Origin of the sequence: Thalassospira profundimaris (assembly GCF_003326675.1) — a bacterium.
GTDB classification, from domain to species: domain Bacteria; phylum Pseudomonadota; class Alphaproteobacteria; order Rhodospirillales; family Thalassospiraceae; genus Thalassospira; species Thalassospira aquimaris.
On sequence record NZ_JPWF01000003.1, the window covers coordinates 1 to 115,343 of the forward strand.

Sequence of the window (115,343 nt, forward strand, 5' to 3'; positions counted from 1 at the left end):
ATGAAAAAGACGGGGTTCGTCAGCAATCTGAAAGGCAGGGTGTTAACCCTGCCTTTGCTGTATCGGAACGAAGCGTGCAGATTACTCTGCTGCTTCTGGAACCGGCGGTGTGCCATGGGTATGGAAGGACGAAATGGTTTTCAGTCCCCATGCCTGGCCTTTCATGCGGTCAGTCTCGGTCCAGGTGACGGTTTCCCAGTCAGGTTGCAGGATCAGGCGGGCGCCGGCGTTGCAAACCTCGACCCGGTTGCCTGCCGGTTCATAGACATACAGGAAGAACGTGCCCTGAACGGCGTGCTTGTGCGGGCCGGTTTCGATGAACACATTGTTTTCAAGGAAGATATCAGCCGCACGCAGGACGTCTTCGCGTTGATCAAGCGCATAGGTCACGTGATGGAAACGGCCCGGCGTACCGGTCGCATCCTTGGTATAGGCAATGTCATAGGTCTTGTTGTTGACGGTGAACCAGCACCCGGCAAGCACACCGCTATCCAGCATGATCTGTTCGGTCACGCGTGATCCCAGTGCCTTTTGCATGAAGTCGCGAATGGCTTCGACATTGGTTGCCAAAAGGTTCAGATGATCAATGCGACGCACCGCGACACCACGGCCGTGATAACGCTGTGCAATGTTTTTCAGGGCCGGCTTTTCGGATTCCGGGGCCTGATATTTGACCGTGTCGTAATAAAGTTCGAATACATGTCCATCTGGATCGGTAAAGCGATAAGCCCGTCCATGTCCCATATCGCCATCAACCCAGCCAATGCCGCAGCCCATTTCCTCGATCACGTTGACGCGGCGCATCAGGGCGGCTTCGGAACTTGCGCGATAGCCGATATGACCAACGCCAGTGGTGTCGGATCGGGTCAGTTTCAGGCTGTGGAATTCGTAATCATCCCAAGCACGCAGATAGACGGAATTTTCGTCGCGGCCACTTTCAGTAAGGCCATACACGTTGATAAAGAAATCCAGGCTTTCTTCGAACTTGTTGGTAAACAACTCGACATGACCGAGATGGGCAACATCAAAACAGGGTTCAGACATGTCCGTTTCCTTTCATTATGGGGCGTTATCAGATCGCAGGGTTACAGCAGGACATATACCAGCGACGGGAAAGCAATCAGCACGGCAAGACGCACAATGTCGGAAATGACAAAGGGCATCACGCCACGGAAAATTTGACCAATCGGGATATCAGGCGCGACCGATTTGATGACAAAGGCATTCATGCCAACCGGCGGCGTAATCAGGCCAAGCTCGACCGTGATCACGGTCAGAATACCAAACCAGACCGGATCAAACCCGGCGGCAATGACAATCGGGTAAACCACCGGCACGGTCAAAAGCAGCATGGCGATACTGTCCATGACACAGCCCAGAACAATATAAAGGGCAAGGACACAGAACAGGACTGCATAAGGCGGCATATCAAGCTGCGCGACCAGTTCGACCAGCGAATGCGAAATCCGCGATACCGACAGGAAATAACCAAAGATTTCTGCGCCGACCAGCATGAAGAAAATCATGATCGAAAGGGTCAGGGTTTCGCCAATTGCCTCGATGAATTGGGTTCCGGTCATACCCCGGATAAAGGCAAGGATCATGGTAAAGAACGCGCCAACCGCGGCGGCCTCGGTCGGGGTAAAGAACCCGCCATAAATCCCGCCAATGATAAAGGCAAAGATAACCGCAAAGGGCAGAAGTCCCTTAAGCCCGATGATCTTTTCAACCAGTGTGGTCGGCTGACCGGGCCTGGCGACATCGGGTTTGAAAAACACGATGGCAGCAATGGTCGCACAATAAAGCACAAGGCCGAGAAGCCCGGGAATGATCCCGGCCATAAACATCTGACCAACCGAATGTTCGGTAATCAGCGCATATAGCAAAAGCGCAATCGACGGCGGGATCATGATGCCAAGCGTTCCGCCCGCGGCAAGTGTCCCGGCGGCAAAGGATGGCACATACCCGTTCTTTTTCATTTCTGGCAGGGCGACACGTGCCATGCTGGCCGCGGTCGCAAGAGATGATCCCGAAATGGCGGAAAACACGCCGCATGATGTGACAGCCGCCAAGCCCATACCACCACGCCAGCCACCAAAGAATGTTTTGGCGCCGTTAAACAGCTCGGCTGACATGCGTGCCTTTGAGGCAAAAACACCAAGCAGAATGAACATGGGAACCGGACTGAAGCCATAGGCCGTCAGGGTTTCAAACGGGCCCTTTTCAAGCAGGGCAAATGCCGGCTTGAAAGCGACAATCAAGCCAAAGCCGACAAAGCCGACCGCCGACATTGCCAGTGAAATCGGACAACGAAACGCAATCAGCAGCAGCATGACTGCAACGCAGACAAGGCCAATCAGGGGCGCGCTCATGGTCGTTTAGCTCCTGAAACAAGATAGTCAATCGCAAGCAGGGTGCAGCGCAGGGCAAGGAATGCCAGCGCGCAGGACGCAAAGCTGTAGACAATGTGAAGGGGTATCAGAAGATCCTGACTGGATTCACCGGATCGTTTCATGCGTCCGGCAACTTCGTAAAAACGGATGGTCATGCCTGATGCGAGGGCGGCAAAGCCCAGCATATAGATGCATTCAAGGAGCATCTTGGTCTGGCGGCGCAAATTGTCGGTAAACAGATCAACAATGACCTGCCCCTTGTCGACGCCATACGGGAAAGCAAGCAGAACCATCGCCATCATGCCATAGCTGACCAGTTCGACAGCCCCGGTAAAGGTCATATCTATGCCGCCATTCGTCGCGGCAAAGATTGTGCGGGCAATGACGTCAACAAGTGTCACTGTCATGATGAAGACCAGAAGAACCCCGCTGCCGATCCGCATCGCCTTGGCGATGCGGTCGGTAAGGTCAAGCAGAAAGAAAGCCTTGCGGGTAGGCTCTGTGGGCGAGCTTACTTGCATGTCGCGGCAAGTTCCTTGGCGCGGGCATAAACTTTGCGACCCGGAAGACCACGGCTTTCAAGATCGGCAAGATAGGTCTCGGTGGCCTGATCAAGAACCGGCTTCCATGCCGGGTTATCAACGCCGCCTTCAACTGTCAGGAAGGTATGTCCGGCATCCTGTGCCTGTTTCATGCCCTTGGCATCAAGTGCGTCAAACAGGTTCCCGGCCTTTTCCGACCAAGCCATTCCCGAGTTGTTCTTGACCACTTCCTGAAGGTCTTCGGGAAGGTTTTCAAAGCTGTCTTCGTTCATGGTGACAAGGAAGGACAGGGTATAAAGATCACCAACGCTGGTATGCGCCGTTGCAAGTTCATTCAGACGGAATGCCAATGCGCCTTCCCAGGGAAGTGCTACCCCGTCAATCACGTCAAGCTGCATGGCCTGATAGGATTCCGGTGCAGGCATGCCAAGCGGCTGTGCGCCGGCAGCTTCAAGAATATTGGCCACAACCGATGTCGGACGGCGGATACGAAGGCCCGCCAGATCAGCCGGGGTCGCAATCAGTTTGTCGCCGGTATGCAAAAGACCCTGACCATGGGTAAACAGGAACAGCGGGCGGGTGCCCTTATATTCGTCAGAAATCAGGCCTTCGTCATAAAGGCTCTGAATGATGCAAGAACCATGTGCTGCGTTTTTGATAAGTCCCGGAAGCTCGACAACCTGGGTCAACGGGAAGCGATTGGCGGTATAGCCCTGAATGGCGGCGGCAACATCGGCAATGCCATCCTCGACTGCTTCATATTGTGCGGGCGGTGCCGCAAGGGTCGCAGACGGATACATTTCAACTTCGATACGGCCATCGGACTCTTTGGCGATGGTATCAGCCCAGACTTGGAACAGTTCTTTTTGCATTCCGGCAACCGGCGGCCACTGGTGCGAAAAGCGCAACGTGTAATCAGCAGCCTGTGCCTGGCCGAACGAAACAGCCAGCACCGATGTCATTGCACCGGCAATCATTAGTTTGCGGAACATCATTTTCCTCCCGAGTGTTTCGCAACAGTTAAATGCTCCTTGGGCCGGCCAGATCAGGGCAACAGCATCAGAGCCAATTTGTTTTGTCTAATTGCGTTTGGCGATCTTTTGATCGTCACAGCTAACTCCGTAGCGTCTTGACCGACGGTAATCTGATCAAGAGTGCTATTTTGGTAGCATCGGGAAGATTTTGTGGGAAATTGAATGACTGGTATGTCTATTCAAAATTGTTAATTGAATTTGACTTTGCGTGGGTGGTGGAGCCTGTTTGCAAGTTCTGACGGATAAAGCTTCTGTTTTCAAATTGCTCTAATTCGGAAATTGTGAGCTTATCTGGCACGTAACAATTTTTTCCCGAGAAATTGATTCTGTCTTACCCCGACATGCATGCGCGTCTGCGCTGCTATTTGTTTGTCATAGTTCGGGGTTGTAGAAGCCTGACTTGTGGATTTATGCCAAAGCAATTTCAAATGATCTAGAAGCATGATCACGGCTTTAGAATTGACTCTGGGGAGTTGTATTCCTATTTAAGAACAAATAGTGAACATATGAGTTTAAAGTGTGATGCTGTCTGAAAGGCTCCATGATGCCCGTGTCGCTTTGGTACAGGCAGAGAAGCAGTGGAAAGCAAACATTGCCTGCTTGTCGATGGGTGCTGGCGACGTCATTTCGACCGCATTTGGCAATATGGAGCTGTCCGGGAATATCAGTCTCGGCGGGTTCAGTTCGATCGGCTTGCACGAAGTGATCTGTCTTCATGATGCAGGTGCCGCATCTATCTTGGTTTGGTATCTGGCACAGCTCGATACGGCTAAACCGGAAGCAAACCCGATGGGACGGTCTATCTTCTGGGTTCGGCAAAGACGGGCGATTGATCAGGGGGGCTTTTATCATCTGGCCTTGCCGATAGATCGCGAGACGGGCTCGCAATCCTTGATGATGGTGGTTGATCAGCAGGCCACAGCACTTTGGGCATGTGAAGAGGTTGCCAAATCCGGGCAGGTTGCCTCGGTCATATTGGAGACGACGGACTATGACCTGACCGCGGCGCGACGTCTGCAACTGGCCTGTGAAGCCGCCGGGACACGGATGATTGTCATGCGGCGCGCATCCCGAAACGGGCGTTTGATGCCATCAAGTGCACTGACCCGTTGGAAGATCGAGCCGGTATCATCTTCGCAGCAAAACATGACAGGGAATATTCATCAACTCAGCCTGATCGGGGGACGCGGGGTTCGACCGGGAAGCTGGAAAGTCAAAGCCGATGCAGCAACGTTTTCTTTATCTGTGGTTGACCCACTGGAAAACCGACTGCCATACCATCCGTCAGGCCCTGCATCAGAAGGTCGGCACGTCCAAGTCTGATCCTCGTGTCACGGATAAGGCAACTGCCGATAGCGCGCAGGTGATCACCCGTGTCGATCACAAGGGGGTATTTGTCTGCGGGCTTAATCATGCGGCCGAACAGGTCGGGCTGCATGGTGGCATGCGCCTGTCTGATGCGCGCAGCATCCTGCCGGACCTGATCGATACCCCCGAAGAGGGTGACCTTTATCAATCCCATCTGGCGCACCTGATCCGGGCGATGGACCGATACAGCCCGTGGGTGGCCCCGGACCGGGATTTGCATGATCACGGTCAAAAGGGGGATGGTGGATTGTGGCTTGAGATCACCGGCGGAAGCCATCTGTTTGGGGGCGAAGCTGCCATGATCTTGCAAATCCTGCGGGATGTAAAAGCCCGTGGCTATGACGCCAGAATTGCCATTGCCGATACCGCCGGTGCGGCATGGGCAACTGCGCGCTGCCACAAGGGCAAGCCATCCGACCGCATCTTGTCCCTGCCTGCCGATCATGGGGTGGCGGCATCCTTTCCTGTTTCCGGCTTGCGGCTGTCTGATGACATCATCGCACTACTATCGCGTTTGGGCCTGAAACAGCTTGGCGATATTACCCCCTTGCCACGCGCCAACATCACCACCCGCATGGGCCCGGATGTTTTATTGCGCCTTGATCAGTTTTATGGACGCCTGCCCGAACATCTTGATTTTGAGCTGCCCGATACCCCGTGGCTGATCAAACAAAACTTTGGCGAGCCGCTTGGCGATGCAGCCAATCTGGCCCTAGCGATCCAGACCATGACCGAACAACTTTGTGAAAAGCTTGGCGCGGACAATCTTGGTTTGCGGCGTCTGACCATTCGCACCATCCGGGTCGACGGGCATAGACACACCATAACCACGTCAACCGGCGCACCTTGTCAGTCCCCGGCGCATATCCTGCGTCTTCTTGCTGAAAAGATGCCCGGTGTGGATACCGGATTTGGCATCGAGCAGGTGATTGTCTATGCGCCCTGGGTCGAACATATCGCCTTTCGTCAGGTGCGTCTGGACCGCCAACAGGACGAAGCCGGTGATGCCATCGCCCTTGCCCAGTTAATTGATAGGATCAGCCATCATCTCGGGCCCAAGGATATTCTTTATCGCCCGGCCCATCATGCAAGTCACCTGCCCGAACGCGCGGCCATTCGCCAGGCCCCGGTCGGCGCGGCAAGGTCTGCGCACTTGCCCGGCGTTACCTTGCCCAAACGTCCGATCCGGTTGCTGGAGCCTCCCGAGCCGGTCGAGGTGATTGAACGCAACCATCGCGGTGCGCCAACCCGGCTGCGCTGGCGCAAGACGGTTTTGGGTATCGTTCGGGCCGATGGCCCTGAACGGGTGTGCCCGGAATGGTGGGAAAACCTTGATCAGGATAATTATGCCCTGTCGCGGATGACGCGTGATTATTTCCGTATTCTCGATGAAAGGGGGCGGATGTTGTGGCTGTTTCGGACCGGCCATGCCGGGCAGGATATCTGGTCGGTGCATGGGCTGTTTGCGGGATGATGTCATGACCCAACGGAAACCCGCATCAGCCACAAAATCCCCCGAACCGGCCTATGCCGAACTTCAGGTCAGCAGCAATTTTTCCTTTCTGCGCGGGGCATCCCATGCCGAAGAACTGGTTCTGACCGCCGCAACCAAGGGACTGCATGCCATTGCGATCACGGATCGCAATACGCTTGCCGGTGTTGTGCGCGGACATACGGCGCATGGTAATTATGCCGACCGGTTACATTACATTGTCGGCTGTCGTCTTGATCCGATGGATGGGGCATCGATGCTGTGTTACCCGACGGATCGGGCGGCTTATGCGCGGTTATGTCGGCTCCTGACCCTTGGCAAGCGCCGGGCGCCCAAGGGATCGTGCGAGATTTATGTCGCCGATATTATCGACCACAAGGAAGGCCTGTCATTTATTGTCATCCCGCCACAGGTGCCTGATGAGGCCTTTCGCAATAGCCTGCCGGATTTGAAACGCCATTTTGCCGATCAGCTTTGGCTTTCGGTCGGGCGGTTCATGGACGGGTTTGACAGCGAACGCCTTGCCTTCACCGAGGAGGTGGAGGCCAATCTTGGCATACCCGCCGTCGTCACCAATGACGTGCATATGCATCTGCGATCACGCAAACCGTTGCAGGATGTTCTGACCTGTATTCGTCATCATTGCCGGATCGAGGATGCCGGATACCGGCTGTTTCCCAATGGCGAACGCCATATCAAATCACCGGGGGAAATGGCCCGGCTGTTTCCCGATCATCCCCATTGGCTTGCCCGCACCATTGAAATTGCGGATCGCTGTACATTCAGCCTTGAAGAACTGCGCTATGAATATCCCGATGAAAATGACGGATCGGGCGAAGGCACACAGGAACGGTTAACCCGCCTGACCTGGGAAGGGGCGGCAAAACGCTACCCCGAAGGGGTGCCGGACAAGATCAAAAACCTGATCGAGACCGAGCTTAAACTGATCGACGAGCTGGATTATGCCCCCTATTTCCTGACCGTGCATGACATCGTGGCCTTTGCCCGGTCCAAGGGGATTTTGTGCCAGGGGCGCGGATCGGCGGCCAATTCATCGGTTTGCTTTTGCTTGCATGTCACCTCGGTTGATCCGAATGAAGTCGAATTGCTGTTTTCACGTTTTATCAGCAATGCGCGCAAGGAACCGCCCGATATCGATGTCGATTTCGAACATGAACGCCGCGAAGAAGTCATCCAGTTTATCTATGACCGCTATGGCCGTGAACGCGCCGGGTTGACGGCCACGGTGATTTCATACCGATCACGCAGTGCCATTCGTGATGTCGGCAAGGTGTTTGGCCTGTCTGAAGACACCATTGTCAAACTGACCAAAACCATTTGGGGATCAAGCAGCAAGGGTGCGCATGACACCATGATGCGCCAATCGGGCATCCATCCCGATGAACCCAGGCTTAAGGCTGTGCTTGATCTGGCTGGTGAATTGACCGGATTTCCCCGCCATTTGTCGCAACATGTCGGCGGTTTTGTCATTACGCGCGGGCCGCTTTGCGAACTTTCACCGATTGCCAATGCGGCAATGGCGGATCGCACGACGATTGAATGGGACAAGGACGATATTGATGCGCTCGGCATTCTTAAGGTCGATGTGCTTGCCCTCGGGATGCTGACCTGTATTCGCAAGGCCTTTGACGAATTGCGCAGGCACAAGAACATCCATCATGATCTTGCATCCCTGCCCAAGGAGGACAAGGCGACTTACAGGATGCTTGAAAAGGCCGACAGTATCGGCACGTTTCAGGTGGAATCACGCGCCCAAATGAGCATGCTGCCCCGCCTGAAACCCAAAAGCATCTACGACCTGACCATTCAGGTCGCCATCGTGCGTCCCGGTCCTATTCAGGGCGGCATGGTTCATCCGTTTTTGCAGCGGCGCATGGGACGTGAAAAGGTCGAATATCCATCCAGGGAACTTGAAGCCGTTTTGAAGCGGACCTGTGGCGTGCCGCTGTTTCAGGAACAGGCCATGCAGATTGCCATGGTCGCAGCCGGTTATTCCGGGGGCGAGGCCGATAATCTGCGGCGTGCCATGGCGACCTTTAAACGTACCGGCACCATTGGCGAACACCGCGACAAATTCATCAACGGGATGCTGAGAAACGGCTATGACATGGATTTTGCCGAACGTTGTTTCAAGCAGATCGAAGGCTTTGCCGATTACGGATTTCCCGAAAGCCATGCGGCAAGTTTTGCCATTCTGGCCTATGCGTCATCATGGCTGAAATGCCATCACCCGGATGTGTTTTTATGTGCGCTTTTAAACGCGCAACCGATGGGGTTTTATGCCCCGGCACAGCTTGTGGCGGATGCCAGAAGTCATGGTGTGCGGGTGCTGGAAGTCGATATCAATCACAGTTTTTGGGACAATCAGCTCGAACGCGAAATGGGCCGGTCGGCCGGGTATCACGCAGTCCGGCTGGGGTTCCGCCAGGTTAAGGGATTTGGCGAGTTTGATGCGCTTGCCCTGATTTCCAACCGTCCGACGGGCGGGTTTCAGGATATCTATCTGATGGCCCGTCAAACCGGGCTGTCGCCCGCCGCCCTTGAAAAACTGGCCGAAGCCGATGCTTTTCGATCCCTTGGTCTGTCACGGCGCGAAGCACTTTGGGCTGTGCGGCGTTTTGGCAAGGGGCGCAAGGCCCCGGCAAGCCTGCCCTTGTTCGAAGCCGCCCAGAACTTTAACCACAATATGGGCGTCTCGGCCGAATTCGGGCCCGAAGCCCCGGTTGATCTGCCGGTCATGGGCCCGGGCGAGGAAATTATCGAAGATTACGCCAGTCTGCGCCTGTCGCTTAAAGGCCATCCGATGAGCATGCTGCGCGATGCTTTGGGCGAAGCGGGTATCTGCAAGGCAAATGATCTGCCCGCGGTGCGCGATGGTGAACGGCTAAACCATGCCGGTCTTGCCATTGTCCGCCAAAGACCGGGAACCGCATCGGGGGTGGTCTTCATCACGCTTGAAGATGAAACCGGCATCACCAATCTGGTGGTCTGGAACAAGGTGATGGAAAAATACCGCCGCGAAATCATGACGGCAACCGTGCTGGGTGTAAGCGGCAAACTTCAGCGCGAAGATGGCATAACCCACATCATTGCCGACAAATTGTTTGATCTGACGGGAATGTTGCAAGGCCTGACAGACAACACCAAAATTGCCCGCAGCAACCACAACCACCCAAGGAATCTGCGCTGGGCAAGCGGGTTGGACAGTTTAAGCCAGTCACACGCATCCGAAACCCCAAAAGCCCCCAAACTGAAAATCGACAGTCACGATTTTCATTGAGGAAACAAGATGTGGCTGGTGGGTGGGGCATCATAGTGCGGGGTAGCGATCTGGAGCGACAAAAAAGGCAGCACCGGGAGACCCCATGCTGCCATCATTTTTGAGATCAAGATCGAAACCCGGACCGGCTAATCAATTCGGTTTCCATCCTTGGCAAAAGCATGGACTGCATTGGGTGAAGTCGTCAGTGAAATGCGATCAGCTGCGCGGACCTGCGTGCCAACCGGCTGTTCGATAATGATGGTGTCATGGCCTTTGATTTCTGCATGAACAAGGCATGCGTTGCCCAGATATTCGACCAGCCGGACAGTGGCAGAGAGAATACCGTCGCCGTCATTAACGATCTCGAAGCTGTCCGGGCGGATGCCGCAATAATGCGCGTCTGCCGGAAGGTTCAGGTGGTCGCGCAAGGATGAAAAATCTCCGTTCAGTTCGAAGATGTTCATCTTTGGCGTACCAATGAACTGAGCGGCAAAAAGGTTCTGGGGGCGTTCATAAAGGTCACGTGGGGACCCGATCTGTTCAATCTTGCCGCCTCGTAGCAGTACGATTTTATCGGCCAGTGTCATGGCTTCGACCTGATCATGGGTCACATAGATCATTGTGCGTTTGAGCCGACTGTGCAGGTCCGAAATCTGGGTGCGCATATGAACCCGAAGTTCGGCATCGAGGTTCGATAGAGGTTCATCAAAAAGGAATGTTTCAGGTTGGCCGACAATTGCGCGACCAATGGCCACGCGTTGGCGTTGACCGCCCGAAAGTTCACGGGGAAAGCGTTCCGTAAGTTTGTCGAGCTGAAGCATTGTGACAGCCTCGTTTACGAGGCTGTCAATTTCCGCCTTGGGCGTTTTGCGGACCTTAAGACCAAACGCAATGTTTTCGCGCACCGTCAGATGCGGATACAGCGCATAGGATTGAAACACCATCGCAATGCCGCGTTTGGCGGGTGCGATATCGTTCATCCGTTCGCCATCAATTGCAAACGTTCCGTCAGTAATGTCTTCAAGCCCGGCAATCATCCGAAGCAAGGTCGATTTGCCGCAACCCGACGGCCCGACAAAAACGCAGAACTCGCCATCTTCGATGGTAAGGTCAATGCCCTTGATGACCTCAACCGGGCCATAGGATTTCTTGACGTCCTTAAGTTCAAGTTTCGCCATGCTTTACTCCACCCGTCCAAACAGTTCGAGCCGTGGTGTTTCCAGAATATGCTTCGGCCAGGAAAGCGGGATGTCAAAGCGCGTGGTCAGAAGCTTCTGGAAGTCTTCAAGCTTGTCTGCGGTTTCGCGCACTGCACGCGGGCTTAGGTCATTATCAAGGCAATAGGCCGCAAGCGCCCCGACACTTTCACCGATATTCCATTCAACCGGATGCAGGCGATAACAGCCATTGGTGATATGGGTCGTGCCAATATTCTTGCAGGCCGGAAGCAGGTTTTTGACCCGTTGCGGGATCAGGCTTCCCAACGGGATCTGGAACGGCCAGTTCGCGATATCAACATAGTTACGCGGGGCGGTGGAGGGATGCAGATCAATGCGATAACTGCCAACGCCAACCGAATCATGGAATTGTTCGGCCCCGATCAGACCTTCGCGGGCGTCAATGCCGACATGGTTTTCCGTAACCGTGAACAGGGCCTTGATGCGGCGACTTTCGCGGATATAGGGCGCAATCGTCAAACCATCGAGGGTGCCCATTGCATTGCCCGCCGGTTTCAGGCCGCGATAGCCAACGCCACCATCATGGCGGGGGGCTTCGGTCTGCATCCAGTACAGCATCGACAAGGAAAGCTGACGCGCGCCTTCAAGATGCTTTTTTGCTTCTTCCGGCGAAACGCCAACAATCGGACCATCGCAATAGTCAATCTGCGGCCAGTTCACCAGGCAGATGTCGGAGTTATATTGATCGCCGGTATGGTTGCAGCGATAGAAAATCCGGCGATAGTGCCAGTTGTCCGGGGCAAACTCGGCATCGCTGTCACCGACAAACAGCGGACGGTTGTCAGGTTCCAGTGTCACCGGGTTCGGGCCAACGAATGAAAGTTGCAGATCAGGCCAGAAATCAAGCTTGTAGCTGCGCCAGTAATCATAGTCACGCGGACGTTCAATGGTGTGATCTTCGTCGGGGTGATAGCTCATTGCAAAGCACCAGCTGACCGCTTGCTGGTCATTCGGGTCCGCATCACCTTCCAGCGCGGATGGTTCACCGGTTTCGGCCCGGCTTTCGGCGCCGATGACATGTTCGACATTGCCGAGTTCAAGCAAGTCGCCCAATTCGGTGGCGTCGACAAAATAGTCACCGGTCAAAAGCATCTCGCCATATTCAGCCGACATGACCGTGACCGAGGTAAAACTGTCATTCTTGCTGTCGACCGCAATCGGTTTGGCATTCAGAAGGACGGTCAGCCGATCGGTTGCAAACCACGGGGCAAGCAGGGCATCAATGGCTGCGACACCGGCACGTGGTTCGGCGCAGATCGGCGAGACATTGCCACTTCCCGGATTAAGGTTTTCAGATGCGCGTGCCGCATCGGTCAACGGATAGTTCCGGCGATAATATTCGCGGATTTCCTGACGCAGTTGCTTGTAGCTTGCGGTCGAACCGTCGGTCTCGATCCAGGGGTTTTCATCTGGGGGGACGGCCTGCGTGGTCAATTGGCCACCAAGCCATTTGAATTCTTCGGTCAGGATGACGCTGCGACCCATTTTAAGCGCTGAAAGCGCTGCGGCAACACCACCAAGTCCGCCTCCGATGATAACGATATCAGAGTGAAGTTCTTTCATTTTTAACCTTTCACGCCAGACATGGCGAAGCTTTCGACGATTTGGCGCTGGGCCAGAACGTAGACAATGAGCATGGGAATAACGGCAAGCGCGGTCGCTGCGAGTTGCAGGTGCCAAAGCGGCAGGCCGTAAGTATCGGTAAAGTTTGCGAGTGCCAGGGGAAGGGTGAACAATTCAATGTCATTCACGAACACCAGCGGCTCGAGGAACAGGTTCCATGAAAACAGGAAGGTGATGATGCTAACCGCTGACAGGGCCGGTTTGGAAAGGGGCAGGGCAATCTTGAAGAAAACACCAAACCGCGTCAGTCCGTCCATGCGCCCGGCTTCTTCAAGCTCCTTGGGCAGGGCCAGAAAATACTGACGCATCAGGAAGGTCGCCATCACGCCCTGAGACCCGAAAAGCGGTAACAGGATCAAGGGCATATGGCTGTTCATCAGGCCCAGTTCCTTCATCAGGAAGAAGTTGGGAATGATGGTGACTTCTTCGGGCATCATCAAAGCCGATACCAGAACCAGCAAGATGAAGGCGCTGCCGCCAAAGCGCAGACGTGCCAGCGCATATCCCGCCATCGAGGAAATGAACAATGTCGAGACGGTGACAACAATCGCGATATAGAGCGAATTGAAATACTGTCTGGCAAAGGGTTGATAGGCGAAAACGTCTGAAAAGTTTGACCAGTGCACCTTTGCCGGGACAAGCGACGAGGATGCAAAGACATCCGCCTGTCCCTTAAGTGCGCCCGAAAGCATCCACAAGAAGGGAAAGACAAATGGAATGGCAAGCGCGCAAAGGCCAACAATCCAGCATATGCGTGTGATTTTCTGCTGTGTTCTGTAGTTCATTTGCGGGCGGCCTTCAGTAACATTTGCACAATCGTCAACAGCAGGATCAAGGCGAACAGAACAACGGCAAGTGCCGCGGCGTAGCCGGTATTGAAGAACTTGAAACCTTGTTCGTAGATGTAAAACGCCAGAACCATTGTGCCGTTCTGTGGTCCGCCACCGGTCATCAGGTAAATATGATCAAAAACCTTGAGCGACCCGACCACCGTGATCACCATGATCACAAGCGTGGTTGGGGCAAGAAGCGGCCAGGTGATGCGCCGGAAAATCTCCCAGTTGCTGGCACCTTCAATGCGTGCCGCTTCATCGTAATCGCGCGGAATGGATTGCAGGGCGGCGATATAAAGGATCATGTTCAGGCCCACGGTTTTAAGAACGCGGGTGAAGATGACAGATACCATTGCCCAATCAGGTTCATGCAGCCAGTTCGGGCCATCAATGCCAAAAATCGAAAGTCCCTGATTAACCGCACCGCTTTCATGTTGAAGCAAAAAGGTCCAGATAATCGCCCAGGCAACGGCGGAGGTAATGACCGGTGCAAAGAAAACAGTGCGAAAGAACACTGCACCCGGACGGGATTTTGACAGGGCAAGTGCCAGTCCAAGCGCCATTGCCATGTTGAGCGGAACCAGCCCGGCCGCAAAGACCAATGAATTGACCAGAACATCCCAGAAGGTTTCATTGCGGGTCAGTGCATCGACATAGTTTGCCATGCCGACAAAACGCGATTGCTGACTGAGCAGGTTCCATTCGGTGGTGCTGTAATAGAAAACGGCGATCAACGGGCCGACAAAAAAGATCAGAAATCCCGTCAGGATCGGACTTACGAAGAGCCATCCTGTTATGGCCTCTCTGGCCTTAAGCGATAGGGATGGCCCCTTGCGGACAGCGGACATGTTCGCTTCCTTCGAAGGGAAGGATGATTGCCTGCTATCGCTGTGTTGATCGGGCGATAGCAGGCGTAAGCAAGGATTGTACGATCAGAGAAGTGGCGAAATGCCACTGCAGAGCTTTTTCATCGTTGCCGCAACATCGGCGTTCTTGGACCAAAGCGCATCAAAGTTTGGACGTGCTTCTGCTTCGATCTGCGGGAAGCGCTGATGGCTTGGGAGAACCGAACCGCTTTCAATCCCCTCGGCGACGAAGGCCATTTTTTCCGGGGCAACCGCGGTATTGCTTGTCAGGAAGCCATCGCCGTTCAGCACCGATTTGCGGGCGGGAGGGAAAAAGGCCGCCATCTTGGCAACGTTTTCCTTGTTGGTCATATGGGCAAGGAATTCAGCCGCCAGTTCCTTGTGTTTGCCCTGTGCAAACGCAACTACAGCGGCCTGGCCAACGGTTGCTGCATCGCCAGCCGGACCGGATGGCAGTGGCGCAATGCCCCAGTCAAAGGTCGCATCGGCCAGTTTGGAAACACGTGAAATCTGGGTCACGGTCAAAGCAGCCTTGCCCGAGAAGAAGTCACCCTGTTCACCCGGTGGAACGGTGGAGCCATCTGCATAAACCATGTCATGGAACAGCTGAACGGCTTGGACAGAAAGCGGACTGTCGAGTTTGCAGCTATCGCCTTCCCAGGCGGAGCCGCCATAGGCCCGAATGATCGGGATAAGCGTGTGCCAGACGCGGCTTCCATATCCCTGGCCGTCAAAAGTTTCAAATCCCCAGACGCCTGATGATGCATCGCGCAGTGCCTTGGCATCGGACTTGAGTTGTTCCCAGGTCCAACTGCCGTCTTTTATGCGCTGATCCGGTGTTTCCAGCCCAGCGGCGTCATAAAGTGATTTGTTGTAGTAAACCAGAAACGGCGAAGTCGAGAACGGGATGCCATAGGTCGCATCGCTTGTTTCCCAAAGACCCATGGCGGGTTGGGAGAAATCGGCATAGTCATAACCATCTGCCGATTTAAGCGTGCCCGACACGTCGGCAAGTGCGCCCGCATCAACGAAGGCAGGGGCCGAGTTTTCAAGCAACCAGCCAAGATCAGGGGCGTTGCCGCCCGCCATTTGCAGGGTGATTTTCTGAACATAATCGCCAAACGGGATCGTGTCGAACCGAACAGTGACATCCGGGTGCGTAGCGGTAAAACTGTCGGCAATTTCACCAAGCATCTTGAGGTGGGCTTCGCTTCCGGTCCAAACCGTAAAGCGCAATTCTTCTGCACTGACGGTATTGGCCCCAAATCCCAGCGACGACGTGATCGCTGCGGAGTAAATTAAGCGCTTAATCATCAAGTCAGACATATCCTACTTCCTCCCGATTATCGTTGGATTAGATTTTTGTAAGCGTAGTGCCTGGGACGAAACCGCACGGAAGTGTGGCGGTGATGGCGGTGTGACCCGGCGTGCGAATCTGTGAAATCAGATTTCGAACTGCAAGTTCGCCCATCTCTTCGCGGGGGACTGAAATGCGTGTCCAGCGTTCAACGTCTTTGGATCTGTTGAGTGGTGCGGCAAGGGCGACAATGGAAATGGTTTCCGGAATGTTGCCATGTCGCGCCAAAACCTGTTGTTCCAGTGCAACGGCATGTTTGAATGTCTCGGTCAAAACAACGGTATTGCCGTCATCGAGGCATTTTTGTAGCCAGTTGGCATCAATATCGTCGGCGGCCAATCGTTCAACCGAAAGGGTTAAACCGTTGCCCTGTTTGTTTAGAAAACCCGCCTCGCGATCCATGTTCTGTTCGCGGACCTTGGTTGCGCCGACAAATTTAAGGGTTCTATGACCATTTGACGCACAACGGTCCACAACATCGGAAACGGCAGTGGTATAATCGGCGGCAACCCAGTTCAGGTCAGCGTCCTTGGTGTCGCGTCGTCCGATGGTGACGAACGGGAAGCCGGTATCATAAAGCTGCTTCAGTTCGCTTTTGTCAGGCTCTTCGCCCAAAAGGATTGCACCATCGGCAACACCCATACGGTTTGCCCCGTTTGGGAAAATGCTGCGCGGGCCCTGTTCAAATGACGAGGATGTAAACAGCAACAAATCCTGTCCGAGCTGCATCGCGCCACGTTCAATACCCAGAAGGAACGGGTAAAAGAAGTTCTCGCTATCGGACGGGAAAATCGCCTCATAGGTGAAGACGCCAATGATGTTGCGTTTTCCACCAGCAAGCGATTGGGCGACGACATTGGGTGCATATCCCAAGGTTTCCATCGCTTCGCGGACGCGCTTCTCGGCTTCTTTGCCAACCCGGATGGTTTTGCCCGGTTTGGATGAAATTACGGCCGAAACCACTGCGGTTGATACACCTGCCAAAGCGGCGACATCGCTTTGCGTTGCGCGTTTGGTGCGATTCTGGCCAGTGGTCACAGACATTCTCCGAAACAGATTTTAATTAAGCGCTTAATCAGATTGATTATGCGTATAATCATCTCGGGCGTGACTGTCAACGACAATGATCAACCTTTGCGTTGACGGTGGCTGAGCAGTGTTCAATCGAATTTGATTTTGGATGCTCTGCCAAGGTGGGGAGTTGCCAATCTTTAAGAGGACGACACTTCGTCGGTTGTTTGCGCCAATTGACGACAGGGTGTCTGTTGTTGCCGGACGGATGTGAGCGTCATTCTGCCCTTTTGCAATAAAGGGGAAGACACATGCGCGGTTCCGATATCCTTGCTGACATGTTGATCGCTTATGGCGTGGAGACCGTCTTTGGTGTTCCCGGTGATACAAACGTGCCGTTTTACGAAGCGCTTCAGGAGCGTGAAGGGAAAATTCGTCATGTGATGGCCCGGGATGAACGTTCTGCCGGTTTCATGGCCGATGCTTATGGGCGCTTTACGAACAAGCCCGGCGTTTTTGAATGTCCGTCCGGGGCGGGTGCAATGTATTCTTTGCCCCCGGTTGCAGAATCAAACGCATCCTCCGTTCCGGTGATCCTGTTGACCATCGACATCCCGCTTCCCGGTGAGGGCAAGGGGGTTCTGACCGAGCTTGATTGCGCCAAACTTTTCGAACCGGTCACCAAAATGTCGGTTCAGGTCAAATCCGTGGAAAAACTGCCGGAAATCATTCGGCGAGCTTTCCGGGTTGCGACGTCGGGCAAGCCCGGTGCTGTGCATCTTCAAATCCCGGAAGATATCCTGCAACACGAAGTCGATCCGGCGAAGGTGTCACTGCATGTCGAGGAAGAATGCAAAACCTTCCCGTCCTTTGCGACCTTGCCTGCACCGGGCAAGCTTGAAGAGTTGCTTGCCCTTTTGAAAAAGGCTGAAAAGCCGCTGATCGTTTCGGGTGGCGGGGTTAACCGGGCCTGTGCGGGGAATGCTGTTCTTGCGCTGGCCGAGAAGCTTAATATTCCGGTCTGCACGACCATGACAGGACAGGGCACGATCCCTGATGATCATGAACTTGCCGTCGGTGTGATCGGGGATAACGGCTATCACCCCCATGCAAACCGTGCCCTTGAGGAAGCTGATTTTGCCCTGTTCATCGGGTCACGTATCGGTTCGGTTGTGACCATCGGCTGGACCTTCCCGAAAGTGACGCTGAACAAACGTCTGGCCCAGATTGATATCAACCCGGAAATCATGGCCAACAACTATGAAAACGTGCTTTCGGTGATCGGGGATGCTCAGCTTGTTGTTGAACAACTGGTGGAAATGATCCCGGACGACATGGATAGCAACAACCACAAGTCATGGATTGATCACCTTAACGAATTGCGCCGTCAATTCTGGGAGGGTGCTGAACCTTATTTGAGTGCCGAAAACACACCTTTGCGTCCGGAACGGGTGGTCCGTGAATTCAACAAGGCACTGGAAAATTCCGGCGAGCCTGCCCTGATTTACTCGGATGCGGGAACACCGACGCCTTATATGACCCGTTTCCTTAAAATCAATGATCCACGCACCCGTTTTGCCATTCCGCGCGCCTTTGGCGGACTTGGTTCGGCATTGCCTGCGACCGTCGGCGCATGGTGTGCGGATAAGGAACGTCGTCCGATCGGCATGTTCGGGGATGGTTCATTTGGCATGACAGTGGGCGAGCTTGAAACCCTTGTCCGCTTGCAAGTGCCCGCCATCCTGTTGTTGTTCAATAACGGTATCTTTGGCTGGATCAAGGGCTTGCACCGCCTTAAGGGGCATAATCAGTGCTTTAGCGTTGATTTCCTGCCGCCTCGTGGGCAGGCGATTGCCGAGGCATTCGATATGACTGCTTGGACGGCGAAGACCCCGGCTGAACTTGAAGATGCGCTGGAAAAGGCCTTTGCCCACAAAAATGGGCCTTGTTTCATAGACATCCATGTTGAATCGCTCGCGGATCGTGTGCCGCCGGTTTACTCGTGGCTGACCAAAAAAGGCGAAGACCCACTCGAGCTGCAAACGAAGCGGGTTCCTTACCTGTAATCGTTTGTGCCACGGCGGATACCCCGGATGATCTTGCGGGTCAGGGGTATCCGCAAGCCCGTCATGGCCCGGTTCGGGTATGCGGGGCGTTCATTTCCGACGTTTCGTCGGAAATCGGGTCTGAAACCGGACAATGTGTCCCTTTGTTCTGACAGTCCGGTGATTGAGAATAAGCAAAAGTGGAGGGGCTAGATGGTGCGTCAGGTCGTTGTCCTGGGAGCAGGTATTGTCGGGGTTTCAGTTGCCTTGGAGCTTCTTGATCGGGGCTTTGAAGTCACGCTGATGGACCGCAAGTTTCCGGGCGAAGAAACGTCCTATGGTAATGCCGGGGTCTGGACCCGTTCGTCACTGGTACCGATCAATAACCCGACATTGTGGAAAAACCTGCCAAAGTTTGTCTCAAATCGGACGACAGCGTTGCGCTATTACCTGCCGTTCCTGATGCGTAATCTGAACTGGACTTTCCGGTTTCTGATGAATGCCCGGCATAGCAAGGTTCTTGAGACCGCTGCTGCCCTGGATCAGTTGATTTCACTTTCCATGCAGGAACACATGCGCCTTGTCGCCGCGGCAGGTGAAGAAAAACGACTGAGTGAAAAGGGCTGGATGTTCCTGTATCGGAACCCTGCCGGATTTGAAGCATCACAGTTGACCCGGGATATCTTTGATCGTTTCGACCTTGATACCGAAATTCTTGATGCCGATCAGATATCGGATCTGGAGCCGTCACTGAACCGTATCTTCAGCGCCGCGACCTGGATCAAGGATGCCAAAAGTATTGATAACCCCGGTGCACTGGTTGCTGCCTATGCAAAATTGTTTGTCGCCAAAGGCGGAAAGTTTGTTCAGAAAAGCGCGCAGTCGCTTTCGCAATCTGGCAGTGGCTGGAACGTCACGACCCAGGACGGCGACAATGTTGTCTGTGACGATTTGGTTGTGGCCCTTGGTCCATGGTCTCCTGGCCTGTTAAAAACGGTCTCGATCAATGTGCCAATGGGGTACGAGCGCGGTTATCACATGCATTTCAGATCTGCAACTGGCGGACATTTGAACCGGCCGATTTGTGATGCAAGTGGTGGATATGTTCTTGCCCCGATGGAGCAGGGCTATCGACTGACAACCGGTGTTGAGCTTGATGCCTGCGACGCCCCGGAAAAAATCAATCAATTCGAGCAAGCTGTTTCGTCTGCCAAAGAAGCCTTTCCACTGACCGGCCCGGTTGAAAACACCCCGTGGATGGGGCGTCGTCCGACGCTTCCTGACAGCAGGCCGATTATTGGCGCCGTGCCTAAAAGAAAAGGTCTTTGGCTTGCTTTTGGTCATCAGCATATCGGTTTCTGCACCGGTCCGGGGACGGCCCGTGTTCTTGCCGATCTGATGACCGGTCAATCACCGCCAATCGACGCAAAGCCCTTCTGTGCGGAGCGTTACCTCGCATAATAATAAACAAAATCCAACATCGATCATCGGAGGCTTTTATGAAGTTGAAAAATCTTGTTGTTGCCGGGGGCATGCTGTCTTTCCCCCTCGCAGTTTCCGGAGCCAATGCAGAAACGTGGGATATGGCGCTTGCCTATTCCTCGTCGAACTATCATTCGCAGATTGCTGCTGAGTTTGCCGCAGAAGTCAGTGCAGGTACCGATATTGAACTGGTGGCGCATCCGGGGGGCTCCCTGTTCCCGGGTGATCAGATTTATACGTCGGTTCGACGTGGTATCATTCCGATTGGCGAACGCCTTATTTCCGCGTTGGCGAACGAAGACCCGATTTATGGTGTTGATTCCGTTCCATTCCTGGCGACCGGTTTTGATGCATCCATGAAGCTTTATCAGGCATCAAAACCGGAACTTGAGAAAACCCTTGAAGGTGCCGGTCTGCACTTCCTGTATTCCTGCCCGTGGCCGCCCCAGGGTTTCTATTCCTCTGTCGAAGCCAAGACACCTGATGATATCAAGGGGCTTAAGTTCCGCGCCTATAATGCGACGACTTCTGCCTTTGCCGAGGAACTTGGCATGGTTCCGACCAAAATCGAAGCTGCTGAATTGCCGCAGGCCTTTGCCACCGGTGTTGCTGAATCGATGATTTCATCGGGTTCGACCGGCTATGACCAGAAGCTTTGGGAACATGTGAAATACTACTATGACGTCAAGGCTTGGCTGCCGCGAAACATGGTTGTTGTCAATGCCAAGGCTTGGGGCGGTCTGGATGACGCCACCAAGGCCGTTTTTGACAAGGCCGCTGCGACGGCTGAAGGCAAGTGCTGGGCAAAAGCCGAAGAGCTTGATGCGTGGTATATCGACGAGTTCAAAAAGAATGGTATGCAGGTTGCTGAAATGAGCCCTGAGCTGCGCGCTGCCTTTGAAAAGGTCGGGGCGAAGCTTCGTGCTGAGTGGCTGGAACGTGCAGGGGCGAAAGGACAGGCCGTTCTTGACGCCTACAGCGCACAATAAGCGCCAATAACGATCTGCCGTCCCTTGGCGGGGCGGCAGGCTTTCTCTTTGGAGATCGACATGTTTACCATGATTTCGCAGGCGCTTGATCGTGTCTACAAGGCGGGTGCTGTTGCTGCCGGTGCATTGTTGGTAGCGTTGTGCTGTCTGGTTCTTTACAGCACTTTTGCCCGATCCTTTGGTCTTTATGCCGGTGGGGCGACGGACATTGCCGGTTATGTAATGGCAACCGGAACATTCACAGCCCTTGCCTATACCCTGCGGGCCAAGCGCCATATCCGCATCTCGCTGATTGCCAACAAGCTGACAGGTGCCGGACGTCATGTGGTGGAAGTTCTGTGTTTGATCATTCTGGCTGTCATTACCTGCTTTGTTGCCTGGTACATGACGCAGATGACCTTGCTTAGTCACGAGTTTCAGGACCGTAGCCAAGGGGCAGATGGCATGTTGCTCTGGATTCCCCAGACTTTCGTCGCTGCCGGTTCGTGCCTGTTTGCACTGGCCGCTGTGCATAGCCTTTTTCAGTCCCTGATCGAAGGTCATACGCAGTCAGAGCTGTCGGAGACCTCATCTGACGAAAGCCCGCAAGAGATATGACTGAAACCATTGCAATAATTGTTTTTCTGGCATCCCTGTTCCTTATGCTGGGCATGGGGGTCTGGGTTGGTGCAGCCCTTCTCGGGACCGCTGTTATCGGCATGTCGATTTTCACATCGACCCCGGTTGGCGATTCGATGGCGATCAATATCTGGGCCGGGCAATCGTCCTGGACCCTGACGGCGCTTCCGCTTTTTGTCTGGATGGGAGAAATCCTGTTTCGCACGTCACTAAGCGAAACATTATTCAGAGGACTTGCACCATTTCTTGGTCGGCTCCCCGGCGGGTTGCTGCATGTCAATATCGGGGCGTCGGCGGTGTTTGCCGCGATTTCAGGATCGTCGGCCGCGACTGTGGCCACCGTTGGCAAGATGGCTGTTCCGGAACTGCGCAAACGCAAATATCCCGAAAAGATGATCATCGGAACCCTGTCAGGGGCCGGGACGCTTGGTCTGTTGATCCCGCCATCGATTTCGATGATCGTTTACGGTGTCACAGTAAATGAAAGCATTTCGCGTCTGTTTATGGCCGCGATGATACCGGGCATTTTGCTTGCGGCATGTTTCAGCCTTTATGTGATTGTGTGGTCAAAGCTCAATGCAAAAAGGGTCGCCTTGATCGAACATGAAAAGACCGAAGGCAATCTTTTCAAAAATCTGGCGGACCTTTTACCGGTTCTTTGCCTGATCGGTGGCGTGATCGGATCGATTTATTCGGGCTTTGCAACAGCAACCGAGGCCGCCGCACTTGGTGTTCTGGGATCGCTGATCTTGTCGTTTGTGCAGAAAAGTCTGACCTGGGAAAGCTTCTCTGAAAGCGTCATGCAGGCAGTTCAGACAAGCTGCATGATCATGTTGATCCTGATGGGAGCCGGTTTCCTGTCTCTGACCATGGGCTTTACCGGGATACCGGCTGCTTTGGCGCAGCATATTTCTGCCCTTGAGCTGTCACCCTTTACGCTGATCATTCTTTTGACAGTGTTTTACATCTTTCTTGGCTGTTTCCTGGATGGATTGTCGTCGATTGTCCTGACGATGGCCGTGATCGAGCCAATGGTTCGTGCCGCGGGCTTCGACATGTTGTGGTTTGGTGTCTATCTGATGATCGTTGTTGAAATGGCACAGATTACGCCGCCAATCGGCTTTAACCTGTTCATGCTACAAGCAATGACAGGCAAAGGGATCGGCTTTATTGCCCGGGCATCCGTGCCGTTATTCCTTGTGATGTGTGCCTTTGTGCTGGTGCTTGTGGCATTTCCGGAAATTGCGACCTGGCTTCCGGAAATTCTGCAGAATTGAGATCCGATAGCCCCCGGTATTTATCGGGGGCTATCGCAAATGTTTGGTCAATTGCAAAAGCCAGTCCCGAAACCGTTTGACGGCAATCGAATGGGCCTTGCGTTCAGGATATACGACAAAAAAATTCTCGCCCGACGGAACTGGTGCCCCAAAGGGCGTATGAAGCTTGCCTTCTGCAAGCTCGTCCTCGATCAGGCAAACCGGGATTGCCGCCAGTCCATATCCGGCAATTGCGGCATTGATAAGCATTCCGGTATTATCAAATCGTGGTCCCTGAAGCGTGCCACGATAATTGATGTCAGCCGCCCTTAACCATTTCAGCCACAAGCTTGACCTGCTGGCATTTTGCAGCAATCTGAAATTGGCAAAACCGGTTTTATCAAGCTTGGTGCCAGTCGGAATAAGATCGGGGGCTGCAACCACGACAATCTTTTCAGCAAAAAGCGGATAGGACTTGGCCGCGGGCCAACTGCCATCCCCGCGCAGGATGGCGATGTCCATGCTGGTGCTGTTGAAATCAACATCATTATAGGTGCGGGTAAATTCCAGATGCTCGTCGGGAAAATTACGGCTGAACGCATCAAGATACCGGGTCAACCAGCGTGATCCGAAAGTTGGCAAGGTTCCAATTTTAAGAGCTTCTTCCGCGCGCCGCCCGCGCACGATATCAATTGAGGCGATTTCAAGCTTGTCGATCGCGGCATGAATGGTTTCGGCATAGGCCTTGCCGGCATCTGTCAGGACAACGCGCGAACCATATCGTTCAAACAGCTGTATTCCCAAAAATTCTTCCAGGTTCTTGATCTGGCGGCTAATCGCACTTTGTGTGATGCCAAGATCCTCGGCTGCCTTGGTGAAACTAAGCTGTCTGGCTGCGGCTTCGAAGGCCTGAAGGGTCGATAAAGTCGGAAGAAATCTGCGCATGGGAACTCCGGCTTTGATACGGCATCATGACTTTTAGTCATGATGAAAGCATTTTTACACATTTTTCAGTCCGGACGCGATGTGCAAAGATTTCTCATAATTAAAAAAACAATCACACCAAACGCATGTGAGAGGCTGAGCTGAAAATGTACAGGTCTTTGGATAATGTTGATCGGCAACTGGTCGCACTTTTGGAAACGAATGCCCGGATGCCGGCAACCGAACTTGCGAAACGCGCCGGTCTTGCCCGTTCGACGATCCATGAACGGATTTCCCGTCTGGAGCGGAAAGGCATTATTCTTGGCTATTCGGCAATTGTGCGCAAAACCGATGACACGGAAAATACCCGTGCACTGATCTATTTGAATACAACACAGAAACGGTCGTCGCATCTGCTTGGTGTTCTGGAAAGCTTTCCAGAAATCCGCAGTTGCTTTTCGACAAGCGGAACCTGTGATCTTGTCTGTTGGGCGGAGTTCAGCCATTTGGAAGATCTGGACGCGCTGCTTGACGAAATTGCGCTTTTACCCACTGTGGAGCGGGTTGAATCCAGTGTGATGCTGGCCAGTAAATTTGAAAAGGACAGCATCGGTGCGACAGTACGGAATGCCAGTACGCTTGCGGTCGTTGGGGGACAGAATTGACTGACGGATATCTGACCAAAGGACGTGCCATCTATGGCGAAAGCATTGGTGTTCTGGTCCTTAATACGACATTTCCGCGCGTGCATGGTGACATCGCCAATGCAAGAACGTTTGATTTTCCGGTTCGCTATAAAATCGTGACCCAGGCAACCCAGGGCACCATTGTTACTGAGGCCGACAAGGCACGAGTACTGCTGCCCCATTTTGTCGAAGCCGCGCAGGAACTTGAACGTGAAGGTGTTTCTGCGATTACAACCAGTTGCGGTTTTCTTTCCGTGGTTCAGGAAGAATTGGCGGCGGCTGTCACAGTGCCGGTTGTGACATCAAGTCTGCTTTTATTGCCGATGATTTTAAACATGATCGGCAAGCGCAAGGTGGGTGTGGTAACTGCCAATGCCGGTGTTTTGTCTGAACAACATTTGATGCTTGCCCAAAGTGCGGAACGCAGCAGGGTCGAGTTATGCGGCCTTCAGGATTGCCCGACTTTTCGGGCCTCAATCCTTGGCATAGAGACAAAGGGCGTTGCAGGCTTTGATATTGACCTGATCGAACAGGAAGTTGTTGCGCAGTGCCAGAAACTAAGACAGGCCAACCCGGAAATAGGCGCAATCCTGTTTGAATGCACGAACCTGCAACCCTATGCCCGTGCTGTGCAAAAGGCGACCGGACTCCCGGTATTCGGAATTTTCCATCTTATCGAAATGCTCCATACAGCCGTTCGTGCTCCGTCCTTTGATGGTGAGTGCTGAGGCGGAATTCTTTAGTGATCAGAGACAGTGATTGCATTTCGCAATCGCTGTCTCTTGATGAAGTTCGTCGTCACGGTTTGTTATAAGTCCGAAAGTGAAACTCTCGTACCTGTCCGGGCCGATTGCGCGATGGCGTGGATGGTTTTTTCGAACTCGTAGGCGTCGTCAAAGTTCGGGCATGGCGCAGTGTTATCGCGAATGGCGCGCAGCAATGCGGTGGCTTCGATAATTTTAAGATCGTTAAAGCCAAGTTGATGCCCAGGTGCCGGGCAGAACTCGCCATATGGCGGATGGCCCGGGCCGGTCAGGATGGTGGTGAAACCTTGCTGGGCAGCGTTCCCGGTATTGCGATAAATCTGCAATTCGTTCATGCGTTCCTGATCAAAGCAGATCATGCCCTTGGTGCCGTGAACTTCCCACGCCAACCGGTTCTTGCGGCCCCAGGCGGATCGGGATGTCGACAGGCTGCCATGAACGCCATTTGCAAAGCGGACCAGTGCCGATGCCGTATCCTCGTTCTCGACTTTGGCGTGACCGCTGCCATCGGCAAGCGGGCGCGTGATGTGGACGGTTTGCATGTCGGCAATCAGGCTTTCGATGGGGCCGGCAATGCCATAGGCCATCGAAGCAAGGTGGCATCCCATATCGCCAAGCGCACCAAGCCCGGCATCAGACAGTTTTGCGCGCCATGTCCAGGCAAGTTCCGGGTCGGCCTGGTAATCTTCATCGACCCAGCCGCGGAAATGTACGATATCGCCAATTTCACCTGCCTGCACCAAGCGGCAGGCATGGGTGAAGGCGGGGTTTTTGATGTAGTTATAGCCGACCATGGTTTTGACACCGGCGGCACGTGCTGCATCGCGCATGTCGCGCGCCTGATCAAGGGTCAGGGCAAGAGGCTTTTCGCAGTAAACATGCTTGCCAGCATTGATTGCGGCAATCGCCATATCAAAATGCAGGATGTTCGGCGTGGTGATGGAGATGATATCAACATCGGGATCAGAGATCAGGGAATTCCAATCATCAGTCGCACGCGTAAAGCCAAACTGGTCGGCCATCTGTTTGGCCTTGTCGGCCGGCGTATCGCACAGAACTGCAAGATGCACCTCTGGAACATCGCCCATAACTGCCTTGGCTGCGCCAAACGCCAATGCGTGCGCTTTGCCCATAAAGCCTGTACCAATCAGGCCGATTCCCAGAGATTTCATTTGAAGGAACTCCTCACCTAGTCAAAATAGAATTTTTGTTCTATTTAATGGATGATCATGGAACGCACGTTGCGTCAAGCAGAATCAAAAACAGGAAAATAATCGCCATGAGTGATCAGAGCGCGCCCGTTTCACTAGAGGAATTCAATCACCGATTGGCCGAGATATCGGAAACCATGCCCAAACGGCTGCGCCAATGTGCGGAGTTCGTCGCCCAAAATACTGACCGGATTGCCGTATCGACGGTGGCCGAATTGTCGACCGGGGCCGGGGTGCAACCATCGGCCTTTATGCGTTTCTGTCAGTTGATGGGGTTTTCGGGGTTCTCGGACATGCAAAAGATGTTTCGGGAAACCTATGCACAGAAATGGCCCGATTATGCGACCCGGCTTGAGAACCTGCGTGCGACTGGCGATGACAGCCCAAGCGCCCTGTTGGCCGAGTTTGTCGAAGCCGGGCGTTTGTCGCTTGAAAATCTGGCGACAACCGTTGATCTGGAAACGCTTGAAACGGCGGTGAATGTTCTGGCCGCCGCCCCGATGATCCATGTCGTCGGGTTCCGGCGCGCTTTTCCGGTGGCAAGCTATCTTTCCTATGCGTTTGAGAAAATGGATATCGCCGCCGTTCTTCACGACGGGGTCGGCAACCTTAATCCGCGCCATGCGATCCGCAAGGACGATGTCGTCATCGCGATTACCTTTGCGCCATATTCGCAGGAGACGATTGATCTGGCGGCCTATGCCCACGCGCAGGGCAACAAGGTGGTTGCAATCAGTGACGCACCAAGCGGTCCGATGCGCAAGACCGATGCCTTGATGCTGTCAGTTTCCGAGGTCGATGTCGGGGCCTTCAGGGCGTTGTCGGCGACCATATCCCTGGCGATTGCGCTGGCGGTTTCGGTGGGCGCGAAACGCGACAAAATGGATAATGGAAAATAATTATTGAAAAATAACATTAATGGAATAAATATTCCATTCGTGCGGTCGGTTGATGGCACAGGTCACCACAAATGGATGCATAAGACATCCGCAGAATCAGTCCGAAATCACCAGAATATCAAATGGTTTGCCGGTATTTAGCTGGTTCGCAGGATGATGGTGCAGGGCGATTATCGCAAAGATGGCAGCAATGCCAAAGGGAAGGAAATTCGGAATGCTTAGAATTGGTCTGCTGGGTGCAGGGCGTATTGGCCAGGTCCATGCGGTAAACATTGTTGCCCACCCGCAAAGCGAGCTGGTGGCTGTATCGGACAAATTCCCGGAAGCCGCGCAAAAACTTGCCGATGCGCATGGTGCAAGCGCCCGCACAACCGAAGAAATTATTGCTGATCCCGCCATTGATGCGGTTTTGATCGCAACCTCGACCGATACGCATGCTGATCTGATGGAGGCGGCAACCGCCGCAGGCAAAGCGGTTTTGTGCGAAAAGCCGGTTGATCTTGACCTTAAGCGTGCGGTGGATTGCCTTGCCCGGTGTGAGCCCCACGGCAAGCCGGTGATGGTTGGTTTTAACCGCCGTTTTGATCCGAACTTCGCCAGCCTGAAGGCGGCCTTTGATCAGGGTGAAATCGGCAAGGGTGAATTGCTGTCGATCACGTCCTTTGACCCGGCCCCGCCGCCGGTCAGCTATGTCAAGGTTTCGGGCGGCATTTTCCGCGATATGGCAATCCATGATTTCGATATGGCGTGCTGGATGTATGGTGCTGTTCCCGAAAAGGTCACGGCAATCGGATCAAGCATCGTTGACCCCGCGATTGGTGAAGCCGGTGATTTTGATACGGCGATCACAACGCTTGAGTTTTCAGGTGGACGAATGGCCGTGATCAAGAACAGCCGTCGCGCGGCCTATGGGTATGATCAGCGGATTGAGTTCCTTGGTGCGGAAGGATTGCTTGTCGCCCATAACGTTTTGGAAAACACCGTCGAGAAGATCACAAATGCCGGTGCAACCAAGGCCAAGCCCGAGCATTTCTTCCTTGAACGTTATGCCAAGGCCTATCAGATCGAATGGAACAGCTTTGTTCAGAGTGTCCAGGGCACTGCAAAGCTTCCGGTGCCGCTGAAAGAGGGGATTGATGCCCTGGTGGTTGCCGAGGCGGCGGCCCTTTCCGCACGTGAAGGGCGCACCGTTGATGTGGCAAAGGAAATCCTGTCCTGATCGGATAGCGGTCCTTGTGTGATGAATTTGAACCGGCGCGGCCCACAGGCTGCGCCGGTTTTGTTTTGGAAGCTGGGGGCGGGGCTGACCGAGTCGTACACATAATTGATCAGACGGTTCTTTTTACAGCTTATGGTGATGTATCGTTCGGGGTGGCTGCGTTTATTCTTTGGGTTGTTTGGTGCTTGTTTCTGGGGGCTTCTGGCGGATGCAAGGCATTGAATGAGTGGCTATCTCGCAGTGCAATGGAAAAAAAATGTTGATTTTGTTATAAAATAGAACAAAAATTCTATTCAGAGATTTCAAGGAGGCGGGCTTTCCCGTGCCTCATCTTGCAAGAAGGCCGCATGAAGACGACCGATTGCCCGGAAATCACATAATTCGAATGGGACAACCCCAACATTATCAGCCGACTAGGGAGGCAACTGATGAAAAAGGCGCTTACTGCCATTGCGGCAGCAGCATTTGCATTGACCGGCATGACAGGTGTCGCATCTGCGGAAAATGAAAAATTCGTTCTGATCAGCCATGCACCGGATTCCGATAGCTGGTGGAACGTGATCAAGAATGCGATCAAGGTCGCAGGCAGCCAGATGGGTGCAGAAGTCGAATATCGTAACCCGCCGACCGGTGATCTGGCCGATATGGCCCGTATCGTTGAGCAGGCCGCTGCAACCAATCCGGATGGCATCATCGTTACCATCGCGGACTTTAACGTTCTTAAAGGTCCGATCACCGATGCTGTGGACAAAGGCATTCCGGTTATCACCATTAACTCTGGCACGCAGGAACAGTCCGAAGAACTCGGTGCGCTGATGCATGTCGGTCAGCCGGAATATGATGCCGGTTTCGGTGCCGGTAAACGCGCCGCCGCAGCGGGTGCAAAAAGCTTTGTCTGTGTGAACCACTACATCACCAACCCGGCATCGGTTGAACGTTGCCGTGGCTTTGCCGATGCTCTTGGTGTCGAACTTGGCAGCCAGATGATCGATAGCGGACAGGATCCGTCGGAAGTTAAAAACAAGGTCAGTGCGTATCTGAACGCCCACAAGGATGTTGATGCCGTCCTGACGCTTGGTCCGAACTCGGCCCATCCGACCCTTGCTGCCCTTCGTGATGCCGGTCTTGCCGGTGAAATCATGTTTGGCACGTTTGATCTGTCGTCGGAAATTGCCGAAGCCATCAAGGCGGGCGAAATCAACTTCGCCATTGATCAGCAGCCGTACCTGCAGGGTTATCTGCCGGTTGTCATCCTGACCAACTATGCCCGTTACAGCGTTCTGCCGTCCGGTCATATCAATTCCGGTCCTGGCTTTATCACCAAAGAAAATATCGCCCAGGTCGAAAAGTACGCTGGCGAATACCGTTAATCTTCCTCCCTGCCAAGGGCGCGCAATTTGCCGCCCTTGGCACCCCAAACTATCAGATAAAAGAGTGATGCCATGTCGGACGAGCGGCTTAAGCAAGTCTCAGCCATTCGCCGTGCCATGATCAGGCCCGAACTCGGTGCGATCTGCGGTACGATCCTGGTCTTTGTTTTCTTCTTTATGATTGCCGGCGACAGCGGCATGTTTTCCCCGGAAGGCGTTCAGAACTGGGGTGTTGTTTCCGCCCAGTTCGCGATCATTGCCGTGGGTGCCTGCCTGTTGATGATTGCGGGCGAGTTTGATCTTTCGGTCGGTTCCATGATCGGTTTTGCCGGAGTGGTCATTGCCATTCTGTCGGTGCACTGGGGCTTGCCGGTTTGGGTTTCGATTATCGCTGCCTTTGTGGTGTGTGTTGCCCTTGGCGCGTTGAACGGTTTCCTTGTGATCAAGACCGGCCTGCCAAGCTTTATCGTTACCCTTGCGTTCCTTTATATTCTGCGCGGCCTGACCATCTGGCTTTCCATTCTGACAACGCGCCAGACCATTATTGGTGGTGTGAAAGAAGCCGCGGAGGGTGATCCGCTGGCCTGGTTGTTTGGTGGCGTGATCCTGAAAGATCTGTTCCAGTGGTTTGGTGATATTGGCATCATTGATACTTTCACCCGTGGTTCGCGTATGGGGCAGCCGGTTGTCGAAGGCGTTCCGATGCTGGTTCTGTGGGCGATTGCGCTGATTATTTTCGGTCACTGGCTTTTGACCAAAACGCGGTTTGGAAACTGGATTTTTGCATCCGGTGGTGATGCGCAGGCCGCCCGTTATGTCGGTGTGCCGGTCAATCGCGTTAAAATTTTGATGTTCATGTTCACCGCGTTTTGCGCGACCGTCTTTGCCACCTGTCAGGTGATGGAGTTCGGATCAGCCGCAGCGGACCGTGGATTGCTTAAAGAATTCGAAGCCATCATTTGCGTGGTCATTGGTGGTGCACTTCTGACCGGTGGATATGGTTCTGTGATCGGGGCGGCCCTTGGGGCGCTGATCTTTGGCGTGGTTCAGCAAGGCCTGTTCTTTGCCGGTGCTGAAAGCTCGCTCTTCCGCGTGTTCCTTGGCGGCATTCTGATCTTTGCCGTCATCATGAACACTTATATTCGTCGCATGATCACGGGAGAACGATGATGAGTACGCCTTTGATTGAAATGGACAATATCGAAAAGCATTTCGGTCCAGTCATCGCGCTTGGCGGCGTTTCCTTCAATGTGATGGAAGGGGAATGCCACTGTCTTCTGGGGGATAATGGTGCGGGTAAATCGACCTTCATCAAAACCATGTCCGGCGTGCACAAGCCGACCAAGGGTGTGATGCGCGTAAGTGGCCAGGACGTTGTTTTTGACAGTCCGCGTGACGCGATGGAAGCCGGGATTGCAACGGTCTATCAGGACCTTGCGATGATCCCGCTGATGTCGGTTACCCGTAATTTCTGGATGGGACGTGAACCGCGCAAAAGTTTCGGTCCGTTCAAATGGATTGATTTCAAACACGCCAATCAGGTGACCATGGATGAAATGTCATCGATGGGGATTAACCTGCGCGAACCTGAACAGGCGGTGGGCACACTTTCGGGCGGTGAGCGTCAAACCGTGGCGATTGCCCGTGCCGTTTATTTCGGGGCCAAGGTCCTGATCCTTGATGAACCTACATCGGCCCTTGGTGTGCGCCAGACATCAAATGTTCTGGCGACCATTGACCGGGTTCGCAAGGCCGGAATTGGCGTCATCTTTATTACCCACAACGTGCGCCACGCGATGGCGGTGGGGGATCGGTTCACGGTTCTGAATCGCGGGCAGACCCATGGCACGGCAAAACGCGGTGAAATCAAACCGGAAGAACTGCAAGACCTTATGGCAGGCGGTCAGGAACTGGCCGAACTTGAAGGGTCTCTCGGAGGGACGATTTGATGAAGCGGCTTGATGTCATAACGATTGGACGGTCGTCGGTTGACCTCTATGGCGCGCAGATTGGCGGGCGCCTGGAAGACATGGCGTCGTTCAACAAATATATCGGCGGTTCGCCGACCAACATGGCCTGCGGGACAGCGCGACTGGGGCTTAAATCAGCCCTGATTACCCGGGTCGGGGACGAGCATATGGGGCGGTTCATCCGCGAAAAGCTTGTCGCCGAGGGGGTGGATGTTCAGGGCGTGGTCACCGATCCGGAACGTCTGACCGCACTTGTGTTGCTTGGTGTGCGTGATCAGGAACAGTTCCCGCTGATTTTCTATCGCGAGAATTGCGCGGATATGGCGCTGTGCGAGGAGGATATCGACCCTGATTTTATCGCAAGTACGCGCTGTGTCACGGTGACGGGAACGCATCTTTCGCATCCCAAAACCCGTGCAGCGGTTCTTAAGGCGGTGAAGCTTGCCCGTGATAGCGGCGCCAAAACAGCACTGGATATTGATTACCGTCCAAATCTTTGGGGGCTTTCGGGGCATGGGGATGGTGAAAACCGTTTCATTGCCTCGGACACCGTTACCAAGGAATTGCAGGGGACCTTGCATCTGTTTGATCTGATCGTCGGCACCGAGGAAGAATTCCATATTGCCGGGGGTACAACCAATACCCTTAAGGCATTGGAAAATGTCCGGGCGATTTCTGATGCAACACTTGTTTGCAAGCGTGGACCGATGGGGGCAGTTGCCTTCACCGATCGCATCGGTGCGAAACTTGATGATGGCATTTCCGGTCCGGGCTTTGCGGTTGATGTGTTTAACGTTCTTGGGGCCGGTGACGGCTTCATGTCCGGTCTTTTGAAAGGCTGGCTCAGTGACGAGGACTGGGAAACGTCACTTAAATATGCCAATGCCTGCGGTGCCTTTGCAGTGTCACGTCATGGCTGCACGCCGGCCTATCCGAGCTGGGAAGAACTGCAATTCTTCTTTGATCGCGGAATCAAAACGCCGGAACTGCGCAACGATGCCGAACTTGAACAAATTCACTGGTCGACCAACCGGACGGGTAACTGGCCGGAAATGCGGGTCTTTGCCTTTGATCACCGGATGCAGCTTGAAGACCTTGCCGACGAGCTTAATGTTTCGTGGGACCGCATTGGACCGTTCAAGGAACTGTGCCTGAATGCTGTGCGCGATGTGTCGGCTGGCAAGGAAGGATATGGCATTTTATGCGACCGCCGACTGGGGCGTGATGCGCTTTATGCGGCGGCAGGTACGGGGCTTTGGATCGGACGGCCGGTTGAACTTCCGGGATCACGTCCGCTTGAACTAGAAATCGGCCCCGATCTTGGTACGGCACTGGCTGAATGGCCGGTCGAACATGTGGTCAAGGTTCTGTGCTTCTATCATCCTGATGATGATGACGCGACCAAGTCCGATCAGGAAGCAACCATCAGCCGCCTTGCATCGGCAGCACGCGGGAACGGTTTGGAATTCCTGCTTGAAGTTATTCCGTCCAAAGTCCGCGATTGTGACGATGAAACAACGGCCAGAGTAATCAAGCGTTTCTATGAAATCGGTGTCTATCCCGACTGGTGGAAGCTTGAACCGATGAAAACTAACGCCGCATGGCGCAATGCCTGTGACGCGATAGCCAAAAACGATCCATATTGCCGGGGTATCGTGGTGCTGGGTCTTGAAGCACCCGAGGCGGAACTTGTCGAAAGTTTCGAAGTGGCGGCAAGTTTTAACATGGTCAAAGGCTTTGCTGTCGGGCGCACTATCTTTGTCGATGTTGCACGCGACTGGTTTAAAGGTACGATCAGCGATGATCAGGCCGTTGCATCAATGGCCCAAAAATATCGTGCCCTGTGTGATACCTGGGACGCGGCACGCAAAAAATCGGGAGGAGCGGCATGAAAACCGTTCGTTTAACCGCCGCCCAAGCCATGGTGCGGTATCTGAGCGTACAGCTTAATCATGACGGCGAAGGTTTTTTCGGCGGTTGCTGGGCGATTTTCGGTCATGGAAATGTTGCCGGAATTGGCGAGGCCCTGCATGGTGCGGGCGATGCTTTCCCGACATGGCGCGGGCATAATGAGCAGGGCATGGCCCATGCCGCGATTGCCTATGCCAAGGCGGCCAATCGCAAACGCGCGATGGCGGTTACGACATCAATCGGGCCGGGGGCAACCAATATGGTTACGGCTGCGGCCCTTGCCCATGTCAACCGGTTGCCAGTGCTTTTGATCCCGGGTGATGTCTTTGCCAATCGTGCACCGGACCCGGTTCTGCAACAGGTTGAGGATTTCGGGGACGGGACGATTTCGGCCAATGACTGCTTCAAGCCAGTCAGCCGGTATTTTGATCGCATCACCCGCCCGGAACAGCTTCTGACAGCATTGCCCCGCGCAATGGCGGTTCTGACTGATCCGGCGGAATGTGGCCCGGTGACGTTGGCTTTTTGTCAGGATGTGCAAGCCGAGGCCTATGACTGGCCCGAAAGTTTCTTTGCGCCGAAAACCTGGAAACAGTCACGCCCGCGCGCCGATCTCGATCAGATTAAAGATGCCATTGCGGCAATCAAATCGGCAAAAAATCCGCTGATCATTGCAGGTGGTGGCGTCCATTATGCAGATGCGTGCGGTGATCTGCGTGAATTTGCCCATCGTCATAATATTCCGGTAGCAGAAACCCAGGCCGGGAAATCAGCCCTGCCGTGGGATGATGACCTTAATTTGGGATCAATCGGTGTAACCGGGGCAAGCAGTGCCAATGCCATTGCCGAAAATGCCGATCTGATCATTGCGGTTGGCACACGTCTTCAGGACTTCACGACCGGAAGCTGGGCACTGTTCAAAGGCCCGAACCGTCGCATTCTTTCACTTAATGTCGCGGCCTATGACGCGCGCAAGCATGATGCGATTTCAGTGGTTGGCGATGCCAAGATCACTTTGGCGGAATTGACGGGTGCATTGGGGGACCATCGTGCAAATGCAATTGACCCGGCCCTTAAGCAGAGCTGGATCGATGCGGTTGACGATGTGACCGCCGCGCCAACCGGCAATGCATTGCCGACCGATGCACAGGTTATCGGTGCGGTTCAGCGCAGCACCGATGAAAACGCGATTGTTGTGTGTGCGGCCGGTGGTCTTCCCGGCGAGTTGCATAAACTTTGGAAAGCATCGCGGCCGAACGGCTATCACGTGGAATACGGCTTTTCCTGCATGGGCTATGAGATTGCCGGTGGCCTTGGTGTCAAGATGGCGTGCCCGGATCGTGATGTCGTCGTCATGGTCGGTGACGGGTCCTATATGATGATGAATTCCGAACTGGCGACCAGCGTGATGCTGGGCCACAAGATCATCACTGTGATCCTTGATAACCGCGGCTTTGGCTGTATCAACCGTTTGCAAATGGCAACCGGCGGCGAAAGCTTTAACAACCTGCTTGATACCGCACGACATGCTGTGCCGTCGGCGATTGATTTCACCGCGCATGCCGGGGCGATGGGGGCGATTGCCGAAAAAGTATCGTCAATTTCCGAACTTGAAGAAGCCATGGTGCGTGCGCGCAAGGCAGATCGTTCATACGCCATCGTGATCGATACCGATCCATTGCCAAGTACCGAGGCCGGTGGGCATTGGTGGGATGTTGCCGTGCCTGAAGTATCGGTTCGCCCGTCTGTGAATGAAGCCCGCAAAAATTACGAAGCCGCGCTGAAGAACCAGCGCCCCGGAGATTAAGAACATGATCCTATACGGTACCAATCCGATTGCCTGGTCCAATGATGATGACCAGACCCTTGGTGCAGAAATCAGCCTTGAAACCTGTCTGTCCGAAGCAGGCAAGATCGGTTTTGACGGCATCGAAAAAGGCCACAAGATGCCGACCGAGCCGGTGGCATTGAAAGCCGCCCTTGATCCGCATGGCCTTAAATTCGTTTCGGGTTGGCATTCGCTTAATCTTCTTGCCCATTCGGTCGAGGACGAGAAAAAAGCCATCCAGCCGCATCTTGATTTGCTTAAGGCCATGGGATGCAAGGTGTGTATTGTCTGCGAAACATCAAACGCCATTCACGGCAATGATGATGCGTCATTGAATGACAGCCCGGTTCTGGCCACTGACCAGTGGGCGAAATTTGGTGCCGATGTCGAAAAAATCGCGGCCTATTGTGCCGATCAGGGTGTTGATCTTGTTTATCACCATCACATGGGCACGATTGTCGAAACGGCGGATGAAATTCATGCCTTCATGGCCAATACCGGCCCGAAAACCAAGTTGTTGCTTGATACCGGTCATGCATGGTTTGGCGGGGCGAACCCGGAAGAACTGGCCGTGCGCTATATGGACCGTGTCGGGCATATCCACTGCAAAAACGTGCGCCCCGCGATCAGCAAACAGGTCCGTGAAGAAGGGCTAAGCTTCCTTGAAGGCGTGCGTCGTGGTGTCTTTACCGTTCCCGGTGATGTCGAGGGTGGTGTTGCGTTCGAGCCGGTTTTGAAAATTGCGGGCGAACACAATTATTCCGGTTGGCTGGTGATCGAAGCCGAACAGGACCCCAAGCTGCGCAACCCGTTTGAATATCAGTCGCTTGGGCTGAAATCACTTCGCGACATGGCACGCAAAACCGGACTGGATAAAGGAGACGCCTGATGGCTGATCTGCTCAGAAAACCGAACGGCACGAATGGAAAGGTCCATGATATCACGGCGGAAAGTGCCAATTGGCATTATGTCGGGTTTGGGCTTTATCACCTCAAAGCCGGGGAAGCCGCCGCCGAGATAACCGGTGACCGCGAAGTCATTCTGGTTCTGGTCGAAGGCAAGGCCCAGATTTCGGTCGATGATCAGGATTTCGGTGAACTTGGCAAACGGATGAGTGTGTTTGAACGCATACCGCCAGCCTGCGTTTACGCACCCAATGACAGTTCTTGGAAAGCCGTGGCGACAACGGATTGTACCATCGGGGTCTGCACGGCACCGGGCAAGGGCAATTACCCGGCGTGCGTGATCGAGAATATTGAACTTGTGGAACGTGGAAAGGGGTCGAATACCCGCTATATCCACCCGATTGCCATGGAAGAAAAAGACATCGCCGACAGTCTTCTGGTTACCGAGGTCTTTACCCCGCAAGGCAACTGGTCAAGCTATCCGCCGCACCGTCATGACGAGGATAACTATCCTGACATGACTTATCTTGAGGAAACCTATTACCATCGCCTGAACCCGAAACAGGGTTTTGGTTTCCAGCGGGTCTTTACCGAAGATGGCGAGCTTGATGAAACCATGGCGGTTTCGGATGGCGATGTTGTGCTTGTGCCCAAAGGCCATCATCCATGCGGCAGCCCGTATGGCTACGAGATGTATTATCTGAATGTCATGGCAGGCCCGATGCGCAAATGGCGCTTCCAGAACCACCCGGATCACGACTGGATCTTCCAGCGGGATAGTGGGTCGTAACATCTGGCCAAAGTATTCAAAAAGCGGTCTGCACAGTTGCGTGGCCGCTTTTTTTATTTGCGGAGCAGTGTTTGTTTTGCGCGTTTCCAAGGCCTGCTGCGAATAGATCGAAACTTGGCATAAGCTGTTCCAAGCCGGTTTTAAATCCGTGGCGTATGGGGTATCTTCGCGCTGGTTTTGCGGGCTTGGCCTTGTCGGGGTTTGGCGTGCATTTGTCGAATGATACTGCGGGAATTTTGACGGTTGCAGGAACCCCATTTTGATCTGAACTGGGATGATTTAAAGCATCTATTGGTATTGTCGCGTGAAGGCACCCTGTCGGCGGCAGCACGTGTACTTGATACGTCGCGTGTGACGGTGAAGGCCCGGATATCCAATCTTGAAAACAGCATGGGTGTTCGCCTGTTTTCCCAGGATAAAAGCGGCTATAAATTGACGCGCGACGGACGCGAACTTGCCAGTTATGCGCAGGAATGCGAACGCCAGTTGCGTCTTGCCTTTGCCAAGCAAAACAGTCCGGCTGCCCCGCGTCTGAAAATCCGGGTTGGTGTGGTTGAAGGGATCGGCAACGGATATCTCGCCGAAAAGCTGTCCTGGTGGCTGCGCGGGCAAAATATCGATTTCGAGCTGGTGTCGCTGCCCAAACAGGCCCGGATAACCAACCGTGAAGCCGATATCTGTGTGACGCTGGAAGAACCCGAAGGCGAAAACACCATCAAGAAAATCCTGACACCCTATACCTTGGGCATCTATGCCAGCGAAGGCTATATTGCCGAACATGGGCCGCTTAAGGGCGCGCAGGATGTGCTTGATCACATGTGGGTTGGTTATGTCCGGGATCACATTTTTTCCCAGACCCTGAATTACCACGAAGAACTGTCACCAAACCTGAAATATGCGTTTCGCGGTACCAGCATGGTGTCACAGCTTTTCGCGACGGCGGCCGGTTTGGGATTGGGGATTTTCCCGATTTATCTGGTTTCGGAATTCAATCTGGTCCGGGTCTGTCCCGAGATTGCGTTTGAACGCAAATATTGGCTTTCGTCATCAAGTGATCTGCACCGGTTTCCCGGTTTGATGTCAGCCTGGAAGTTCCTGCTTGAAACCTGTCAGAAAGACCGTCGTCTGTTCTTTGAAGGAAATTAGCGGGACCGGATTTCTCCGGCCCCGCCAACTGTTCAGATCGTTTTATCTTATTGCGCGTAGATCATATCGGGCAGCCACAAGGTGATCCATGGCACATAGGTGATCAGGATCAGGGCAACAATCATGATCGCGATAAACGGCAGACAGCCACGCAAGACATCGCGCAACGACATCTTTGAAACACCCATCGCAACAAACAGGTTCAAACCGACCGGCGGGGTCAGCATGCCCACCGAGAAGTTCACAACCGTGATCAGGCCGAAATGCACCGGATCAATACCGACCTGGGCAGCAATCGGCTGAAGCAGCGGGGCAAGAACGATGATGGCCGACGCACTATCAAGGAAGAAGCCGGTCACCAGCATGACAATGTTAAACAGTGCCGCGATGGTGAAAGGATCGCTTGTGCTGCTCAGAACCTGTGATGACAGATTGCCCGGTGCCCCGGTAATCGTCAGAAGCCATGAAAAGGCTGATGCACCCGCCGTAATCAGAAGAAGGGTGGCGGCGATTGCACCCGATGATTTCAGAATGCTTTTAAGTTCGGGAAGACCGATCTGTTTATAGATCACCGCACCGACAAACCAGCCATACATGCAGGCAACAGCCGCAGACTCAGTCGGGGTGAAAACGCCGGAATAAATGCCACCCAAAAGCAGGAAGGGCAAACCAAGACCCCATGACGAACGTTTGACAGCCAGAAGGAAGGCTGCGCGTGTCGGAAAGTCCTGACGCGGATAACCGCGGCGGATGGCAAAAATTACGCAAGCGGCAATCAGAAGTGCGCCGATCAAAAGTGCCGGGCCGACACCACCGGCAAACAGTTTGCCAACCGAGGCCCCGGTGACCGAACCATAAATGATCAAGCCGATGCTTGGTGGTACAATCGGGCCAAGGGTGCCAGCCACAGTGATCAGGCCGATGGCAAAGAAGCGGTCATAACCCGCCGCGACGAGCGCCGGGAACATGATGCTGCCAATGGCGATTACGGTTGCCGGGCTTGATCCTGAAATCGCCCCGAAAAACAGGCAGGAAAGAACCGTTGCCGCGGCAATACCACCCGGGATCCAGCCAACAAGGACGGTTGCAAGATCGACCAGACGCTGGGACAGGCCGCCGATACGCATCAGTTCGGATGCAAGAATGAAGAATGGAATGGCCATCAGCGAGAAATTGTTCATGCCTGCGAACATGCGCATCGGAACAATTACCGGATCAAACGGCCCCCAGAAGCCAACGGCGACAACAACGGCAAAGGCCAGTGCCGCAAAGATTGGCAGACCAAACAGAAGAAGGCCGCCAAATGAAAGCAAGAGTCCTGATAACATTATTCTTTTGCCCTGATAGAAACCGGAATTCAGCTGTTTATGGGCGCAACCTACATGGCGCGCAGGTTCTCTTCGGATGCCTCGATCTGTTTGCCTTGCAGCAACTGCGCAAGTGCAAGTCCATAACGAAACAGCGACAGGAAACCGGAAACCGGAATGATGGCGTAAACGGCTGAAACGGGGATGCGCAATGCGGGGGACAACTGACCGCGGTCAAGCGTGTTCAGGAAAAGTTTGCCGCCGAAATAAACCAGTGCGAGTGCAAACAAAATCCCCAAGGCAATGGCAATGATCCGAAGGACAGGGATATGTCGCGCCGGAACGAGGGCATCCAGAAGATCAACCGAGATATGGCTGCCAAGACGGATGCCGATGCTGATGCCGACAAAGCTCATTACGATGATCGAATAGAGCACGACTTCTTCGGCCCAGTAAAGTGGCGCGCTGAAGACATAGCGCATGACCACCTGAAGAAAAGTCAGGCAAATTGCGAGAGCCATCAGAAAGATCATTGATCCGTCTTCGAGGCGGGCAAGAGCCTTGTCAAATTTTTCGAACATGTTGCCGTCCCATTGTCAAAAACCGACTTGCAAGATTGCGGTCCTGCAAGTCGGTTCATCATTTCAAAATGTGCAGATTATTTGGGGCCTGCGCCGGTCACTGCATAAATGGAATTGATCAGTTCCGGTGTAACTACATCGGCAAAGGCCTGATGGACAGCGAAACTGCCCTTGATGAAGGCGTCTTTTTCAGCATCGGTCAGGCGGTGGACGGCGATGTCCGAGCTGATTTTCGACAGTTCTTCTGCCTCGTACGCATTGGTCAGTTCACGGGCAAGATCACGGGCATTGTCGAACGCGGTGACAACAACAGCGCGCAGATCATCCGGAAGCGAGTTCCATGCGCCTTCGCTCATGACTGCGGCATAGCCATGATACGCATGTGACGACAGGGTCATGTATTTCTGAACTTCATAGAACTTCATCGCAACGATGTTGGCGATCGGGTTTTCCTGGCCGTCAACAACACCTGCCTGAAGACCGCCGTAAACTTCGGCAAAGGCCATCGCAGTCGGGTTTGCACCCCATTCATTGTACTGGGTCAGGATGACCGGTGCCTGCATGGTGCGCATTTTGATGCCGGCAAGATCTTCGACCGAGGTGATTTCGCGAACATTGTTGGTGATGTTACGGAAACCAGCGCCCCAGAAGTTGACGCCATGCATGCCGTGCTGATCAAGGGTATCAAGGATCGAACGACCGACTTCGCCATCCAGAACCTTGACCATCATTTCTTCGCTCGGAAGGATGAAGGGAAGGTCAAGAACCTGAAGCTTCGGTTCGAAGTTGCCCAGGGTCGCGGTCGGTGGAATTGCGATCTGGACCAGATCGTTCTGCAACTGCTCGATAATGTCGACATCGCCACCGAGGCCACCAGCCGGGATCACATTGATCTCGATGCGGCCGTTGGATTTTTCTTCTACTTCCTTCTCGAATGCGCGTGCCGCCTTACCATTCGGGGTGTCTTCCATAAGAACATGGCCGAAGGTGAAGGTGAATTCCTGTGCCATCGCCTGGCTGCCAAAGCCGGCCATTGCGATTGCAGCAAATGCCGCAAATTTGAACTTGCTGTTCATTGATGCCTCCGTGCTGATAATTAGTTGGTTGGTACTGGTTGTTCGACCAGTTTGCGGCCCCGAAGGCGATCTGCCATCAGGGGGTAATTCGTGCGTGCTTCGATGAGATCGCTTTCAAGCAATTCAGCGCGAATGGTTTCGGCTGCGAACTGCCCGGCCTGTGCCAGAATGCCACTATTGGGGGAGACGATCTGGCTCAGGCCAAGGCGTTCCCAAGTCCCGACTTTTTTGCCGAGATCGAGGAAACCACAGGCATTGCATGAAACAACAAATGCCTGGTTTTGGATGGCGGTAACGGTCGGAACCGTTTCCCAGAATTTCTTTTTGGTGACCGGATCGCCGGCACCTCCCTTGATGCCGCCAGACCAGAACGACGAGGTGACTGCAAGAATTTCTACACCCTGTCGGAAATGTTCGAGTGCAATTTCCGGGAACAGGGTTTCATAGCAAATCACGATCCCGATTTTGCCCAGCGCACAGTCAAAGGTCGTGCGGTTGTAATCCGGGGTGTAATAAAGCTTTTCAATACCCGGGAAGAAGCATTTGCGGGTGACGCCAACGATGCCTTCCGGGCCGATCAGGGCCGAGCTGTTATAGATGGTACCAACCATCGAAGAGCGTTCGTTGAAACCAACCACAGTATAGATGCCCAGAGTCTTGGCAGCTTCGGCGATTGCTTTGAGTTCAGGTCCCTCAACCTCAACCGTACCCTCGTTCCAAAGCCGTTTCAGGCCGCCTTCTTCGTGTTTGAAAAAGCTGGTCAGGTTGGTTTCGGGAAAGACGACAAGATCGCTACCGTTTGATGCTTCGATCTGCATCTGATTAAGGATGAAAGCAAGATTCTCGTCTATGCCCCCCAACTCTACGGGTTGGTGCTGGACCGCGCTTGCTACGACCTTGCTTTGCATGGAGTTTAAACCCTTTGCCTGTCAAATTTTTATCCAAGGAGCATGGACTCCTGATTTGTTGACAGGAACATTATCGACGGGTTGATACCCCGAACAGGTGGGCATTGCTTGCGCTATGTGTAAGAAAACTTACAGGGTCGGGTTTTTGCCATTTAACTCAGTTGGGTAGTTGCCACAAAGCCTGCTTGTAACCGGTGAACATGCGGATCGCAGCAATCGGGTTTAAGATTTTCGATCTGCGGACAAATACGGAAGCACGATGAAAAAACATCGCAATGCGATTGTTTCGTGACTAGTATCGGGTCAACGCAACGGGGCAAGTGACCTTGGTTGCGAAAGAAAACAGAAAAACAAAACCAATTTCGGGAGGCGCGGACAACAGGCACAAAAGCCGTTGATCCGTGGAAAATAACGCAATGCGTTTGTGGCCAGCGATTTCGTTTCGCGCTGTGCTCCGACTGATTGCCGGTATTGCGATATTCGCGACATACGGCAAAGCGGGCGCGTGCGAACTGAGCATTCTGACGTCCTATCCGTCGTCATTCTACAAACCGTTTATCGACCTTTTTGTTCAGCAAACGGGTGCAGAAGACGTTTGTGTTCAGAATAAAAACACCATCGGCCTGATTTCCCATGTGCGTGAAAATCGTCGTCCGGTTCCTGATATCGTTTGGGCCAGTTCGCCGGTTGCGTTCGAACTTCTGGATCAACAAGATGCCTTGGCGAAGTTCCCGGACAAGGTATCAAAACCGATTGGCGATGGTGGTATTCAGCCAGATGCGCCTGACGGATCGCGATTTGGGTTTGCGTTGTCGACAATCGGCGTGATGTCCGGGGCTGATCAGCCATTTGGAAATGGGCCGATTGAAATCGCCGATCTTGCGTCGCCGGATTATTACGGCCTGCTGGGTATGAGTTCGCCATCACGCAGCGGCACCACCCATCTTTTTGTCGAAAGCCTGTTGCAACAATATGGCTGGCAAGATGGGTGGGCCTTGTTGTCGCAAATTGGCGGGAACCTTGCGACCGTCACTGCACGCAGTTTCGGTGTGCGCGACGGTGTTGCACGCAATCGGTTCCCATACGGGATCGGGATCGATTTTCTGGCCCAGTCTGAACCGCAAACCGGTGATGCCCTGTTGTTTCAATCTTTTTCACCCGGCTGGTATTTCCCGGCCAGTGTGGCTGTGACCGGATTGGGGGCGCAAAATGCGCGGTCTCTGGAGTTCGTTGATTTCCTGCGTGGCGATGCCGCCCAGCAGTTGCTGTTGCAACCGGAAATCCGGCGTATTCCGATTGATCCGAAATTGTGGCCGCAGGCGGGGTTCTTACCGTCTGCAAACAATCCGGCACAGGGGCTTGATCTGAAACTGGCAGCACGTCGGATGGCGGTGGTCAACGCGCTTTATGATGACATGATCACGCACCGGCTGCTTGAACTTCGAAAACTTTGGCAATCATTACGCCGGTTGGAAGCGACACCTGTGATTACCCAGTCCGACGCGACCAAGCCGCTGCTGAGTGCGGTACGTGATGCACTTGAATCCGTTCCGGTTGCTGCCTTTATGGCAAATGAACACAGCTTTGAACGGGTGTTTTCCGATGTTATACCGTCTGAAAACACGGTTGTTGGCAGACTACGGGTGCAAGACAGCTGGTCAAACGATTTCAGTCAGCGTTTCAAATCGGCCCGCGAGTTGATCGCGCGCATGGACTCGTTTCAAAGTCACCTTGATACGGGTGCCGTGAAATGAAGTGGCGCCCAAACAGCCTTAAATCCAAGCTGACCTTGTCGATTTTTGTCATCGCCAGTGTTTCCGTGATGGCAACGGTGATTTCAAACCTGACCCTTGGCGGGGTCAGTCAGACGGTTGCCGATCTGGCATCGGAAAACCTTTCTGTGACGGCGACAAGTGCGCGTTTTGCCGAAATCGGTCAGGAAATCAGGGTTGATACACCGCGCTTGGGAAGTGCAACGACCCAGTATGGCCGACAAGAAGCCCTGAACAGTCTGGAAGGCCATTTCAGGGATCTGAAACAGCTGAGTGACGAGCTTGCGATCTATGCGCCGGAACTTACTGAAAAGCTGACCGGTTTGCTTGATGCCTTGATGGGAAATGTCGAAAAGCTGGATGCCAATGTCGCGGGCAAGTTCACCATGCGCGATGATCTCGGCCGACAGGTAGCAAGGATCAATCGCCTGCATAGTGACTTTTTGCTCGAAGTGGATCCGTTGCTGATTGATGCCAATTTCAACGTGACATCGGCAATTGATCGAAGTTTCGCGACACCGGGACAGGAAATTCAGGCTGATCCCGTCATCAACGAAGTCCGGTTTACCGAGGCGCTGGGGCGTTTGCACGCGGCCTGTAACCTGATTGTGGGTTTAATGTTGCGTGCGGTTGGCGAAGATGATTTCGGGGCGATTGAACAACTTCGCCTGCGCCTGTTGGAAAGCATTTCGGAGGCCAATGAAAACCTGCCGGCGCTGCAGCAAAACAGCAGTTCCATCACCCTGCTTCAAATCTGGCGCGAAATTGCATCCTATGGCGATAGTCCGCGTGATTTGCTTGAACTGAAGCTGCGTGAAACGGCCCTTCGTCGCCAAAATGCCCAGCTTCAAAATGAAAGTGCCATCTTGCTTGAGGCATTGGGCGGGCTTGTTGCCGATACTGTGCGCGAAAGTGGTCAGCGCACCGAGGGTGTATCCCTTCAGATCAAACAGGAAGTGCAAAACGGGCAATTGTTCGGGGTGTTGGCCGGTCTTGCCACTGTGGTGTTGTTGGTCCTGTTTTCGGTGTTCTTCATTCGCGGACAGTTGTTGCAGCGATTGATGCGCGTTTTGTCTTCGATGCAGATTATCGCCGATGGCAACTTTGCACATCGGGTTCTGGTCGATGGGAGGGACGAGATCGGGCAGCTTGCCGATGCTGTGCGATTGTTCCGCCACAAGTCCCAGGAACTCGAAAGCCATGCCGAGGTTCTTCAGGAAACCAACAGCGAGTTGCGCCATGAGATTGCCCTGCGTCATCAGGCCGAACAGGATTTGCGTGAAACCCAGGCCGAACTTTTGCAGGCGGCCAAGCTTGCCGCATTGGGGCAGCTATCCGCAAGCATTGCCCACGAGTTTAACCAGCCATTGGCCGCACTTAGTTCCTATAACCACAATGCCGAACTGTATCTTGAGCGCGGTGAAATCGAGAAATGCCGCGAGAAACTTGAAGATATCGACAGGCTGGTGAAACGTCTTTCCAAGACATCGAACCATCTGAAAAGCTTTGCCCGTCGACCGCAAGAAGCTGTAACACGCCATAGCGCAACCGAGGTTCTGGAACACGCACTGTCGCTGTTCGAAGACCGCGTGATGCGGGGCAATGTCACGCTTGTTCGTGATTATCCCGAGGGTCCGGTTCATGTCCTGACCGACCCGGCCAAGCTTGAACAGGTTTTGGTCAATCTGATCAGTAATGCGATTGATGCGGTCGAACATCAGGATGACCCGACCTTGCATCTGGTGATTAGTGAAACCGACCGTCGGGCAATCATTTCAGTCGTTGATAATGGCACCGGATTTGCACCGGAAGTCAGCGATAAACTATTCGAACCCTTCTTTACAACCAAGCCGCCGGGCAAGGGACTGGGGCTTGGATTGTCGATTTCATTCAATATCATTCGTGACCTTGGCGGCCGTTTGCAGGTCTTGCCGGGCACCGGTGATCAGGGTGGAACGACCGCAACTGTGGAGCTGTTTAAAACGTGACCGATAACAGTGTAAAACCACCAGTCCTGTTGATTGATGATGAAGCCGAAATTCGTCGTGCCTGGGAAGAAACTCTGCATCTGAATGATTTCGAACCACACCCGTTCGAAGACGGGGCTGCGGCCGTTGCGACCCTTGATGCCACCTGGCCCGGCGTGGTTTTGACCGATTTGCGGATGCCGGGATTGGACGGGTTTGGTGTCCTTGACGCAGTCAAGCGCATTGATCCGAAAATCCCTGTCATTATCGTGACCGGACATGGTGATATTCCGATGGCAACCAAGGCAGTCAAAGCCGGGGCCTATGATTTCATCGAAAAACCTGCCGACCCGGACACATTACTTGCCGTGATGGTGCGCGCGGCTGAATTGCGTCGGCTGGTTTTGGAAAACCGGCGACTAAGCAATAGCAGTTCGGAAGGCTATAAAATCGAAAATCACATTATGGGTAACCATCCCAAAATCGAACGGTTACGGGCACAAATCGCCGTCGTTGCCGGGGCGGATGTCAATACGGTGATCTATGGTGAAACCGGGACGGGCAAGGAACTGGTTGCGCGTGCCTTGCATGAATTGGGACCGCGCAAGGACGGGCCGTTTATTGCCATCAACTGTGGTGCACTGAACGAAAACCTGATTGCCAGCGAACTGTTCGGTCATGAAACAGGGGCCTTTACCGGTGCGGATCGTCGCCGTATCGGCAAGCTTGAGCAGGCCAGTGGAGGGACGCTTTTCCTTGATGAAATCGAAAGCATGCCGCTTGGCCAGCAAACCCAGCTTTTGCGTGCCTTGCAGGGGCAGGTGATCGAACGGCTTGGCGGTAAATCCCAGATCAATATTGATGTGCGCGTGGTGGCGGCGGCCAAGGAAGATCTTGAACTTGCGTCCGAGGAAATGCGTTTCCGGGCCGATCTTTATTATCGGTTGGCGGTTGCGTCCCTGACCATTCCGTCCTTGCGTGAACGCGGGGAGGATATCGCGCTTCTTTTCGTGCATTACGTGACCAAGGCCTGTCGCAAGCATGGTTTGACCATCCCGGAAATCAGCGAAATTAATCTTGATGATCTGCGTGGAAAGTCATGGCCGGGCAATGTGCGTGAACTGGTTAATGCGGCTGAACGTTATGCGTTGCAGCTTGAAAATGCCGGGATGGCATCTGATCCGCGCGATACCGGAATTATGTCATTGCCTGATCAGATTGATGCCTTTGAGAAAAAGGTCATTGTATCTGCCCTGCGCCGCTGTGGCGGGCGCGTTCAGGAAACCGCCGATTATTTGTCGATCCCGCGCAAGAAACTTTATCTGCGGATGCAGCACCACAATATCGACAAACGTGCCTTTGCTGGCACTGAATAACGGGTCGTTAGTGACACGTGGTTTTTGATGGATGTGTCAATTTTGACCCAATTTGGGTTCGAGTAAGTCTGAGAAGGGATGAAATTATCTTTGTTTTACAACTGGTTGTGTTGAATTTAGCGGGATGAGTTTTCTGGCATAGCCGTTGCTCTTGTTTGGTTGCCGACAGTGTCGGTCAATGAACAACCAAATAGGGAGGAACCAGTGTCCAACATGGTTCACAAGACTCTTCGCCACCTGGGGACAGGTGTTGCGATTGCCGCAATGCTTGCGACTGCGACGGCCCATGCCGCCGATGACAAGCTTGTCATTGTAACGTCGTTTCCATCTGATCTGACCGACGTTTTCAAAAATGCCTTCATGAAGGAAAACCCGTCGATTTCCGTCGAGGTCGTCAATAAAAGCACCTCGTCTGGCGTGAAGTACCTGATTGAAACGGCACAGAACAACCAGTCCGACATCTTCTGGGCATCGGCACCCGATGCGTTTGAAGTGCTGAAAGAAAACAGCCTTCTTGCGAAATATGAATCCGCCGTCGGCGGTGTTGCCACTGAATTGAACGGTTATCCGATCAACGATCCGGATGGGTATTATTCCGGTTTTGCGCTGTCGGGTTATGGCTTCATGTGGAACGAACGTTACATGGATGCCTTCAAACTTCCCGAGCCGACCGAATGGGAAGATCTGACAAAGCCGGTCTATAATGGCCATGTCGGTATTTCTGCACCGTCGCGTTCCGGCACCACGCATCTGACCATTGAAACCATCCTTCAGGGTGAAGGCTGGGAAAAAGGTTGGCAGACCATCCGTGATATGTCGGGCAACGCCAAAACCATTACCGAGCGCAGCTTTGGTGTTCCGGACGGGGTCAACAGCGGTTCATTTGGTATCGGTATTGTTATCGACTTCTTCGGCTTCTCGTCGATGGCATCGGGCTTCCCGGTTGATTTCCGTTATCCGAGCGTCACCGCACTTGTTCCGGCCAATATCGGTGTGATCAACAATGCACCCAACAATGGACCGGCACAGAAATTCATCGACTTCCTGATGTCTGAAACCGGTCAGGGCCTGTTGTTCGATCCGAAAATCATGCGTCTTCCGGTCAATAAAAGCGTTTATGCAAATGCACCGAAGGGCCTGCCGAACCCGTTTGACGGTTCGATCAAATCCGAAGTCAACTTTGACACCGCGGTTTCCCAAGGTCGTTATAACGTTGTGAACTCGTTGTTCGATGTGATGATTACCTATCGTCTGGAAGATCTGCGTGCAGCAGTTGTTGCCATCCAGGAAGCCGAAGTCGCACTGGCTGAAAGCGGTGCCACCAATGCCGAAGCAACCAAGCTGATTGCGGATGCCAAGGCACTTCTTCACACCTTGCCGATTGACGAAGCAAAGGCAAACGATCCTGAATTTGCCGCGATCTTCAAATCCAAACGCAAAAAGCAGACCGACAAGGTAGAAGGCCGTCAGGCCGAGATCGAACAGGAATGGGATAACCAGATCGTTCAGAACTACCAGAAAGCAGCCGAGCTCGCGAATACGGCCCGCTTCATGTTCTAAGTCGTACTGACCTCCCTGGTATCATGTAGATCGACCACGCAGCCGCTGGGGGTATGCGCGGGGACTGCATGATGCTCACCCTCCCTGCCAGAGAATTTCATCACATTGACCTCTCTGGCAGGGGCCTAATTTCCCGACATTGGAGAATACTCATGTCCTCCGCCGCTATTGCGCGACCGGTGCGTTTTTCTTCGCTTGGTCCATACATGGTCGCTGGGATTGTGGTCCTGTTCCTTGGGGCATTCCTTCTGGTGCCGGTCCTGAAAGTTATTCAGGTGGCGTTCCAGGACCCGTCCAGTGGTTCGTTCACGATGGTGAACTTCCAGGACTTCTTTAACAGTTCGCTTTTCCGCCAGTCCTTCTTCAACTCGGTCTATGTGTCGGGCATGTCTGTCGTGTTTGCGTCGGCATTTGCGCTGCCACTGGCCTATTTCACGACCCGTTTTAACTTCTCGGGTTCGGTTATTATCCAAACGCTTGCCTTTGTGCCGCTGATCATGCCGCCCTTTATCGGTGCGGTGGCCATGCAGTTGCTGTTTGGATCGAATGGCAGCGTAAACCTTTTGATGCGCGACTGGTTCGGGTTCGACATTCCCTTCATGGAAGGTTTGAATGGCGTCATCTTCGTTCAGTCCATTCACTATTTCCCGTTCATCCTGATCAATCTCAGTGCCAGCCTTCAGAACATTGACCGTTCGATGGAAGAAGCAGGCCAGATGTTGGGTTCAAGCGGGTTCCGTCTGTTCCGCCGTATTGTCTTTCCGCTGGCCATGCCGGGCTATATCGCCGGTGCGTCGCTTGTTTTCGTCAAAGTCTTTGATGATCTTGGAACGCCGCTTTTGCTGAACGTCAACACCATGTTGGCCCCGCAGGCTTATCTGCGTATTTCGTCGATCGGTATTTCTGATCCGATGGGATATGTGATTTCCTGTATCCTGATTGTCTTCTCGGTCTTTGCGATGTGGGTGGCTTTCCTTGGGATGCGCGGCAAGGATTATTCGACGACGCAAAAGGGCGGCGGCGGCCTTTCGAAGCGCGATCTGCGTTCGCATGAAGCCATTCTTTGCTATGTCGTCATCTTCTCGATCCTGGGGATCGTTCTGGCGCCGCATTTGGGCTTGTTGTTGCTTTCCTTTGGGTCTGTCTGGTCCTTTAGTGTCCTGCCTGACAGCTTCACCACCAGCCATTATGGCACGGCATTTACGTCTGCCTGGACCTTTATCAAGAACACGCTGATCTATGCCGGTCTTGCCGGGGTTATTGATATCGTCCTTGGCACCGCCATCGCCTATGTGGTGATGCGTACCAATGTGATTGGCCGCAAGTGGCTTGATTACCTTGCCGTGTCGGCCCTTGCAGTTCCGGGCGTTGTGCTTGGTATCGGTTATCTGCGTGTGTTCTATGGTGTGAATATGCCCTTCACCGACCAGCCGATGGCAACCTGGTGGGGGATTATTGTGATCGCCCTTGCTGTGCGTCGTTTGCCCTATGCACTTCGTTCCTGCACGGCTGCCTTGCAGCAGGTTTCCCCGTCGCTTGAAGAAGCATCGGAAAACCTTGGTGCTTCGAAGTTCCGTACGGTTCGACGCATTGTTGTGCCGCTGATGGCAAGTGGCCTTGTGGCCGGCTTTGTTACCAGCTTCTCGACCGCCGCTGTCGAGTTGTCAGCAACCATCATGCTTGTTTCGACTGAAAATGACGCACCGCTTGCCTATGGACTTTACCTGTTCATGCAATCCGCGGCCGGACGTGGTCCGGGGGCGGCACTGGGTGTCATGGCTGTAATCATCGTTGGTCTGGCGACCTATCTGTCACACCGCATGGTTGACCGTGCGCGTCAGCAACGCAGCAGCATGGAACAAGCGACAGGGGACGTCGCATGACTGTAACAAGCAATCCTTCCAATAATCGTCGCGCGGAGGCCGACACCATGACCACGATGCAAACCTCACCGGTTCAGATCGACATCGAAAATCTTTCCCTGTCATTCGGCAATACCGAAGTTCTCAAAGGGGTCAATCTGGCCATTCGTCCGGGCGAATTCTTTGCCTTTCTTGGCCCGTCCGGTTCGGGTAAATCGACGCTTCTTCGTGCCATCGCCGGATTTGGTCCGACCCCGAAAGGTCAGATCAAGCTTGATGGACAGGACATTGTCGGGTCTGTGCCCTGGCAGCGTAATGTTGGCATGGTGTTCCAAAGCTATGCACTTTGGCCGCATATGACGGTTGCCAAAAACGTTGCCTTTGGCCTTGAAGAGCGCAAAGTTCCGGCATCCGAGATCGGGCCGAAAGTCCGTGCCGCACTGGAACTGGTTGGCATGGGGGACTATGCCGAACGTTTCCCGTCGCAGCTTTCAGGCGGACAGCAGCAACGTGTTGCACTTGCACGTACCATCGTTGTGGAGCCGCGTGTTCTTCTTCTTGATGAGCCGCTTTCAAACCTTGATGCCAATCTGCGTGTGCAGATGCGCCAGGATTTGCTCAAACTGCAACGTCGTCTTGGCATCACGACCATCTTCGTGACCCATGATCAGGAAGAGGCCAATACCATCTGTGACCGGATTGCGGTGATGGCAGACGGTGTGGTTCAGCAGATCGGTCGCCCGGATGAAGTATATGACAATCCGGCCAACAGCTTTGTCGCCAAGTTCCTTGGAACGGCCAACATCCTGCAGGGTGTTGTGGCGCAGGCTGATGGCGGGATGCATTTCGAATGCGGTGATAGTCTTCGTATTCCGGTTGCAGCCGACGAAAAGCCGGGCAAGGCACAGCTTGTTGTGCGCCCGGAAAGTATCGAACTGGAAGCTGCTGCGACGAGTGGCGGGCTTGCAGGTAAGGTTGATTCTGCGGAATTCCTTGGCGGTATGGTGCGCTATGCGGTGGATGTCAGTGGTCAGCAATTGCTGGTCGATGAACGTCATACCCGTGGCAAAAAGCGCATGGACAAGGGCGAGATCGTCTCGCTGAAACTTGATCCCGAACAGGCTGTCCTGATCCGCGATTAATCCATCTTGGTTGCACCGGGTGGCATTTGCTGTCCGGTGCAATTTCTTTTTCAAGATTAAAGGTCTGACCATGCCTGCCAACAGTTTGCCGACCATTTTGCTGATCCGTCATGCTGAAACCCAATGGAACATCGAAGGGCGCCTGCAAGGATGGCGCGATGCGCCCTTGACGCTGAACGGTTTCAGGCAGGCAATCGCGGTTGCCGAGAATGTTCGTAAAACCTGGGCCGGCTTGGCACTTGATGGTGGCGTTCAATATCATTGCAGCGATCTTGGTCGCGCGCGTCAGACATCTTCAATCCTTGCGGATTGCTGGGGGATTCGGTTCGGTCAATTCATGGCCGAAGAACAGATCAAGGAACGGAATTACGGTGCCTGGGAAGGCATGACCCTTGATGAAGTCGCTCAAAGCCGTCCGAACGAGTTTCAGGATCATCAGGCCGATCCGTGGGGGTATCAGGTGCCCGGTGGTGAAGCAAAGACCGCGCTTTTTGACCGTATCTCGGCTTGGCTTGACGAATTGCCGCGCAACCGCACCCATGTCGTAGTGACTCATAGCGGGTGTTTTCGGGCTATTCGCGGGGCTTATGTAAATTCAACGCGCGCGGAGATTGATGCATATCGCGAACCGCAAACGACGTCCTTCCTTCTGCGCGAAGGCATCGCACGTGAAATTGCGATGTCACCGGTTCTGGCCGAGCAGTTTCAGCTCAGTAAAAAGGCACTGACCGTCGCGATATGATCATCACGACGGTCTGATTGCGTTCATATTATCTAGATCGACCAGATGCGTTTTGCGTTTTCGTGGGCAAAGGCAGCCTGCTCGCTTTGGGATGCGCCGCTGATAAGTGCACGAGTAACCGCCATCCACTGATCCAGTGACGAATTCAGGGTGCAGACCGGGCTGTCCGATCCCCACACCACACGATCCCAGCCAAAACACTTTATAATATGTTCGACATAGGGGCGCAGGGTATCAAGCGTCCAGTCCGGCTTGGCATAGGCGGTGATGCCGGAAATCTTTGCATTCACATGCGGCCGTTCGGCAAGGGCGGCAATCGACTTTGCCCAGTCGGCAAAACCGTCACCGGCAATGTCTGGCACTCCGCAATGATCAAGAACAAACACAGTATCAGGGCAGGCATCAACAAGGTCCTGCGCGATGGGAATCTGGCGTTGCAAAACACAGATATCAAACGGCAGTCCCTTGTTGCCGATCCGGCGCACATTTTCGCGGAACAGATCACCTTGTGAAAGGTCGTCGGGCACGACATGCAAAACGCGCCGGATGCCCTTGACGATATCAAGGTCGAGGGTATCGAGAAACGCGGCACAGTCTTCGGACTCTGGCCGGGCCGATGAAATGGCCCCGCGCATCAGGCTTTGCGGTCTTGCCATCAGTTCACCGACAAAGACGTTTTCGGTGACGATATCTTCGGGGGCGCAATCGACTTCCATATGCAGCACGCCATCAATCCCGATCCGTTTGGCCGTTTGTTCGTAATCCTCGAACGTCCAGTCACGGTCAAGCACCGGCACGTCTTTAAGCCACGGATAAGAGATACGGTCACGGGCAACGAGGTGCAAATGGGTGTCGATGAACATAACGTTTCCTCTTTCTTTTTAGATTTCCCGGAAGTGTCACGGGGCAGCGTGCTAGCGTTTGGCGCGCCAATCTTATGTTTTTTCAGCTTTAAGGTGATTTCTTGTGGAGTTCAACTTGACTCACTGATCAAGTCAAGTTTAAATATAAAAGATGCTTCCGAATATGAAAGTCACAACAAGAATGACCTCGGAAGTGATATTCGGTCGGGAAAGACCGTTCCTTCAGGGAGGATAGAATGAAAACGTTATTGAGCGGTGCATCCCGTGCCGTGCTTGCGACTGCTTCTTTGACTGCTGCAATTTCTGCATTTGGCACCGCACAGGCGGGCGAGTTTGATGGTGTAACCATCGAGGCAAAACTTATCGGCGGTCAGCAATACGAAGCGCTTTATGCCCGCATCCCGGAATGGGAAGCCGCAACCGGCGCCAAAGTGGACATCATTTCGAAGAAGAACCACTTCGAACTGGACAAAGAATTCAAATCCGACATCGCAGCTGGTACGACCAGCTGGTGTGTGGGTTCAAACCATTCATCTTTCGCATCCCAGTATCCGACCCTTTATACCGACCTGACCGGTCTGGTTGCCAAGGACGTGGTTGCCGAGTTCGTGCAGGCCAATATCAAGGCCGCAACCTTTGACGGAAAACTCGTGATGCTGCCGCGTGCACAGTTCGATGTGTCGGCGCTGTATTACCAGAAAGATCTTTATAACGATGCTGACAAGGCCAAGGCATTCGAAGCCAAGTTCGGCTATTCGCTTGCTGTGCCGGAAACCTGGGCGCAGGTAAAAGATCAGGCAACCTTCTTTGCCGATCCGCCAAACTTCTATGGCACCCAGTATGCAGGCAAGGACGAGGCGATTGTAGGTCGTTACTATGAAATGGTTGTCGCCGAAGGTGGCAAACTGTTTAACGACGATTTCTCGCCGGCCTTCAATTCAGAAGAAGGCAAACGCGCTCTTCAGTGGTTTGTCGACCTTTACGAAGCCAAAGCCGTTCCGGCCGGTACCACCAACTATCTTTGGGATGACCTTGGCAACGGCTTTGCGTCGGGCACCATTGCGCTGAACCTGGATTGGCCGGGTTGGGCTGGTTTCTTTAACGATCCGTCTTCTTCGAAAGTTGCCGGTAATGTCGGTGTTGCACCGGCACCCAAAGGGTCTTCTGGTGCACGTACCGGTTGGTCCGGCTTCCACGGTTTCTCTGTGACCGAGGATTGCGCGAACAAGGAAGCGGCTGCGTCGCTGGTCGAATTCCTGACCAACGAAGACAGCCAGAAACTTGAAAGTGCTGCCGGTCCGCTTCCAAGCCGCACCGCGGTTTGGGAATATGTCTCCGAGCAGGCAAAAGACGATCCGTATCGCAGCGAAGTTCTGGCTGCGTTCAAGGAAACGGCTGCAACCGCTTTTGCTGTTCCGCCGACCCCGCTTTGGATCGAAGCAACCAACCTGATCTATCCTGAACTTCAGGCCGCCATTCTTGGTGACAAAACCGTCGATGAAGCCCTTGAGGATGCATCGGATGCGGTTGACAGCCTGATGCAGGAAGAAGGCGTCTACTAAGACAGATTTCGGGCGGCGCAGTTTGCACTTACGGGAATTGCGCCGCCTGACCATCCCCTGACCCAAATGCATGGGCAAAGACCCGTGCCGACTAATGGGACATCCCGATGAATCGCTTGAAGCTTCCCCCGTGGTTGGTTCTTTTGTTGCCAGCCATCATTATTCTATCGGCCGTCGTGCTGATTCCGCTCGTACTGTCATTATATTCGAGTTTCACCTCGTATCGGCTGACACGGCCTGACAGCATTTTTAACTGGGTGGGCTTTTTCAACTATGAAAAGGCACTGACGGATGTGAAGTTCTGGGCGGCTTTCGGGCGGACAGTTCTGTTGCTGACGGTGGCACTTAATCTTGAGATGCTGCTTGGTCTGGGGCTGGCCTTGATGGTGTCCAAGGTGACGCAGGGACAACGTCTTTTGCGCACCATGATGATGTTCCCGATGATGTTTTCGCCGATCCTTGTCGGCTTCCAGTTCAAATTCATCTTCAATGACAATGTCGGTCTGGTGAACAACGCGCTTCAGTCGCTTGGCTTGACAGATCGTGCGATCCCGTGGCTGGTGGACGGGCATCTTGCCATGTTCTCGATCATCTTTGCCGAGATTTGGACGGCAACCTCGGTCTTTGGAATCCTTATTCTTGCCGGTCTGTATGCGATACCGCGTGATCCGCTTGAAGCGGCAAAGGTGGATGGTTGCACCGCATGGCAGTCGTTCCGTTATGTAACCCTGCCGTTCCTGATGCCCTTTATTTATATCGCGATGGCCATCCGGTCCCTTGATGTCGCACGTGCCTATGACATCGTGCAGATCATGACCAATGGGGGCCCGGCGCGTCGTACCGAACTGCTTTGGACCCTGATCGGGCGAACCGGCTATGTCGATGCCCGCATGGGGTATGCCAATGCCATGGGCTATATCTCGATCTTCCTGGCGATTTTCTTCACCATCTATTTCTTCAAGAAACTGACGCAGTCGCGCAAAGAACTCGGGATGGGGGCGTAAATCATGGCGAGTAATCTTAATCATCGCGTCCGCCGCTATTCCCTTAAAGGACTGCATTTCTTTGGGCTGTTCACAGCCATGATGGTCCTGTGCGTGCCGGGCCTGTGGATTGTGCTGAACTCTTTCCGCCCGACGGTGGAAATCATGGCCAAACCGCCGGTCTGGATTCCCAACGAGCTTAACCTTGATCATTACCGCGCCATGTTCAGCGGTATCGGCGAGGGCGGGGTTCCGGTTCTGACCTATTTCGCCAATTCTCTGGTGATTTCGGTAACGTCGACGGTCATTGCGCTTCTGATCGGAATGGCGGGCGGCTATGCCTTTGCGCGCTATAAGTTCAACTTCAAGGGCGGCATGTTTGTCGGCTTGATGGTGACGCGTGCCGTGCCGGGCGTTGCCTTGTCTCTGCCGCTATTTATCCTGTTTGCGCGGGTCGGTATCATCGATACCCATTTCGGATTGATCCTGGCCTATGTCGCGCTGAATGTACCGTTCACGATCTGGTTGATTGACGGCTTCTTCCGCCAGGTGCCGCCGGAACTTGCCGAGGCCGCCGAGATTGATGGCTGCACCCGCTGGCAGGCATTCTGGCGTGTCGAATTCCCGGTCGCACGTGCCGGAATTGCGTCGGCTGGCATCTTTGCCTTCCTGACATCGTGGAACGAATATGCGCTGGCATCCCAGCTTACCCGTTCAACCACGTCAAAGACGATGCCGGTTGGTCTTCTCGATTTTACTTCCGAATTTACCCTGAACTGGGGCGGGATGTGTGCGCTTGCGGTGTTGATGATTATCCCCGCGCTGATCCTGACATTCCTCGTGCAGAAACATCTCATAGCCGGCCTTACCTTTGGCGGCGTGAAAGGATAATAAAATGGCTCAGGTCCACCTTCGCGATGTCGTCAAGAAATACGGCCCGCTTGAAGTTGTTCATTCCATCAATCTTGATATCGCAGACGGCGAGTTTGTCGTTCTCGTCGGTCCTTCGGGCTGTGGCAAATCGACCACGTTGCGTATGGTTGCCGGTCTTGAAGGTATTTCCGGCGGGGAAGTGCATATCGGTAATCGTGTCGTAAACGATCTGCCGCCGCGTGAACGAAACATCTCGATGGTGTTCCAGAACTATGCGCTTTATCCGCATATGACGGTGCGTGAAAACCTTGGTTTCTCGCTTAAAATCGCCAAACAATCGCAGGCCGATATCGACAAGGCGGTTGATGTAGCCGCCGAAATACTGTCACTGACGCCTTTGCTTGATCGGAAACCGGGCGCCTTGTCCGGTGGTCAGCGCCAGCGTGTTGCGATGGGGCGTGCGATTGTTCGTCACCCGGAAGTCTTCCTGTTCGATGAACCGCTTTCAAACCTTGATGCCAAGCTGCGTACGCAGATGCGCGTTGAAATCAAAAAGCTTCATCAGAAACTGAAATCAACCATCATCTATGTCACGCACGATCAGGTCGAAGCCATGACGCTTGCCGACCGGATTGTGATCATGCGCGATGGTCATATCGAACAGGTCGGCACGCCGCTTGATGTCTTTGAAAATCCGGTAAATACCTTTGTCGGGACTTTCATTGGCTCCCCGCCGATGAACCTTTTGGATGGTGTGGTGAAAGGCTTTGAACTCGAATTTGCCGGCGGCACCCGTCTGCCGGTTCCGCCGGGTTATGCAACACAGGACGGTCAGGCTGTGACCTTTGGCGTGCGTGCCGATAATATCATGCCGGTTGGTCATGCCCTGCCACGGGGCGAACATATGGCCGAAGTCGAAATGGCAGTTGATCTGACAGAGCCGCTTGGCACCGAAACCCTGTTGTTTGCAACGCTGGCCGGAACCGAAGTTCAGGCCAAGATGCTTAATCCGCGTCCGGTCCAAAGTGGCGAGCGCATGACGTTCCAGATCATGCTCGATAAATGTCATCTGTTTGATGCCGAAACCGGCGCAACCCTTCGTACGTGAGGTTGATCAATGGCGCGCATTACATCTGCAAATGCCTTTATGGTCGATCTTGAACCCAAGGTCGTGCGCACAGATGCGATTCAGTCGTTCAATTCACAGGAAACGATCTTTGTCGTTGTGCGTGATGCGGATGGCACCAAGGGCATGGGATACAGCTACACCATTGGTGATGGTGGACCTGCGATCCTGTCGCTTTTGAAAGAAACGCTTTTGCCGCGTCTGATGGGGCAGGATGCCGACCGGATCGAAGCCATCTGGCGCGATCTGTTGTTCTGTTCCCATGCCACGGCGGTCGGACCGATCATGTCGCTTGCACTTGCGGCGATTGACACCGCCCTTTGGGACATGCGCGGGCACAAGACCGGCTTGCCGCTTCATATTCTGGCGGGCGGGGCGAAATCATCGGTGCCGATGTATACGACCGAGGGCGGGTGGCTTCATCTGTCGCCTGATGCACTGGTCGAAGATGCCGTTGCCTCAAAAGAAGCCGGTTTCCTTGGTTCCAAGGTAAAGATCGGCAAGCCGACAGTGGCACAGGATTGCGAACGTCTGGAAGCCGTGCGCAATGTGCTGGGCGACGATTATGAAATCATGACCGATGCCAATCAGTCGATGACTTCGGGCGAGGCCAAGCGTCGTCTGCCGATGCTTGAACGCCTTAACATCGCATGGTTTGAAGAACCGCTTCCGGCGGATGACATTGCCGGGCACGCGCGGTTGCAATCACTGTCGCGTGTGCCGGTTGCTGTCGGCGAAAGCATGTATAGCCCCGGTCAGTTTGCCGATTACATCGCACAGGATGCCTGTGAAATCGTGCAGGCCGATGTCGCGCGGATTGGCGGAATTACGCCATGGCTTAAGGTCGCGCATATGGCCGAGGCCCATAACATCGCGATCTGCCCGCATTTCCTGATGGAACTGCATGTAAGCCTTGTTTGTGCGGTGCCCAATGCGCCCTGGCTTGAATATATCCCCCAGCTTGAAGACATCGCAGCCCCGATGGCGCGCGATGGCGGTAATGCGCTTGCGCCAATGACGCCGGGTTTGGGGATCGAATGGGATCACGACAAACTTGCCGCATTGACCGTTGCGGGAAGCGCGTTTGACATCAAGGAGGCACATCAATGACCCGTCATGGACAATTGATCGGTATCGGGGCGGACGCCATTGCCGAATATAAACGGCTGCATGCGGATGCATGGCCCGGTGTGCTTGCCAAGATAACCGATTGCAATATCCGCAATTATTCGATTTTCCTCAAAGAACCGGAAAACCTGCTGTTTGCCTATTTTGAATATGTCGGCACCGATTTCGAAGCTGACATGGCAAAAATGGCCGCCGACCCGGAAACCCAGCGGTGGTGGTCCAAATGTATGCCGCTTCAGCGTCCGCTGGACAGTCGGGCCGAAGGCGAATGGTGGGCGGAAATGCCGGAGGTATTCCATCATGACTGATTTACGCCAGACCGTTGAAATGCCGGAAAAAGTCACGCCGGTTGTGATTTTCGGGTCAGGGTCCATCGTCACCGATGCCCATCTTCCGGCCTATCGTGATCTTAAGGTGCCGGTTGCAGGTATTTTTGACCCCGATCGGGCAAAGGCACAGAAAGTTGCGGGTGAATGGGGCACGATTGCCTTTGAAACGCTTGAACAGGCGGCAAGTCAGGACGATGTTGTCTTTGATCTTGCTGTGCCACCCGCGGCCATCCCGGAATTGCTTGAAGCTTTGCCCGACGGTGCGATAGCCGTGATCCAGAAGCCGCTTGGTTCTGATCTGGGCGAAGCGGACCGGATTATTTCGGTTCTGCGTCGCAAGAACATCAAGGCCGCGGTTAATTTCCAGCTTCGCTTTGCGCCGAATTCGCTTGCAATCAAGGATGCCATTGCCAAGGGCCTGCTTGGCGATATCGTTGATTTCGACGCGTGGCTGGCACTGGATACGCCGTGGCATCTTTGGGCGTTTCTTGCCGATTTGCCACGTGTCGAGATTTTGTTGCACTCGATCCATTATCTGGATTTCGTCCGCGACTTGCTGGGCAACCCGGCGGGCGTTCATGCGCGCACCATTGGCCATCCGTCATCAACAGTTTCCAATACCCGCAGCGCAATCATGCTGGATTACGGAACGGATGTTCGCTGCAACCTGTCGATCAATCACAATCATGCTTTTGGCCGTAAATTCCAGGCCTGCGAATTCCGCATCTGCGGCACCAAGGGGGCGGCCTATATGAAAATGGGTGTCAACCTTGATTACCCGAAAGGGGAGCCTGACGAGTTGTGGCTGAATACTGACGGTGAATGGCGTCAGATTGATCTGGTCGGGAACTGGTTTATCGAAGCCTTCCACGGGCGGTTTGCCCAGGTTCAGCGCTTTGCGGCCGGAATGGACGACGCGCTTGAAGGTTCGGCCGAAGACGCATGGCATACGATGGCACTGGTCGAGGCAGCCTATGAAAGTTCTGCCCTGCCGATGCATCCGATCAAAGGGGCACCTGATGCTTGAGCAAACCAAATATTACGAAGATTACGAAATCGGCGATGGGCGTGACACGGTTGGGCGCACGATCACGGAAACCGATTTCGTTGTTCATGCCGGTCATTCCGGGGATTTCTTTCCCCACCACCTTGATGAAGAATTCTGCAAGACTTTGCCGTTCGGACAGCGGATTGCCCATGGCACCATGGTCTTTACCATCGGTGTCGGCTTAACCGCGACCATCATCAATCCGGTGGCGTTTTCATACGGATATGACCGGATGCGGTTCGTGAAGCCGGTCTTTATCGGTGATACGATCAAATCGCGGGTGGAAATCATCGCCAAGGAAGTGATGGAAAAACGCCCGGGATACGGACGCGTGACCGAACGTTTGACCGTGACCAAGCAAAATGGCGAAACCGCCCTTGTGGCCGATCACATCTATATGGTGGAGATGAAGCCATGACGGGGCCTTTCCTGCATCTTCATCCTGATGACAATGTGCTGGTGGCGCGGGCCTCGGCCCCGGCCGGGACAGAGGTCAAGCTGGCAAACATCACGGCAACGCTCGCCCATGCCGTCCCGCTTGCCCACAAGATCGCCTATCGCGATATCGTGGCGGGTGAACGCATTCTGAAATACGGGATGCCGATTGGCATTGCGACCGAGGACATCGCAGCCGGCGCACATGTTCACATTCACAATATCCGTTCTGCCTATACGCCGACCCATGCGCTTCAGGATGCGAATGGTCAAAGCCCGGAGGCGTCCAAATGACCGAAAAATTCCAAGGCTATCTGCGTTCTGACGGACGCAAGGGGATCCGCAATACGATTGTTGTCGCCTATCTGGTCGAATGCGCGCATTTCGTCGCCTCCAAGATCGTTGCCGGTTTTGACGATGAAGACGTGCAATTGATCGGATTTCCGGGATGTTTTCCCAACGAATATGCCGCCCGTGTGATGGGGCAGCTTTGCACCCATCCCAACGTTGGTGGTGTTCTGTTCGTGTCGCTTGGCTGTGAAAGCTTTGACAAGGTGCGGGCGTCTGGAACGGTGGCAAGCACCGGGCGTCCGGTCGAAACCCTTGTGATTCAGCGATCCGGCGGTACGGCCAAAACAGTTGAAACCGGTCGCGCCTGGGTACGGTCTGCATTGCAAGAAGTCGCCAAGGTCGAACGTGCCCCGATGGGGGTCGATGAATTGATCATTGGCACGATTTGCGGTGGTTCGGACGGCACATCGGGCATTTCCGGTAACCCGGCGGCGGGCAAGGCGTTTGATCTTCTGATTGCCGAGGGGGCTGCTTGTATCTTTGAAGAAACCGGCGAACTGATAAGCTGCGAAGATATCATGGCAGAACGTGCCAAAACGCCGGAACTCGGCGAAGAACTGCGTGCAGCGGTGCAAAAGGCCGAACGGTATTACGCAACGCTTGGCTATGGCTCGTTCGCGGCCGGAAATGCGGCTGGCGGCCTTTCGACGATCGAGGAAAAAAGTCTAGGTGCCTATGTCAAATCCGGGGACAGCCAGATATCCGGTTTGATCAAGCCCGGTGACGTGCCGCCACGCGGCGGGCTTTATCTGATGGATGTGGTGCCTGATGGCGAAGTCCGGTTTGGCTTCCCCAACATTTCCGACAATGCCGAAATCGTCGAGATGATTGCAAGCGGGGCGCATATGACCCTGTTTGTTACCGGGCGTGGATCGGTTGTCGGATCGGCCATTTCTCCGGTCATCAAGATTTGTGCAAACCCCGACACCTATCGCGCCCTTGAAGGTGACATGGATGTGAATGCCGGTGACATCATCGAAGGCAAGCGATCCATTGCCGAGGTCGGTCAGGAAATCCGTGATCTGGTCGTCAATGTTGCCAAGGGTGCGCAAACCAAATCCGAGGCGCTTGGCCATCGGGAATTCATTTTGACATATAAATCGTTCGATCCAATCGGGCCGTCGTGCCTGCCAGCGGTTTGAGGAGGAACCATGAAAAGACTTGAAGGAAAACTGTGTTTGATCACCGCTGCGGGGCAGGGCATTGGTCGTGCATCGGCTGAACGTCTTGCTGCCGAAGGTGGCCGGGTCATTGCAACGGACGTCAATGATGCCGCCCTTGCCGAACTTGCTGCCATTGATGGTATCGAAGCCCGCAAGCTGGATGTGACCAACAAGGATGCGATCACCGCATTGATCAGTGAAGTCGGCCCGGTCGATGTTCTGTTTAACTGTGCTGGTGTTGTTCATAACGGCACCATTCTTGAGGCAACCGAAGAAGAATGGGACTTTGCGTTTGAACTGAATGTCAAAGCCCAGTTCCGCATGATCCGTGCGGTTCTGCCCGGTATGCTTGAAAAAGGCAAAGGTTCGATTATCAATATGGCCTCGGTCGCTGGTCCGGTAACCGGGCCGGTCAACCGCCTGATCTATTCCGCGTCAAAGGCGGCGGTTGCGGGCATGACCAAGGCGATTGCCAATGATCACGTGACCCAGGGCATTCGGTGTAATGCGATTGCACCGGGAACGGTTGACAGCCCAAGTCTGCATGAACGTCTGCGGGCGACGGGGGACTACGAAGGCGCGCTTAAGGCATTTATCGCGCGCCAGCCGATGGGCCGTATCGGCAAACCGGAAGAAATAGCAGCACTGGTTGCGTATCTCGCATCTGACGAGAGCGGCTTTACCACCGGCGCTGTGCATGTTGTAGATGGTGGTTGGACCGCCTGATCGGAATTTGAACGAAGGATTGGATTTAAGATGAAATTCGCACGTTACGGAGAACGCGGTGCAGAAAAGCCCGCACTGGTCGATGCCAATGGCAATCTGCGCGACCTTTCGGCCCATGTCGATGATATTGCCGGCGATGTTCTGACCCGCCTTGATGACCTCAAATCAATCGACCCGGAAAGCCTGCCGCTTGTTGAAGGTGAACAGCGCCTTGGTGCTTGTGTCGGTCAGACCGGCAAATTCATTTGCATCGGTTTGAACTATGCCGATCATGCCGCGGAATCCGGTATGGAAGTCCCGCCAGAGCCGGTCATCTTTGCCAAATATACGTCGGCAATTTGCGGCCCGAATGATCCGATCATCATTCCGCGTGGTTCGGAAAAGACTGACTGGGAAGTCGAGCTTGGCTTTGTCATCGGTAAAAAAGCCAAATACGTCTCCGAAGCAGATGCACTTGATCATGTCGCCGGTTTCTGCCTGATCAACGACGTTTCCGAACGTGCCTATCAGATCGAGCGCGCTGGTCAGTGGTCCAAGGGTAAATCGTCCGACAACTTCGGCCCGACCGGTCCGTGGCTTGTAACCCCCGATGAGGTTGGCGATTTTGACAATCTTGGCATGTGGCTTGATGTGAACGGCGAACGCGTTCAGGACGGTTCGACCGCGACCATGGTTTATCGCGTGCCGCACCTGATTTCCTATCTGTCGCAGTTCTTCACCCTGCATCCGGGCGATATCATTTCGACCGGTACGCCCCCGGGTGTTGGTCTTGGCTTCAACCCGCCGCGCTATCTGAAAGCAGGTGACGTGGTTGAGCTGGGCATTCAGGGTCTTGGCACTCAGCGTCAGGTTTGCGTCGACGACGAATAATCGTTGATACGGACAAAGAAAAAGCGCGGCATTGTTATGATGCCGCGCTTTTTTCGTTCAGGTTGTCTGGGGATCACCAGCCGGTTTCTAAAAGCTCGTTCGCATCGCCAAGTTCCGGTGCGGCGCGTGACGATGACGGACGCACGCCATCAATGCGCAGCGGCAATTTGGTGGTTTTCATTGCAACATCACCGCGTTCGATATTCTGAACCATATCAAGTGTCTGCAAGACACCACTTGCAACCACACCGTCCCAATCCATGACCGGGGCGGCCCAGATATCATTGGCGACAAAATCTTCCATCCAGCTTGCGCTGGTTCTGGTTTTAAGCTGTGCGGCAAGACCAGCCTTGATGTCGTCACGCTGTTTGAAGGCATCCAGTCCGGCAATTTCAGGCGCAAGACCGGTAATGCTTGCCAGAAGATCAAGCTTGCCCATGGCAATGGCAACATGCCCGTCGGCGGTTTCATATACACCATATGGTGCCGCAAGATAGGCATGCGCCGGATTGTTTTTTGAACGTTCCGGGGTGCGATTGCCGTCGTTAAACCAGGTGGTCAGCAATTCAAATTGCAGGTCAGCCAGAACTTCGATCAACGAAGTTTCAACATAGCCGCCGATATTTTGCGTTGCCTTGCGATACAAAAGGGCCAGAACCCCGTGCGCCAGGGCTGATCCGGCCAGAACATCGGCAATCGGAAGCCCCATGGCAACCGGACCATGGTCACGACCACCCGAAAGCCACATGACGCCTGATCGCGCCTGTGCCAGCAAATCCTGCCCCGGAAGGTCTACCCACGGACCGTCCGATCCATAGCCTGTTACGGTGCCATACACGACGGTGGGATTGATCTTTTTGACGGCGTCATAGCCAAAGCCAAGACGTTCCATCACGCCAGGACGGAAGTTCTGCAAGATAACGTCGGCTTCACGCACCAGTTGGGTCAAACGGGCCTTGTCATCATCGGATTTAAGGTCAACCGCAACCGAACGTTTGTTACGGTTAATTGCGTGAAAGATCGTGCTTTCACCGGCAATCTTGGTATCGGTCAGATACAGATAGCGCGACAGATCGCCAAGCCCGGACCGTTCGACCTTGACCACATCCGCGCCAAGGTCCGCAAGTTTCAATGCGCAATAGGGGCCGGCAAGAAACTGCGAGAAATCAAGAACCTTAAGGCCTTTAAGCGGCAGCATGTCAGTCATGGTCGAAGCTTTCGTCAAAACGTGTCTGAAGGGCCGAAAGGGCCGTTTGCGGGGTGGCTTTTCGGGTCAGCGCATCAAGGAGGATGTGCGATGCTTCTTCCTGAAACGCCATATATCCGTCATGGCGCGGGCGCAGCCAGGCGGCTTCGTGGGTCATGCGGGTATTGCTGTAACAGGTGCCAACCGGCGCATTGACAGCGGCATCGCCCCAGGCAACAGCATTGCCTGGTTGACCGTTATGGGTGGCATAAAGACCGCGCTGGATATCAGCCGATGCAACCCACAGGGCGAATTCAACGCAAATATCGGCGTGTTTTGTTTGTGATGAAACCGCAAGGCCGGTGCCACCAAGTGCGGAGCCAAGCGGACCGGACACACCAAGGGATGGCATATCGTGGAAAGCGATGCGATGGGCGCGGTAATTGGCCCGTGCATACGGCGCATACAAATAGACATAGGGGCAGAGCGCAAACTTGTTGCCATCACAAAGGGCATCAAGAGCGGCAATCGGATCCATCGTCAGGCAAGCAGGGTCAACCAGATCGGCAAGAGCCTTCATCGCACCGATCACATCAATGGCGGCCTTTTGATTGATTTCGGTTCCTTTGGTGACCGGGAATGGTGCGCCGGAGTTTGCCAACAAACTAAAGAATGACATCAGAACATGCGGGGCCAGAAGCGGCCAGACAACACGACCGTCTTTGGCCTGATCAATCACGTCGGAGAATGTCTTGACCGGGGCCGTGATAAGATCAGGGCGGATTGCCTGCACCTGACAGGCCGCATCGACCGGCAATGCCCATTGGTGACCTTTGTAGAAATAGCTTTGATAGCTTTTGCCAACGGTCTCGGCAAACAGGCGGGCAAGGGCGGCTTCGGATGCAAACCGGTCAATTGGTAACAGGCAGTTCTTTTCAACCACGGCCCCGACATGGGGATGATCAATAATGATCAGGTCATAGGTTTCTGCCAGTTCTTCGACCGAGGTGCTTTCAAACCCCTGAAGCGATCTTTTGTCCCAGACAATATCAACATCAGGATGGCGTTCCCGGAATGTCGCGCTGGCGGCGGCAAGTGGATCATAGCCGCGCGGATCAGACCAGGTCATGCCCCTGATTTTCTTGTGTTCGGTCATTCTTGTGTTTCCTCCTTGCCGCAGTCTAATACCGAACATTTATAAATGAAAGTATGTTTTATATTTGATATTATGATTTGCGCATCACGGGGTCAGTTGCCACAATGAGGCTGGCCCGCATATAATCAGCCGACCGAAATCAAACGGTTTTTATCCGCCTGTGAGGACATATGAACGGCAAGACCGACGACCAGATTGATCAGGAAAAATACCGCGCCCCCGCCTTGTCCAAGGGGCTCGATATCCTTGAATTGCTTGCCTCCGAGGTGGATGGGTTGTCACAGATCGCCATTGCCAAGCAGCTTAACCGCAATACGTCCGAGATTTTCCGGATGTTGATGGTGTTGTGTCAGCGCGGCTATGTCGAACAGCGCGAAGAAGATGACCGTTATCAACTGACAACCAAGATGTTCGAAGTTGCCCATCGTCATCCGCCGATCCGTCGTCTGACATCAATTGCAGGCGATGCGATGCAGCGCCTTGCCAATGAAGTGAACCAATCGATGCATTTGGCAATCATTCATTCGGGGCATGTTCTTGTGATTGCGCAGGTTGACTGCCAGGACAACAACATCACGGCGGTGCGCCTTGGTGCACAGATCAATATCTTCGATACGGCATCGGGTCGCGTTCTGGCGGCCTGGATGGATCAGGATGCACTTGATCAACTGATGAATGATGTCGGCAAGGAACCAACAGACAAGTATCAGGCGTTTCTTGATGATCTGCCGATGGTCAAAGAGGCCGGATATTGTGAATCCCAATCCCTGACCATTGCCGGTGTCCTGAACCTGTCAGCACCGATCTTTGATTTTTCGGGCAAGGTGGTGGCGGCATTGACCGTGCCGTTCATTCAGCGTTTGTCGGGAACTTCGGTGGCCTCGGTTGATGAATGTCGCGAACGTCTGATCGACGTGACCAAGGATATTTCCCGGCGTCTTGGAGCAGGTGCGCATAGCTGATCGGTTCGAGCAGTCAGCGCAGGGCATTATCCGTGGTGTTCTTGCGCAGTTCCCGGTGCAGGAAGTCGATAAAAATACGGACCTTGGCTGACAGGTTATGCCGTTCCGGATAGACGGCATAAATATCGGCATCGACATGGGCATATTGCGGCAGGACAAGCCGCAGCCGACCGGCTTTGACGTGGCGCGAAATATCCCATTCTGATCGCAACATGATGCCAAGTCCGTCCATGACCCAGCCAAGGGCAATTTCGCCGTCATTACTGCTCAGTGTTCCGTGAACCTTGACGGTTTCTGATTGCTGGCCCCGTTGCATCTTCCAGACATCGTAAACATCGTTGTCCTGACGCAGGATGATGCAATTGTGATTGATCAGATCCGACAGGCTGCGCGGCATACCATGTTTTTCGATATAGGCCGGTGCCGCACATAAAAAACGCCGATTGCCAAGGAGCTTGCGCGCCCGGATGCGCGAATTGGGAAGCCCCCCGAACCGGATACCAAGATCAATCCCTTCCTCGACCATGTTCATCGGGGCATCGGTCAAGAGAAGCTGTACTTCGACCTCGGGATAAAGATGCGAGAATTCGGCAATTACGGGGGCTACATATTCGCGCCCGAACCCGAATGTTGCATTGATGCGCAAAAGCCCGCTTGGGGTTTCGCTTGCGTTTGATACCCGTTCTTCAAGTTCTTCGATCTCGCGCATGATCTGGATCGCACTTTGATAATAGGCCTCGCCTTCGCTGGTCATGCTGATGCGTCGGGTTGTGCGGTTTAACAATCGCACGCCCAGTCGATCTTCCAGCTTTGCCAGGCGTTTGCTGACCGCAGGCGGCGAAAGGTTCAATTCCTGGGCGGCGGCGCTAAGGCTTCCTTTGCGGACCAGAAGAACGAAAAAACCAAGATCGCTATCGGATGACATTCTTAACCTGTGCGACACAATGAAATGAATTATCAGAAATTATAATGAATAAATAAAAAATCTACACTGCCTGTGTCATTCGGGCAAATCATTCAAGCCAAACACGCGTGTCCTACTGCGCCACAACAGCCCGAAATGACGTCAGGGAAACAGCTGGCAGTCAAAGCTGGATGTGCCTTTGCATTCGCTTTGTGACCAGCCGGTACCAGAAAAATGGTGCCGTTCATTCTATGGGAGGAATACCAATGCGTAAGTTCGCACTTGCGGCAGCAATGGCCGCAACTCTGATTTCGACGCAGGCATTTGCCGAATATCCGGAAAAGACTATCAACTACATCATCCCGTTCAATGCGGGTGGTGAATCTGATGTCTCCGCCCGTTTCCAGCAGCCATATCTGGAAGAACTGGCAGGTCAGTCCTTTGTGATCCAGTACATGGCCGGTGCCGGTGGTGCACAGGCATGGTCGCAGCTTAACGGTATGGAAGGCGACGGCTATACGATCATGGGCATTAACCTGCCGCATACGATCTTGCAGCCGATGGAAAAGGAAGTCGGGTACGAAACCAAAGACCTGACCTATATCCACTTCTTCCACTACACCCCGAATGCGTTGTTCGTTCCGAAAGACAGCGAATTCCAGAACCTTGGCCAACTGGTTGAATATGCCAAATCCAATCCGGGTCTGGTGACGCTGAGCGGTTCGGGTTCCAATTCGGCCAACCATCTTGGTCAGGTCCAGTTTGATAAACTTGCCGGTATCACGACCACCTATGTCCCGTTCAGCGGCACCGGTCCGGCCGTGACCGCAATTCTCGGCAGCCAGACCACCGGCGGTTTTAACTATGTAACTTCGGGTGTGAATAACGGTGATGGCATGCGGATGCTTGCTGTTGCATCCGAACAGCGCGTCAAAGCATTCCCGGATGTGCCGACCTTCAAGGAGCTTGGCTATGACATCGTTGGAGGTGCCTTCCGCGGTGTGGCAGTGCCAAGCTCGACCCCGGAACCGATCCGTCAGAAAATTTCCGATCTTGTAAGTGCGGTGAATGCCAATTCCGAGTTCCAGAAAAAGATGGAAGATGCGGGCTTCGTCCTGACCGATATCTCATACGATTTCATCAATGATTTCGTCGCGGAAAAAACCAAGGAATACCGCGCTATCGCAGAAACCCTGGGCATTGCCAACCGCTAGGTTCCGGCACTGAGACGCTTGAAACTGCGACAATAAAAAGATTGGGATTGGAAAGGTCCATCGTCATGGAGCTCTTGGGTTATTTCGTTAATGCGTTGACGCCGCTTAATATTCTTATGGCACTTGGCGGCGTCATCCTCGGCACGGTGATTGGTGCCTTGCCGGGGCTTTCGGCAACCATGGCGGTGGCCGTTCTGGTCCCGTTTACCTTTACCATGGATCCGGCAACCGGATTGATTGCACTTGGCGCGATCTATACCGGTGCCATTTACGGCGGTGCTTTTGCCGCCATCTTGGTCAATACACCGGGTACACCATCGGCGATCGCAACGACGTTTGATGGTTTCCCGATGGCCAAACGCGGTGATGGCAGTCTGGCAGTAACACTGGCGACGCTTGCTTCTGTTGTGGGCGGGCTCGTCGGGGGTGTGTTCCTGTTGCTGTTATCACCGCCGCTGGCCAAGGTGGCGCTTGCCTTTGGCCCGCCGGAATATTTCTGGCTGGCGATCTTTGGCCTGACGCTTATTTCGGCGCTTTCGGTTGGCAATACGCTTAAGGGACTTTTGGGTGGCTGCATCGGTTTGATGTTGGCAATGGTGGGCGTTGCTGTGGTTGGCGGGGATATCCGCTTTACGATGGGCACCCACATGTTGCTGGGCGGGTTTGATATCGTTTCGGCATTGATCGGGCTTTATTGCATTCCGGTTCTGATTGATCTGGTCGCAACACCGGACCCGCATTTGAAAGTCGAACAGGGCAATCGCGGTATTCGTCTACGCGAAGCGTTTGGCATTGTCTGGGAAAGCAAGTTCAATGTCATGCGCAGCTCGATCATTGGGACCGTTATCGGGGTTCTTCCCGGTGCCGGTGGATCAATCGCCGGACTGGTTTCCTATTCCGAAGCCCGCCGGTCATCGAAAAAGCCCGAAACATTTGGCAATGGTGCGCCCGACGGTATTATTGCAACCGAATCTGCCAATAACGCGACGGTTGGCGGTGGTTTTATCCCGACCCTTGTTCTGGGCATTCCCGGTACGCCGCCTGATGCGGTTATTCTTGGCGCGTTGCTGGTTCAGGGCATCAAGATCGGCCCGACGCTGTTTTCCCAGCAGGGCGACATTGTTTACACCTTTATCTTTGGCCTTTTGATCGCAACGGCACTGATGTTGCCTGCCGGTTTGCTGATTGGCCGTTATGCCTATAAGTCGATTGCATCAATTCCCAAGACCCTTCTGGTTCCGACCATCGCCTTTTTGACCGTGGTCGGCAGCTTTGCCATCCACAGCAATCTGCATGATGTTCAGATGATGTTGGCCCTTGGTGTCATTGGCTGGATTTTGAACCGCTGCGGTTTTGCACCGTCACCGATTGTACTTGGTCTTGTGTTGGGGCAGATCGCCGAACAGGGCTTCGTTCAAGCCTATCTGATTGGTAACGCAACTCACAATCTGGGCGGCATGTTCTTTGGTCGACCAATCAGTCTGGCAATTGTTGCACTGGCCGCCTTTACGCTGCTTTATCCACTGGTCTTTGCCAAGCGTAAGGAAAACGCCAAAAAACGGGCGGTCAATGCTGCGCGCAGCTATGCCGACAGTGACGGTGCAACTACTGTTGGCAGTGATGATGCCACGACAAAAAGCGGTTTTGCCCCGCTGGCCGGATTGAAAAAACAGATCGCAAAACCACGTGATCACGCAGGCATGTTCTTGTCGGTACTGTTGATTGCTGTTGCGGGTTGGGCATTTTCCCAGACCTCTTCGATGACCCCGATGGGATCGGTATTTCCGAGCACAATCTCGGTTGCGATCATTGTGATGTCGATCATCCTGCTGGGGCTCAACGTTCTGCGCAAACCGGCAGGATCGGGACAGGGAGATGTTAACGACCAAAGTTCCAATGCCCGTCGTATTGCGCTGGTTGTTGCGATGATTGCCTGGGTGGCGGTGATCCCGATGGTTGGCTTTGGCATTGCTGCAATCGTTGCATTTCTGATCCTCGGTCGGGTGGCCTGTTACGAACAGATGTCGGCCAAACGCATCCTTGGCGAAGGGCTTGGCGGGATTGTCATTGTCGGGGGGCTTTATCTTCTGATGGCGGACATCTTGCTGATCAGGATGCCAAGCGGCTTGCTTTTCTAGAACACGGGTTGAACCCAAACATTACCAATCTGACAAACTGAAGAGACTTGATATGAAGAACTATCGTATTGCTGCCATTCCGGGCGACGGAATTGGTAAAGAGGTTGTTGCGGCCGGTGTTGAAGTGCTTGATGTCCTGGCAAAGCGGGATGGTGGCTTTACCATGAGCTTCGATAACTTTGACTGGGGCTCGGACTATTACAAAGCGCATGGCATCATGATGCCTGCTGATGGTCGCGACCAGCTCAAGGATCATGACGCGATCTATTTCGGTGCGGTTGGTGCGCCCGATGTTCCTGATCATGTGACCCTTTGGGGATTGCGTCTTGCGATCTGTCAGCCGTTTGACCAATACGCCAATGTGCGTCCTACCCGCATTCTTCCGGGTATCGAAAGCCCGCTTCGCAATGTGAAACAGGACGAGCTTGACTGGGTGATCGTGCGCGAAAACTCCGAAGGTGAATATGCCGGGCAGGGTGGCCGATCCCACGTTGGCCTTCCTGAAGAAATCGCAACAGAAGTTTCGATTTTCACCCGTGCCGGTGTCACGCGCATCATGCGTTTTGCTTTTGATCTTGCCCGCTCGCGCCCCCGCAAGAAGCTGACGGTTGTGACCAAAAGTAACGCCCAGCGTAATGGCATGGTGATGTGGGATGAAATCGCCAAGGAAGTGGCGGCCGATTACCCGGATGTCGAATGGGACAAAATGCTGGTTGATGCGATGACCATGCGCATGACTTTGCGCCCGGAAACCATCGACACCATCGTTGCCACCAATCTGCATGCGGACATCTTGTCCGATCTTGCCGCCGCCCTTGCCGGATCGCTTGGCATCGCACCGACAGCAAACCTTAATCCGGAACGAAAATTCCCGTCGATGTTCGAGCCGATCCATGGTTCGGCATTCGATATCACCGGCAAAGGCATCGCCAACCCGGTCGCGACATTCTGGAGTGCGGTGATGATGCTTGATCACCTTGGCGAAAAGGCCGCCTCCGATCGTCTGATGCGTGCGGTTGAACGTGTGACCGCCGATCCGTCGCTTCATACCCCCGATCTGGGCGGTCGTGCGACTACCCGCCAGGTGACCGATGCCGTGATCGCGGCAATTCACGGCGACAACGTTTAAGGACGGACGCAAAGATGACGGCGGAACAACCGATGTCAAAGATTGGCGGAGTGAACGATATCAAGGCGTTTCTGACAGACCTGTTTGAAACGGCCATTCGTGCGGCTGATCCCGATATCTGTGTTCCGCCGCATTTACCTGATGCTCCGGTCGGGCGCACCATTGTGGTGGGTGCCGGTAAGGCATCGGCAAAGATGGCGCGCGCACTGGAACAGAACTGGTCAGGGCCGCTTTCGGGATGCGTGGTCACGCGTTACGGGCATGCGGTGCCAACCGATCATATCGAAATCATCGAGGCATCCCATCCGGTCCCCGATCAGGCCGGTCTGGATGGAACCCGCAAGATCATCGAACTGGTTCGTGGCCTTGATCAGAATGATCTGGTGATCTGTCTGATATCGGGCGGTGGATCGGCGTTGCTGGAAGACCCGATTGCACCGCTTGATCTGGACGGTCTGCGCGATCTTAACCGGGCCTTGCTTAAATCCGGGGCGGCGATTGACGAGATGAACTGCGTTCGCAGGCATATTTCGAACGTCAAAGGCGGGCGCTTGGCCGCCATGTGTCACCCGGCTCGTGTGGTCACATTGGCAATTTCGGATGTGCCTGGTGACAGCCTGTTGGATGTGGCTTCCGGACCGACTGTTGCCGATCCGACTACATGTGCTGACGCGCTTGCAATCATTGACCGGTATGGGATCATCATTCCCCAAATGGTTCGACAGATGCTTGAAGCCGGCGAAACCGAAAGCATCAAGTCCGATGATCCCCGCATGGTAAATGCAAAGGCCATCCTGATCGCCACCCCGCAAATGGCACTTGAAGCGGCAGCAGGCAAAGTCCGCGATGCCGGAGTGAATGCCCACATCCTTGGCGATGCCATCGAAGGCGAGGCCGCGGAAACCGGATCGGTTATGGCGGGTATCGCCCGCCAGGTTGCCAGATACGGGCAACCCTTTACGCGTCCCTGTGTGCTGTTGTCCGGTGGTGAAACCACTGTCACGGTCAAAGGAAACGGTCGCGGCGGACGCAATGTCGAATTCCTGTTGGGATTGGCAGTTGCACTGAATGGTTTGCCGGATGTTCATGCCGTTGCTGGCGATACGGATGGTGTGGATGGGCTTGAGGAAATTGCCGGTGCCTATATCGAGCCGGGGACGGTTTCGCGGGCTGGTGCAATCGGGATTAAGGCGATAGAAAGCCTCGATAATAATGACGGGCACAGTTTCTTTGAGGCCCTTGGTGATCACATCGTCACCGGACCGACATTGACCAATGTGAATGATTTTCGCGCAATTTTAATTAACTGATATCTCGACTATTTCCATAAGGAGGAAAAGGCTGAAATGGCTGGTAACAAACATAAGATCGCGGTAATTGCCGGTGATGGTATTGGCACGGAAGTCATGCCAGAAGGCGTGCGCGTCCTTGAAGCAGCCGCAGAGGTCTATGGCATCGATTTGACGTTTGATACGTTCGAATTCGGGTCCTGTGACTATTATCTCAAACATGGCCAGATGATGCCTGATAACTGGAAAGACCAGATCGGCAATCACGACGCCATTTACTTTGGTGCAGTCGGTTGGCCCGATACAGTTCCCGATCACATTTCGCTGTGGGGATCGCTGATCCAGTTCCGCCGCGATTTTGATCAATATGTCAGTTTGCGTCCGGCAAAACTGATGCCCGGTGTTCCGTCGCCGTTGGCCGGTCGCAAGCCGGGCGACATTGATTTCTATGTCGTTCGCGAAAACACCGAAGGCGAATATTCCTCGGTCGGTGGAAAAATGTATCCGGGAACCGATCGCGAAATCGTTATTCAGGAAACCGTCATGTCGCGCGTCGGTGTTGATCGTATCCTGAAATATGCGTTTGATCTGGCCCAGAAACGCCCGCGCAAACATCTGACATCCGCAACCAAATCCAACGGCATCTCGATCACCATGCCCTATTGGGATGAACGGGTTCTGGAAATGGCAAAGTCATATCCGGATGTCACCTGGGACAAGTATCACATCGATATTCTGACCGCGCAGTTCGTCATGAACCCGGATCGTTTTGACGTTGTTGTCGCCTCCAACTTGTTTGGTGATATCCTGTCTGATCTTGGTCCGGCATGTACCGGGACGATCGGTCTTGCGCCGTCGGGCAACATCAACCCGGAACGCAAATTCCCGTCTCTGTTCGAACCTGTTCACGGCTCGGCCCCGGATATCGCGGGCAAGGGTATTGCCAACCCGATTGGCCAGATCTGGTCAGGTGCGATGATGCTTGATCACCTTGGTCATACCGATGCCCATGACGGCATTATGCGCGCCATTGAACAGGTCCTGCTGTCCAAGGAACTGCGCACCGGCGATCTTGGCGGCACGGCAAATACCGCGACCTGCGGCAAGGCAATTGCCGATGCGGTCCGTACACAAGGTTAACCTCCCCCAAGAAACGATAAGAACAGTTTCCCTTATTTCCTGACCCGATCATGGCCTAGTGCGGTGATCGGGTTTCTTTATGTCGGGTGATCTGTGCCCATAAACGTTCGGCAAGCGGGCTTAGACGATGGCGCGGCCGGGTAATGCGGATTTCAAGTGGGATGGACGGGGGGGGGTGTTCGCCGACCCGAAAGGGCTGTAACTGCCCGCTTTCAAGATCACGCGCAATCAGGCTTTCAGGAAGCCATGCAAAGCCCGCCCCGCTTTTGACCATGGACTGCAAAGTTGCCGCCAGATGCGAGGTGAAATTGGCTGTTCCCTGTTGCGAAATGCCATCCTTTGCATCGCTTGCGGCAATGATCCGGCCAAGCCCGGATTCCATGCTGTAAGCCAAATAGGGAACCGGTGCCGTTGATGCCTGTGAGGTATCAGCAAGTGACGGACTGATCACAGCCAGCAGGCAGTCATGCCCGATGACGCAGCTTTGAAACAGGGATGGTTGTAATCCGTTGCGGTTACTTGGGGCATCCGGCGTATTCGGCTGGGCATGGGCAATCAGAAAGTCTGTTTCGCCTCTCAGCATCAGGTTTTCACATGCCTGCATGCTGTCCGAGACCAGATTAAGTGGACCAAGTGCGATTTCTTCGTTCTGGTGGCGCAGCCATTCCGGGATGAAGGTAAAGGAAAGCGCGTGGGTGGCCGCGATATTAAGCGACGCACTTGCCGTTTTCGCAAGTTCGGCGGCCTCGCGCTTGGCCTGGGTCAGTGAAAAGCAGATGGCCCGCGCGTGGGACCGAAAATGTTCCCCGGACGGGGTCAAGGTAACAGAATGGGTGGTCCGTTCGACCAAGGGGGCGCCGACCCATGTTTCAAGTGCCCGGATGCGACGGCTGAATGCCGGTTGGGTGATGTTTCTGATCTCAGCGGCGCGTGAAAAATTAAGCGTTTCACACAGGGCGATGAAATCTTCTAGCCAGCGCAGTTCCATCTTGGTTATGCCAAATCTGTATAAACATAGACCCAGTTCACATTGGATGAGGCGATGATGCAAGCCTTATTCTTTGGTCATTCATCACATTCATCGACTTCCATAACAGAGAGCCGACCATGCAAATCATCGACATCGTCGAAGTTACCAAGCCCATCGCGTCCCCGATCCGTAATGCCTATATCGATTTTTCGAAAATGACGGCCAGTCTGGTTGCTGTTGTGACCGATCAGGTGCGGGATGGTCGCCGGGTGGTTGGTTATGGCTTTAACTCCAACGGGCGTTATGGTCAGGGTGGTTTGATCCGCGAACGGTTCCGTGATCGCGTGTTGTCGGCAGACCCGCAAAGCCTGATCAATGATGCGGGCGATAATCTTGACCCGCACCGTATCTGGGCGGCGATGATGCAGAACGAAAAGCCCGGCGGGCATGGCGAACGATCGGTTGCGGTCGGAACCATGGATATGGCGGTTTGGGATGCGGTGGCGAAAATTGCCGGTAAGCCGCTTTTCCGTCTGCTTGCGGAAACATACGGGGTTGAAGCCAATCCCAAGGTGTTTGTTTATGCCGCAGGCGGTTATTACTATCCGGGCAAGGATCTGTCGGCGCTGCGTGCGGAAATGCGCGGTTATCTTAATCGCGGCTACACAGTCGTTAAAATGAAGATCGGCGGCGCATCGATTGACGAAGACCGCCGCCGGATCGAAGCCGTTCTGGAAGAAATCGGTTCCGAGGCCCAATTGGCCGTTGATGCCAATGGCCGCTTTGATCTCGAAACCGCGATTGCCTATGCCAAAATGCTGCGTGAATATCCGCTTTTCTGGTACGAAGAGGCAGGCGATCCACTGGATTACCAGTTGCAGGCCGCCCTTGCCGATTTCTATCCGGGGCCGATGGCGACGGGTGAAAACCTGTTTTCCCATCAAGATGCCAGAAACCTTTTGCGTCATGGCGGCATGCGCCCGGATCGTGACTGGTTGCAGTTTGATTGCGCGCTTTCATACGGGCTTGTCGAATATCTGCGCACGCTTGATGTTCTTAAGGTGCATGGCTGGTCGCCGAAACGCTGCATTCCGCATGGCGGGCATCAGATGTCACTTAATATTGCGGCGGGTCTCGGGCTTGGCGGGAATGAAAGCTATCCCGACCTGTTCCAGCCCTATGGCGGGTTCCCCGATAGTGTAAAGGTCGAACAGGGCTTTATCACCATGCCCGAACTTCCGGGCATCGGGTTCGAAGGAAAATCCGATTTGATTTCCGTGATGCGCGATCTGGCGGAATAAGCCGATCCTGTTTGGGATGTAAAATTAAAGGCCGACTGGTAATCTGGTCGGCCTTTTTGATTTTGCGGTGATCAGGCAGGGCAGGCGACCGCCCCGCTTTTGATCATGTTTTCGATCTCGTCGTCGCCGTAACCCAACGTATTTCGAAGGATGTCGTCGGTATGCTCGCCAAGGAGGGCCGGGGGTGTTGATTTGTCCGGTCCCTGTCCGTCAAAACGGATCGGGCCGCGCACCACGCGCATGTCACCGGCAACAGGGTGAGTCACAGTTTCGATCAATTCATGACGGGCAACATGCTCCTGATCAAGTGCATCACCGATGCTCAGGATCGGGGCATTGGGCACATCAAATTCACTGAGCCGGTCCAGCCAGTAATCGGTACTGTGTTCCTGCATGCGTTCACAGATTACGGGTTCGAGTTCATCGCGGTTTGACAGCCGGTCCTGATAAAGCGCAAAACGCGGATCAGTGATCAGGTCCTCCATATCCAGACAACGGGCAAAATTGTGCCAGAACCGTTCGGTCAGACAGGCAACAATCACATAGCCGTCCGATGTCGGGAAAGAACCGTATGGCACAATGCTGGGATGGCGGGTGCCAACCGGTTCAGGGCTTTTCCCCGAGACAAAGTAAATCTGGGAAAGATATCCCTGCATCGCGATCAGGCTATCAAGCATGGCGATTTCAACGTGGCGTCCATGGCCTGTCTGATTGCGTTCATGCAGGGCGGCAAGAACGCCAAACAGTGAAAAGATACTGCCCGCCATATCGCCCAAAGGCAGGCCGAGCTTGTTCGGGGCTTGGCCCGGTTCACGGTTGACACTCATGACGCCGGAAAGGGCTTGGGCAACAATATCGAATGCCGGTTTGTTGCCGTGCGGGCTGTTTTTACCAAAGCCGGTGATTGAACAATATATCAGTCCCGGATGATCCTTTTTCAGGGTTTCATAACCAAGACCAAGCCGGTCCATAACGCCTGGGCGAAAGTTTTCGAGAACGATGTCGCTTTGCGCGGCGAGCTTCCTTGCAATCTCGATGCCCTGTTCTGATTTCAAATCAAGGCTGATACTTTTCTTGTTGCGGTTAAGGGCGATGAAATAATGACTAAGCGGGCCGTGGAATGGTGGGAAATTACGGGTTTCGTCGCCTTTTTCAATCGGCTCGACCTTGATGATGTCGGCCCCCAAATCGGAAAGCACCATGCTGGCATATGGACCAGAAAGGATGCGCGAAAAGTCCAGAACCTTGATCCCCGAAAGCGGGCCGGAACGATGTTCGGTTTGATGTTGCGTTGTCATCTCAGCCAGCCTTCCGCATGATTTTCATAACAGCCGTTGCCGTGGCAACAAGCCGGTCGCCCGATACAAGATCGGCATCAACAAACATCATTGAACCACTGCCATGCCGGATGGTGGCGTGGGCTTCGATCAGATCGCCTGATTTTGCTGCGCTGACAAAGCGGGTATCCATCTGAACTGTGACGGTTGGTTGGCGGTCGGCGGCCTTCCAGGCTTCCATCGCAATTACCTGGTCGAGCAGGCCGGTAATGACGCCGCCATGCACCGAACCCAATGCATTTTCATGCTGCTGGCCGGTATATAATCCATAAATTTTCCGATCTTCTTCCCGACGCGAAAGAAGCGGACCAATAAGATCGACATAGCCCTCTATCGGGACCTTTCGCCAATCATGATGGCTTTGAACGTTTCCTGTCATTGAAGCACTACCCTGATTAGATTTGGATGCTGTTTACATCATCGCGGATTTTTATAAGCGCATTGGCAAGTTTCGGGATTTCCGCGTTTTTAAGGCGTTCGCTGATACCGATTGCGACAAGTGAGCGCAGCATTTTGCCATCCGCTCCAAAAACCGGAACGGCAACAACTGTAACCCCGGAAATATAAGCCCCCTGGTCGACGGCATATCCCTTGCTGCGGACCTCGGCGACTTCGTTTTTCCATTCCTCAAAGCTTGGCGGGTGATCCCAGGCCAGTTTGCTGAATTTTGCTTTCAGATCATTTTCCGCGACATCGTTAAAGGCTGCGTAACAACGACCCGTGGCCGAAATCAAAAGCGGGAAACGACTGCCAAGATCGACCTGCAAGCGAAATGGCAGACTTGATTGTGACAGGGCAACCACCACCATTTGCCCCGGTTCCGAGATCTGTGTGGCAATGCCGGTGACCCCGAACTCCTTGGAAAGCGTGGACAAGTGCGGCTGTACCAGAACCGAGAACGTGTTTTTCTGAAGGGCCGATCTGGCCAGTGGCAGGATGCCGATCCCAATCGAATAACGTTTTGTTTTTTCATCAAACTCAACGAGTCCCTCGTCCTGAAGAACGCGCAGGATATGCAGGCATGTGCTGGGAATAAGGCCCAGTTCACGGGCAATCGGATTGACGCCGATCGGGTCATTCGATTTCGCCAGAAAACGCAGGATAGCCAAGGCACGGGTCACTGCGGGGACCTGTCTTTTGTTTGGTGCGGCTTTTTCAGAGTCAGTCATGTCCAGTCTCAAATACAGTGAATTTGTTGTCTATATACAATAGATAAATCATATTGACAATGATGTTCTGATCTCACTACCGTTGTCAACGATCACTTCGGGGCGCTGATGCGCAAACCGGAAAACAATTCGGGAGGAGACCGGACATGACCCGCTTGACGGATTTTCGATCCTACGGGGATGCCCAGAAGCATTTTTCAAGAGATGCCCTGTGGGCGCTTTTTGATGGAACGCGGGATGCTTTCAACATCGCGCATGAATGCGTTGATCGTCATGTTGATGGTGACAATGTCGCCCTGCGTGTTGCGCATTCCGAGGGTCGTGATGAAGTCATCACCTTTGCGGAACTGTCGGCACTTTCATCGCAGTTCGCCCATTACCTTGCCGGGCGGGGGATCGGCAAGGGGGACCGGGTCGCGGTCATGCTTGAACCGTCGCGGGCATTTTACGGGGCGCTGTTCGGGGCGATCAAACTTGGTGCGGTGGCCGTGCCGATGTTCACCCTGTTTGGCCCGGAAGGTATCCGGTTGCGCGCAGATGACTGCAAACCGAGTGTCCTGTTTACCAACGACGAAAAGGCCGGCGATGCCAACGAGGCCGGAAACCTTGATGTTGTCATTGTCGATGACGTGTTTCTGGGTTCTCTCGCACCGTTGCCGACCCGTTTTACCTGCAACAGTGCGGGTGATGATCTTGCGGTGCTTCAATATACCTCTGGTACGACGCGTTTGTTGCCAGCAGCGGTGAAGCATACGCATCGGTCGCTTGTGACATTGATGGTTGCGGCATTGTACGCAACAGGCATTCGTCCGGGCGACCGGTTCTTTTGTCCGTCGTCTCCGGCATGGGGGCATGGATTGTGGCACGGGACGTTGGCACCGCTGGCACTTGGTGTTTCGACCGGAACATTCAGTGGCAAGTTTGATGCGGTCCGTCTTCTTAAGGCAATCAGCGATTACAAGATCACCAACATGTCGGCCGCGGCCACGCATTACCGCATGATGCGCAATACCGGAAAGGCAGAAGACTTTTCCTATAGCATGGAAAAGCTGTCCTTTACCGGCGAACCGATTGACAGCGAAAGCGCGCGTTACATCGAAAAACTGTTCGGGACCAAGGTCTGTTCGATGTATGGCACCACCGAAATTGGTGTGATCCTTGCCAACTATCCCGGTGCCCCGGACTTTGACGTCCGCGAAGGTTCAATGGGCAAAGCCGTGCCCGGTGTCGAAGTCGAAGTACAGGATGCCAATGGAAATCCGGCCAAGCCCGGCGTGACCGGCGAGTTGATGGTCAAAAAGCAGGGCGAATGGTTCCATACCAAGGACCTCGGACGTGTCGATGAAGACGGCTATTTCTATCATGCCGGTCGCGCCGATGATGTCATCATCTCGGCCGGATGGACGATGAGTGCCGTCGAGATTGAAGACGCCATCCTCAAGCATCCCAAAGTTGCCGAAGCCGCCGCCATCGGTGTTCCCGACAAAGTGCGTGGCCAGGTGGTCAAGGCGTTCATTGTGCTGAAAGACAGCTTTGACGACAGCCTGACCGAAGAAATTCAGGATTTGGTGCGCACCAATCTGAGCCGGCACGAATATCCCCGTCATATCGATTATGTGGCCGATCTGCCGAAAACCCCGGCAGGCAAGGTTAATCGCAAAATTCTCAGAGATCAGGAAGCACAACAGGGAACTGCCGCCTAAGGGCCGCAATTGCCAATACGGAATTCATGGAGGAAGCAAAAATGAACGAGATTTCACAAAGACGGTTCCCAAAGATCACCGCCGAAGGTGTCGAAGAACTCAGCAAACGCATTGGCGTTAAAATCGAAAAAACGGTCGAACCGTGGTGCTACGAAGCAACCCGCGACAATATTCGCCACTATGCGCATGGTATCGGTGATGACAACCCGCTGTGGTGTGACCCGGAATATGCAAAAAACACCCGATATGGTGATGTGATTGCACTGCCAAGTTTCCTGTTTGCTACCAGCCGTATCATCTCGGGGTATGTCGGTGGTCTTCCGGGCGTTCATGCGATGTGGTCCGGGGCGGACTGGACCTGGCACAAGCCGATTTTCAGAAATACGGAAGTCCGCACCGAGGCCTATCTCAAAGACCTGATTGAACACAACACCCGCTTTGCCGGTCGGGCAATCCAGCAGATTTATCACGTTGATTTCTATGATGCGAAAACCGGCGATATGCTGGCCGAAGCGGATAGCTGGTGTTTCCGTACCGACCGCGACCATGCGCGCGAAAACGGCACGAAATATACCGAAGCGCGTTCCAAACCGGTCCGCGTTTATACCGACGAAGAACTTGCCGAATACACAAAATATTACGAGCAGGAAACCATTCGCGGTGCAGAAACCCGTTTCTGGGATGACGTGACCGAGGGCGAAGAACTGCCGACCATGGTCAAGGGCCCGATGACTGTCACCGGCTTTGTTGCCTACGCGCAGGGCTGGGGTGGTCTTTACATTCGTGCCAACAAACTGGCTTGGAAGCTTCAGCAGAAACACCCGGGTGCGGGCATTAAAAACCGCTTTGGCATTCCTGATTGCCCGGAACGTGTGCATTGGGAAGAAGAGTTTGCTTTGGAAGTTGGCGCACCTGGTGCATATGACTATGGACCCGAACGCACTTCCTGGTTGCAGCATCAGATTACCAACTGGATGGGTGATGACGGTTTCCTTAGCCAGGCAAAATGTCAGGTGCGTCGCCACAATCCCGAAGGTGACATCATCCTGATCCACGGCGATGTGGCGCGAAAGTTTGAAAAAGACGGACGCTACTTCGTTGAAATTCGCCAGCGTGCGGAACAGCAGGACGGTGAATTGTCAGCCATTGGCTCGGCAATTGTCGAACTGCCCAAGCGCTGATCCTTTTCACGCTCAACCTGTAGGAGGCAGGGTTGGACGGTTTTGGAAAGATATTGCAAAGACTTGAGGACACCCTTCATTGGGGAGGGTGCCTCGCCCTTGTGATCGTCGCGGTGCTGATCAATGCAGATATCGTGATGCGTCTTGTTGCGGGTATTCCGGTTCAGATTCAGTTCGAAATGACCGAGCTGTATCTGATGCCAGCCCTTGCAACGCTGTCTTTGTCCCGGGTGTACCGGGACGGAGGCCACCTTGCACTTGATTTCATGACCAAGGATCTTTCCGGCCTGTTTGGGAAGATCGTTGGCAGGATGCGTACCCTGCTTGCCGGGGTGTTCTTTTGCGCAGTGACCTATATGTCCGGGTCATTTGCGCTTAAGGCGTTTCTAAGAGGCGAGATCGAATACGGAGTAATCAACTGGCCCCTTGGTTGGGCCTATGCCGCAATCCCTCTGGGATGCGGCGTTATTTCATTGAGACTGCTTTACGACACGCTCCAAAAACCAGCGGCTTAAGGCGTCTTGAATTCATCAATGTCTGGGAGGATACCAAGATGAAGAATACGGGAAAGTTTCTAACAATCCTTGCGAGTGTCTTTAGTATTGGAATGGGCGTGGGGCTCGCACAGGCAGAAACACTTCGACTGGGTGATTTCCAGTCAACCAGCCATGTCGTGTCGCTTGAAGGCACAACGCGCTGGATGTTTGCGGTTGAGCAGGCCACCAATGGTGCGATCAAATTCGAACATTTTCCGGCGCAGCAGGCGGCAAAATCCGCAGCCCAGCTTGATGCGGTCAATAACGGCATTCTTGATGCGGCCCTGCTTGGCACGCTTTATCACAGTGAAACCTTGCCACTGAATTCGGTCATCGGGTTGCCGGGGTTCTATGGCACCGCCGTTCAGGGCACCGAAGCCCTGCAAAAGATGCTGGCCGAAGGCCCGCTGCGTGAGGAACTTCTGGATGCCGGTGTTATGCCGATCTTTGGCTTTGTCCTGCCGCCTTATCAGGTTCTGGCCAAAAAGCATCTGGGCGGGGTAAGCGACTGGAAAGCACTTGATATTCGGACGTCGGGCTCGACCCAGGCGATGACGGCGCGCGCGCTTGGTTCTGTTGGTATTTCGATCCCGGGACCGGAAGTTTACACCGCGGTTGAACGGGGCCGTCTGGACGGTGTTCTGTTCCCGCTGGCATCTGTGCCCGGTTATAACTTGCAGGAAGTCGTAAGCCACATTTCGACCAACGGATCGTTTGGCGGTTACAGCTTTGTCATGGTGGTCGGCCGTGACAAGTTCGAAAGCCTTCCCGCAGATGTGCAAAGCGTGATGTTGGAAAAAGGCCGCGAAGTTGCGACCCACGTTGCCAAGGTACAGGATGATTCCGTTGGTAGCCTGGCCGCAGAATGGAAGGCACAGGGTATCGAGGTTTATCAATTCAGTGACGCAGAACTGGCAGAACTTGGTGACGCGATGCAGCCGGTTACCGCAGACTGGATGGAACGTATTGGCGGGGAAAAGGCGCAATTGGTTCTTGACAGCTACCGCGCACTGACCTCCAAGAAATAATCATAAATATCTGATATTTACCCTGACGGGTGGTTGCGTGTGCAGCCACCCGCTTCAAGGAGCGTTTGTTCCATTCATGTTTACGTTTTTCCTGATCCTTGTCGTTCTTGCGCTGCTGATGGTTCTGCGAATGCCCATTGCATTTGCCATGGGAATATCCGGTTTCCTTGGCCTTGCCATGCAATTGGGGATGAAGCCGGCACTTGCTGTTCTTGAACGGACGTTTTTTGATACGTCTTCGTCTTTCATTCTGGTGTCCATACCGCTGTTTATTCTTATGGCGGAATTACTAACTGCCGGGGATGTTACAAGGCGCGCCATTATTGCCTGTCAGAATTGGGTCGGGCATTTCAAGGGCGGTCTTGCCATGGCAACGGTTGCGGCATCGGTTTTACTTGCCGCCCTGGTTGGCAGTTCGACGGCCTCGACTGCCGCAATGGCAGCATCGGCCTTTCCGGAGATGCGCAGGCACAAATATCATGATCGTCTGTCGGCGGCGGTTGTGTCGGTTGGTGGCACATTGGCCGTTGTGGTTCCGCCCAGTATTGTTTTGGTCGTATATGGCGTCTTGACCGAAACTTCGATTGGCAAGCTGTTCATCGCGGGAATTCTGCCCGGTCTTTTGACGGCGGCTGGTTTATGTACCGTGATCAAGATCATCGCCAACCGGACGGATTACGCGCCCAAAGGCGATCCGTTTGAATTGCGCAAGGCGGCACGTTCAAGCGTCAATATCTTGCCGATTGCCTTGCTGATTGTTGCTGTGATCGGGGCGATCTATGGTGGTTTGACCTCGCCCTCCGAGGCCGCGGCCCTCGGTGTGATGGGATCGCTTATTGTTGTGCTTGCACAGCGGACCCTGACAATCAAGGGGTTGGGGACGTCGATCAGCAGTTCGATCCGGGCAACTGTCATGATCGTTGCGATCATTGCCTGTTCGGCGATCTTTTCAAACTATCTGGCATTCACACGCGTTACCCAAACCATTCTGGAATTCGTTTCGACCACAGACATGTCGCGGGAAGTCATTCTGGCACTGATCGTTTTGATCTTGCTGGTGATGGGGATGTTTATGGATCAGTTGGCAATCCTGTCGCTGGCCATGCCATTAGCATTTCCGACCGCTATGGCACTTGGTTACGACGCGATCTGGTTCGGAATAATTGTGACCAAGACGGTCGAAATCGGTCTTCTGACCCCGCCACTTGGTTTGAATGCCTATGTCGCTTCTGCGCAAACCGGGGTGCCACTGGGAACGATTTTCCGCGGCATTATTCCGTTCCTGATCATGGAGATCATCGTTCTGATCGGCTTGATCATGTTCCCGGATATTACGTTGTTCCTTCCCGATCTAATGGGGAAATGAACCGGACGGAACATGGAGAACCGAAAGGGGCTGGCTCGATGGTATCGGGTCAGCCTTTTCTTTTTTTTAGCATCCAACCAATTACCTCAAGGATGACTAAGCCTGACTACGGATCAACCCGTTAACGGGTAGGAATTATGATTCGGTTTTGAGAAATCCATACATCATCATATTGAAAGTATATAATTTACTATCCAATTGTATGAATTGTTGAAATTGGTTGATCCAGATCAAACGTTCATATTGTGTGGTCTGTATAGTCAAATATTCGAATTTTAATAATTTGAAATTCGCTGGTGATGCCTTGCAATCATGGGGGTGATTGTGACTGACAGACGACAGCTTGGCCTTAGTGGAACCGAAATATCACTCAAACCCGACGAAATTATCGTCACCAAGACCGATCTCAGCGGCAAGATTACTTATGGTAACCGCACATTCTTCAAATTTGCCGGTTACACAGAAAAGGAATGTCTTGGCGTGCAGCACAACATCGTTCGGCACCCTGATATGCCGCGGGTTGTGTTCAAGGCAGCCTGGGACACCATTCAGGACGGGCGTGAAATCTTTGCCTATGTGAATAACCGGTCCAAAAATGGTGACAATTACTGGGTACTGGCACATATGACGCCCAGTCGGGATGCGAATGGCAAGATTGTTGGTTATCACAGCAATCGTCGCGCCCCTGACATGAAGATTGTCAACGAAACAATCATCCCGCTTTACAACCATTACCTTCAGATCGAACGCGCCGCGGCCTCGCCAAAGGACGGGTTGGCGTCGGCCTATGCCGACCTTCAAAAGATGCTTGCCGAGAAAAAACAGACATTCAACGAATTTACCTTGTCTCTGGGAGGATAAAGGATGTTCGCGTCAAGTAGTGCAGAGATCAAAAGAGCTATTGCGATTGTACAACGTGCTGCGGCCGGTGATTTTGAAGCACGAATCACGAATGTTGAAAACAAGGGTGACCTTGGGGAACTGTTTCACGCAATTAACGACCTGATTAATCGCAATGATTCCTATGTCCGTGAATCGGTCGCTTGTATGGAAAAGGTCCGTGATAACCGGTACTTCCGCCGCATCATGGAAACAAGCATGCAGGGTGCCTTTCTGACTGCCAGCAAGTCGGTGAACGGGGCGTTGGGCATGATGCAAAAACGGACCAATGACTTTCGCAAGATTGCGGACATGTTCGAACAATCTGTTGTCGGTATCGTCAATTCGGTATCTTCGGCCGCGACCGAATTGACGGCTTCGTCAGAAAGTCTTGCGACAATTGCAGCCGATGCCTCTGAAAAATCATTGCTTGTTGCATCGGCCGCCGAGCAGGCATCTGCCAATGTGCAGGCAGTTTCATCTGCGTCCGAGGAATTGTCTGCATCGATCCGAGAAATCAGCGGTCAGGTTTCAAATGCAGCAGTAATTGCAAGCGAAGCCGGTGAAACGTCGGCAAAGGTCACTTCACAGGTCGCCGAACTGACGACAGCCACCGAACAGATCGCAACCGTAGTTGCGCTGATCAATGATATTGCCTCCCAGACCAACCTTTTGGCCCTGAACGCAACGATCGAAGCCGCACGTGCAGGCGAAGCGGGCAAAGGTTTTGCGGTGGTCGCAAACGAGGTCAAGAACCTTGCCAGTCAGACCGCGCGTGCCACCAGCGAAATCAGTCAGTATGTTGACAATATTCAGGGTGCCACATCGTCGACGGTGAAGGGGATTGAACGCATCTCGTCGATCATAAGCGAGGTGAATGAGGCAAACACCTCCGTCTCCGCGTCGGTCGAGCAACAATCGGCTGCCACCAACGAGATTTCCCGAAATGTGCAGGAAGCATCAACCGGAACCGATGAAGTTTCCCGCAATATTGTGACGGTTACCGGGGCCGCGCAGGAAACCGGGAATGCCGCGTCCGATTTGACCGAAGCAGCCCGTGAACTGTCATCCCAATCAGAAACATTGAAAGCCGAAATCGGCAACTTCCTGACGCAGGTCCGCCGGGTCGTGTAAGCATTGCTTGGGTATCCCGGTGCCGGTGCATAACGTCACCGGGATGGATGAATTACTCTGGTTGTAAATCATCTTATCAACTTGTTTTACAAGATGGTGTTCGATAGTGTCGAACCTTGTTCGCCCCAACGAAGGTTCCATCATGTCCAGATCCGTTCTTGCCCTGACCGATATTCGCCCGGCCTATACCGCTATGCTTGCCAAGCGGTACGATTTGCATCGTCTTGATCTGATGGATGACAAGGCCGGTTTTCTAGCTAAAGCCGGGGCAAAGATTACGGCGGTTGTGACGTCAGCACGGTTCGGGTTGCCGGTTGATCTGATGGATCAATTGCCAAATCTTGAAGTCGTGACAAGCTTCGGTGTGGGCTATGACCTGATTGATCTTGATGTCTGTCGGGCGCGGGGCATTCGTGTTTCCATCACCCCGGATATCCTGACCGACGATGTTGCCGATACCGCCATCATGTTGATGCATGCGACTTTGCGCCAACTGGTTGTCGGTGATGATTGGGCGCGCAGCGGCAAATGGTCCAGTGTGGGGACGATGGGGCTTACCCGTTCGGTCCGTGGCAAAAAGTTGGGTGTTGTCGGGCTTGGTCGTATTGGTCAGGCGATTGCGTCGCGTGCCGTGCCAAGCGGGCTTGAAATCGGGTATTTCGGGCGTAGTGCAAAGCCGGTCGATTACCGGTTCTTTGACGATCTGGTTGCACTTGCGGATTGGGCAGACATTCTGGTTGTTGCATGTCCGGGTGGGGCTGCAACGCAAGGCATCATTAACGCCGAGGTGCTTGGCGCCTTGGGCGCGGACGGATATGTCATCAATATTGCACGTGGCTCGGTGATTGATGAACCGGCCTTGATCCATGCCTTGCAAACCAAGGTGATCGCAGGGGCGGGGCTTGATGTATTTTACAACGAACCGCACATGGACCGAGCATTTGCCGAACTGGAAAATGTTGTCCTTTATCCGCACCATGCCAGCGGGACGGTCGAAACGCGTGATGCCATGGCGCAACTGGTTGTCGATAACCTGAATGCCTGGGATGATAGTGGCACGTTGATTACCCCGATTGTCTGATTGTCATCTTTGATCTTGGCGGCGAAATGCCGCTCGGGATATGGTGTCGCCATGACAGGCGATGATCTTAAAGTACGATTGAAAATTGAGCTTCCCGGCGGCGTGCGGCTTGGCTATGGCAAAGTCGATCTGTTGCGTGCGGTCGAAGAACACCAGTCTATTTCAGCTGCGGCACGGTCGATGGGGATGTCCTATCGCCGGGCATGGTTGCTGATTGACGAGCTTAACCACTGCTTTGATGAACCCGTCATTGAAACCAGCGTCGGGGGCCGGGCGCATGGTGGCGCGGTATTGACCGCCACGGGCCATCGCATCATCGATCTGTATCAAGCGGCCCGTGACAAGGTGCAAATCGCCATTCACGATGAACTGGATCAACTCGCCAGCGCGTTGGTGAAAAGCCCAGAAGTCACTGATAAATAATATTTGTTAGCGCTAACATCATCGCTAAGAGTGATCGGATAGCTGTCCGTCGACGGTGACGGATTTGATCACCGCAAATACCTTCTGATGCAAACCAAGTTTAAGACGTTTCGCCGACCAGTTCGTAATCCGGGCATGGATGGTCGGCCGACCGCTTGTCGTTGCCAGAAGGGACGCGTCTGCATCATGACCAAAGCATAGGGTCACATCGACCGTTTCGCCGTCTTCATTGCTGATCCCGCTTATGGTGACCGGGATGATGTTGTTTGCGCTGATCCCCACAGGGGCGGTCCTTGCAATCATCACATCACGGGCACGGATATGCAGGCGGACCCGGTCACTTGCCGGACGACCGAGATAGGGAACGACTATGCGTTGACCGGCACAGTCAAGAAAACTGACTTCAGCCTGTGGATCGCGGCTGGCGATGCGGGCAGGCAGGACGGTTCCGGCATCAAATTGCCCAGCCAAAGGCGGCAAATCGGTGCGGCCCAGCATTTCAAATACGGACCCGCTGGCAAGCGTTTTGCCTTGTTCCATAACCACCATGTAGTCGGCTAGGCGGGCGACTTCATCAATAGCATGGGTGACATAAAGGATCGGAATCTTGCGGTGATCACGCAGCCATTCGAAATGCGGCAGGATTTCCTGTTTGCGGGCATGATCAAGTGCCGAAAGCGGTTCATCAAGTAACAGGATATCGGGATTTGACAGTAACGCCCGGCCAAGGGCTACGCGCTGCTTTTCACCGCCGGAAAGTGCAGTGGGGCGACGTCCCATCAAAGGCAGGATACCCAGCATCTCAAGAATTGCAGTTTGTTCTTCGCGTGGAAGTTTGGCCGGGTTGCGTCGGGCTCCGAAATAGAGGTTTTTACTAACCGTTTTGTGCGGGAAGAGGCGGGCATCCTGAAACACATAACCGATCCGGCGACGCCGCGCAGGCAGGTTTATGCGGTGGGTATGATCAAAAACAACATGATCGCCGATTTGAATATGGCCGCGGTTGGGGTGTTCAAGTCCGGCAATGATGTTGATCAGGCTGGTTTTGCCGCTGCCTGATGGGCCAAACAGGGCGGTGATGCCAGGTTCCAGAATATGAAATTCAACATCAAGGGCCAGATTGCCGATCTTGTGCTGGATATTAACGCCAATACTCATGCCGTGGCCCTCTTGCGGATCTGGCGCATGACCATTTCAGACAAAAGCAGTCCGGCAAAGGCAAGCCCGATAGAAAGGGCAGCCAAACGGGCCGCGGCAAGTTCACCGCCGGGCGTTTGAATGGCTGTATAAATCGCAAGTGGCAAAGTCCGCGTTTCACCGGGAATGTTCGAGACAAAGGTAATGATTGCCCCGAATTCCCCCAGACTGGCGGCAAAGGCCGTAATCGCACCGGCGATGATGCCGGGCAGGGCAAAGGGCAAAGTCAGGGAAAAGAACCGGTCAATTGGCCCTGCGCCAAGCGTTTCGGCGGCCTGATAAAGTCCGGGATTCACGTTTTCCAGACTAAGCCGGATGGCGCGCACCTGAAACGGGAAGCTGACAATTGCTGATGCCAGTGCCGCCCCCGTCCAGCTAAAGACGAACCGGATGTCGAAGGTTTGATGGAGCCATGCACCAAGTGGGGCGCGGGTGCCAAACCCGATCAAAAGCAGATACCCCATGACAACCGGCGGCAAGATCAATGGCAGATGCACGACGGCATCAAGAATAAACCGCCCCGGAAACCGGCCAAGGGCCAAGGCAGTTGCCACCAGAATGGCAAAGGGCAGGGCAAAAAGAACAGCGACGCCCGAAATGCGCAAGCTAAGAAGAAGGGCTTCGATCTCTGCGGGCGTCAAACTGAACATTACTGCGATGTACCTGAATTGGTTGCCTGAACCGGATTAAATCCATAATCGGCAAAAACTTTACCGGCGTCATCCCCCAAAAGCCATGCAAGGAATTTCGCATTCGCGTCGGTTTGGGCTTCCTTGATCAAGGCAATCGGATAGGTGATCGGCGGATGGCTGTCTTCGGGGAAGGTTCCGACGATTTTGACGTCTGTCGCAATTGCCGCATCAGTGCGATAGACGATGCCCAACGGCGATTCACCGCGTTCCACCAGCGCGAGTGCGGCGCGGACGTTATCGGCACGTGCAAGGCGCGGGGAAAGAGCTTCCCACTGACCCATATGTTCAAGCGCCTGTTTGGCATAAATGCCGGCCGGGACATGATCGGGATCGCCAACGGCAATACGATCATTGTCTGAAAGCAGTGCGGCAAGATCAATATCATTGCCAAGGTCTATGACATCCAGGGTGCTGTCCTTGGGGGCGATCAGCACAAGACTGTTGGCAACGATGTTGTGGCGGGTTTCCTGGGCAATCAGGTCCTGTTCGACCAACCAGTCCATCCATTTCTGGTTTGCAGAAATGAAAATATCGGACGGGGCGCCGGCAGCAATTTGGCGGGCGAGGGTGGATGAACTGGCGAAGGAGATTTGAATGGTATCCCCTGATTTGGTTTCATAGGCCTTTGCCGCGGTGGTCACGGCATTGGTCAGGCTTGCCGCGGCAAAGACGGTGATGTCCTCTGCATGGGCGCTGAGCGCTGAGAACAGAAAAACAGGAAGGGCGAGATATTTGAATGGGCGACGCATTTGGGGGCTCCTGAAAGGGGATCAAAGCATCGCTATATTTCATTGGATATAGCGATAGGTCAAGCCACTGATAGAAATAGTTTTCCCGGCGCCGTGGTAAAAGACGGTGTCATGACGCGGCAAGGATGTCCGAAAACAGAAACAGCCCGCAGGATTGCGGGCTGTGACAGTGAACAGACTTAAAAAAGGGGGGCGGTTACGTGCAAACTGCGGCTCTGAGCGGGTCGTCAGCGGGCATGTCAAACCATTCCTTCATATCCGTCGGGAAACCGTTGTCATCTAGCGTGCTGTCAGCGGTGACATAGCCACGTTTGCCCGTGGCACAATCAACAAGATGTGTCAGTGCAAGGGTTTCGGCGCCTTTTTTCAGCAGCAGCGTGGTAACCCGCTTTGCATCAGGATTGCCCGGATTAATCACCATCTTGTCGCGGTCAATGGCGGTAAAGCGATTGACCGGCGCAGAAATCAACGTCCAGGGCGCGAACGGGTTTTCATCGGTAAAGGTCTGGATGACGGTGATGGTCTCGGGCAAGCGGGCGTTATAGCGTTCAAACCAGCTATATTCATCCCAGATCATGTAGCCAAACATCGCAAGGGCAGCGACGAAGGGAACAACATATTTCGGGGCCTTGCGTCCCCATAACCGGAACAGCAGCAATACCACCCCACAGGCGGCGAAACCAACGACAACTGTCGTGAAAATAAAGACATACATGCGGTCGTGGCTCCCGGTTATCTGTTATATTTCTTTTGGGCGCGGTCGCCCTTTATTCGGATTAGCGCAGTATCCGGTTGAGCTCAAGTTCGCCTTTCGGATCACGTTTGGCAATCTGGGCAAGAAACAGTCCGGACGCGGCAATCGCATCGGAAAGGGCATTGTGGGCGCGGAATGGCGGCAGATTATGGCTGCGTCGCAGGTTATCAAGCTTGAGTGCGCCCGATTTCATTGGCTGCCCGCTGCGATGCAGATCGCGCAGGGCAAGAACCAGTGTATCAACCGTCGGGATTTGTAAGGGCGCGCCAAAGCATCGTTTGCAGGCCTGCCCCAGAAAACCAAGCTCGATCGGGGCATGATGGGATATCAGCACCCGCCCGGCCATTTGCGGCAAAAGATGTTCGAGTGCCGTTCCGATATCCGGAGCGTTGGCAACGTCGCTGTCAAAGATATGATGGACAACAACCGAACTTTCACTCAGTTCGCGTTTTGGCCGGACAAGCACATGTTCGCAGCTCGAAAAATCGACCCCTAATTGGCGTATGATGACCCAGCCCAAGCTTACGATCTCGTCACGTTTGGGATCAAGCCCGGTGGTTTCGAGATCAAGCGCAATAAACTCGGTATCCATTACCGAACGCGACGGGTCTGCAGGCGGGATATCGTAATAGGTCCGCAAAGGGCCGGTTGCCTTGCGCTGGATAAAGTCACGATATATCTGGCTGTCGATGATCTTTTGACGCAAACCCATAGTGATCAGGTCCCGCTTTTGCCAAAGGCATTTTCAAGTGCACTTTGAAGGTTCTTGATCACGGAAAACGCATCTTTGAGGTGGCTGCGTTCAAAGGCCGACAGGCTTTCGGGATGCAGGAAGTTATCAGGTGCATCACCACGACGGATTTGCCGGACCTGATGTTTCAGGCGGGTGATGCTGATAAATTCAAATGCATCGAGAAGGTCTGATGCCCCCTGTTTGCTGATGGACGGGAACGACTTGACCGCGTGCAGGCGTTCGAACGTATTTACCGCATCAACCCCGTTGGCCAAGGCATGAATACGGGCCAGATCGACAATCGGCACAACGCCGTTATGTTTAAGATCAAGGGTGCTGTCATGTTCACCGCCCCGGATCATCACGAAATTTTTAAAGAAGCCAAGGGGGACGTGATGTGTCAACGCATTGCCGACCATGTAGGCTTGGAAAATGCGGTTATCCCGGGCCTTGGAAACAATCAGGCGGTGCAGATTGTCAAACAGGCTTTTGGTGCCGTGGATCGGGCGTAAATCAAACCAGACCGAACACAGCATCAAAGCTTTGGGTTCGGGTTGTTCGATCCATTTGTTGAAATATTGCTGCCAGACGCGGGCCGGTTGGCGCCATTGATCGGTTTTGGCCATCATCTCGCCGGGGCAATAGACATATCCAACCGTGTTCAGCCCGTCGCAGACAAATTCGGCCAGTGCTTTGAACCAGTCGCTGTGTTGTTCGGGATCATAGGTATCGTCAATGATCAGACAGTTATCCTGATCGGAAAGGGCTGTTTGTTCCTGGCGTCCCTGAGATCCACCGGCGACCCAGACATAGGGGACGGGCGGCGGGCCGAACTTTTCCTCGGCCAGTTGCAGCAGGCGCACCGTCGCCGCATCCGAAAGGGTTGTGACGATATGGCCGGCATTTTGTGACGTTGCCCCGGCTTCGATCAGATGGCTAAGCAGTTCGGGAACCTGCTTGATGACTTTTGCCATATCGGCCGGATCGGTCAGCTTGCCAATGCGACCAGCCATATAAACCGCGGACAGGGACTGACGGGCCAACAGATTGTTGGTCGTGATCATGCCGACGGCCTTGCCGCCCTTCATGACCGGCAAGTGGCGCACATTATGACGGGTCATGGTCAGAAGTGCATCAAAGGCATAGTCATCAGGATGGATTGAGATCGGATTGGCGGTCATGATTTCCGTAATCGGATCATCATAGCTTCGGCCCTGCGCGACAACCCGGTTGCGAAGGTCGCGGTCAGTCATAATCCCTGCGACGTGGTCTTCACCCTCGGTCACAAGCAAACAGGAAACCCGTTCCTTGCTCATGAGCTTGCCAGCTTCAAGGATGGTTGCGGATTTATCGATACTGACCAAATCGCGGGCAATCAGGTCGGCGACCTTGACGCTCATCAGTTTAAGTTGATCATCGTCGCGGCTTTCCAGAAGCTGCATTCCGCTGCGCAGACGATCGCCGCCCATTTGGGCAAAGAAATATTTGAATTGCGGGTATTTGTCGGCCAGACCGTGGAAGTCTTTTTCGGGCAGCAAATAGCACAGGCTGTCTTCAAGGGTCGTGATGTTGTTGGCAGCTTTGCCGTTGCGGAACATCGCGCGCACGCCAAAACATTCACCTTCGGACAGGCGGGCAAGAAGTTGTCCGTTCGGGTCACGCGTTTCGGTGCCGCCGGTTCGGATAATATAAAGATGAAGACATTGTTCTTCCGGCGACAGGACCTTGGTGCCAGCCCGGAAATAGCGCGCAGTCAGGCGTTTGGGCAGGGCATTGATTTCTTCGTCAGGTAACAGGTCAAAAGGGTGATGCTGTTTTAAAAATTCAGCAATTTCTTCTAGTTCAATGCTCATGCTTCATGTCCTCCGCTGGCCTATTGTTGCCTGACAACGCGTCAAAAGAAAAGCCCCCGGATCAATGATCCGGGGGCTTGCAACAGATTTGGTAAACCGGTTGACCGATTAGTGGTCAACTGCGCCGCTTGCCCCTTTCGGAACGCGGATGTCTTCAACCATGTGCTGGATATGCTCTGGCGGTTCGGCCGTTACTTTCGACACGGCGAAGGCAACGATGAAGTTGAGAACCATACCAACGGTACCGATACCTTCCGGCGAGATGCCGAACAGCCAGTTGTCCGGCGTATTGGCCAGGATCGGCTCGAAGAACACACCTTTATAGGCAAGGATATAGCCCATGGTGAAGATCAGGCCGGTCAACATCCCTGCAATAGCGCCTTCACGGTTAATTTTCTTGGAGAAGATCCCCATGATGATAACCGGGAACAGCGACGATGCGGCAAGACCGAACGCAAAGGCCACCACCTGCGCCACAAAGCCTGGTGGGTTGTAGCCCAGATAGCCTGCGATCAGGATCGCAACAGCTGCTGCGATACGACCAGCCATCAGTTCTTGGCCTTCTGTCATGTCTGGTGTGAAGGTACCTTTGAGAAGGTCATGCGACACGCCAGAGGAAATCACAAGAAGCAGGCCTGCAGCAGTCGACAGCGCGGCGGCAATACCACCTGCTGCAACAAGTGCGATGACCCAGTTCGGAAGCTGCGCAATTTCCGGGTTGGCCAGAACCATGATGTCACGGTCAACGGTCAGTTCGTTACCAGCCCAGCCATATTCGGTGGCTTTGGCGGCAAAGTCCTTGTTCGCATCGTTATAGTACTGGATGCGACCGTCGCCGTTCTTGTCTTCGAACTTCAGAAGGCCGGTGGATTCCCAACGCTTCATCCAGTCCGGACGTTCTTCATAAGACAGGTTGCCATCTTCAGCACCGACTTCGCCGGTCTGGATGGTTTCGGTCAGGTTCAGACGTGCCATTGCGCCAACTGCCGGGGCAGTGGTGTAAAGCAGCGCGATGAAGACCAGTGCCCAACCTGCCGAGGAACGTGCATCACGCACTTTCGGCACGGTGAAGAAGCGAACGATAACGTGCGGAAGACCAGCTGTACCAACCATCAGAGCCGCGGTGATCGCAAAGATATCAATCGTCGACTTGTTGGTGGTGGTATATTCAAGGAAGCCGAGTTCCGTGACCACTTTGTTAAGGCGTTCAAGCATGAATTCGCCAGTACCATTGACGGTCGAGCCGAATGCCAGCTGCGGCAACGGATTGCCGGTGAGCTGGAAGGCAATGAAGATCGCCGGAATGGTGTAGGCAACAATCAGAACGCAATACTGAGCAACCTGGGTATAGGTAATGCCCTTCATACCGCCAAGAACGGCATAGATGAAGACGATGCCCATGCCGACGATCAGGCCGGTCAGGATTTCGACTTCAAGGAAGCGCGAGAACACGATACCAACGCCGCGCATCTGGCCTGCCACATATGTGAACGAGATAAAGATCAGGCAGATCACAGCAACGATACGGGCTGCTTTGGAATAATAACGATCCCCGATGAATTCCGGCACAGTGAACTTGCCGTACTTGCGAAGATACGGTGCCAGAAGCATTGCCAGCAGGCAGTAGCCGCCGGTCCAGCCCATTAGGTAGACCGAGCCGCCATAGCCAAGGAAGGCAATGAGGCCAGCCATAGAAATGAAGGAAGCAGCGGACATCCAGTCTGCTGCGGTCGCCATACCGTTGACGACCGGGTTCACACCTTTGCCAGCGACATAGAATTCGCCGGTGGTGCTCGCCTTGGCCCAGATCGCGATGCCGATATACAGCGCGAAGCTCAAGCCAACGACGATATATGTAAGGGTAGTAAGATCCATTTTGTCTGTCTCCCCAGATCCAGCGTCAATCGTCGTCTTCGTGAACGTCGAACTCGCGGTCCAGTTTGTTCATCTTCGCCACATACACGAAAATCAGTGCGACAAAGACATAGATGGACCCTTGTTGAGCAAACCAGAAACCAAGCTGGAAGCCCGCTATTTCGATACTGTTTAGGGCATCGACAAACAGAATGCCGAAACCGTAGGAAACGATGAACCAGATCACAGTCAGACTTGCGACCAGCTTCACGTTTCTCTTCCAGTAGGCTGCGCTTTGTTCATCCATCGCGCGTCTCCTTCCTAGAATTGATAACTTCCCCTGCCGACCATTTGCTTTGTTTTTGTTGATCGGCCGCATGTATAAAAGGCAACAAGGGTGTGTTGACACACAGGTTGCCCTTTAAAATCGATACCAGTTTTCGGAATTCCCCAGAAGCTAATCATTAGTCGTATGAAACAGGGGGTTACGGACGCAACGATTGAGTGTCTAAGATCAAAAAACCAAGATTTCAGCCATTTTTCCTGATGTGCGGTGCGGCATCTTTGGTTGAGGTGCTTTGAATTAAAATCTATCAAAAATGATGTTTTTTGATGTGCCAAGGGTACTTTGAATCGATTTTGGCGATGTCAGATACGCTTTTAACCGCATTCTCGCGGGCGAATATGTGTCGCGTCGTTTGACGGTTTTTGATCTGGTGATGGTGTCTGAATGCAGGCGACCCATATCCCTGTTTTACGCGGTTGGCGTTATTCTCAGGTCTTGCATACGGGCATGTGCGGTTTGAAGTTGTTAACGGCAAGCCGGTCGGTTACAAACGGGCTCAGTATTTCAGGCATGTTTTCTTGGCATGCCGTAGTGATCCGGTCTCGAGCGAGACGGACCCAACGACATTTTGGATGGGGAATTTAATGGCATCCTACCAGTATATTTACGTCATGAAGGACCTGACCAAGATCCTTCCGGGCGGTCGCGAACTTTTCAAGGGCATTACGCTGTCCTTCCTGCCGGGCGTTAAAATCGGTGTTCTCGGGAACAACGGTGCCGGTAAATCGACGCTGCTTAAAATCATGGCGGGCATCGAAAAGGATTACGCCGGTGAAGCATGGCCGGCAGAGGGTGTGAATGTTGGTTACCTTGAACAGGAACCGCAGCTCGACCCGGCCAAAGACGTTCTTGGCAACGTGATGGAAGGTTGCGGGCAGGTTGTTGACGATCTGGCGCGTTTCAACGACATCAGTGCCAAATTCGCGGAGCCGATGACCGATGACGAAATGAATGATCTCCTTGCAGAGCAGGGAGAACTTCAGGAACGTATCGATGCGGCCAATGGCTGGGATCTTGAGCGTACGCTTGAAATTGCGATGGACGCACTGCGTTGCCCGCCCAAAGATGCCGATGTGACCAAGCTTTCAGGTGGTGAACGTCGCCGTGTCGCACTTTGCCGTCTGCTTCTGGCAAAGCCTGACATTCTGCTGCTTGACGAACCGACCAACCATCTTGACGCTGAATCGGTTGCCTGGCTTGAACGTCACCTCGAAGACTATCAGGGTACTGTTATTCTGGTTACCCACGATCGTTACTTCCTTGATAACGTTACCGGCTGGATCCTTGAACTCGACCGTGGTCAAGGCATCCCGTACGAAGGCAACTATTCGTCCTGGCTGGAGCAGAAACAGAAGCGTCTGGCACAGGAAGCCCGTCAGGAAGGCAACCGTCAGAAGCAGCTGGCTTCGGAACTGGACTGGATTCGTCAGAACCCGAAAGGTCGTCAGGCAAAATCCAAGGCCCGTGTTCGTGCCTATGATGATCTTGTCGCCGAAGCCGCCAAGGCCGTACCGGATTCGACCAAGATCGTTATTCCGGTGTCCGAGCGTCTGGGCAATGAAGTTATCACCGCAGAAGGCCTGACCAAGGCATTTGGCGAGAAACTTCTGTTTGATGATCTGCATTTCCGTCTGCCGCCGGGTGGTATCGTTGGTGTGATCGGTCCGAACGGTGCGGGTAAAACCACGCTGTTCAAAATGCTGACCGGTGCTGATACCCCGGATGCCGGAACGCTGAAGATCGGTGAAACCGTCAAGATGGGTTATGTTGATCAGTCGCGTGATGCACTTGATCCGAACAAAACCGTTTGGCAGGAAGTTTCGGACGGACTGGATGAGATCCTTTTGGGTAAACGTCCGATGTCCTCGCGTGCCTATGTCTCGCAGTTTGCCTTCAAAGGTGCAGACCAGCAGAAAAAAGTCGGCCAGCTTTCCGGTGGTGAGCGTAACCGCGTACACCTTGCCAAGATGCTGAAATCCGGCGCAAACGTTCTGCTGCTTGACGAACCGACCAACGATCTTGACGTTGATACGCTTCGCGCCCTTGAAGAAGGTCTGCTGGAATTTGCCGGCTGTGCTGTGGTTATCTCGCACGATCGTTTCTTCCTTGACCGTATCGCGACCCACATCCTGGCTTACGAAGGCAATTCGCACGTCGAATGGTTCGAAGGCAACTATCAGGAATACGAAGCGGATTACAAACGCCGCTATGGTGAAGAGGCCAGCCGCCCGCACCGCATCAAGTACAAGCCGCTTACCCGCTAATTGTTGGGATTGCTGCTTTGAAATGCGAAAGGCCACCTTCGGGTGGCCTTTTTGCGTTTAATGGGGTGAGCAGGTAAAACAAAAGCCGCCATCCAGAAGGAGGCGGCTTTGATCTTGCGCGATGATCGAATGTCTTACAAACCGGTTTTCGCTTTAAGAGCGGCGGTCAGAGCACCTACATCGTCATTGTTCTGCTGGATAACCGAGGTGAATTCGTCGCGTTGGGTGATACCCATGCTCAGACCCTCGATGGCAACATCAATGATCTTGTAATGGTCATTAAACATACGCATGCGCCAGACGATATTAACCGGCGGTCCATCCGGGCGCACGAACTGAGAATTGACGAAGGTGTCCTTGTTCTTCTCGGTCTCGCTGCCAACGACGAATTGTTCGCCATTAAACGCCTTGAACTGGTTGGCATAGTTCAGCGCGAGATAGTTCTGAAGAAGCTTGGAAAACTCGTTGATCTCTTCATTTGAAATTGAACGCCAGTAACGGCCGAGCACAAAGCGCGACACGACGTCCATTTCAAAATATCGATCCATCAGGGCAACGAATTTCTGGCGACGGACATCATCAGCAAGAGATTCGTCTGTCAGTTCGGTCATTGCCTGATCTGCAAGAGTCTGAATAACCGCGCTAGCACTTTGTGCTGCTGCAATCTCTGCCTGCACAGGTGCCGATGCGGTTGATGCCGCAACCGGAGCATTCCACGCAGTGGCTGCAAGCAAAGCAGCGACTGCGGGGAGGATGAACTTGCTCTTGGTCATGGTCTGCTCTTACTGGCTTGCGGCTTCGACTGCGTCGTCAAAGCTGAATTCGGCGCTTTCACCTTCGATTTCCGAAGCCGGTGCCGGGGCGCCGTTACGGATCAGGGTGTTACGCTGCTGACGATACAGGCTGCGCAAGGCTGCATAGTAATCAAGTGACGACTTCTGAAGCTCGTTCAGCTGATTGACCGTTGCGTAACGGTAATGCAGGGCGCTCAGACCGATTGAGCCAAGATAAAGTGCCTCGGCTGTGTCACTGTTCCGGGATCCCCAGGTCAGCGGGTTGGCAACGTAATCGACGCCAATGCCAATGCCATCACGCAGGTTGGACGGACCAAGCAGCGGAAGAACGATATACGGACCAGCACCGACGCCATAATGCGCAAGGGTCTGACCGAAATCTTCGCGGCGATAAGGGATGCCAAAATCGGCTGCAACGTCATTGAAGCCGAGGAAGCCCAGAGTCGAGTTCATAATAAAGCGCTGAATCGAGGCCGCAGCCTGTTCAGGATCGCCCTGCAGCAACGCGTTGAGAGAGTTCAACGGTTCATTAAGGTTGCGCACGAAACTCGAAACCGAGGTTTTGACCGGCTCCGGTGCGATGTCGCGATACCACATGGCAGCCGGGTAAAGCAGCATGAAATCGACTGCGCCGTTAACACCGTGTACGACACGGTTGACCGGTTCAATCGGGTCAAAATCACTCATATCCTGTGCGGGTTCTGTCGAAGCACAAGCCGTCAACAAAGACAGCGAACCAGCAGCACAGAGTGAAAGTAAAGTTCGAAACTTCATTATTTTTAGCCAACCGATGTTCGATACATAGACTTCCTGACCCAAGACGTTTCTCGTGCGGGACCACCAAAAAACGTTACCGATCAACTTCCTGCTCACGAAGCCTGATCACGTATCGCGTACGTCTCGAATAAATATGTGGTTAGCATAGGGCGAATTTAAACGCCAGCATACAAAAAGTTGAAAGGGATCAAGTGCTTTTATCGTGTGACTTATTTGTCATACCCCTTTCGGATAGGAAAATAATCATTGATAAAATATAAACATATCTTTATATCTGTTTTTCGTAACCGGGAGTGCAGGTAATGGAACAGGTTTTGGCAAGATTGCGTGCAGCGGCGGAGGCCACAAGGCTTCGTCTGCTGGCTATTTGTGCCGAATGCGAACTGACGGTCAGCGAGATTACGCAGATCATCGGTCAGAGCCAGCCGCGTGTTTCCCGTCACCTGAAATTGCTGTGCGAGGCCGGACTTCTTGTTCGTTTTCGTGAAGGTACATGGGTTTTTTACCGCACACCGCATTCCGGGGCAGGGGCCGACCTTGTTCAGCCGATTCTGGCACTGCTGCCTGCGGATGATGAAATCATGTCACTTGATCGGGCGCGTCTTGATCAGGTCAAGGCACAGCGCGAAAAGATTGCGACCGAATATTTCCGTGCCAATGCAGAGGACTGGGACCAAATCCGTTCCCTGCATGTTGACGAGGCCGTGGTCGAGCAGGCCTTGCTTGATGCGGTTGGTGATCTGAGCGGCGGTCGTATTCTTGATATCGGAACAGGTACTGGCCGCATTCTCGAGTTGCTGGGTCGCAATGCCGAGGAAGGTGTCGGTGTTGATATGTCCCGCGAGATGCTGGCCGTGGCACGGGCACGTTTGCAGCGTGCTGACCTGTCGAACTGTCTTGTCCGTCAGGCCGATATGTATCAGTTGCCGTATCCGGGCGGAATGTTTGATGTCGTGACCCTGCATCAGGTCCTGCATTTCGCAGAAAAGCCCGATGTCGCAATTGCCGAGGCCGCACGTGTTCTGGCGCCCGGTGGCAAGCTTGTGGTGGTTGATTTTGCTGCCCATGATCGCGACGAGTTACGCGAAGAACACGCCCATCGCCGACTTGGGTTCGAGGATTCGTCGATCAATACGTGGTTTCACGCATGTGAACTCGTGTTCGACAATGTCATAAACCTGCCCGGCAAGCCTTTGACCGTACGAATCTGGACCGCACATGCCGCCATGCGCGAGACCGGACAGACACGCACCAACAGTACAGACAGGGCTGCGGAATAACCCGCGATGCCCGCCCAATAATAAAGTCCCGATCCAAGGGAAGTTGAAGACAGGATTGATATGATGACGGTTCAAGAAAAACAGGCAGCACGCAACGATCTGCGCGTTTCATTCGAATTCTTCCCCCCGAAAACGGAGAAGATGGAAGAAACCATGTGGCGGTCGATCCATCGGCTTGCGCCGTTGAACCCATCATTTGTCTCGGTAACCTATGGTGCGGGCGGGACGACACGCGACCGCACGCATGGCAGTGTCACCCGTATTCAGGGCGAAACCGGTATCCCCGCAGCAGCCCATCTGACCTGCGTTGGTCATACCAAGCAAGAGATTGAAGACATCGCCCGGAAATACTGGGACGAAGGCATTCGTTCGATCGTGGCCCTTCGTGGTGATTTGCCTGATGCCGGTGATAGCTATGAACCGACGCCGGGCGGTTATCCTTATGCGGTTGATCTGGTCGCCGGTCTGAAAGAAATTGCCGATTTTGATATTTCGGTATCGGCCTATCCGGAAATGCATCCCGACGCACCAAGTGCCGATTTCGAGATTGATTATCTGAAACGCAAGATCGATGCAGGTGCAAACCGCGCGATCACGCAGTTCTTCTTTGATAACGAAACCTATCTTCGTTTCCGTGACAAATGTAATGCTGCCGGGATCTCAGCCCCGATTGTTCCGGGTATCCTGCCGGTGACGAATTTCGCATCTTTGTTGAAATTTGCCGACATGTGTGGTGCTTCTGTGCCCGAACGGCTGCACTGGCGTTTTGATGGTCTTGATGAAGATCCGGAAACGCGCCGCATGGTTGCATTCCATGAAGCCATTTCACAGGTTGAAGGGTTGATGAAGGAAGGCGTAAGCGACTTCCACTTCTATACCCTGAACCGCGCCGAACTGACCTATGCCATCTGCCATGCGCTGGGCATTCGCGGAACGGATAAGGCTGCTGCCTGAATTCCGAGCTGCCCACCATTGTAAAGCATGACTGAAAGACTGGATGAAAACGATGAATGATCGCAAGGAACGCGTCGCCCTGCTGCGCAAACGGGCCGAAGAAAAGATTCTGATCCTTGATGGCGCCATGGGCACCATGATCCAGAAGCACAAACTGACCGAAGAAGATTATCGCGGTGAACGGTTTGCCGACTGGAAACAGGATGTCAAAGGCAACAACGATCTTTTGTCGCTGACCCGTCCGGACATCATCAAGGACATCCATCTTCAATATATTGCCGCGGGTGCAGACCTTCAGGGGACGAACACCTTTAGTGCGACGACGATTGCCCAGGCCGATTACGGCATGGAAGAACTGGCCTACGAGATCAATTTCGAAAGCGCCAAGATCGCCCGTCAGGCCTGTGACGAATGGGAAGCCGCCCATCCCGGTGATGTGCGCTTTGTGAACGGGGCCATTGGTCCGACCAACCGCACAGCGTCAATCTCGCCGGATGTGAATAATCCGGGTTATCGTGCGATCACCTTTGATCAGCTTAAAGACGCCTACAAAGAAGCCGCAAACGGCTTGCTGGATGGCGGGGCGGATACGCTTCTGGTTGAAACCATTTTTGATACGCTTAACGCCAAGGCGGCATTGTTTGCCATCGACGAGGTTCTTGAAGAACGCGGTGAAGATGTTCCGGTCCTGATCTCGGGCACCATCACCGATGCGTCTGGCCGTACCCTTTCGGGGCAGACCACCGAGGCGTTCTATAACTCGGTCCGTCACGCCAAGCCGTTTTCCATCGGTTTGAACTGCGCCCTTGGCGCTGCCCAGCTGCGCCCCTATGTGCAGGAACTGTCACGTATTGCAGAATGCCGCGTATCGGTTTATCCGAATGCCGGCTTGCCGAACGAATTTGGTGAATATGATCAAAGTGATGCCGAAATGGCAGCGCTGGTCAAGGAATGGGCCGAAACCGGTATGGTTAACCTGCTGGGTGGGTGCTGTGGTACAACGCCGCCGCATATCAAGGCGATTGCCGATGCGGTTGCCAATGCCAATCCGCGTTCCTTGCCAAAGATCGAACCGAGAATGCGTTTGTCCGGCCTAGAGCCGTTTGACGCTGCCTGAACCCGATATTGATTGCTGAAAAGAGATCGAACAGGCCCATGACCGACATTTCCAGATTTATCAATATTGGTGAACGTACCAACGTTGCCGGTTCGCTGAAATTCAAAAAGCTGATCGTCGATGAAGATTACGATGCGGCCCTTGAAATCGCCCGCCAACAGGTCGAAAACGGCGCACAGATCATCGACATCAACATGGATGATGCGATGCTTGATGCCGAAACAGCGATGGTCAAGTTCATCAACCTGATTGCAGCCGAGCCCGATATTGCCCGTGTGCCGATCATGGTCGACAGTTCCAAATGGAACGTGATTGAATCCGGTCTGAAATGCCTTCAGGGCAAGGGTATCGTGAACTCGATCAGTTTGAAGGAAGGCGAAGAACCCTTTATCGCACAGGCCAAAAAACTGCGTCGTTACGGTGCGGCTGTTGTTGTCATGGCCTTTGATGAAAAAGGCCAGGCTGATACGGTTGATCGCAAATTCGAGATTTGCAAACGCAGCTATGACGTTCTGGTTCAAAAGGTCGGTTTCCCGCCGGAAGATATCATCTTCGATCCGAACATCTTTGCGGTCGCGACCGGCATCGAAGAGCATGACAATTATGCTGTCGACTTCATCGAAGCCTGTAAACTGATCAAGGCACATCTTCCGTATGCCAAGATTTCCGGCGGTGTTTCGAACGTTTCCTTCTCGTTCCGTGGCAACAATCCGGTCCGTGAAGCCATGCATTCGGTCTTCCTGTATTACGCGGTCAAAGCCGGGCTTGATATGGGTATCGTCAATGCCGGTCAGCTGGTTGTTTATGAAGAAATTCCGGCTGAACTGCGCGAACGTGTCGAAGATGTCATTCTGAACCGTCGTCCGGATGCAACCGACCGTTTGCTTGAAGTGGCTGAAAAATACAAGGGCACGGGTGGTCCGGAAAAGAAAGCCGATCTGGAATGGCGTAAGAAGCCGGTCAATGAACGTCTGGCCCATGCATTGGTCAACGGCATTGCCGAATTCGTCGAAGAAGATACCGAAGAAGCCCGTCAACAGGCCGACAAGCCACTTCACGTGATCGAAGGGCCATTGATGGATGGAATGAACATTGTCGGTGACCTGTTTGGTGCCGGTAAGATGTTCCTGCCACAGGTGGTTAAATCTGCCCGTGTCATGAAAAAGGCCGTCGCCTATCTGATTCCGTTCATCGAAGATGAAAAAGACGGCGTACGGGAAAGCAACGGCAAGATCCTGCTTGCGACTGTGAAGGGCGATGTTCATGACATCGGCAAAAACATCGTTGGTGTGGTTCTTCAGTGTAACAATTTCGAGGTCCTTGATCTTGGTGTGATGGTTCCGACCCAGAAAATCATCGAAACTGCCAAGGCCGAAAAGGTCGACATGATCGGTCTTTCGGGCCTGATCACGCCGTCGCTTGAAGAAATGACCTATGTCGCGGCCGAGATGGAACGCGAAGGTCTTGATATTCCGCTTCTGATCGGCGGGGCGACGACGTCCAAGGTTCACACCGCGGTCAAGATCGCACCGAATTATAACAAGTCGGTTGTTTACGTGATCGACGCATCGCGTGCGGTCGGTGTTGCAAGCCAGCTGGTTTCGGAAACCCATCGCGAACGCTTTACAACTGAAATCCGCAACGAATATCTGGCGATGGCGGAAAAACATGCCGCCCAGCAATTGCAGAAAAAACGTTTCGCCATTGCAGATGCACGCGCCAACAAGGTTCAACTTGACTGGGATGCCTATGACGTTCCGGCACCGGCGAAGCCGGGCATCACCGTGTTCGAAGATTTCGATCTTGAAGAACTGGTTGCACGCTTTGACTGGAAACCGTTCTTTGAAACCTGGGAACTGCATGGCCGTTTCCCGGATATTCTTAAGGACGAGGTTGTCGGTGAAACGGCACGTGGTCTTTATGATGATGCGCAGGCGATGCTGAAACGCATCGTGGCTGAAAAATGGTTCAAGCCAAAGGCCGTTGTTGGCATCTGGCCTGCAAACTCGGTCGGTGATGATATCGAAGTCACCCCGGCGCCTGATCAGAATGAACCGGTCATGCTGCGCACCTTGCGCCAGCAGATGTTCCGCGAAAACAACAAGCGCCCGAACCGTGCATTGGCCGATTACATTGCGCCGAAAGACAGCGGCAAGACTGATTATATCGGCGGCTTTGTTGTGACAGCCGGCCCGGAAGTCGAGCAGATTGCATCAAAGCTCGAAGCTGAGCATGACGATTACAATTCGATCCTGGTCAAGGCTCTTGGCGACCGCTTTGCCGAGGCCTTTGCCGAGCGGATGCACGAAAAGGTCCGTAAGGAGCTTTGGGCATATGCCGCAGACGAAAATCTTGGCAATGACGAACTGATCGCAGAGGGATATCGCGGTATTCGTCCGGCACCGGGATATCCGGCCTGCCCGGAACATACCGAAAAACGTACCCTTTGGTCGCTTTTGAATGCGGTGGAAAATGTCGGTGTTTCCCTGACCGAAAGCTGTGCCATGACCCCGGCATCGTCGGTTAGCGGTTTCTATTTTGCCCATCCCGAAGCCAAATATTTCGGCCTTGGCAAAATCGAACGCGATCAGGTCGAAAGCTATGCCGAACGCAAGGGCATGACATTGGCAGAGGCAGAACGCTGGTTGGCCTCGAACCTGAATTACGATCCACGTCAGGCATGATGTTCTGACTGGTCGCAATGAAAAGCCCCGCAGACTGCACTCTGCGGGGCTTTTTTTCTTTGGGGTCTGCGCGGGAATTAATGGGTTGCCCGACAGAACTTTCCGCGTTCGGTAATGCCGACAATCACGATGCCAATCAAACCAAGGCAGAAATACCCGGCCAAAAGCGGAATGACCGTGCCATCGAATTGCTGGCCAATGATGCCCCCGGCAACAACACCGATCAGCGTGCTATAGACCCCGGTTACGGAAGATGCTGTACCCGCAATCGCACCGACCGGTTCCATGGCAAGCGAGTTGAAGTTCGGCATGGTCAGCGAGAAACAGAACAAAGTCATGGTAAGGCCGACGCCAAACACCAGTAGCGGCGGTTTGCCATCAAAGCCGATTGCAATCATCACATTCACAAGGCTGCTGATCGTCATGAAGAACAGCGCTGCATGCGAAATCTTGTGCATGCCAAGCTTTCTTACCAGACGTGCATTGATGAAAGACGAGAAACTCATGCAGGCGGCAATCATTCCGAATGCCAGCGGGAACCAGACGCCAAGCCCATAAACCTCGGTTTCAAAGATTTGCTGGGCTGATCCGATATAGGCCATGAGGCACGCGAACATCACCCCCATGGCGGTAGAGTAGCCAAGGGTCTGACGATTGGTCACCGTTGTTTTGATGTCGCGGGCAATGCGCGACACCGACAATTTGTGCCGATATTCGGGGTGCAGCGTTTCTGGCATCCGCAGCAGATACCAGCAAACAATCGCAATCGCCAAAACCAGTGTGCTGACGAAAATCATGTGCCAGTTCGCAAGCGCAAGGATAAGGCTGCCCGATGCCGGGGCAAAGACCGGCAGAATAATGAACACCATCATGACAAAGGACATAACGCGGGCCATTTCACGTCCTTCGAAACAGTCACGGGTGATTGCCATGGTCAACACGCGCGGAGCAGCCGCGCCAAGGCCCTGCACGAAGCGGGCAACAAGCAAATGATCATAGCTGTCTGCAAAGATCGCCATGATGGTGCCGACGGCATAAATGCCAAGTCCGGCAATCAGGACAGGCCGACGGCCAAAGCTGTCAGCAAGCGGACCATAAACAATCTGCATCAGGCCAAAGGCGATCATGAAGACGTAAATCAGCATCTGCATCTGATTGCCGTCCGTGATGCCGAAATCCTCGGCAATCGGGCCAAAGGCCGGCAGCAGGTTGTCAATCGACAGGGCGACAAGTCCGATGGTGATTGCCATCAGACATACAAATTCGGCAAAGCCGGGCAGTGGACGTGCCGCAGCACTACCCGTTGGTCGGGGATCATTCATTTTTCGGGTTCCGTATCAAACGGTTCGGGTGGCGTCAGCAAACTGAACGGAAGCCGCAGAATGCTTTATTTTCCGTATCAAAGGCAATGATCGTTTTTTGAAAGGCGTTTGACGCAAACCTGATGGCTGAATTGCGAAATTATTCATAGCCTTCCGGGTCTTTACCCTTTATTCGCAGGAAAACCTGATCCTATGATCCATCTTGTCGCGAAATTGCCAACCCGGTAAGGCTGATATGGCTGAAAAGCTTCTGAAATCGAACATTGTTTTGAACCGTATGCGTCGCATCGTCAAAAGCGAGCAGCTGGTTCTTTCGATTTTGGCACTGGTGGTTGGCGCACTTGCAGGCGGTGGCACCATTCTGTTCCGCGACGGATTGTTGTTTGTGCAAAGCCTGTTTTACGGCACGTCGGACGAGGCACTTCATCGCCATCTGATTGATCTTCCTGTCTGGCAGCTTGTCCTTGGTCCAACCGCGGGCGGACTGATTGTCGGTATTTTCATATACAAGTTCCTGCCAGGGAAACGGCCGCACGGGGTGGCCGATGTGATTGATGCGGCGTCTTTTCATGATGCACGCATGTCAACACGGTGCGGTATCAAAAGTGCCGTGGCCAGTATGGTGTCGCTTGGCAGTGGGGCGTCGCTCGGTCGCGAAGGGCCGGTTGTCCATATGGGGGCGTCGTTTGGGGCATGGCTTGCGCGAATTCTTCATTTACGGCGTTCTGCGGCGCGGACACTTTTGGGATGTGGTGTGGCATCCGCAGTGGCGGCTTCCTTCAATGCGCCGCTTGCCGGGGCCTTGTTTGCCCATGAGGTTGCCCTTGGTCATTATGCCCTGACGGCATTTGCGCCGATTGTTCTGGCATCTGTAACCGGGACTGTGATCACGCGCCTTTATTACGGGCAGGGTGTGGCCTTCCAGTTTCCGGTTCATCATATCCAGTCATTCTGGGAATTTCCGGCCTTTGCCCTGCTGGGCATTCTTGCCGGTGTAACCGCTGTTCTGGTGGTCAGAACCATTCCGATTGTTCAGAAAACCGCCGATAAAGCCAAAGCACCCCTGTGGCTGCGCCCGGCAATTGCCGGCTTGGTGGTTGGATTGGTTGGTTTGATCTTCCCGCAGATCATTGGTGTCGGTTATGGCGGGATGAATGACGCGCTTTACGAGCTTTACAGCTTCCCCTTCATGCTGGGGCTTCTGTTTGCCAAGGCGTTTGTTGTCGCGATTTGCATGGGGCTTGGTTTTGCGGGGGGCATGTTCAGTCCGGCATTGTTCCTGGGCGCGATGCTTGGCGGGGCGTTTGGCTTCCTTGCCACCAGTGTGTTTCCTGATCTGTCGTCCGGGTATGCAGCATACACACTTGTCGGGATGGGGGCGGTTGCGGCTGCTGTTCTGGGTGCGCCAATTTCAACAACCCTGATCATCTTTGAACTGACTGGGGACTATGCCCTGACTGTGGCGGTGATGGTGGCATCGGTTCTGGCGTCTGTGGTGATGGATCAATTCCAGGGTGGATCATTCTTCCAGTGGCAATTGAAATGCCGCGGCCTTTCGACCCGATGGGGCCGCGAGATGAATTTGCTGCGCATGATGAAGGTCGCCGACATCATGAAGTCGGAATATGAAACGGTCCCGCTGACCGAAGGTCTTCCGGTCATTCGCGAAAAACTGATCAATGCCCCGTATTCGGAACTGTTCGTGATTGATGACAATGCCAAACTGCATGGCACGATCACATTGACCGATTTACGCCATGCTGCCTTTGATCCCAATCTGGGGTCCGAAGTTACCGCAGGCGAAGTTGCACGATCCAAGCCACCGGTTTTGTATCGGACAGACAGCATTGAAAAAGCCATCCGCCTGATGGAGCAAACCGGCGAAGAACATTTGCCGGTTCTCAATAACGAAGAAGATCGCGAAATGATCGGCTTCGTGCACGAAAAGGACGCGATGATGGCCTATAATAACGCGTTGCTCGAACTGCAAAGCGAAGAACGTGGCGACGCACCGCCCAAGCTGTTCTGATCGGAAATCATTGACCCAAAAAACAAGAGCAGCGCCGTGGCGCTGCTCTTTTGCGATGTGCTTACAGGGACCGGATCACGCAGCCATAGCATTCTGGCCAAATGATTTTCGAACCTGTTGTCCATGCAGGACCTGGGCTGTAACCCGGCTGTCCAGACCTGCGACGTCTTCGGGAAGATTGGTCGCAGCTTGTTCCGCCTGTTCAAGTTCCTGACGGTCCTGTTGTCTTTGGCGTTCCGCCTTTTCGTTCCGGTTTTCATCTTTGACCGGAACAGAATTGGCCTCACGCAGTGCCGATCTGAATTCCTCGTCGGCGTCCTTCTTGGCATTCAGGACGTCATCTTCGGAGGTCTCAGATTTGGAAGATGATGCAAACACATCACCAACCGGTTGATGATCGGACCCGTTATCATTGCCCTGAACATCTGCCATGGCAGCTGCAAAGCTTGATGACCCGGACCCGATTTCCTGAAATTCGAGCATTACGGACTGCATCGCGTCGGAAAGCTGGCTTTTGGCGGTGCCGGTTTCCGATCTGTTTTCGCCCGTGGTCAATACAGGTACAGCGCTACCTGCGCTAAAACCCTCGATACCTTCGTGTGCACCTGACCGTTCCGCAGAACTGGCCCGGGAAGACATTGGCAACCCGTTGCCCAATCCAAAAATTGTACTCATGTCGAGAACCCTTCTTGTGGGATGCACAAAGCACCGCGGACAGTCCCGAAACGATATAGGGACCACCAACGGATACTTTTCACTTGAAATCCAAGCAATTCCCGGACCACACAAGGCTTTCCAATCTGCATAAGAAAATTGGAAATTACCCTTTGTCGAATAAAGAGGTTTTCAGGACATCCACATCGGCATAACAGGCAAAAAATACCGATACCAAAGAGGGTTAGATGTCATTTCCCTTGTCTATTAGGGTAAGGTGATGGTCGAATTTTGCCGATGATGACTGGTTGATGCGAACGCAGATGAAACTTCACCTGATTGCCGGTGCACGTCCCAACTTTATGAAAATTGCACCTCTGTGGCGCGAGCTGCACCGCCATGAAGTCATCCGGCCATCCTTCATCCATATGGCGCAGCACCGTGATGACGCGATGGCATCCATGATCTGGCGCGAACTGGGTTTGCCCGATCCGGACCATATCCTTGAATGGGACAGGCACGGGGATGAAGACGTGCTGGGACAGATGATGGATCAATATCTGGACCTGTGTCGTTTAGATCGCCCGGATGCCGTTTTGGTGGTCGGGGATGTCACTGCATCCCTTGCCGCCGGAAAAGTTGCTTACGAGAGGGGTATTCCGCTGATCCATCTGGAAGCCGGTTTGCGATGTTTTGATCTGTCTGTTCCGGAAGAACGCAATCGGATCGAAATTGATCAAATGGCGGATTTGCATTTAACACCGTCGCAGGATGCCGATGTCAATCTGTTGGCCGAGGGGATCGACTCTGATCGGATCAGACGGGTCGGAAATATCATGATTGATACATTGATGATGATGGGCGGGGCGATCAAACGGGACGGGATTCTTGATCGTCTTGAACTGCGTGGTCAGGATTATGTCGTTGTGACATTACATCGACCGGGCAATGTCGATACGCCCGATACGCTGTCTTCTATCTGTCAGCAGCTGTGCGAAATTGCCAGACATATTCCTGTATGTCTGCCGCTTCATCCGCGAACGCAACAACAGTTGGCGCTTGGTGGCCAAATCACCGTCCTTGAAAAGGCAGGGATACGGTTGTTGCCACCATTGGGGTATTCGGCCTTTGGCCGTCTCATCCGTGATGCGAAATTGGTGATCACGGATTCCGGCGGTGTTCAGGAAGAAACAACCTGGCTTGGCATTCCCTGCCTGACCTTGCGGCCATCAACCGAACGACCCGTTACCGTGACGGATGGGACGAACCGTCTTGTCAGAGTCTCGGAGCTGGCCAGCACAGCAATTGATCATGTTCAGCGGAGCAGGGCCGAAACACACCCTGTCTGCAAAATCCCGCTTTGGGATGGTAAAACTGCAAGCAGAGTGATTAGAGAACTTGATCAGTTCCGATTGTCAGAGGCATTCAGGAAATAACCTGTGCCAACAGTTTGCTGCCAAATGTTTCGCGCTCGATATCAAAGCCTTGGGCATTGCTCGATGATTGCTCGTTTATCGCATCTGTATCGCTGCTGCTGCTGTTATCAGGCAGGCTGCTTTGGGATGGTGTGGCGTCCTGCGGGGCTGCTGCCATAATTTCTGACAGGCTGACCATGCCATCCTCGTTGGTGTCAAGCGGATCAAACGTGCCGTCGGGGCCCATGGCGGCCGCCATGCTGTTCAGCATGCTGTCTTCGTCGGTGCCAGCGCTATCACCGCTGGCAGGCATGGCCCCGCTTGGTGGCATCATGGATGCAAGATAGTCATCCTCGGAAATGCTTTCGGCTTCTGAACCGGCCATGACATTCCAAAGATTTTCTGACATCTCGCTTGTCACGTCATCCGGGGCGGCGGCCATGAACTCGTCCTTGGTCAGGGTGCCGTCACCATCGGTATCCATGTCCGAAAACAGGCGCTGTGCGTCAAAGCTGCTGTTGCCGTCGGTTGTGGTGCTGGTTTCCTGCAATTCAAGCAACATCGACATGATCGAGTCTGAAAGCTGACCTGTTATGGCCTCGCTTTGCGATGTCAGATCGCCCATCGCATCCGAAGCGCCAGAGGTGCCGCCGCTCATTGCGAGAAGTGAAAATCCGCCAAGGCCCTCAAGGCTGGATGCGTCGTCGCTGCCTTTCGAAGAACCCGCAGCCTGACTGTTTTGACTGAGGATTTGCGCGATGCTGCCGCTCATGCTGCTGATGCCGCTCATTTTCTTGCCTTCGTTTAGAATTGCGTTGTTATCTGAATTCACGGGGAAGGCTGAAAAAACTGGCGCACAAATATTGATTTTCTGAGGGGGACGCTCGGGAAAGGGTTGGTGGATGTTCCTGTTTTGTTGCAGAATGGAAAAAATACCCGGCCGCATCCCATGCAAGGCTGGTCCTTGGAACACAGCGTGATATATATGCCGCCATGATGGATGATCCCTTCGAAATTGATGAATTCGCCGCCAGCCCGGAAATGCGTCTTGGTGATGCGCCGGCCCCGGCATATCTCGACAATCTGAATGCCGAGCAGCGCGATGCTGTCGAAACGCTTGACGGGCCGTTGCTTGTGCTTGCCGGTGCGGGCACTGGCAAAACGCGGGTTCTGACCACGCGCCTGGCGCATTTGCTTGAAACCAAGGCCCAGACAGAGCGCCTGCATCCCCAGCAAATCCTTGCCGTGACCTTTACCAATCGTGCGGCAAAGGAAATGCAGGAACGTGTTGCCCATGCCCTTGGTCGTCCGGTCGAAGGATGGTGGCTGGGAACCTTCCACTCGTTATCAGCACGTTTGTTGCGTCGTCATGCCGAACTGATCGGGCTGCAATCAAACTTCACGATCCTTGATAGTGACGATCAGGTCCGTCTGCTTAAGCAGATCATGGATGCCGAACAGATCGATCCGAAAAAATGGCCGGCCAAGCAATTGATGGGCATCATTCAGCGCTGGAAGGACAAGGGACTGACGCCCGAACGGGTCAATGAAAGTGTTGAGTTCGCCAATGGCGGGGCCAAGCATCTTTACAGGATTTATCAGGAACGTTTGAAGGTCCTGAATGCGTGCGACTTCGGTGATTTGTTGCTGCATTGCCTGACCCTGTTCCAGCAACATCCCGAAGTGCTGCGCCAGTATCAAAGCACCTTCCGCTATATTCTGGTCGATGAATATCAGGATACCAACGTTGCGCAGTATCTGTGGCTGCGCGCGATGGCGATGGTTCATCGCAATATCTGCTGTGTCGGTGATGATGACCAGGCGATCTATAGCTGGCGCGGGGCCG

100 protein-coding genes (1 of these 100 running past the window's edge) are annotated in these 115,343 nt (G+C 53.8%); 63 read left to right on the plus strand and 37 right to left on the minus strand.

Annotated elements, in window-relative coordinates; genetic code table 11:
- Window positions 1-81: 81 nt before the first annotated feature.
- The 4 genes from TH19_RS04935 to TH19_RS04950 are packed head-to-tail and all read right to left on the minus strand — an operon-like array spanning window position 82 to window position 3,927.
- Window positions 82-1,044 carry a catechol 2,3-dioxygenase gene (locus tag TH19_RS04935; RefSeq protein WP_114101245.1) on the minus strand — a complete coding sequence of 321 codons (963 nt, stop codon included), beginning with the start codon at window positions 1,042-1,044 and terminating at the stop codon, window positions 82-84.
- A 41-nt stretch (window positions 1,045-1,085) separates the two neighbouring features.
- Window positions 1,086-2,372, minus strand: coding sequence for a TRAP transporter large permease (locus tag TH19_RS04940; protein ID WP_114101246.1), 1,287 nt, complete (start codon window positions 2,370-2,372; stop codon window positions 1,086-1,088).
- A complete protein-coding gene (locus tag TH19_RS04945) occupies window positions 2,369-2,914 on the minus strand; it encodes a TRAP transporter small permease (RefSeq protein ID WP_114101247.1) in 546 nt (181 codons plus the stop codon). Before TH19_RS04945 ends, TH19_RS04940 begins: the two co-directional genes overlap by 4 nt.
- Window positions 2,905-3,927, minus strand: a complete 1,023-nt coding sequence (locus tag TH19_RS04950; protein ID WP_114101531.1) for a TRAP transporter substrate-binding protein — start codon at window positions 3,925-3,927, stop codon at window positions 2,905-2,907. The genes TH19_RS04945 and TH19_RS04950 overlap by 10 nt, the downstream gene beginning before the upstream one ends.
- Window positions 3,928-4,491: 564 nt before the next feature.
- Between TH19_RS04950 and TH19_RS04955 the strand changes: the two genes are divergently transcribed.
- From TH19_RS04955 to TH19_RS04965, 3 genes are read left to right on the plus strand one after another with little or no spacing between them, the layout of a single operon-like run.
- Window positions 4,492-5,292 (plus strand): ImuA family protein, encoded by an 801-nt coding sequence (locus TH19_RS04955; RefSeq protein WP_114101248.1) that lies wholly within the window; start codon window positions 4,492-4,494, stop codon window positions 5,290-5,292.
- Complete coding sequence (locus TH19_RS04960; protein WP_258547832.1) at window positions 5,192-6,811, plus strand: Y-family DNA polymerase; 1,620 nt, start codon at window positions 5,192-5,194, stop codon at window positions 6,809-6,811. The genes TH19_RS04955 and TH19_RS04960 overlap by 101 nt, the downstream gene beginning before the upstream one ends.
- A gap of 4 nt (window positions 6,812-6,815) precedes the next feature.
- Window positions 6,816-10,130: an error-prone DNA polymerase gene (locus tag TH19_RS04965; RefSeq protein WP_114101533.1), complete on the plus strand. Its 3,315-nt coding sequence runs from the start codon at window positions 6,816-6,818 to the stop codon at window positions 10,128-10,130.
- Window positions 10,131-10,258: 128 nt separating this feature from the next.
- Here the strand turns inward: TH19_RS04965 and TH19_RS04970 are convergent, their stop codons facing one another.
- The 6 genes from TH19_RS04970 to TH19_RS04995 form a co-directional block, all read right to left on the minus strand.
- Window positions 10,259-11,290, minus strand: coding sequence for an ABC transporter ATP-binding protein (locus TH19_RS04970; RefSeq protein WP_114101249.1), 1,032 nt, complete (start codon window positions 11,288-11,290; stop codon window positions 10,259-10,261).
- Between the two features lie 3 nt (window positions 11,291-11,293).
- Window positions 11,294-12,913 (minus strand): FAD-dependent oxidoreductase, encoded by a 1,620-nt coding sequence (locus TH19_RS04975; RefSeq protein WP_114101250.1) that lies wholly within the window; start codon window positions 12,911-12,913, stop codon window positions 11,294-11,296.
- Between the two features lie 2 nt (window positions 12,914-12,915).
- The gene (locus TH19_RS04980; RefSeq protein WP_114101251.1) at window positions 12,916-13,758 is read right to left on the minus strand and encodes a carbohydrate ABC transporter permease; all 843 of its coding nucleotides are present in this window, start codon (window positions 13,756-13,758) and stop codon (window positions 12,916-12,918) included.
- Window positions 13,755-14,654, minus strand: coding sequence for a carbohydrate ABC transporter permease (locus tag TH19_RS04985; protein WP_114101252.1), 900 nt, complete (start codon window positions 14,652-14,654; stop codon window positions 13,755-13,757). Before TH19_RS04985 ends, TH19_RS04980 begins: the two co-directional genes overlap by 4 nt.
- 84 nt (window positions 14,655-14,738) lie before the next feature.
- Window positions 14,739-15,986: an ABC transporter substrate-binding protein gene (locus TH19_RS04990; RefSeq protein WP_114101534.1), complete on the minus strand. Its 1,248-nt coding sequence runs from the start codon at window positions 15,984-15,986 to the stop codon at window positions 14,739-14,741.
- Window positions 15,987-16,026: 40 nt separating this feature from the next.
- The gene (locus TH19_RS04995) at window positions 16,027-17,067 is read right to left on the minus strand and encodes a LacI family DNA-binding transcriptional regulator (RefSeq protein ID WP_181846319.1); all 1,041 of its coding nucleotides are present in this window, start codon (window positions 17,065-17,067) and stop codon (window positions 16,027-16,029) included.
- Window positions 17,068-17,351: 284 nt separating this feature from the next.
- On the opposite strand from TH19_RS04995, the gene TH19_RS05000 reads away from it, so the two are divergent.
- The 5 genes from TH19_RS05000 to TH19_RS05020 all read left to right on the plus strand — a co-directional run bounded on the left by TH19_RS05000 (window position 17,352) and on the right by TH19_RS05020 (window position 23,451).
- Window positions 17,352-19,106, plus strand: coding sequence for a thiamine pyrophosphate-binding protein (locus TH19_RS05000; protein ID WP_114101254.1), 1,755 nt, complete (start codon window positions 17,352-17,354; stop codon window positions 19,104-19,106).
- A gap of 192 nt (window positions 19,107-19,298) precedes the next feature.
- Window positions 19,299-20,546 carry an NAD(P)/FAD-dependent oxidoreductase gene (locus TH19_RS05005; RefSeq protein ID WP_114101255.1) on the plus strand — a complete coding sequence of 416 codons (1,248 nt, stop codon included), beginning with the start codon at window positions 19,299-19,301 and terminating at the stop codon, window positions 20,544-20,546.
- 38 nt (window positions 20,547-20,584) lie between these two features.
- Window positions 20,585-21,556, plus strand: a complete 972-nt coding sequence (locus tag TH19_RS05010) for a TRAP transporter substrate-binding protein (RefSeq protein WP_181846320.1) — start codon at window positions 20,585-20,587, stop codon at window positions 21,554-21,556.
- 60 nt (window positions 21,557-21,616) lie between these two features.
- Complete coding sequence (locus TH19_RS05015) at window positions 21,617-22,153, plus strand: TRAP transporter small permease subunit (protein WP_147250717.1); 537 nt, start codon at window positions 21,617-21,619, stop codon at window positions 22,151-22,153.
- Window positions 22,150-23,451 (plus strand): TRAP transporter large permease, encoded by a 1,302-nt coding sequence (locus TH19_RS05020; protein ID WP_114101257.1) that lies wholly within the window; start codon window positions 22,150-22,152, stop codon window positions 23,449-23,451. The genes TH19_RS05015 and TH19_RS05020 overlap by 4 nt, the downstream gene beginning before the upstream one ends.
- Window positions 23,452-23,481: 30 nt before the next feature.
- Here the strand turns inward: TH19_RS05020 and TH19_RS05025 are convergent, their stop codons facing one another.
- Window positions 23,482-24,375: a LysR substrate-binding domain-containing protein gene (locus tag TH19_RS05025; RefSeq protein ID WP_114101258.1), complete on the minus strand. Its 894-nt coding sequence runs from the start codon at window positions 24,373-24,375 to the stop codon at window positions 23,482-23,484.
- A gap of 146 nt (window positions 24,376-24,521) precedes the next feature.
- Between TH19_RS05025 and TH19_RS05030 the strand changes: the two genes are divergently transcribed.
- Complete coding sequence (locus TH19_RS05030) at window positions 24,522-25,019, plus strand: Lrp/AsnC family transcriptional regulator (protein ID WP_114101259.1); 498 nt, start codon at window positions 24,522-24,524, stop codon at window positions 25,017-25,019.
- Entirely contained in the window at window positions 25,016-25,768 is a 753-nt protein-coding gene (locus TH19_RS05035) for an aspartate/glutamate racemase family protein (RefSeq protein ID WP_114101260.1), read from the plus strand. Before TH19_RS05030 ends, TH19_RS05035 begins: the two co-directional genes overlap by 4 nt.
- An 80-nt stretch (window positions 25,769-25,848) precedes the next feature.
- Here TH19_RS05035 and TH19_RS05040 read toward each other — a convergent pair whose 3' ends face one another.
- Window positions 25,849-26,976, minus strand: a complete 1,128-nt coding sequence (locus TH19_RS05040; RefSeq protein WP_114101261.1) for a Gfo/Idh/MocA family protein — start codon at window positions 26,974-26,976, stop codon at window positions 25,849-25,851.
- Between the two features lie 107 nt (window positions 26,977-27,083).
- Here TH19_RS05040 and TH19_RS05045 point away from each other — a divergent pair, with 107 nt between their 5' ends.
- The 10 genes from TH19_RS05045 (at window position 27,084) to TH19_RS05090 (ending at window position 39,053) form a co-directional block, all read left to right on the plus strand.
- The gene (locus TH19_RS05045) at window positions 27,084-27,914 is read left to right on the plus strand and encodes a MurR/RpiR family transcriptional regulator (RefSeq protein ID WP_114101262.1); all 831 of its coding nucleotides are present in this window, start codon (window positions 27,084-27,086) and stop codon (window positions 27,912-27,914) included.
- Window positions 27,915-28,128: 214 nt separating this feature from the next.
- Window positions 28,129-29,133: an inositol 2-dehydrogenase gene (gene iolG / locus TH19_RS05050; protein ID WP_114101263.1), complete on the plus strand. Its 1,005-nt coding sequence runs from the start codon at window positions 28,129-28,131 to the stop codon at window positions 29,131-29,133.
- A gap of 428 nt (window positions 29,134-29,561) precedes the next feature.
- A complete protein-coding gene (locus TH19_RS05055) occupies window positions 29,562-30,503 on the plus strand; it encodes a sugar ABC transporter substrate-binding protein (RefSeq protein ID WP_114101264.1) in 942 nt (313 codons plus the stop codon).
- A 72-nt stretch (window positions 30,504-30,575) separates the two neighbouring features.
- Window positions 30,576-31,673 carry an ABC transporter permease gene (locus TH19_RS05060; RefSeq protein WP_114101265.1) on the plus strand — a complete coding sequence of 366 codons (1,098 nt, stop codon included), beginning with the start codon at window positions 30,576-30,578 and terminating at the stop codon, window positions 31,671-31,673.
- Window positions 31,673-32,452: an ATP-binding cassette domain-containing protein gene (locus tag TH19_RS05065; RefSeq protein WP_114101266.1), complete on the plus strand. Its 780-nt coding sequence runs from the start codon at window positions 31,673-31,675 to the stop codon at window positions 32,450-32,452. Before TH19_RS05060 ends, TH19_RS05065 begins: the two co-directional genes overlap by 1 nt.
- A complete protein-coding gene (locus TH19_RS05070) occupies window positions 32,452-34,365 on the plus strand; it encodes a bifunctional 5-dehydro-2-deoxygluconokinase/5-dehydro-2-deoxyphosphogluconate aldolase (RefSeq protein ID WP_114101267.1) in 1,914 nt (637 codons plus the stop codon). Before TH19_RS05065 ends, TH19_RS05070 begins: the two co-directional genes overlap by 1 nt.
- Window positions 34,362-36,191 (plus strand): 3D-(3,5/4)-trihydroxycyclohexane-1,2-dione acylhydrolase (decyclizing), encoded by a 1,830-nt coding sequence (gene iolD, locus TH19_RS05075; protein ID WP_114101268.1) that lies wholly within the window; start codon window positions 34,362-34,364, stop codon window positions 36,189-36,191. Before TH19_RS05070 ends, iolD begins: the two co-directional genes overlap by 4 nt.
- A 4-nt stretch (window positions 36,192-36,195) precedes the next feature.
- Window positions 36,196-37,101, plus strand: a complete 906-nt coding sequence (gene iolE, locus TH19_RS05080) for a myo-inosose-2 dehydratase (RefSeq protein ID WP_114101269.1) — start codon at window positions 36,196-36,198, stop codon at window positions 37,099-37,101.
- Complete coding sequence (gene iolB, locus TH19_RS05085; RefSeq protein WP_114101270.1) at window positions 37,101-37,907, plus strand: 5-deoxy-glucuronate isomerase; 807 nt, start codon at window positions 37,101-37,103, stop codon at window positions 37,905-37,907. The genes iolE and iolB overlap by 1 nt, the downstream gene beginning before the upstream one ends.
- 243 nt (window positions 37,908-38,150) lie before the next feature.
- Window positions 38,151-39,053 carry a LysR family transcriptional regulator gene (locus TH19_RS05090; RefSeq protein ID WP_114101271.1) on the plus strand — a complete coding sequence of 301 codons (903 nt, stop codon included), beginning with the start codon at window positions 38,151-38,153 and terminating at the stop codon, window positions 39,051-39,053.
- A 47-nt stretch (window positions 39,054-39,100) separates the two neighbouring features.
- On the opposite strand, the gene TH19_RS05095 is transcribed toward TH19_RS05090, so the two are convergent.
- The 4 genes from TH19_RS05095 to TH19_RS05110 form a co-directional block, all read right to left on the minus strand.
- A complete protein-coding gene (locus tag TH19_RS05095) occupies window positions 39,101-40,381 on the minus strand; it encodes a TRAP transporter large permease (RefSeq protein ID WP_114101272.1) in 1,281 nt (426 codons plus the stop codon).
- Window positions 40,382-40,431: 50 nt separating this feature from the next.
- A complete protein-coding gene (locus TH19_RS05100; RefSeq protein ID WP_114101273.1) occupies window positions 40,432-40,941 on the minus strand; it encodes a TRAP transporter small permease in 510 nt (169 codons plus the stop codon).
- Between the two features lie 77 nt (window positions 40,942-41,018).
- Window positions 41,019-42,017, minus strand: coding sequence for a TRAP transporter substrate-binding protein (locus tag TH19_RS05105; RefSeq protein WP_114101274.1), 999 nt, complete (start codon window positions 42,015-42,017; stop codon window positions 41,019-41,021).
- A gap of 20 nt (window positions 42,018-42,037) precedes the next feature.
- Window positions 42,038-42,925, minus strand: coding sequence for a carbon-nitrogen hydrolase family protein (locus TH19_RS05110; RefSeq protein WP_114101275.1), 888 nt, complete (start codon window positions 42,923-42,925; stop codon window positions 42,038-42,040).
- Window positions 42,926-43,341: 416 nt separating this feature from the next.
- Between TH19_RS05110 and TH19_RS05115 the strand changes: the two genes are divergently transcribed.
- The 7 genes from TH19_RS05115 to TH19_RS05145 all read left to right on the plus strand — a co-directional run bounded on the left by TH19_RS05115 (window position 43,342) and on the right by TH19_RS05145 (window position 53,346).
- Window positions 43,342-44,679, plus strand: a complete 1,338-nt coding sequence (locus tag TH19_RS05115; protein WP_114101276.1) for an ABC transporter substrate-binding protein — start codon at window positions 43,342-43,344, stop codon at window positions 44,677-44,679.
- The gene (locus TH19_RS05120; protein WP_114101277.1) at window positions 44,676-46,685 is read left to right on the plus strand and encodes an ATP-binding protein; all 2,010 of its coding nucleotides are present in this window, start codon (window positions 44,676-44,678) and stop codon (window positions 46,683-46,685) included. Before TH19_RS05115 ends, TH19_RS05120 begins: the two co-directional genes overlap by 4 nt.
- Window positions 46,682-48,040, plus strand: a complete 1,359-nt coding sequence (locus tag TH19_RS05125; protein WP_114101278.1) for a sigma-54-dependent transcriptional regulator — start codon at window positions 46,682-46,684, stop codon at window positions 48,038-48,040. Before TH19_RS05120 ends, TH19_RS05125 begins: the two co-directional genes overlap by 4 nt.
- Before the next feature lie 213 nt (window positions 48,041-48,253).
- Window positions 48,254-49,600: an extracellular solute-binding protein gene (locus tag TH19_RS05130; protein ID WP_181846333.1), complete on the plus strand. Its 1,347-nt coding sequence runs from the start codon at window positions 48,254-48,256 to the stop codon at window positions 49,598-49,600.
- 152 nt (window positions 49,601-49,752) lie between these two features.
- Window positions 49,753-51,483 carry an ABC transporter permease gene (locus TH19_RS05135; protein WP_114096204.1) on the plus strand — a complete coding sequence of 577 codons (1,731 nt, stop codon included), beginning with the start codon at window positions 49,753-49,755 and terminating at the stop codon, window positions 51,481-51,483.
- Window positions 51,480-52,604, plus strand: a complete 1,125-nt coding sequence (locus tag TH19_RS05140) for an ABC transporter ATP-binding protein (RefSeq protein ID WP_114101279.1) — start codon at window positions 51,480-51,482, stop codon at window positions 52,602-52,604. The genes TH19_RS05135 and TH19_RS05140 overlap by 4 nt, the downstream gene beginning before the upstream one ends.
- A 70-nt stretch (window positions 52,605-52,674) precedes the next feature.
- Window positions 52,675-53,346, plus strand: coding sequence for a histidine phosphatase family protein (locus TH19_RS05145; protein WP_114101537.1), 672 nt, complete (start codon window positions 52,675-52,677; stop codon window positions 53,344-53,346).
- Between the two features lie 32 nt (window positions 53,347-53,378).
- On the opposite strand, the gene TH19_RS05150 is transcribed toward TH19_RS05145, so the two are convergent.
- A complete protein-coding gene (locus TH19_RS05150; protein ID WP_114101280.1) occupies window positions 53,379-54,209 on the minus strand; it encodes an amidohydrolase family protein in 831 nt (276 codons plus the stop codon).
- Window positions 54,210-54,445: 236 nt separating this feature from the next.
- Between TH19_RS05150 and TH19_RS05155 the strand changes: the two genes are divergently transcribed.
- The 12 genes from TH19_RS05155 to TH19_RS05210 all read left to right on the plus strand — a co-directional run bounded on the left by TH19_RS05155 (window position 54,446) and on the right by TH19_RS05210 (window position 64,803).
- Window positions 54,446-55,771, plus strand: coding sequence for an ABC transporter substrate-binding protein (locus TH19_RS05155; protein WP_114101281.1), 1,326 nt, complete (start codon window positions 54,446-54,448; stop codon window positions 55,769-55,771).
- Between the two features lie 107 nt (window positions 55,772-55,878).
- Window positions 55,879-56,775, plus strand: a complete 897-nt coding sequence (locus TH19_RS05160; RefSeq protein ID WP_114101282.1) for a carbohydrate ABC transporter permease — start codon at window positions 55,879-55,881, stop codon at window positions 56,773-56,775.
- Window positions 56,776-56,778: 3 nt separating this feature from the next.
- A complete protein-coding gene (locus TH19_RS05165; RefSeq protein ID WP_114101283.1) occupies window positions 56,779-57,645 on the plus strand; it encodes a carbohydrate ABC transporter permease in 867 nt (288 codons plus the stop codon).
- A gap of 4 nt (window positions 57,646-57,649) precedes the next feature.
- Window positions 57,650-58,735, plus strand: a complete 1,086-nt coding sequence (locus TH19_RS05170; RefSeq protein WP_114101284.1) for an ABC transporter ATP-binding protein — start codon at window positions 57,650-57,652, stop codon at window positions 58,733-58,735.
- A 9-nt stretch (window positions 58,736-58,744) separates the two neighbouring features.
- On the plus strand, window positions 58,745-59,863 hold the full coding sequence (locus TH19_RS05175) for a mandelate racemase/muconate lactonizing enzyme family protein (protein ID WP_114101285.1): 1,119 nt from the start codon (window positions 58,745-58,747) through the stop codon (window positions 59,861-59,863).
- On the plus strand, window positions 59,860-60,189 hold the full coding sequence (locus tag TH19_RS05180) for an L-rhamnose mutarotase (RefSeq protein WP_114099740.1): 330 nt from the start codon (window positions 59,860-59,862) through the stop codon (window positions 60,187-60,189). Before TH19_RS05175 ends, TH19_RS05180 begins: the two co-directional genes overlap by 4 nt.
- Window positions 60,182-61,237 (plus strand): Gfo/Idh/MocA family protein, encoded by a 1,056-nt coding sequence (locus TH19_RS05185; protein WP_114101286.1) that lies wholly within the window; start codon window positions 60,182-60,184, stop codon window positions 61,235-61,237. The genes TH19_RS05180 and TH19_RS05185 overlap by 8 nt, the downstream gene beginning before the upstream one ends.
- Window positions 61,230-61,676, plus strand: coding sequence for a MaoC family dehydratase (locus TH19_RS05190; RefSeq protein ID WP_114101287.1), 447 nt, complete (start codon window positions 61,230-61,232; stop codon window positions 61,674-61,676). Before TH19_RS05185 ends, TH19_RS05190 begins: the two co-directional genes overlap by 8 nt.
- Window positions 61,673-61,987 carry a UxaA family hydrolase gene (locus tag TH19_RS05195; protein WP_114101288.1) on the plus strand — a complete coding sequence of 105 codons (315 nt, stop codon included), beginning with the start codon at window positions 61,673-61,675 and terminating at the stop codon, window positions 61,985-61,987. Before TH19_RS05190 ends, TH19_RS05195 begins: the two co-directional genes overlap by 4 nt.
- Window positions 61,984-63,186: a UxaA family hydrolase gene (locus TH19_RS05200; RefSeq protein ID WP_114101289.1), complete on the plus strand. Its 1,203-nt coding sequence runs from the start codon at window positions 61,984-61,986 to the stop codon at window positions 63,184-63,186. Before TH19_RS05195 ends, TH19_RS05200 begins: the two co-directional genes overlap by 4 nt.
- 9 nt (window positions 63,187-63,195) lie before the next feature.
- Window positions 63,196-63,933 carry an SDR family oxidoreductase gene (locus TH19_RS05205; protein ID WP_114101290.1) on the plus strand — a complete coding sequence of 246 codons (738 nt, stop codon included), beginning with the start codon at window positions 63,196-63,198 and terminating at the stop codon, window positions 63,931-63,933.
- 30 nt (window positions 63,934-63,963) lie between these two features.
- Window positions 63,964-64,803: a fumarylacetoacetate hydrolase family protein gene (locus TH19_RS05210; protein WP_114101291.1), complete on the plus strand. Its 840-nt coding sequence runs from the start codon at window positions 63,964-63,966 to the stop codon at window positions 64,801-64,803.
- A 73-nt stretch (window positions 64,804-64,876) separates the two neighbouring features.
- On the opposite strand, the gene TH19_RS05215 is transcribed toward TH19_RS05210, so the two are convergent.
- A complete protein-coding gene (locus TH19_RS05215; protein ID WP_114101292.1) occupies window positions 64,877-66,010 on the minus strand; it encodes a CaiB/BaiF CoA transferase family protein in 1,134 nt (377 codons plus the stop codon).
- Complete coding sequence (locus TH19_RS05220) at window positions 66,003-67,145, minus strand: extracellular solute-binding protein (RefSeq protein WP_181846321.1); 1,143 nt, start codon at window positions 67,143-67,145, stop codon at window positions 66,003-66,005. Before TH19_RS05220 ends, TH19_RS05215 begins: the two co-directional genes overlap by 8 nt.
- A gap of 170 nt (window positions 67,146-67,315) precedes the next feature.
- Between TH19_RS05220 and TH19_RS05225 the strand changes: the two genes are divergently transcribed.
- On the plus strand, window positions 67,316-68,107 hold the full coding sequence (locus tag TH19_RS05225) for an IclR family transcriptional regulator (RefSeq protein ID WP_114101294.1): 792 nt from the start codon (window positions 67,316-67,318) through the stop codon (window positions 68,105-68,107).
- Between the two features lie 13 nt (window positions 68,108-68,120).
- Here the strand turns inward: TH19_RS05225 and TH19_RS05230 are convergent, their stop codons facing one another.
- Window positions 68,121-69,032, minus strand: a complete 912-nt coding sequence (locus TH19_RS05230) for a LysR family transcriptional regulator (protein WP_114101295.1) — start codon at window positions 69,030-69,032, stop codon at window positions 68,121-68,123.
- 245 nt (window positions 69,033-69,277) lie between these two features.
- Here TH19_RS05230 and TH19_RS05235 point away from each other — a divergent pair, with 245 nt between their 5' ends.
- The 5 genes from TH19_RS05235 (at window position 69,278) to TH19_RS05255 (ending at window position 75,921) form a co-directional block, all read left to right on the plus strand.
- Entirely contained in the window at window positions 69,278-70,225 is a 948-nt protein-coding gene (locus TH19_RS05235) for a tripartite tricarboxylate transporter substrate binding protein (protein ID WP_114101296.1), read from the plus strand.
- Window positions 70,226-70,290: 65 nt separating this feature from the next.
- Window positions 70,291-72,363 carry a tripartite tricarboxylate transporter permease gene (locus tag TH19_RS05240; protein ID WP_114101297.1) on the plus strand — a complete coding sequence of 691 codons (2,073 nt, stop codon included), beginning with the start codon at window positions 70,291-70,293 and terminating at the stop codon, window positions 72,361-72,363.
- Window positions 72,364-72,415: 52 nt separating this feature from the next.
- A complete protein-coding gene (locus TH19_RS05245) occupies window positions 72,416-73,492 on the plus strand; it encodes a tartrate dehydrogenase (protein WP_114101298.1) in 1,077 nt (358 codons plus the stop codon).
- A gap of 32 nt (window positions 73,493-73,524) precedes the next feature.
- Window positions 73,525-74,802, plus strand: a complete 1,278-nt coding sequence (locus TH19_RS05250; protein ID WP_114101538.1) for a glycerate kinase type-2 family protein — start codon at window positions 73,525-73,527, stop codon at window positions 74,800-74,802.
- A gap of 36 nt (window positions 74,803-74,838) precedes the next feature.
- Window positions 74,839-75,921, plus strand: coding sequence for a tartrate dehydrogenase (locus TH19_RS05255; protein ID WP_114101299.1), 1,083 nt, complete (start codon window positions 74,839-74,841; stop codon window positions 75,919-75,921).
- A gap of 55 nt (window positions 75,922-75,976) precedes the next feature.
- On the opposite strand, the gene TH19_RS05260 is transcribed toward TH19_RS05255, so the two are convergent.
- Complete coding sequence (locus tag TH19_RS05260) at window positions 75,977-76,909, minus strand: LysR family transcriptional regulator (protein WP_114101300.1); 933 nt, start codon at window positions 76,907-76,909, stop codon at window positions 75,977-75,979.
- Between the two features lie 119 nt (window positions 76,910-77,028).
- On the opposite strand from TH19_RS05260, the gene TH19_RS05265 reads away from it, so the two are divergent.
- Entirely contained in the window at window positions 77,029-78,192 is a 1,164-nt protein-coding gene (locus TH19_RS05265; protein ID WP_114101301.1) for a mandelate racemase/muconate lactonizing enzyme family protein, read from the plus strand.
- Window positions 78,193-78,263: 71 nt separating this feature from the next.
- Here TH19_RS05265 and TH19_RS05270 read toward each other — a convergent pair whose 3' ends face one another.
- Genes TH19_RS05270 through TH19_RS05280 form a run of 3 tightly spaced genes read right to left on the minus strand, consistent with a single transcriptional unit; the run spans window position 78,264 to window position 80,698 of the window.
- Window positions 78,264-79,490: a CaiB/BaiF CoA transferase family protein gene (locus tag TH19_RS05270; RefSeq protein ID WP_114101302.1), complete on the minus strand. Its 1,227-nt coding sequence runs from the start codon at window positions 79,488-79,490 to the stop codon at window positions 78,264-78,266.
- A gap of 1 nt (window position 79,491) precedes the next feature.
- On the minus strand, window positions 79,492-79,908 hold the full coding sequence (locus TH19_RS05275; RefSeq protein ID WP_114101303.1) for a PaaI family thioesterase: 417 nt from the start codon (window positions 79,906-79,908) through the stop codon (window positions 79,492-79,494).
- Between the two features lie 16 nt (window positions 79,909-79,924).
- Entirely contained in the window at window positions 79,925-80,698 is a 774-nt protein-coding gene (locus TH19_RS05280; protein ID WP_114101304.1) for an IclR family transcriptional regulator, read from the minus strand.
- Window positions 80,699-80,844: 146 nt separating this feature from the next.
- Here TH19_RS05280 and TH19_RS05285 point away from each other — a divergent pair, with 146 nt between their 5' ends.
- The 9 genes from TH19_RS05285 (at window position 80,845) to TH19_RS05325 (ending at window position 90,029) form a co-directional block, all read left to right on the plus strand.
- Window positions 80,845-82,401 (plus strand): acetate--CoA ligase, encoded by a 1,557-nt coding sequence (locus TH19_RS05285; protein ID WP_114101305.1) that lies wholly within the window; start codon window positions 80,845-80,847, stop codon window positions 82,399-82,401.
- A gap of 41 nt (window positions 82,402-82,442) precedes the next feature.
- Window positions 82,443-83,582, plus strand: a complete 1,140-nt coding sequence (locus TH19_RS05290; protein WP_114101539.1) for an FAS1-like dehydratase domain-containing protein — start codon at window positions 82,443-82,445, stop codon at window positions 83,580-83,582.
- Window positions 83,583-83,635: 53 nt separating this feature from the next.
- Entirely contained in the window at window positions 83,636-84,097 is a 462-nt protein-coding gene (locus TH19_RS05295) for a TRAP transporter small permease (protein ID WP_220151693.1), read from the plus strand.
- 38 nt (window positions 84,098-84,135) lie between these two features.
- Window positions 84,136-85,146 carry a TRAP transporter substrate-binding protein gene (locus TH19_RS05300; protein ID WP_114101307.1) on the plus strand — a complete coding sequence of 337 codons (1,011 nt, stop codon included), beginning with the start codon at window positions 84,136-84,138 and terminating at the stop codon, window positions 85,144-85,146.
- Window positions 85,147-85,222: 76 nt separating this feature from the next.
- Window positions 85,223-86,512 (plus strand): TRAP transporter large permease, encoded by a 1,290-nt coding sequence (locus tag TH19_RS05305; protein WP_114101308.1) that lies wholly within the window; start codon window positions 85,223-85,225, stop codon window positions 86,510-86,512.
- A 324-nt stretch (window positions 86,513-86,836) separates the two neighbouring features.
- Window positions 86,837-87,373 carry a PAS domain-containing protein gene (locus tag TH19_RS05310; protein ID WP_258547833.1) on the plus strand — a complete coding sequence of 179 codons (537 nt, stop codon included), beginning with the start codon at window positions 86,837-86,839 and terminating at the stop codon, window positions 87,371-87,373.
- A 3-nt stretch (window positions 87,374-87,376) separates the two neighbouring features.
- Window positions 87,377-88,525 carry a methyl-accepting chemotaxis protein gene (locus TH19_RS05315; protein ID WP_114101310.1) on the plus strand — a complete coding sequence of 383 codons (1,149 nt, stop codon included), beginning with the start codon at window positions 87,377-87,379 and terminating at the stop codon, window positions 88,523-88,525.
- 142 nt (window positions 88,526-88,667) lie between these two features.
- Complete coding sequence (locus TH19_RS05320) at window positions 88,668-89,606, plus strand: 2-hydroxyacid dehydrogenase (protein ID WP_114101540.1); 939 nt, start codon at window positions 88,668-88,670, stop codon at window positions 89,604-89,606.
- 51 nt (window positions 89,607-89,657) lie between these two features.
- On the plus strand, window positions 89,658-90,029 hold the full coding sequence (locus TH19_RS05325) for a winged helix-turn-helix domain-containing protein (RefSeq protein WP_114101541.1): 372 nt from the start codon (window positions 89,658-89,660) through the stop codon (window positions 90,027-90,029).
- Between the two features lie 24 nt (window positions 90,030-90,053).
- On the opposite strand, the gene modC is transcribed toward TH19_RS05325, so the two are convergent.
- The 8 genes from modC to TH19_RS05365 all read right to left on the minus strand — a co-directional run bounded on the left by modC (window position 90,054) and on the right by TH19_RS05365 (window position 98,168).
- The gene (gene modC / locus TH19_RS05330) at window positions 90,054-91,187 is read right to left on the minus strand and encodes a molybdenum ABC transporter ATP-binding protein (RefSeq protein ID WP_114101311.1); all 1,134 of its coding nucleotides are present in this window, start codon (window positions 91,185-91,187) and stop codon (window positions 90,054-90,056) included.
- Window positions 91,184-91,876: a molybdate ABC transporter permease subunit gene (gene modB, locus TH19_RS05335; protein ID WP_114101312.1), complete on the minus strand. Its 693-nt coding sequence runs from the start codon at window positions 91,874-91,876 to the stop codon at window positions 91,184-91,186. The genes modC and modB overlap by 4 nt, the downstream gene beginning before the upstream one ends.
- On the minus strand, window positions 91,876-92,667 hold the full coding sequence (gene modA, locus TH19_RS05340) for a molybdate ABC transporter substrate-binding protein (protein ID WP_114101313.1): 792 nt from the start codon (window positions 92,665-92,667) through the stop codon (window positions 91,876-91,878). The genes modB and modA overlap by 1 nt, the downstream gene beginning before the upstream one ends.
- A gap of 196 nt (window positions 92,668-92,863) precedes the next feature.
- Entirely contained in the window at window positions 92,864-93,382 is a 519-nt protein-coding gene (locus TH19_RS05345; protein WP_114101314.1) for a hypothetical protein, read from the minus strand.
- 61 nt (window positions 93,383-93,443) lie between these two features.
- Window positions 93,444-94,133 (minus strand): exonuclease domain-containing protein, encoded by a 690-nt coding sequence (locus TH19_RS05350; RefSeq protein ID WP_114101315.1) that lies wholly within the window; start codon window positions 94,131-94,133, stop codon window positions 93,444-93,446.
- A 5-nt stretch (window positions 94,134-94,138) separates the two neighbouring features.
- Window positions 94,139-96,007: a DUF294 nucleotidyltransferase-like domain-containing protein gene (locus TH19_RS05355; protein ID WP_114101316.1), complete on the minus strand. Its 1,869-nt coding sequence runs from the start codon at window positions 96,005-96,007 to the stop codon at window positions 94,139-94,141.
- 108 nt (window positions 96,008-96,115) lie between these two features.
- Complete coding sequence (locus TH19_RS05360) at window positions 96,116-97,882, minus strand: sodium:solute symporter family protein (protein ID WP_114101317.1); 1,767 nt, start codon at window positions 97,880-97,882, stop codon at window positions 96,116-96,118.
- Between the two features lie 25 nt (window positions 97,883-97,907).
- A complete protein-coding gene (locus TH19_RS05365) occupies window positions 97,908-98,168 on the minus strand; it encodes a DUF4212 domain-containing protein (protein ID WP_114101542.1) in 261 nt (86 codons plus the stop codon).
- 623 nt (window positions 98,169-98,791) lie between these two features.
- Here TH19_RS05365 and ettA point away from each other — a divergent pair.
- Window positions 98,792-100,471 (plus strand): energy-dependent translational throttle protein EttA, encoded by a 1,680-nt coding sequence (ettA, locus tag TH19_RS05370; protein WP_114101318.1) that lies wholly within the window; start codon window positions 98,792-98,794, stop codon window positions 100,469-100,471.
- 134 nt (window positions 100,472-100,605) lie between these two features.
- Here ettA and TH19_RS05375 read toward each other — a convergent pair whose 3' ends face one another.
- Both TH19_RS05375 and TH19_RS05380 read right to left on the minus strand, forming a co-directional pair.
- Complete coding sequence (locus tag TH19_RS05375) at window positions 100,606-101,244, minus strand: MlaC/ttg2D family ABC transporter substrate-binding protein (RefSeq protein ID WP_114101319.1); 639 nt, start codon at window positions 101,242-101,244, stop codon at window positions 100,606-100,608.
- Window positions 101,245-101,253: 9 nt separating this feature from the next.
- The gene (locus TH19_RS05380; RefSeq protein ID WP_258547834.1) at window positions 101,254-101,952 is read right to left on the minus strand and encodes an MlaA family lipoprotein; all 699 of its coding nucleotides are present in this window, start codon (window positions 101,950-101,952) and stop codon (window positions 101,254-101,256) included.
- Window positions 101,953-102,344: 392 nt separating this feature from the next.
- Here TH19_RS05380 and TH19_RS05385 point away from each other — a divergent pair, with 392 nt between their 5' ends.
- Genes TH19_RS05385 through metH form a run of 4 tightly spaced genes read left to right on the plus strand, consistent with a single transcriptional unit; the run spans window position 102,345 to window position 108,077 of the window.
- A complete protein-coding gene (locus tag TH19_RS05385) occupies window positions 102,345-103,322 on the plus strand; it encodes an ArsR/SmtB family transcription factor (protein WP_114101321.1) in 978 nt (325 codons plus the stop codon).
- A 60-nt stretch (window positions 103,323-103,382) separates the two neighbouring features.
- Window positions 103,383-104,276 (plus strand): methylenetetrahydrofolate reductase, encoded by an 894-nt coding sequence (gene metF, locus TH19_RS05390; RefSeq protein WP_404969478.1) that lies wholly within the window; start codon window positions 103,383-103,385, stop codon window positions 104,274-104,276.
- A 52-nt stretch (window positions 104,277-104,328) separates the two neighbouring features.
- Window positions 104,329-105,393, plus strand: coding sequence for a homocysteine S-methyltransferase family protein (locus TH19_RS05395; RefSeq protein ID WP_258547835.1), 1,065 nt, complete (start codon window positions 104,329-104,331; stop codon window positions 105,391-105,393).
- 38 nt (window positions 105,394-105,431) lie between these two features.
- Window positions 105,432-108,077 carry a methionine synthase gene (gene metH, locus TH19_RS05400; protein WP_114101323.1) on the plus strand — a complete coding sequence of 882 codons (2,646 nt, stop codon included), beginning with the start codon at window positions 105,432-105,434 and terminating at the stop codon, window positions 108,075-108,077.
- Window positions 108,078-108,154: 77 nt separating this feature from the next.
- Here the strand turns inward: metH and TH19_RS05405 are convergent, their stop codons facing one another.
- Window positions 108,155-109,399 (minus strand): multidrug effflux MFS transporter, encoded by a 1,245-nt coding sequence (locus TH19_RS05405; RefSeq protein WP_114101324.1) that lies wholly within the window; start codon window positions 109,397-109,399, stop codon window positions 108,155-108,157.
- Between the two features lie 235 nt (window positions 109,400-109,634).
- Here TH19_RS05405 and TH19_RS05410 point away from each other — a divergent pair, with 235 nt between their 5' ends.
- Entirely contained in the window at window positions 109,635-111,428 is a 1,794-nt protein-coding gene (locus TH19_RS05410; protein WP_114101325.1) for a chloride channel protein, read from the plus strand.
- A 75-nt stretch (window positions 111,429-111,503) separates the two neighbouring features.
- On the opposite strand, the gene TH19_RS05415 is transcribed toward TH19_RS05410, so the two are convergent.
- Window positions 111,504-112,103 (minus strand): hypothetical protein, encoded by a 600-nt coding sequence (locus TH19_RS05415; RefSeq protein WP_147250718.1) that lies wholly within the window; start codon window positions 112,101-112,103, stop codon window positions 111,504-111,506.
- Between the two features lie 302 nt (window positions 112,104-112,405).
- Between TH19_RS05415 and wecB the strand changes: the two genes are divergently transcribed.
- Complete coding sequence (wecB, locus tag TH19_RS05420) at window positions 112,406-113,518, plus strand: non-hydrolyzing UDP-N-acetylglucosamine 2-epimerase (protein ID WP_181846322.1); 1,113 nt, start codon at window positions 112,406-112,408, stop codon at window positions 113,516-113,518.
- Here wecB and TH19_RS05425 read toward each other — a convergent pair.
- Window positions 113,508-114,287 (minus strand): EF-hand domain-containing protein, encoded by a 780-nt coding sequence (locus TH19_RS05425; protein ID WP_181846323.1) that lies wholly within the window; start codon window positions 114,285-114,287, stop codon window positions 113,508-113,510. The two genes, wecB and TH19_RS05425, sit on opposite strands and share 11 nt — an antisense overlap.
- Window positions 114,288-114,493: 206 nt before the next feature.
- On the opposite strand from TH19_RS05425, the gene TH19_RS05430 reads away from it, so the two are divergent.
- Window positions 114,494-115,343, plus strand: partial view of an ATP-dependent helicase gene (locus TH19_RS05430; protein WP_114101329.1) — the 5' portion only. Its footprint extends 1,505 nt past the window's final position; the window shows 850 of its 2,355 coding nt (coding positions 1-850); it begins with the start codon at window positions 114,494-114,496; its stop codon lies off the right edge, out of view.

Bases quoted from the DNA above. Each gene is read 5' to 3' on its own strand.
- wecB (WP_181846322.1), top strand. From the start codon at position 112,406: ATGAAACTTCACCTGATTGCCGGTGCACGTCCCAACTTTATGAAAATT.
- TH19_RS05265 (WP_114101301.1), top strand. From the start codon at position 77,029: ATGCAAATCATCGACATCGTCGAAGTTACCAAGCCCATCGCGTCCCCG.
- TH19_RS05030 (WP_114101259.1), top strand. From the start codon at position 24,522: ATGTACAGGTCTTTGGATAATGTTGATCGGCAACTGGTCGCACTTTTG.
- iolG (WP_114101263.1), top strand. From the start codon at position 28,129: ATGCTTAGAATTGGTCTGCTGGGTGCAGGGCGTATTGGCCAGGTCCAT.
- TH19_RS05365 (WP_114101542.1), bottom strand. From the start codon at position 98,168: ATGGATGAACAAAGCGCAGCCTACTGGAAGAGAAACGTGAAGCTGGTC.
- TH19_RS05345 (WP_114101314.1), bottom strand. From the start codon at position 93,382: ATGTATGTCTTTATTTTCACGACAGTTGTCGTTGGTTTCGCCGCCTGT.
- TH19_RS05095 (WP_114101272.1), bottom strand. From the start codon at position 40,381: ATGTTATCAGGACTCTTGCTTTCATTTGGCGGCCTTCTTCTGTTTGGT.
- ettA (WP_114101318.1), top strand. From the start codon at position 98,792: ATGGCATCCTACCAGTATATTTACGTCATGAAGGACCTGACCAAGATC.
- TH19_RS05235 (WP_114101296.1), top strand. From the start codon at position 69,278: ATGCGTAAGTTCGCACTTGCGGCAGCAATGGCCGCAACTCTGATTTCG.
- TH19_RS05210 (WP_114101291.1), top strand. From the start codon at position 63,964: ATGAAATTCGCACGTTACGGAGAACGCGGTGCAGAAAAGCCCGCACTG.
- TH19_RS05205 (WP_114101290.1), top strand. From the start codon at position 63,196: ATGAAAAGACTTGAAGGAAAACTGTGTTTGATCACCGCTGCGGGGCAG.
- TH19_RS05290 (WP_114101539.1), top strand. From the start codon at position 82,443: ATGAACGAGATTTCACAAAGACGGTTCCCAAAGATCACCGCCGAAGGT.
- metF (WP_404969478.1), top strand. From the start codon at position 103,383: ATGATGACGGTTCAAGAAAAACAGGCAGCACGCAACGATCTGCGCGTT.
- TH19_RS04985 (WP_114101252.1), bottom strand. From the start codon at position 14,654: ATGTCCGCTGTCCGCAAGGGGCCATCCCTATCGCTTAAGGCCAGAGAG.
- TH19_RS05385 (WP_114101321.1), top strand. From the start codon at position 102,345: ATGGAACAGGTTTTGGCAAGATTGCGTGCAGCGGCGGAGGCCACAAGG.
- TH19_RS05185 (WP_114101286.1), top strand. From the start codon at position 60,182: ATGACTGATTTACGCCAGACCGTTGAAATGCCGGAAAAAGTCACGCCG.
- TH19_RS05395 (WP_258547835.1), top strand. From the start codon at position 104,329: ATGAATGATCGCAAGGAACGCGTCGCCCTGCTGCGCAAACGGGCCGAA.
- TH19_RS04940 (WP_114101246.1), bottom strand. From the start codon at position 2,372: ATGAGCGCGCCCCTGATTGGCCTTGTCTGCGTTGCAGTCATGCTGCTG.
- TH19_RS05165 (WP_114101283.1), top strand. From the start codon at position 56,779: ATGGCGAGTAATCTTAATCATCGCGTCCGCCGCTATTCCCTTAAAGGA.
- TH19_RS05320 (WP_114101540.1), top strand. From the start codon at position 88,668: ATGTCCAGATCCGTTCTTGCCCTGACCGATATTCGCCCGGCCTATACC.
- TH19_RS05025 (WP_114101258.1), bottom strand. From the start codon at position 24,375: ATGCGCAGATTTCTTCCGACTTTATCGACCCTTCAGGCCTTCGAAGCC.
- TH19_RS05150 (WP_114101280.1), bottom strand. From the start codon at position 54,209: ATGTTCATCGACACCCATTTGCACCTCGTTGCCCGTGACCGTATCTCT.
- TH19_RS05015 (WP_147250717.1), top strand. From the start codon at position 21,617: ATGTTTACCATGATTTCGCAGGCGCTTGATCGTGTCTACAAGGCGGGT.
- TH19_RS05070 (WP_114101267.1), top strand. From the start codon at position 32,452: ATGAAGCGGCTTGATGTCATAACGATTGGACGGTCGTCGGTTGACCTC.
- TH19_RS05375 (WP_114101319.1), bottom strand. From the start codon at position 101,244: ATGACCAAGAGCAAGTTCATCCTCCCCGCAGTCGCTGCTTTGCTTGCA.
- iolD (WP_114101268.1), top strand. From the start codon at position 34,362: ATGAAAACCGTTCGTTTAACCGCCGCCCAAGCCATGGTGCGGTATCTG.
- TH19_RS05270 (WP_114101302.1), bottom strand. From the start codon at position 79,490: ATGACAACGCAACATCAAACCGAACATCGTTCCGGCCCGCTTTCGGGG.
- TH19_RS05060 (WP_114101265.1), top strand. From the start codon at position 30,576: ATGTCGGACGAGCGGCTTAAGCAAGTCTCAGCCATTCGCCGTGCCATG.
- TH19_RS04980 (WP_114101251.1), bottom strand. From the start codon at position 13,758: ATGAACTACAGAACACAGCAGAAAATCACACGCATATGCTGGATTGTT.
- iolB (WP_114101270.1), top strand. From the start codon at position 37,101: ATGGCTGATCTGCTCAGAAAACCGAACGGCACGAATGGAAAGGTCCAT.
- TH19_RS05140 (WP_114101279.1), top strand. From the start codon at position 51,480: ATGACTGTAACAAGCAATCCTTCCAATAATCGTCGCGCGGAGGCCGAC.
- TH19_RS05305 (WP_114101308.1), top strand. From the start codon at position 85,223: ATGTTTACGTTTTTCCTGATCCTTGTCGTTCTTGCGCTGCTGATGGTT.
- TH19_RS05160 (WP_114101282.1), top strand. From the start codon at position 55,879: ATGAATCGCTTGAAGCTTCCCCCGTGGTTGGTTCTTTTGTTGCCAGCC.
- TH19_RS05325 (WP_114101541.1), top strand. From the start codon at position 89,658: ATGACAGGCGATGATCTTAAAGTACGATTGAAAATTGAGCTTCCCGGC.
- TH19_RS05005 (WP_114101255.1), top strand. From the start codon at position 19,299: ATGGTGCGTCAGGTCGTTGTCCTGGGAGCAGGTATTGTCGGGGTTTCA.
- TH19_RS05280 (WP_114101304.1), bottom strand. From the start codon at position 80,698: ATGACTGACTCTGAAAAAGCCGCACCAAACAAAAGACAGGTCCCCGCA.
- TH19_RS05135 (WP_114096204.1), top strand. From the start codon at position 49,753: ATGTCCTCCGCCGCTATTGCGCGACCGGTGCGTTTTTCTTCGCTTGGT.
- TH19_RS05145 (WP_114101537.1), top strand. From the start codon at position 52,675: ATGCCTGCCAACAGTTTGCCGACCATTTTGCTGATCCGTCATGCTGAA.
- TH19_RS05045 (WP_114101262.1), top strand. From the start codon at position 27,084: ATGAGTGATCAGAGCGCGCCCGTTTCACTAGAGGAATTCAATCACCGA.
- TH19_RS05170 (WP_114101284.1), top strand. From the start codon at position 57,650: ATGGCTCAGGTCCACCTTCGCGATGTCGTCAAGAAATACGGCCCGCTT.
- metH (WP_114101323.1), top strand. From the start codon at position 105,432: ATGACCGACATTTCCAGATTTATCAATATTGGTGAACGTACCAACGTT.
- TH19_RS04965 (WP_114101533.1), top strand. From the start codon at position 6,816: ATGACCCAACGGAAACCCGCATCAGCCACAAAATCCCCCGAACCGGCC.
- TH19_RS05190 (WP_114101287.1), top strand. From the start codon at position 61,230: ATGCTTGAGCAAACCAAATATTACGAAGATTACGAAATCGGCGATGGG.
- TH19_RS05175 (WP_114101285.1), top strand. From the start codon at position 58,745: ATGGCGCGCATTACATCTGCAAATGCCTTTATGGTCGATCTTGAACCC.
- TH19_RS05285 (WP_114101305.1), top strand. From the start codon at position 80,845: ATGACCCGCTTGACGGATTTTCGATCCTACGGGGATGCCCAGAAGCAT.
- TH19_RS04990 (WP_114101534.1), bottom strand. From the start codon at position 15,986: ATGATTAAGCGCTTAATTTACTCCGCAGCGATCACGTCGTCGCTGGGA.
- TH19_RS05255 (WP_114101299.1), top strand. From the start codon at position 74,839: ATGGCTGGTAACAAACATAAGATCGCGGTAATTGCCGGTGATGGTATT.
- TH19_RS05195 (WP_114101288.1), top strand. From the start codon at position 61,673: ATGACGGGGCCTTTCCTGCATCTTCATCCTGATGACAATGTGCTGGTG.
- TH19_RS05425 (WP_181846323.1), bottom strand. From the start codon at position 114,287: ATGAGCGGCATCAGCAGCATGAGCGGCAGCATCGCGCAAATCCTCAGT.
- TH19_RS05355 (WP_114101316.1), bottom strand. From the start codon at position 96,007: ATGAGCATTGAACTAGAAGAAATTGCTGAATTTTTAAAACAGCATCAC.
- TH19_RS04975 (WP_114101250.1), bottom strand. From the start codon at position 12,913: ATGAAAGAACTTCACTCTGATATCGTTATCATCGGAGGCGGACTTGGT.
- TH19_RS05215 (WP_114101292.1), bottom strand. From the start codon at position 66,010: ATGACTGACATGCTGCCGCTTAAAGGCCTTAAGGTTCTTGATTTCTCG.
- TH19_RS05055 (WP_114101264.1), top strand. From the start codon at position 29,562: ATGAAAAAGGCGCTTACTGCCATTGCGGCAGCAGCATTTGCATTGACC.
- TH19_RS04960 (WP_258547832.1), top strand. From the start codon at position 5,192: ATGCAGCAACGTTTTCTTTATCTGTGGTTGACCCACTGGAAAACCGAC.
- TH19_RS05275 (WP_114101303.1), bottom strand. From the start codon at position 79,908: ATGACAGGAAACGTTCAAAGCCATCATGATTGGCGAAAGGTCCCGATA.
- modA (WP_114101313.1), bottom strand. From the start codon at position 92,667: ATGCGTCGCCCATTCAAATATCTCGCCCTTCCTGTTTTTCTGTTCTCA.
- TH19_RS05105 (WP_114101274.1), bottom strand. From the start codon at position 42,017: ATGAACAGCAAGTTCAAATTTGCGGCATTTGCTGCAATCGCAATGGCC.
- TH19_RS05110 (WP_114101275.1), bottom strand. From the start codon at position 42,925: ATGCAAAGCAAGGTCGTAGCAAGCGCGGTCCAGCACCAACCCGTAGAG.
- TH19_RS05155 (WP_114101281.1), top strand. From the start codon at position 54,446: ATGAAAACGTTATTGAGCGGTGCATCCCGTGCCGTGCTTGCGACTGCT.
- TH19_RS05380 (WP_258547834.1), bottom strand. From the start codon at position 101,952: ATGAGTGATTTTGACCCGATTGAACCGGTCAACCGTGTCGTACACGGT.
- TH19_RS05225 (WP_114101294.1), top strand. From the start codon at position 67,316: ATGAACGGCAAGACCGACGACCAGATTGATCAGGAAAAATACCGCGCC.
- TH19_RS05120 (WP_114101277.1), top strand. From the start codon at position 44,676: ATGAAGTGGCGCCCAAACAGCCTTAAATCCAAGCTGACCTTGTCGATT.
- TH19_RS05000 (WP_114101254.1), top strand. From the start codon at position 17,352: ATGCGCGGTTCCGATATCCTTGCTGACATGTTGATCGCTTATGGCGTG.
- TH19_RS04945 (WP_114101247.1), bottom strand. From the start codon at position 2,914: ATGCAAGTAAGCTCGCCCACAGAGCCTACCCGCAAGGCTTTCTTTCTG.
- TH19_RS05415 (WP_147250718.1), bottom strand. From the start codon at position 112,103: ATGAGTACAATTTTTGGATTGGGCAACGGGTTGCCAATGTCTTCCCGG.
- TH19_RS05260 (WP_114101300.1), bottom strand. From the start codon at position 76,909: ATGGAACTGCGCTGGCTAGAAGATTTCATCGCCCTGTGTGAAACGCTT.
- TH19_RS05115 (WP_114101276.1), top strand. From the start codon at position 43,342: ATGCGTTTGTGGCCAGCGATTTCGTTTCGCGCTGTGCTCCGACTGATT.
- TH19_RS05300 (WP_114101307.1), top strand. From the start codon at position 84,136: ATGAAGAATACGGGAAAGTTTCTAACAATCCTTGCGAGTGTCTTTAGT.
- TH19_RS05315 (WP_114101310.1), top strand. From the start codon at position 87,377: ATGTTCGCGTCAAGTAGTGCAGAGATCAAAAGAGCTATTGCGATTGTA.
- TH19_RS05040 (WP_114101261.1), bottom strand. From the start codon at position 26,976: ATGAAATCTCTGGGAATCGGCCTGATTGGTACAGGCTTTATGGGCAAA.
- TH19_RS05010 (WP_181846320.1), top strand. From the start codon at position 20,585: ATGAAGTTGAAAAATCTTGTTGTTGCCGGGGGCATGCTGTCTTTCCCC.
- TH19_RS05230 (WP_114101295.1), bottom strand. From the start codon at position 69,032: ATGTCATCCGATAGCGATCTTGGTTTTTTCGTTCTTCTGGTCCGCAAA.
- TH19_RS05360 (WP_114101317.1), bottom strand. From the start codon at position 97,882: ATGGATCTTACTACCCTTACATATATCGTCGTTGGCTTGAGCTTCGCG.
- TH19_RS05065 (WP_114101266.1), top strand. From the start codon at position 31,673: ATGAGTACGCCTTTGATTGAAATGGACAATATCGAAAAGCATTTCGGT.
- TH19_RS05410 (WP_114101325.1), top strand. From the start codon at position 109,635: ATGGCTGAAAAGCTTCTGAAATCGAACATTGTTTTGAACCGTATGCGT.
- TH19_RS04935 (WP_114101245.1), bottom strand. From the start codon at position 1,044: ATGTCTGAACCCTGTTTTGATGTTGCCCATCTCGGTCATGTCGAGTTG.
- TH19_RS05245 (WP_114101298.1), top strand. From the start codon at position 72,416: ATGAAGAACTATCGTATTGCTGCCATTCCGGGCGACGGAATTGGTAAA.
- modB (WP_114101312.1), bottom strand. From the start codon at position 91,876: ATGTTCAGTTTGACGCCCGCAGAGATCGAAGCCCTTCTTCTTAGCTTG.
- TH19_RS05250 (WP_114101538.1), top strand. From the start codon at position 73,525: ATGTCAAAGATTGGCGGAGTGAACGATATCAAGGCGTTTCTGACAGAC.
- TH19_RS05020 (WP_114101257.1), top strand. From the start codon at position 22,150: ATGACTGAAACCATTGCAATAATTGTTTTTCTGGCATCCCTGTTCCTT.
- TH19_RS05220 (WP_181846321.1), bottom strand. From the start codon at position 67,145: ATGACCGAACACAAGAAAATCAGGGGCATGACCTGGTCTGATCCGCGC.
- TH19_RS04970 (WP_114101249.1), bottom strand. From the start codon at position 11,290: ATGGCGAAACTTGAACTTAAGGACGTCAAGAAATCCTATGGCCCGGTT.
- TH19_RS05180 (WP_114099740.1), top strand. From the start codon at position 59,860: ATGACCCGTCATGGACAATTGATCGGTATCGGGGCGGACGCCATTGCC.
- TH19_RS05100 (WP_114101273.1), bottom strand. From the start codon at position 40,941: ATGTTCGAAAAATTTGACAAGGCTCTTGCCCGCCTCGAAGACGGATCA.
- TH19_RS05130 (WP_181846333.1), top strand. From the start codon at position 48,254: ATGGTTCACAAGACTCTTCGCCACCTGGGGACAGGTGTTGCGATTGCC.
- TH19_RS04955 (WP_114101248.1), top strand. From the start codon at position 4,492: ATGCTGTCTGAAAGGCTCCATGATGCCCGTGTCGCTTTGGTACAGGCA.
- modC (WP_114101311.1), bottom strand. From the start codon at position 91,187: ATGAGTATTGGCGTTAATATCCAGCACAAGATCGGCAATCTGGCCCTT.
- TH19_RS05350 (WP_114101315.1), bottom strand. From the start codon at position 94,133: ATGGGTTTGCGTCAAAAGATCATCGACAGCCAGATATATCGTGACTTT.
- TH19_RS05200 (WP_114101289.1), top strand. From the start codon at position 61,984: ATGACCGAAAAATTCCAAGGCTATCTGCGTTCTGACGGACGCAAGGGG.
- TH19_RS05405 (WP_114101324.1), bottom strand. From the start codon at position 109,399: ATGAATGATCCCCGACCAACGGGTAGTGCTGCGGCACGTCCACTGCCC.
- TH19_RS05240 (WP_114101297.1), top strand. From the start codon at position 70,291: ATGGAGCTCTTGGGTTATTTCGTTAATGCGTTGACGCCGCTTAATATT.
- TH19_RS04950 (WP_114101531.1), bottom strand. From the start codon at position 3,927: ATGTTCCGCAAACTAATGATTGCCGGTGCAATGACATCGGTGCTGGCT.
- iolE (WP_114101269.1), top strand. From the start codon at position 36,196: ATGATCCTATACGGTACCAATCCGATTGCCTGGTCCAATGATGATGAC.